Annotated in this window: 91 protein-coding genes (2 of these 91 only partly in view); 66 read left to right on the top strand and 25 right to left on the bottom strand. The window is 39.4% G+C overall.

What is annotated here, in order from left to right; all coding sequences use genetic code 11:
• Both hisD and hisG read right to left on the bottom strand, forming a co-directional pair.
• Positions 1-650, bottom strand: the 5' portion of a protein-coding gene (hisD, locus tag KK487_RS16280; protein ID WP_013463296.1) for a histidinol dehydrogenase. 652 nt of this gene lie to the left of the window's left edge; the window shows 650 of its 1302 coding nt (coding positions 1-650); it begins with the start codon at positions 648-650; its stop codon lies off the left edge, out of view.
• Between the two features lie 5 nt (positions 651-655).
• On the bottom strand, positions 656-1555 hold the full coding sequence (gene hisG / locus KK487_RS16285; protein ID WP_013463297.1) for an ATP phosphoribosyltransferase: 900 nt from the start codon (positions 1553-1555) through the stop codon (positions 656-658).
• Positions 1556-1951: 396 nt separating this feature from the next.
• On the opposite strand from hisG, the gene KK487_RS16290 reads away from it, so the two are divergent.
• The 6 genes from KK487_RS16290 (at position 1952) to KK487_RS16315 (ending at position 9922) form a co-directional block, all read left to right on the top strand.
• Positions 1952-2185: a hypothetical protein gene (locus KK487_RS16290; protein WP_016900160.1), complete on the top strand. Its 234-nt coding sequence runs from the start codon at positions 1952-1954 to the stop codon at positions 2183-2185.
• Positions 2186-2682: 497 nt separating this feature from the next.
• Positions 2683-4863 carry a M4 family metallopeptidase gene (locus tag KK487_RS16295; RefSeq protein WP_016900161.1) on the top strand — a complete coding sequence of 727 codons (2181 nt, stop codon included), beginning with the start codon at positions 2683-2685 and terminating at the stop codon, positions 4861-4863.
• A 71-nt stretch (positions 4864-4934) separates the two neighbouring features.
• Positions 4935-6791, top strand: a complete 1857-nt coding sequence (locus KK487_RS16300) for a M28 family metallopeptidase (protein WP_016900162.1) — start codon at positions 4935-4937, stop codon at positions 6789-6791.
• 100 nt (positions 6792-6891) lie between these two features.
• Positions 6892-8808: a DNA repair helicase YoaA gene (gene yoaA / locus KK487_RS16305; RefSeq protein ID WP_013463302.1), complete on the top strand. Its 1917-nt coding sequence runs from the start codon at positions 6892-6894 to the stop codon at positions 8806-8808.
• A gap of 8 nt (positions 8809-8816) precedes the next feature.
• Positions 8817-9518 carry a tRNA (adenosine(37)-N6)-threonylcarbamoyltransferase complex dimerization subunit type 1 TsaB gene (gene tsaB, locus KK487_RS16310; protein WP_016900163.1) on the top strand — a complete coding sequence of 234 codons (702 nt, stop codon included), beginning with the start codon at positions 8817-8819 and terminating at the stop codon, positions 9516-9518.
• A gap of 74 nt (positions 9519-9592) precedes the next feature.
• The gene (locus KK487_RS16315; RefSeq protein ID WP_016900164.1) at positions 9593-9922 is read left to right on the top strand and encodes a hypothetical protein; all 330 of its coding nucleotides are present in this window, start codon (positions 9593-9595) and stop codon (positions 9920-9922) included.
• A gap of 68 nt (positions 9923-9990) precedes the next feature.
• Here the strand turns inward: KK487_RS16315 and KK487_RS16320 are convergent, their stop codons facing one another.
• Positions 9991-11277 (bottom strand): alkaline phosphatase, encoded by a 1287-nt coding sequence (locus tag KK487_RS16320; protein WP_016900165.1) that lies wholly within the window; start codon positions 11275-11277, stop codon positions 9991-9993.
• Between the two features lie 187 nt (positions 11278-11464).
• Here KK487_RS16320 and KK487_RS16325 point away from each other — a divergent pair, with 187 nt between their 5' ends.
• From KK487_RS16325 to rnd, 3 genes are all read left to right on the top strand, one after another.
• On the top strand, positions 11465-12316 hold the full coding sequence (locus tag KK487_RS16325) for an alpha/beta fold hydrolase (RefSeq protein ID WP_016900166.1): 852 nt from the start codon (positions 11465-11467) through the stop codon (positions 12314-12316).
• 115 nt (positions 12317-12431) lie between these two features.
• Entirely contained in the window at positions 12432-14084 is a 1653-nt protein-coding gene (fadD, locus tag KK487_RS16330) for a long-chain-fatty-acid--CoA ligase FadD (protein ID WP_016900167.1), read from the top strand.
• 50 nt (positions 14085-14134) lie between these two features.
• Positions 14135-15265, top strand: a complete 1131-nt coding sequence (gene rnd, locus KK487_RS16335; RefSeq protein ID WP_013463308.1) for a ribonuclease D — start codon at positions 14135-14137, stop codon at positions 15263-15265.
• Between the two features lie 54 nt (positions 15266-15319).
• Here rnd and minE read toward each other — a convergent pair whose 3' ends face one another.
• From minE to minC, 3 genes are read right to left on the bottom strand one after another with little or no spacing between them, the layout of a single operon-like run.
• Positions 15320-15583: a cell division topological specificity factor MinE gene (gene minE / locus KK487_RS16340; protein WP_008111532.1), complete on the bottom strand. Its 264-nt coding sequence runs from the start codon at positions 15581-15583 to the stop codon at positions 15320-15322.
• 1 nt (position 15584) lies between these two features.
• Positions 15585-16394: a septum site-determining protein MinD gene (minD, locus tag KK487_RS16345; protein ID WP_013463309.1), complete on the bottom strand. Its 810-nt coding sequence runs from the start codon at positions 16392-16394 to the stop codon at positions 15585-15587.
• Positions 16395-16399: 5 nt separating this feature from the next.
• Complete coding sequence (gene minC / locus KK487_RS16350) at positions 16400-17104, bottom strand: septum site-determining protein MinC (protein ID WP_013463310.1); 705 nt, start codon at positions 17102-17104, stop codon at positions 16400-16402.
• Between the two features lie 155 nt (positions 17105-17259).
• Between minC and KK487_RS16355 the strand changes: the two genes are divergently transcribed.
• Entirely contained in the window at positions 17260-17541 is a 282-nt protein-coding gene (locus tag KK487_RS16355) for a YcgL domain-containing protein (protein WP_013463311.1), read from the top strand.
• The gene (locus KK487_RS16360; protein ID WP_016900168.1) at positions 17534-18550 is read left to right on the top strand and encodes a lytic murein transglycosylase; all 1017 of its coding nucleotides are present in this window, start codon (positions 17534-17536) and stop codon (positions 18548-18550) included. Before KK487_RS16355 ends, KK487_RS16360 begins: the two co-directional genes overlap by 8 nt.
• A 47-nt stretch (positions 18551-18597) precedes the next feature.
• Here KK487_RS16360 and KK487_RS16365 read toward each other — a convergent pair whose 3' ends face one another.
• A complete protein-coding gene (locus tag KK487_RS16365; RefSeq protein ID WP_013463314.1) occupies positions 18598-19146 on the bottom strand; it encodes a GbsR/MarR family transcriptional regulator in 549 nt (182 codons plus the stop codon).
• Between the two features lie 216 nt (positions 19147-19362).
• Here KK487_RS16365 and adhP point away from each other — a divergent pair, with 216 nt between their 5' ends.
• Positions 19363-20373: an alcohol dehydrogenase AdhP gene (gene adhP, locus KK487_RS16370; protein ID WP_016900169.1), complete on the top strand. Its 1011-nt coding sequence runs from the start codon at positions 19363-19365 to the stop codon at positions 20371-20373.
• Between the two features lie 52 nt (positions 20374-20425).
• Here the strand turns inward: adhP and KK487_RS16375 are convergent, their stop codons facing one another.
• Both KK487_RS16375 and KK487_RS16380 read right to left on the bottom strand, forming a co-directional pair.
• Positions 20426-22846, bottom strand: coding sequence for a TonB-dependent receptor (locus KK487_RS16375; RefSeq protein WP_016900170.1), 2421 nt, complete (start codon positions 22844-22846; stop codon positions 20426-20428).
• 294 nt (positions 22847-23140) lie between these two features.
• Complete coding sequence (locus tag KK487_RS16380; protein WP_024601324.1) at positions 23141-24412, bottom strand: Xaa-Pro dipeptidase; 1272 nt, start codon at positions 24410-24412, stop codon at positions 23141-23143.
• Between the two features lie 159 nt (positions 24413-24571).
• On the opposite strand from KK487_RS16380, the gene KK487_RS16385 reads away from it, so the two are divergent.
• The 19 genes from KK487_RS16385 (at position 24572) to KK487_RS16475 (ending at position 50287) form a co-directional block, all read left to right on the top strand.
• Complete coding sequence (locus KK487_RS16385; protein ID WP_024601323.1) at positions 24572-26389, top strand: DUF885 domain-containing protein; 1818 nt, start codon at positions 24572-24574, stop codon at positions 26387-26389.
• 96 nt (positions 26390-26485) lie between these two features.
• Positions 26486-26998 carry a YcgN family cysteine cluster protein gene (locus tag KK487_RS16390; RefSeq protein ID WP_016900173.1) on the top strand — a complete coding sequence of 171 codons (513 nt, stop codon included), beginning with the start codon at positions 26486-26488 and terminating at the stop codon, positions 26996-26998.
• On the top strand, positions 26998-27513 hold the full coding sequence (locus tag KK487_RS16395) for an RNA methyltransferase (protein ID WP_013463320.1): 516 nt from the start codon (positions 26998-27000) through the stop codon (positions 27511-27513). Before KK487_RS16390 ends, KK487_RS16395 begins: the two co-directional genes overlap by 1 nt.
• Positions 27514-27709: 196 nt before the next feature.
• Positions 27710-29353: a M1 family metallopeptidase gene (locus tag KK487_RS16400; protein ID WP_235190262.1), complete on the top strand. Its 1644-nt coding sequence runs from the start codon at positions 27710-27712 to the stop codon at positions 29351-29353.
• 237 nt (positions 29354-29590) lie between these two features.
• Entirely contained in the window at positions 29591-31480 is a 1890-nt protein-coding gene (locus KK487_RS16405) for a methyl-accepting chemotaxis protein (protein WP_016900175.1), read from the top strand.
• A complete protein-coding gene (locus KK487_RS16410) occupies positions 31477-32583 on the top strand; it encodes a GGDEF domain-containing protein (protein WP_016900176.1) in 1107 nt (368 codons plus the stop codon). Before KK487_RS16405 ends, KK487_RS16410 begins: the two co-directional genes overlap by 4 nt.
• Positions 32561-33181 carry a DsbA family protein gene (locus KK487_RS16415; protein WP_016900177.1) on the top strand — a complete coding sequence of 207 codons (621 nt, stop codon included), beginning with the start codon at positions 32561-32563 and terminating at the stop codon, positions 33179-33181. Before KK487_RS16410 ends, KK487_RS16415 begins: the two co-directional genes overlap by 23 nt.
• 224 nt (positions 33182-33405) lie before the next feature.
• Positions 33406-34158: a DUF3450 domain-containing protein gene (locus tag KK487_RS16420; protein ID WP_016900178.1), complete on the top strand. Its 753-nt coding sequence runs from the start codon at positions 33406-33408 to the stop codon at positions 34156-34158.
• 10 nt (positions 34159-34168) lie between these two features.
• Positions 34169-35536 (top strand): MotA/TolQ/ExbB proton channel family protein, encoded by a 1368-nt coding sequence (locus KK487_RS16425; protein ID WP_215522205.1) that lies wholly within the window; start codon positions 34169-34171, stop codon positions 35534-35536.
• Between the two features lie 3 nt (positions 35537-35539).
• The gene (locus tag KK487_RS16430; protein ID WP_008111501.1) at positions 35540-36067 is read left to right on the top strand and encodes a MotA/TolQ/ExbB proton channel family protein; all 528 of its coding nucleotides are present in this window, start codon (positions 35540-35542) and stop codon (positions 36065-36067) included.
• 53 nt (positions 36068-36120) lie between these two features.
• A complete protein-coding gene (locus KK487_RS16435; RefSeq protein WP_008111500.1) occupies positions 36121-36531 on the top strand; it encodes an ExbD/TolR family protein in 411 nt (136 codons plus the stop codon).
• 6 nt (positions 36532-36537) lie between these two features.
• Positions 36538-37143, top strand: a complete 606-nt coding sequence (locus tag KK487_RS16440; protein ID WP_008111498.1) for an energy transducer TonB — start codon at positions 36538-36540, stop codon at positions 37141-37143.
• A gap of 37 nt (positions 37144-37180) precedes the next feature.
• Positions 37181-38509 carry a tetratricopeptide repeat protein gene (locus KK487_RS16445; protein WP_215522206.1) on the top strand — a complete coding sequence of 443 codons (1329 nt, stop codon included), beginning with the start codon at positions 37181-37183 and terminating at the stop codon, positions 38507-38509.
• Positions 38510-38823: 314 nt separating this feature from the next.
• On the top strand, positions 38824-40425 hold the full coding sequence (locus KK487_RS16450; protein ID WP_215522207.1) for a beta-helix domain-containing protein: 1602 nt from the start codon (positions 38824-38826) through the stop codon (positions 40423-40425).
• Between the two features lie 93 nt (positions 40426-40518).
• Entirely contained in the window at positions 40519-43230 is a 2712-nt protein-coding gene (locus tag KK487_RS16455) for a TonB-dependent receptor domain-containing protein (RefSeq protein WP_215522208.1), read from the top strand.
• A 202-nt stretch (positions 43231-43432) separates the two neighbouring features.
• Complete coding sequence (asd, locus tag KK487_RS16460) at positions 43433-44572, top strand: aspartate-semialdehyde dehydrogenase (protein ID WP_028834592.1); 1140 nt, start codon at positions 43433-43435, stop codon at positions 44570-44572.
• 148 nt (positions 44573-44720) lie between these two features.
• Positions 44721-45590 (top strand): MBL fold metallo-hydrolase, encoded by an 870-nt coding sequence (locus tag KK487_RS16465; protein WP_215522209.1) that lies wholly within the window; start codon positions 44721-44723, stop codon positions 45588-45590.
• Between the two features lie 340 nt (positions 45591-45930).
• Positions 45931-48150, top strand: coding sequence for a bifunctional diguanylate cyclase/phosphodiesterase (locus tag KK487_RS16470; protein ID WP_215522210.1), 2220 nt, complete (start codon positions 45931-45933; stop codon positions 48148-48150).
• A 178-nt stretch (positions 48151-48328) separates the two neighbouring features.
• Positions 48329-50287, top strand: coding sequence for a methyl-accepting chemotaxis protein (locus KK487_RS16475; protein WP_215522211.1), 1959 nt, complete (start codon positions 48329-48331; stop codon positions 50285-50287).
• Between the two features lie 32 nt (positions 50288-50319).
• Here KK487_RS16475 and KK487_RS16480 read toward each other — a convergent pair whose 3' ends face one another.
• A complete protein-coding gene (locus KK487_RS16480; RefSeq protein WP_024601010.1) occupies positions 50320-51123 on the bottom strand; it encodes an ion transporter in 804 nt (267 codons plus the stop codon).
• Positions 51124-51223: 100 nt separating this feature from the next.
• On the opposite strand from KK487_RS16480, the gene KK487_RS16485 reads away from it, so the two are divergent.
• The 6 genes from KK487_RS16485 (at position 51224) to KK487_RS16510 (ending at position 59758) form a co-directional block, all read left to right on the top strand.
• Positions 51224-51433 carry a hypothetical protein gene (locus KK487_RS16485; protein ID WP_013463335.1) on the top strand — a complete coding sequence of 70 codons (210 nt, stop codon included), beginning with the start codon at positions 51224-51226 and terminating at the stop codon, positions 51431-51433.
• Between the two features lie 3 nt (positions 51434-51436).
• Positions 51437-51727, top strand: coding sequence for a hypothetical protein (locus KK487_RS16490; protein ID WP_024601009.1), 291 nt, complete (start codon positions 51437-51439; stop codon positions 51725-51727).
• A gap of 131 nt (positions 51728-51858) precedes the next feature.
• Positions 51859-52053, top strand: a complete 195-nt coding sequence (locus tag KK487_RS16495) for a YwbE family protein (RefSeq protein ID WP_008468098.1) — start codon at positions 51859-51861, stop codon at positions 52051-52053.
• Positions 52050-52568 carry a DUF4240 domain-containing protein gene (locus KK487_RS16500; protein ID WP_215522212.1) on the top strand — a complete coding sequence of 173 codons (519 nt, stop codon included), beginning with the start codon at positions 52050-52052 and terminating at the stop codon, positions 52566-52568. Before KK487_RS16495 ends, KK487_RS16500 begins: the two co-directional genes overlap by 4 nt.
• 281 nt (positions 52569-52849) lie before the next feature.
• Positions 52850-59161, top strand: coding sequence for a M4 family metallopeptidase (locus KK487_RS16505; RefSeq protein WP_215522213.1), 6312 nt, complete (start codon positions 52850-52852; stop codon positions 59159-59161).
• A 129-nt stretch (positions 59162-59290) separates the two neighbouring features.
• Positions 59291-59758, top strand: a complete 468-nt coding sequence (locus tag KK487_RS16510; protein WP_058156080.1) for a hypothetical protein — start codon at positions 59291-59293, stop codon at positions 59756-59758.
• On the opposite strand, the gene KK487_RS16515 is transcribed toward KK487_RS16510, so the two are convergent.
• From KK487_RS16515 to KK487_RS16525, 3 genes are all read right to left on the bottom strand, one after another.
• Positions 59753-61015, bottom strand: coding sequence for a Y-family DNA polymerase (locus KK487_RS16515; protein ID WP_215522214.1), 1263 nt, complete (start codon positions 61013-61015; stop codon positions 59753-59755). The genes KK487_RS16510 and KK487_RS16515 overlap by 6 nt on opposite strands.
• Positions 61003-61416 (bottom strand): LexA family protein, encoded by a 414-nt coding sequence (locus KK487_RS16520; RefSeq protein WP_013463339.1) that lies wholly within the window; start codon positions 61414-61416, stop codon positions 61003-61005. Before KK487_RS16520 ends, KK487_RS16515 begins: the two co-directional genes overlap by 13 nt.
• 81 nt (positions 61417-61497) lie before the next feature.
• Positions 61498-61917 carry a MarR family winged helix-turn-helix transcriptional regulator gene (locus KK487_RS16525; protein WP_028834599.1) on the bottom strand — a complete coding sequence of 140 codons (420 nt, stop codon included), beginning with the start codon at positions 61915-61917 and terminating at the stop codon, positions 61498-61500.
• A 102-nt stretch (positions 61918-62019) separates the two neighbouring features.
• Between KK487_RS16525 and KK487_RS16530 the strand changes: the two genes are divergently transcribed.
• The 6 genes from KK487_RS16530 to KK487_RS16555 all read left to right on the top strand — a co-directional run bounded on the left by KK487_RS16530 (position 62020) and on the right by KK487_RS16555 (position 69494).
• On the top strand, positions 62020-62766 hold the full coding sequence (locus KK487_RS16530; protein WP_090494958.1) for a siderophore-interacting protein: 747 nt from the start codon (positions 62020-62022) through the stop codon (positions 62764-62766).
• A 144-nt stretch (positions 62767-62910) separates the two neighbouring features.
• Positions 62911-63903 carry an LLM class flavin-dependent oxidoreductase gene (locus KK487_RS16535; protein WP_082918315.1) on the top strand — a complete coding sequence of 331 codons (993 nt, stop codon included), beginning with the start codon at positions 62911-62913 and terminating at the stop codon, positions 63901-63903.
• A 223-nt stretch (positions 63904-64126) separates the two neighbouring features.
• Complete coding sequence (locus KK487_RS16540) at positions 64127-65122, top strand: patatin-like phospholipase family protein (RefSeq protein WP_013463343.1); 996 nt, start codon at positions 64127-64129, stop codon at positions 65120-65122.
• 332 nt (positions 65123-65454) lie between these two features.
• Entirely contained in the window at positions 65455-66861 is a 1407-nt protein-coding gene (locus tag KK487_RS16545; RefSeq protein WP_215522215.1) for an alanine/glycine:cation symporter family protein, read from the top strand.
• Between the two features lie 93 nt (positions 66862-66954).
• The gene (locus tag KK487_RS16550) at positions 66955-67995 is read left to right on the top strand and encodes a patatin-like phospholipase family protein (protein ID WP_215522216.1); all 1041 of its coding nucleotides are present in this window, start codon (positions 66955-66957) and stop codon (positions 67993-67995) included.
• Between the two features lie 92 nt (positions 67996-68087).
• Positions 68088-69494 (top strand): GGDEF domain-containing protein, encoded by a 1407-nt coding sequence (locus KK487_RS16555; protein WP_215522217.1) that lies wholly within the window; start codon positions 68088-68090, stop codon positions 69492-69494.
• A gap of 173 nt (positions 69495-69667) precedes the next feature.
• On the opposite strand, the gene KK487_RS16560 is transcribed toward KK487_RS16555, so the two are convergent.
• Positions 69668-70231 carry a lipid-binding SYLF domain-containing protein gene (locus KK487_RS16560; RefSeq protein WP_024602477.1) on the bottom strand — a complete coding sequence of 188 codons (564 nt, stop codon included), beginning with the start codon at positions 70229-70231 and terminating at the stop codon, positions 69668-69670.
• A 140-nt stretch (positions 70232-70371) separates the two neighbouring features.
• Between KK487_RS16560 and KK487_RS16565 the strand changes: the two genes are divergently transcribed.
• A complete protein-coding gene (locus KK487_RS16565; RefSeq protein ID WP_024602476.1) occupies positions 70372-71583 on the top strand; it encodes a tyrosine-type recombinase/integrase in 1212 nt (403 codons plus the stop codon).
• Positions 71583-72782 carry a cation:proton antiporter gene (locus tag KK487_RS16570; RefSeq protein WP_024602475.1) on the top strand — a complete coding sequence of 400 codons (1200 nt, stop codon included), beginning with the start codon at positions 71583-71585 and terminating at the stop codon, positions 72780-72782. Before KK487_RS16565 ends, KK487_RS16570 begins: the two co-directional genes overlap by 1 nt.
• Positions 72783-72855: 73 nt before the next feature.
• Here KK487_RS16570 and ydiJ read toward each other — a convergent pair whose 3' ends face one another.
• Complete coding sequence (gene ydiJ, locus KK487_RS16575) at positions 72856-75903, bottom strand: D-2-hydroxyglutarate dehydrogenase YdiJ (RefSeq protein ID WP_128583463.1); 3048 nt, start codon at positions 75901-75903, stop codon at positions 72856-72858.
• Between the two features lie 144 nt (positions 75904-76047).
• On the opposite strand from ydiJ, the gene KK487_RS16580 reads away from it, so the two are divergent.
• Positions 76048-76266, top strand: a complete 219-nt coding sequence (locus KK487_RS16580; protein WP_024602473.1) for a PGPGW domain-containing protein — start codon at positions 76048-76050, stop codon at positions 76264-76266.
• Positions 76267-76313: 47 nt separating this feature from the next.
• Here the strand turns inward: KK487_RS16580 and ppsA are convergent, their stop codons facing one another.
• Positions 76314-78689: a phosphoenolpyruvate synthase gene (gene ppsA, locus KK487_RS16585; RefSeq protein ID WP_016898933.1), complete on the bottom strand. Its 2376-nt coding sequence runs from the start codon at positions 78687-78689 to the stop codon at positions 76314-76316.
• A 154-nt stretch (positions 78690-78843) separates the two neighbouring features.
• On the opposite strand from ppsA, the gene ppsR reads away from it, so the two are divergent.
• Positions 78844-79653, top strand: a complete 810-nt coding sequence (ppsR, locus tag KK487_RS16590) for a posphoenolpyruvate synthetase regulatory kinase/phosphorylase PpsR (RefSeq protein ID WP_008464475.1) — start codon at positions 78844-78846, stop codon at positions 79651-79653.
• A 90-nt stretch (positions 79654-79743) separates the two neighbouring features.
• Here ppsR and KK487_RS16595 read toward each other — a convergent pair whose 3' ends face one another.
• Positions 79744-81093, bottom strand: a complete 1350-nt coding sequence (locus tag KK487_RS16595; RefSeq protein ID WP_171046547.1) for a class II 3-deoxy-7-phosphoheptulonate synthase — start codon at positions 81091-81093, stop codon at positions 79744-79746.
• A gap of 595 nt (positions 81094-81688) precedes the next feature.
• On the opposite strand from KK487_RS16595, the gene KK487_RS16600 reads away from it, so the two are divergent.
• A complete protein-coding gene (locus tag KK487_RS16600) occupies positions 81689-82564 on the top strand; it encodes a DNA replication terminus site-binding protein (RefSeq protein WP_008464472.1) in 876 nt (291 codons plus the stop codon).
• Positions 82565-82626: 62 nt separating this feature from the next.
• On the opposite strand, the gene KK487_RS16605 is transcribed toward KK487_RS16600, so the two are convergent.
• On the bottom strand, positions 82627-83841 hold the full coding sequence (locus KK487_RS16605) for a hypothetical protein (protein WP_013463357.1): 1215 nt from the start codon (positions 83839-83841) through the stop codon (positions 82627-82629).
• A 773-nt stretch (positions 83842-84614) separates the two neighbouring features.
• On the opposite strand from KK487_RS16605, the gene KK487_RS16610 reads away from it, so the two are divergent.
• The 5 genes from KK487_RS16610 (at position 84615) to KK487_RS16630 (ending at position 93366) form a co-directional block, all read left to right on the top strand.
• Entirely contained in the window at positions 84615-85853 is a 1239-nt protein-coding gene (locus tag KK487_RS16610; protein WP_008464468.1) for an AAA family ATPase, read from the top strand.
• 15 nt (positions 85854-85868) lie between these two features.
• A complete protein-coding gene (locus tag KK487_RS16615; protein ID WP_013462769.1) occupies positions 85869-86831 on the top strand; it encodes a transcriptional regulator in 963 nt (320 codons plus the stop codon).
• A gap of 426 nt (positions 86832-87257) precedes the next feature.
• The gene (locus KK487_RS16620) at positions 87258-90404 is read left to right on the top strand and encodes a DEAD/DEAH box helicase (protein WP_036955573.1); all 3147 of its coding nucleotides are present in this window, start codon (positions 87258-87260) and stop codon (positions 90402-90404) included.
• Positions 90405-90994: 590 nt separating this feature from the next.
• Positions 90995-92464, top strand: coding sequence for a DNA recombination protein RmuC (locus KK487_RS16625; protein WP_036955571.1), 1470 nt, complete (start codon positions 90995-90997; stop codon positions 92462-92464).
• Between the two features lie 104 nt (positions 92465-92568).
• Positions 92569-93366: a DODA-type extradiol aromatic ring-opening family dioxygenase gene (locus tag KK487_RS16630; protein WP_024602469.1), complete on the top strand. Its 798-nt coding sequence runs from the start codon at positions 92569-92571 to the stop codon at positions 93364-93366.
• 75 nt (positions 93367-93441) lie between these two features.
• Here the strand turns inward: KK487_RS16630 and KK487_RS16635 are convergent, their stop codons facing one another.
• Positions 93442-94338, bottom strand: coding sequence for an MBL fold metallo-hydrolase (locus KK487_RS16635; protein ID WP_128860824.1), 897 nt, complete (start codon positions 94336-94338; stop codon positions 93442-93444).
• Between the two features lie 71 nt (positions 94339-94409).
• On the opposite strand from KK487_RS16635, the gene KK487_RS16640 reads away from it, so the two are divergent.
• Positions 94410-95297: a LysR family transcriptional regulator gene (locus tag KK487_RS16640; protein ID WP_024602467.1), complete on the top strand. Its 888-nt coding sequence runs from the start codon at positions 94410-94412 to the stop codon at positions 95295-95297.
• A 134-nt stretch (positions 95298-95431) separates the two neighbouring features.
• Complete coding sequence (locus KK487_RS16645) at positions 95432-97768, top strand: S9 family peptidase (protein ID WP_024602466.1); 2337 nt, start codon at positions 95432-95434, stop codon at positions 97766-97768.
• 268 nt (positions 97769-98036) lie between these two features.
• On the opposite strand, the gene KK487_RS16650 is transcribed toward KK487_RS16645, so the two are convergent.
• Positions 98037-98348 (bottom strand): hypothetical protein, encoded by a 312-nt coding sequence (locus KK487_RS16650; RefSeq protein WP_013462778.1) that lies wholly within the window; start codon positions 98346-98348, stop codon positions 98037-98039.
• Between the two features lie 109 nt (positions 98349-98457).
• Here KK487_RS16650 and nhaR point away from each other — a divergent pair, with 109 nt between their 5' ends.
• The gene (gene nhaR / locus KK487_RS16655) at positions 98458-99351 is read left to right on the top strand and encodes a transcriptional activator NhaR (protein WP_024602465.1); all 894 of its coding nucleotides are present in this window, start codon (positions 98458-98460) and stop codon (positions 99349-99351) included.
• Between the two features lie 69 nt (positions 99352-99420).
• Here nhaR and KK487_RS16660 read toward each other — a convergent pair whose 3' ends face one another.
• Together KK487_RS16660 and KK487_RS16665 are read right to left on the bottom strand one after the other, a co-directional pair.
• Positions 99421-99795 (bottom strand): hypothetical protein, encoded by a 375-nt coding sequence (locus KK487_RS16660; RefSeq protein ID WP_024602464.1) that lies wholly within the window; start codon positions 99793-99795, stop codon positions 99421-99423.
• 65 nt (positions 99796-99860) lie between these two features.
• Complete coding sequence (locus tag KK487_RS16665; protein ID WP_013462781.1) at positions 99861-100670, bottom strand: sulfite exporter TauE/SafE family protein; 810 nt, start codon at positions 100668-100670, stop codon at positions 99861-99863.
• A 463-nt stretch (positions 100671-101133) separates the two neighbouring features.
• Here KK487_RS16665 and KK487_RS16670 point away from each other — a divergent pair, with 463 nt between their 5' ends.
• On the top strand, positions 101134-102108 hold the full coding sequence (locus tag KK487_RS16670; protein WP_013462782.1) for a DUF1852 domain-containing protein: 975 nt from the start codon (positions 101134-101136) through the stop codon (positions 102106-102108).
• 31 nt (positions 102109-102139) lie between these two features.
• Entirely contained in the window at positions 102140-103177 is a 1038-nt protein-coding gene (locus tag KK487_RS16675; RefSeq protein WP_128583465.1) for a methionine synthase, read from the top strand.
• A gap of 317 nt (positions 103178-103494) precedes the next feature.
• Here the strand turns inward: KK487_RS16675 and KK487_RS16680 are convergent, their stop codons facing one another.
• Both KK487_RS16680 and KK487_RS16685 read right to left on the bottom strand, forming a co-directional pair.
• Entirely contained in the window at positions 103495-104109 is a 615-nt protein-coding gene (locus KK487_RS16680) for a DUF2441 domain-containing protein (protein WP_051894369.1), read from the bottom strand.
• A 300-nt stretch (positions 104110-104409) separates the two neighbouring features.
• On the bottom strand, positions 104410-105261 hold the full coding sequence (locus KK487_RS16685) for a LysR family transcriptional regulator (protein ID WP_036955561.1): 852 nt from the start codon (positions 105259-105261) through the stop codon (positions 104410-104412).
• Between the two features lie 131 nt (positions 105262-105392).
• On the opposite strand from KK487_RS16685, the gene KK487_RS16690 reads away from it, so the two are divergent.
• Entirely contained in the window at positions 105393-106058 is a 666-nt protein-coding gene (locus KK487_RS16690; RefSeq protein WP_036955558.1) for an FMN-dependent NADH-azoreductase, read from the top strand.
• 175 nt (positions 106059-106233) lie between these two features.
• Positions 106234-106914 (top strand): haloacid dehalogenase type II, encoded by a 681-nt coding sequence (locus KK487_RS16695; RefSeq protein ID WP_036955556.1) that lies wholly within the window; start codon positions 106234-106236, stop codon positions 106912-106914.
• 67 nt (positions 106915-106981) lie between these two features.
• Here KK487_RS16695 and KK487_RS16700 read toward each other — a convergent pair whose 3' ends face one another.
• Entirely contained in the window at positions 106982-107431 is a 450-nt protein-coding gene (locus tag KK487_RS16700; RefSeq protein ID WP_013462788.1) for a GyrI-like domain-containing protein, read from the bottom strand.
• A gap of 382 nt (positions 107432-107813) precedes the next feature.
• Here KK487_RS16700 and KK487_RS16705 point away from each other — a divergent pair, with 382 nt between their 5' ends.
• The 6 genes in view from KK487_RS16705 to KK487_RS16730 are tightly spaced (at most 24 nt apart) and all read left to right on the top strand, a layout consistent with a single transcriptional unit that may run on beyond the window.
• Complete coding sequence (locus KK487_RS16705) at positions 107814-109352, top strand: pyridoxal phosphate-dependent decarboxylase family protein (RefSeq protein WP_036955554.1); 1539 nt, start codon at positions 107814-107816, stop codon at positions 109350-109352.
• Positions 109352-110671, top strand: a complete 1320-nt coding sequence (locus tag KK487_RS16710; protein WP_036955552.1) for a lysine N(6)-hydroxylase/L-ornithine N(5)-oxygenase family protein — start codon at positions 109352-109354, stop codon at positions 110669-110671. Before KK487_RS16705 ends, KK487_RS16710 begins: the two co-directional genes overlap by 1 nt.
• Positions 110668-111846, top strand: coding sequence for an MFS transporter (locus KK487_RS16715; protein WP_036955551.1), 1179 nt, complete (start codon positions 110668-110670; stop codon positions 111844-111846). The genes KK487_RS16710 and KK487_RS16715 overlap by 4 nt, the downstream gene beginning before the upstream one ends.
• A gap of 24 nt (positions 111847-111870) precedes the next feature.
• Positions 111871-114219 (top strand): GNAT family N-acetyltransferase, encoded by a 2349-nt coding sequence (locus KK487_RS16720; RefSeq protein ID WP_036955550.1) that lies wholly within the window; start codon positions 111871-111873, stop codon positions 114217-114219.
• Complete coding sequence (locus tag KK487_RS16725; RefSeq protein ID WP_036955548.1) at positions 114212-114850, top strand: hypothetical protein; 639 nt, start codon at positions 114212-114214, stop codon at positions 114848-114850. Before KK487_RS16720 ends, KK487_RS16725 begins: the two co-directional genes overlap by 8 nt.
• A protein-coding gene (locus KK487_RS16730) for a heparan-alpha-glucosaminide N-acetyltransferase domain-containing protein (RefSeq protein WP_036955546.1) crosses the window boundary here: on the top strand, positions 114834-115343 show its 5' portion. It continues 570 nt past the right edge of the window; 510 of the gene's 1080 nt are visible here — the first part of the coding sequence; its start codon is at positions 114834-114836; its stop codon lies off the right edge, out of view. The genes KK487_RS16725 and KK487_RS16730 overlap by 17 nt, the downstream gene beginning before the upstream one ends.

Here is a 115343-nt window from a genome sequence, read left to right on the forward strand (position 1 = left end):
TTTGCCATAGTCACAAAGCTATTACCTGGGCCAAAAATTTTATTCACTTTAGGTACTGATTCAGTGCCGTAGGCCATTGCAGCAATCGCGCCTGCACCACCGCTTTCAATAATAGTGGTGATACCACATAATTTAGCAGCATATAAAATAGCAGGATTTATTGCTTTATCGCCTTGTACTGGGGTAGTGAGTACCACGGTTTTTGCACCGCTTAACTGCGCCAATACACCTTGCATTATAACTGACGATGGCAATGGGGCACTGCCCCCAGGGACATAAATACCGACCGCTTCGATGGCTTGATATTTCAGTTCACATTCAACGCCCGGTTGAGTCGATAACTTAATATCTTTAGGCAGTTGCGCTTGGTGAAAACATTTTACATTTGCATAAGCGGTATCAATTGCATACTTAAGCTCAGGGCTTAGCATTTTCTCAGCGGCATTAATTTCATCAAGTGGAACACGTAAACGCGGCTCAGCTCGGTTATCAAACTCTTTTGCTAACGCCAGTAATGCAGCATCGCCTTGCGCATTTACTTTTGCCAAAATAGTTTGGCAAATACTTTCTACTTTTTCACTCGCTGATACAGCAGGGCGCATCAGCGCCGCTGCTTGAACCTGTGATGATTCTTCATTCCAACGAAGCATGGCTGTTACTCCATCATTTTTTCAATTGGCATAACTAAAATAGAATTCGCGCCGAGTGCTTTAAGTTGCTCCATGGTTTCCCAAAATAACGTTTCGCTACTTACCATGTGCAATGCTACATATTCGTCAGATCCTGCTAGTGCAAGTAATGTAGGTTGACCAGAACCAGGCAGGATTTCACAAATTTCATCCAGCTTGTCTTTTGGTGCGTGTAGCATGATGTATTTGCTTTCTTTGGCTTGCTTAACACCACGCAAACGCGGCATCAATTTATTGATAAGCGCGAGTTTGTCAGCATCTTGCAGTTGGGTGTTTTGAATTAAACAAGCGTTTGACTCTAAAATTGTATCACCCTGCATTAAGCCATTAGCTTCAAGGGTTGCACCTGTTGAGACCAAATCACAAATGGCATCAGCAAGACCAGCACGCGGCGCCACTTCAACAGAGCCTGTGAGCATAACAGTGCTGGCGTTGATGCCTTCACGTTTTAAATATTGGCTTAAAATTTCAGGGTAGGTGGTTGCAATACGTTTGCCTTCAAACCAGCTTTTGTCTTGCTTACCTAGTTCTTGTGGCCATGCAAGTGCAAGACGACAGTAACCAAAATCTAATTTTGATAATTTAGTTACTTCGCTTGGAACGCCTTGGCGCTCTCTTTCTGCTTGTACTTCAACTAAAACGTTTTCGCCAACAATACCTAAGTCACATACACCGTCCATAACTAAACCTGGAATATCGTCATCGCGTACACGTAAAACGTCAATTGGCATGTTGGTTGAGTGTGCTATAAGGCGCTGCTCGCGAAGGTTGAGTTTTACACCCAGTTGCTTAAGCAGATCTTGACAATCTTTAGATAGGCGGCCGCCTTTTTGGATGGCGATACGAAGACGATTACTATTATTCATTACTCATTTTCCTTTAATTTTAAAACTAAAAACCCCGAGGGAAACCTCAGGGCGAAAATGAATCTTGGTATGTTGATTCGCCAGAGGTTTCCTTTTAGGAACAACCTCTCAGCGAAAGACCTGACAGGTTATTCCGATGAATGATGGTGGTGATGTACTGCTGTCAGAGTGTTGCGCATTTTTTATCCTGTTTAGCTATTCGTTATTATGTTAACGCTTAGCTGTTGCTTGTTTAATAAATTTCGCATTTATAAAAACACATAAACCAATAGCATGGCAAGAAAAATTTTCTTAAATTAAAGAATACCTTATAACTGTCGATAATAACTAAAGGTTTGCTTTATTTATCAACAGTTTTATAGTGATTAAATTACATTCAATTCAATGGAGGCACGCATGGATATAATGATCCCTTATTTAGGGCCTATTACGCGTTTAACGCTTGAATCTAAAGGAGCTTTTCATATTGCTGGGGTTCAACAAAGTGCCAGTGCCAAAAAAGTCGAGTTAGAAGAGCGTAAAAAAAGAGAAGTAGAAAAGCAACATAAGCTGACGTTTGACGAAAATAAATCGCGCAATAAAACCGCTGAAGAAGATGACGACAAACCCCATTTAGATACATGGGCTTAGTACAAGTGATTGGCGATACCGTTATTGCCTCAAGTTAAAATCGCCCTCAATAAAAGCAAATTTTTTTAAACATAGCAAATAGTGGTGCATGGCTATGAACTGCGTGTTTTTAAAACTACTCCCTACCCATTTAAAATAGATTACCCCTCTTTTAAAGCTCAACAGGTAAAGTATTTTCCTTTGCAACTACATGCTCATTGAGCAGTCGATTAGTGATTAACAATAAAGCGTGTGATTTTAAAATCTAATGCTTTTTGCCGGCTGTTTTATGTAAATATATGTATACGAAATGTTATTTCTGGCCTTCATTAGTTAAAACAGTAGTTTTTAAATCATTGTAAAATAATAGATTAATTTTCGAGCTAATACTTTAATTGTAAATTAAATGTTTAATTTTCGTTATTTAAGTTTGTGACCTACTCTGATCCTTAATCGGGTACAAGGTGTGCCGATTAATACAAATATATTAAAAACTTAAACTTTAACGGAGCGTAAACGTGAATTTATCTAAAATCACAATAGCAACTTTTGCTGCTTTAACTTTGGTTCAAGCAACAAATGCAGTAGCTGCGAATAAGAAATACCTAAATCAACAACCGACAATTAATAATATGGTGCAATCAAACTCTGCTTCCTTGTTATCAGTAAGTCCAAATCAGTTGATTGGGTTGAGTGTAGGGAACGAATTAGTTGTATTAAAAGAATTTACTAGCAATAACGGAGAAGTAACCCGCCGCTATCAACAAACGTATCAGGGCATTCCTGTCATTGGTGATACGGTCAGCTTAACATTTAATAATGGGATGCTTAAAAAAGCCCATGGTGCAGCTGTTTATAATATTGATGAAGATTTATCTGATGTATCGGCTAAATTGACAAAAAAAGATGCGATTTTAAAAGGGTCTAAAACGGGTATAGCTGCAAAATCAGTAGGCTTAAAAAAACATAATGAGCAATCCAGACTTGCTATCTGGGTTGACGATCAAAATAAGGCGCATTTAGTTTATGAAGTGTCTTATGTTACTTATGGCAAGTCACCATCAAGGCCATACCTGATCATTGATGCTAATACCGGTGAGGTCTTGCTTAGTTACGATAACCTGCAACATGCCAATGCAACAGGCCCTGGCGGTAATCTAAAAACAGGCAAGTATTTATATGGAACTGATTTTGACAGCCTAGATGTTAGTCAATCAGGTAATACTTGTAGCATGAATAACGCAAATGTTCGCACTATTAATTTAAATGGCGGAACAAGTGGCTCTTCTGCGTATTCATTTACATGTCCTGAAAATACATTCAAAGAAATAAACGGTGCTTATTCACCGCTAAACGATGCTCATTTTTTTGGTAACGTTATTTTTAATATGTATAACGATTGGTTAGGGACTGCGCCTTTGAGTTTTCAGTTACAAATGCGGGTTCATTACTCAAGTAACTATGAAAATGCGTTTTGGGATGGCAGCGCAATGACCTTTGGTGATGGGCAAAATACGTTTTATCCATTGGTGAGTTTAGATGTATCTGCACATGAAGTCAGCCATGGCTTTACTGAGCAAAATTCAGGCTTGATTTACAATGGTAAACCAGGCGGATTAAACGAAGCCTTTTCGGATATGGCTGGTGAAGCCGCTGAATTTTATATGAAAGGCAGCAACGATTGGCTAGTTGGAAAGGATATTTTTAAAGGTAATGGTGCACTGCGTTACATGAATAACCCTACCCAAGATGGCCGTTCCATAGATAACCAAAGTAACTATTATTCAGGTATGGACGTGCATTATAGTTCAGGTGTTTATAACAAGGCATTTTATAATTTAGCAACCACGCCGGGTTGGGATACGCAAAAAGCCTTTATCGTAATGGCACGTGCTAACCAACTATATTGGAGTGCGGGTGTAGGCTGGGATTTAGCCGGTAACGGTGTGATGGATGCTGCGTGTGATTTAAATTATGACCCTAATGATGTAAAAGCCGCTTTGGCTGCGGTAGGTGTTAATTCAAATCTTAGTTCAGGTAGTGATTGTGCTACACCACCACCGACTGACGATGAAGTGTTAACCAATGGGGTAACCCGTACGGGTATTAGCGGCGCAGAAAAAGAGCAACTATTCTTTACTTTGGAAGTCCCTGACGGTGCAACAAATCTTCAATTTAATACAATGGGTGGCTCAGGTGATGCAGACCTATATGTTAAATTTGCTAGTAGACCAAGCTTAAATAACTATGATTGCAATAGCACAACATCTACCAGTACAGAAAGCTGCAACATAAGTAATGCACAAGCAGGAACTTACTATGTAATGGTTGAAGCATGGAGTGCGATATCTGGTGTATCGCTAACGGGAAGCTACTCTGATGGGAATGGTGGTGTGACGCCAATTAATAGAACTGAGTCTAATATTAATGTGACTACTAATAACTGGAGCCGCTTTACTCAAGATTTATCAGCAGGGTATAGCACTTTAAATATTAGTATTGCCGGTGGTAATGGTGATGCTGATCTTTATGTAAACTTTGGCTCGCCTTCAAGTACGTCTTCATACTTATGTAGACCCTACAAAAATGGTAATAATGAAGAATGTACATTTGATAACCCACAAGCAGGTACTTGGTACATTGATTTAAGAGGTTACAGCTTAGCAAGTGGCGTAACACTCAACGTAACGGCTAATTAGGCATACATATAAAAAGGGGCTTTGCCCCTTTTTTAATGCTTAAAATAAAAGTAACAAGATAAGGAATATTTATGAACTACTTTAAACAGTTAGCAGTTATTACTACTTTAACCTTAAGTTTTAATTGCTTAGCAAATGAAAATCCAGACAATATTTGGGTCACCATTGACTCAACTTCAGCCCAGCATTATCAACATGAACAAGGTACATTTTTGCAAAAAATGCAATTTGCGCATAGAAAATCAAGTATTTTACCTGACGTTGATTTACTCAGTGTACCGCGTGACGCAGTGAACAATTTAAGTGAGTTTATGCACCAGAACTATAACCGTTGTGGTGGGTTTGTTGCGCATAGTTCGTTCGAAGAAGCGATTGATTACGCAAAAAAATTAGCTGTTGTTCAAAATAGCCAAGCTACATCAGCCTTTAATTATTCAATTGATAATGCGCAAACAGTACAAAGTTTAATTAGTGCACAAAGCCCAATTAATTTACAAAGCACTGTAAATTCACTCACTAGTTTTAATAATCGTTATTATACTTCGCAAACCGGCGTTGATGCCTCACAGTGGCTGCAAAGTTATTGGCAACAAATTGCCAGCGTTCGAAGTGATATAACCATTGAGAGTTATCAGCATAGCTGGGCGCAATCATCAGTGATTGTAACCATTGCAGGTGCTGAAAATGCAGATGAAATTGTTATTATTGGGGGGCATTTAGACTCGATTAATCAAGCAAATCCAGCACAAGGGCGCTCTCCTGGCGCGGATGATAATGCATCGGGTATTGCAGTGTTAACGGAAGCGTTAAGAGCAATTGTTGATACAAATTATAAACCGCAAAAAACTATTCAAATAATGGCGTTTGCAGCAGAGGAGGTGGGGTTAAAAGGGTCTAAAGCTATAGCCAGTAGCTATCGTTCGCAGGGTAAGAATGTAGTTGGCATGGTGCAATTTGACATGACTGGTAATAACGGCAGTATCGAAGATATTATTATGATGACGGATTACACCACCAATGCTCAAAACCAATTTTTAGCCCAGCTGATAGACACCTATTTACCACAAATTAGTTATGGCTTTGATCAATGTGGTTATGGTTGCTCCGATCATGCTTCGTGGTATCAACAAGGGTTTGCGGCCTCTATGCCATTCGAATCAAAAATGAATGACATTAACCCACTGATACATACACAAAACGACAGTAATTTTGACGCTGATCATGCAATTAAATTTGCTAACTTAGCCGTTAGCTTTGTTGCAGAATTGGCAAAAAATGCCGGTGATGTTACTCCGCCAAATAATAATGAGTTAGTCAATGGTGAACCAATTTCTGGTATCAATGCCACTGCTAAAGAGCAGCTTATCTATACATTGAATGTACCAAAAGGAGCGCAAAACTTAAGCTTTGAAACCTCAGGTGATAATGGCGATGCCGATTTATACGTTAAATATAATCAGGCGCCCACGTTAACTGATTACGACTGTAAAAGTACCTCTGCCACAAGTAATGAGCGTTGCGACATTCCAACCAGTAATGAAGGCACTTACTATGTCATGGTTGAGGCATACAGCGCAATTAATAATGTCTCTTTGACAGGCATTTTTGAGCCAGCAGGCGCTTTAGAGCCCATTAATCGCGTAGAAGATAACATTAGCGTAAATACAGGCGCTTGGCAGCGTTTTGAACAACGTTTAGCCGCGGGTTATGCCTCCCTGAACGTTGCTATTTCAGGCGGAAGCGGCGATGCTGATTTGTATTTAAATTTCGGTGCGCCATCTTCAAATACACAATTTGTGTGTAGGCCATATAAAAACGGCAACACAGAAAGTTGCACTATTTCTGCACCCCAGGCAGGCGTATGGCACATAGATGTTAAAGGCTATCGTAATGCAAGTGGCATTATGTTAACTATAATTGCACAGTAATTAACAGGGGCATAAGCCCCTTTAAAGGCCAAATTCTCACGCTATTTGGCTTGCCCTTCATCAATAGCTTACGTAGAATCCCGCTATTATTTTTTATAAAGTGATTGGTATTATCAAACAGCTGTTTAGTGCAACCGGGCCTTTGGCTTTATCAATAGATGGATACTCACCACGCCAACCTCAAATTGATATGGCCGTGGCTGTTGAGGATGCATTAAAAACAAGTTCCCAGCTTGTTGTTGAGGCCGGTACTGGCACAGGTAAAACCTTTGCTTATTTAGCGCCAGCCCTTAAATCTAAAGGCAAAACAATAATTTCAACCGGTTCTAAAGCACTGCAAGAACAGCTGTATCATCGTGATTTACCGGTGTTAGTAAAAGCCTTAGGCGCGGCTAAAAAAACGGCATTGTTAAAAGGGCGTGCCAATTATTTATGCACTTATCGGCTTACCCAACATGTTGCACACGTACCCACAGACGACCCTGATGTAATGCATCAGCTCGCTATGGTTGCTAAATTTGCCAGTGAAACGCATACGGGCGATTTAGCCGACTGTATTGGTATTGAAGAAGATGCCAAAGTGTTGCCGTATGTCAGCTCGACTGCAGATAACTGTTTAGGTAAAGAGTGCCCTGACTTTCAAGAGTGCTACATTCGTAAAGCGCGTTTAAAAGCAGGGGATGCCGACGTTGTCGTAATTAACCATCATCTATTTTTTGCCGATATGGCGGTTAAAGAGTCTGGCTTTGCAGAGCTAATGCCCAACGCAGATGCTTATATTTTTGATGAAGCCCACCAGTTAAGTGAAATTGCCAGCGACTATTTTGGCGAAACCATGAGTACTAAAAAGCTGGTGGATTTAATTAATGATTTACGCGCTATTTACCGCGCTGAAATTCCTGACATGCTGCAATTAGGAAAAAGTTTGAATAAATTGGAAACCAGTGTCGCCGATTTAAGATTGCAGTTTGGTGTGGACGGTAGCCGCGGGGATTGGCGTGAAAAGCTCAGTAATAAGCTTATTTGCTCTGCATTACATCGTGTTATTAGTGATTTAGAATTTGTGTATCAGGTTTTAAAACATTGCTTAGAACGAAGTGATAAAATTGAACACCCATTTGAGCGGGTGTTGGCATTTAAAGGCCAGTTAGAGCGCGTATTTGATACCGCCCAAACAGGCTTTAGTTATTGGTACGAAACCACGCGGCGCTATTTAACCATTAATATAACGCCACTGAATGTATCGGCTAAATTTGCTTTGATGATGAAAGAGTCTGGCGCAGGGTTTGTGTTTACCTCGGCCACGTTATCGGTCGACAACGAACTCACTCACTTTAATGCCAGCCTTGGGTTAAAACCAAAGCAAAGTATGATGGTAGATAGCCCGTTTGATTATGAAAATCAGGCGCTATTGTGCTTACCGCGCTATTTACCTGAAACCCACGCAGATAATATGCCGCATGCGATTGTAAAGTTAACTCTCGAACTCATAAAATCAGCAAAAGGGCGTTGTTTTGTGCTATTTACTAGTTACCGGATGATGCATTTGGTGGCTGAGGGCTTAACCACACAAATGGACTATCCGGTTTACATGCAAGGGCAAATGTCTAAACGCATTATATTAGAAAAATTTACCCGTCATGGTAATGCCGTGTTGCTCGGTACAGCGTCCTTTTGGGAAGGGGTTGATGTAAGAGGCAGTACTTTAAGCTGTGTTATTATCGACAAACTGCCGTTTGCAGCGCCCGATGATCCGCTTTTGCAGGCTAGAATGCAAGATTGCCAAATGCAAGGAAAAGATCCCTTTGCGCATATTCAGTTACCACAAGCGGTTATTGCCTTAAAGCAGGGGGTAGGTCGCTTAATTCGTGATAACAAAGATAAAGGTGTGTTAGTAATTTGCGATAATCGTTTAGTTACACGCCAATATGGACAAGTATTTTTAAAGAGTTTACCGCCAATGCGCCGTACACGTAGCTTAGAAGATGCAAATACATTTTTAAAACATATTAATTGAGTACAAAAATGATCAAAAGTAACATTCTCGCCCTAGACGCTTCTACTGAGGCTTTATCGCTTGTTTTGCATTATCAGGGTAAAACATTTCATCATTTTGAAGAGTGTCCGCAGCAGCATAGCCAAAAAATTCTGCCACTTATTGATGAGCTGCTTAATAAAGCCAATTGTAAATTAAAAGATTTAGATGTTATTGGCTTTGGCCAAGGTCCAGGCAGCTTTACGGGTGTGCGTATTAGTGTGGCCATTGCACAAGGGCTTGGGTATTCAACGAATTTACCGCTAGTGGGGGTTTCTACCTTAGCGGTTATGGCGCAACAAGCGTTTGAACAATTTGGCGATGAAGTGGTTTATTCAAGCATTGATGCGCGTATGGGGGAAATATACTTTGCTCAATACCAAGTTAATAATAATTTGATGACACTTCAAGGTGAAGAACGTGTTTTTAAGCCAGAACTGCTTGATGCTTCATTGATAGACACAAACAAAACAGCAACCGGCGTGGGGACTGGATTTAAAAGCTACCCCGATGCATTAACTACATTTACAAATGTGAGTGTACACCCTGAAATTACGCTACCCGATGCACAATACATGTTAGCGTTAGTGGATGCACAGTACCTTGCAGGTAATGGCGTAAAAGCAAGTGATGCTCAGCCTAAGTATGTGCGTGACACAGTGACATGGAAAAAATTACCAGGCCGCGAGTAACGCTAAGTTGTATTGTTTGCATATTGAGCTATTTTAAATCATAATTTAAGCATGTTGTTGGTTGGAGAAGCGTAATGTCGCTGCCTATAAGCTCTGGTTTTTTTACTGGTGATATCCCTGCTAAGGTGCGTTCTACTGCTGTTGTTACGGCAAAGCCTGAACGACTATCAGAGCAGCCAATATCACAGAAAACCAATACAGATTATGTTAAGAGCAGTCCTGAAGGGCTTGAACTCGCAAAAGAGTTTGTAAAAGCGAACACCAAAGAGGCCCAATATAGCCAAACTATTTACGATCAACCGAGTGCGCAAGTCAGTAAGGCAATTTCTACTTACACTGAGTTTGCTAATTTAGAGCGAAGAGCTGAAGTTCAAAGCTTAATTGGTGTTGATATATACGCTTAATTATAAAATTAATAGCCAAATAAAAAGCCCGAATAAATTATTCGGGCTTTTTATTTTCATAACAGCGATTACTGTTCTATGTAACTAATCAGTTTTTTAGCTATGTCAGTATTGTTTTGTGAACCAATAAAGTCATCGCTATTTTTACCATAGGCAAATACTTGCACATCAGAAGCGGTATGTCCGCCCGTTGTCCAACCAGTGAAACTTAAATCATTGATAATGCTTTTAACCGCTAAATTAAGGGTTTTTTCACCCATGGCTTTAGCTTGCTTAAGTTTAATTTCGTTTTCAGTTGTAAACTCAATACGGGTATTGGCCTGCCATACCGTTTTAAGGTTATCTGATCCCATTAATAATTTGGTTAATGTACCCGCAGTGGCTTTAACACCTTTGATGATGTCGGTTTCCCATTTATATTGGCCATGCGCGCCAATGGTTAAACCGCCTGTAGAGTGATCAGCCGTGATCACTAAAATAGTGTCTGGGTTGTTATCTACATACGCTTTTGCCGTTTCGATTGATTTTGCAAAGTCGTCCATTTCAGCCATTGCGCAAGCAATGTCATTTGCGTGACCACACCAGTCAATTTGGCTGCCTTCAATCATCACAAAAAAGCCTTTATCGTTTTGCCCATCAAGCAAATCAAACGCTTTAGAGGTTAACTGTTTTAATCTCGTTGGGTTTTCATCTAGCGCAAAAGGTAATCCCTTAGGTGCGTATAGACCAATGGCAGGGATTTGTGTGATTTGACCTAGGTTTTTAATATTGTCGCCGTATTGATAACCTGCTTTTTTAAATTCGTCGACTAAGTTTCTGTCATCACGAATAAAATATTGAGTACCACCGCCTAACATTAAATCAACCGGTAATTTACCAGCAATTTTATTGTCAATGTAGTCGTTTGCGATGTCATCATAATTTCTTCTTGATTCATTATGTGCGGCAAAGCTTGCAGGTGTTGCATGATTAATTTGTGAGGTAGCCACTAACGCTGTTGTCATTCCTTGCTCTTTTGCAATTTCTAGCATGGTTTTAACCGGTTTTTTGGCCGTATCGACAGCGATTGCGCCATTATAACTTTTATGGCCGCTGCTAAGTGCAGTTGCACCTGCGGCACTGTCTGTTACATAAGTATGGTCATCAGGATAAGTGTGCGCCATGCCTTTTAACATAGTGTCGAAAACGGTTGTTTCTATTTCTTTTGTTGTAGGGTCATCTTTGTAATATCGATAAGCGGTAGTGAAAGCGGGACCCATGCCATCACCAATCATATAAATAACATTTTTAGGCGCTGTTTGAGCGAATGCTCCTGTTGTACATAAAAGCGCTAATAAGCCGAACTGTTTTTTCATTGTGTGTACCCTTTAAGTGTACTTATTTTAATAGCGACTATTATTGTATACCGATAGCAAGATAAATAAATGAATATGTTATGAAATCTCGAAATTTAAGTGTGTGTTCTGTGAGTTCAGTTCTATTAATTGTGTATTAACTCTTGTATGTTATGGCCATAACCAAATAAAAAAGTTGAGGTTTGCGTTGCAACCATTTTCGGTAAAAGCTAATGACCTAGATATACGCGGTATTAAATTTGGAGACGGTGAAGACGTCGTTATCGCTCTGCATGGCTGGCTAGATAATAGTGCTAGCTTTGTGCCTATGCTGAGTCGAGCTGCACCTTCGCAAACATGGTATTGCATTGATTTTCCAGGGCATGGGCTGTCATCTTGGCGAAGCCCTCAGGCACATTACTACTTTATTGACTATGTGGATGATGTGTATGCATTAATCACAGCGCTTAAGTTAAAGAAGGTACACTTAGTTGGTCATTCTATGGGGGCTATGGTTGCAGGACTATTTGCTAGTTGTTTTAGTGAGTATGTAAAATCTGTTTCTTTTATTGAAGGTATAGGTTGTGTCACTACCGATAGCGATGAAGTGTGTTCTCAGCTAAGAAATGCCATACTAAACCGAGCAAGGCTTAGTACAAAAAAATCACGGGTATACACATCAAAACAACAAATTTATCAAGCACGTGCAAAAACAACTGATTTAAATAATGAACAAATTGCATTGCTGATGGACAGAAACATAAAACAAATGCACAGTGGTTTTGAGCTAACTTGCGATCCTAAGCTTAAAAATCACTCAGGTTTTCGATTTGATGAAGCGCAATGTATTGGTGCAATAAAAGAATTAATTGCACCATGCCAATTAATATTAGGTGATAAAGGTTATCCATTTGTAAAACAAAATCTAGACAAGTATAGTAAATATTACAATAACTTGAGTGTAATAGATGTGCCTGGTGGGCATCATTGCCATATGCAAAGTAGTGGACTATGTTTTGAACACATTCACGCATTTATGGTGCAAAGTAGTGCATGTTAATTGTATATTACCGATAAATGTGGGATTATCTCTAGATTAGAGTATTTGCTCAATTGTGAAAGTGCCTTACTTAGATTAAGGTTAATAAAAATATAATTATAAACAGGGGCTAAGAGTGGAAAAAATCTGGCTTAAGCGCTACCCAGAAGGTATGCCTGAAACAATCGATCCTGAGCACTACAACTCGTTACTCGAAGTGTTTGAAAAAAGTTTTAATGATTACAAAGATTTACCTGCATTTACTAATATGGGTAAAACATTGTCATATAACGAAATTGACGCGGCAACAAAACGTGTTGCGGCTTATATTCAAAACGATTTAGGATTAAAAAAGGGCGATAAAGTCGCTGTTATGATGCCTAACTTGTTGCAAACCCCAATTGCTATATTAGGTATTTTACGCGCAGGGTGTGTGGTGGTTAACGTTAATCCGCTATATACCGTTCGTGAGCTAGAGCACCAATTAAAAGATTCTGAAACATCAGCAATATTTATTCTTGCTAACTTCGCTGTCACGCTTGAAAAAGCACTGCCTAATACTGACGTTAAACACATTGTGGTTACGCAGGTTGGTGACATGATGGGTGGTCTTAAAAAGCATTTAGTCAATTTTGTTGTTAAGCATTTCAAAAAAATGGTACCAAGCTATACGTTGCCTAACACGATTAACTTTTGTGATTTATTAAAAGCTGATCTGAATGGCTATAAGCGCCCAGAGGTTAACTTAAGCGATTTAGCATTTTTACAATACACCGGTGGTACAACCGGTGTGTCTAAAGGGGCAATGTTGAGCCACGGTAATTTGGTGGGTAACCTTGAGCAAGTATCTGGTTGTTTAGATAACGTGCTTGAGCGTGGTAGAGAAGTGGTTATTACCGCGCTACCGCTCTATCATATATTTGCATTAACAGCGAACTGTTTAGCATTTATGAAATACGGCGGCTTAAACGTTTTAATTACAAATCCACGTGATATGCCTGGATTTGTAAAAGAGCTTAGTCAGCATAAATTTACTGCTATTACAGGGGTGAACACTTTATTTAATGGCTTATTAAATACCCCTGGTTTCTCTGAGCTTGATTTTAGTCACCTTAAAATGTCATTAGGCGGCGGCATGGCAGTACAACGCCCTGTTGCAGAAAAATGGCAAAAGGTCACTAACAGCAAACTAATGGAAGGCTATGGCCTGACAGAATGTTCTCCTTTAGTCACAATTAGCCCGTATGATTTAGAAGCTTATAATGGTTCTATCGGTCTACCTGCGCCAAGTACTGACATTAAATTAATGCTCGATAACGGTGAAGAAGCTGCTAAAGGTGAGCCGGGTGAACTGTGGGTAAAAGGTCCGCAAGTAATGCTTGGTTACTATAATCGCCCTGATGCAACGGCTGAATGTTTAAAAGATGGCTGGTTTGCAACTGGTGATATTGCCACTTACGATGACGAAGGTTTTTTCTACATTGTTGATCGTAAAAAAGACATGATTATTGTTTCAGGCTTTAATGTTTTCCCAAATGAAATAGAAGAAGTGGTTGCCATGCATGAAGGCGTGCTAGAAGTGGCCGCGGTTGGTATCCCTCATGACATTAGTGGTGAACAAGTTAAAGTTTTTGTTGTGAAAAAAGACCCTTCTTTAACTGAAAAAGATATAATAAAACATTGTCGTGATAATTTAACTAATTACAAGGTTCCTAAACTCGTTGAGTTTAAGGATGAGTTACCCAAAACTAACGTGGGTAAAATTCTCAGAAGAGCCTTAAAAGATTAGCAACTATAAAAAAGCCGACATCAGTCGGCTTTTTTATTGTAGGAGACTCAGTGCACTACCAATTGATCCAAACCCAAAATGAGCTTAATACGTTTGTAGAACAAATTAAAAACAAACCCATTCTTGCTATTGATACCGAGTTTATGCGCCGCCGTACTTTGTATCCAGAAGTTGCACTTATTCAAGTTTATGATGGCGAACATTTAGCGCTTATTGACCCGCTTGCCGAGCTTTCCTTGTTTGATTTTTGGCAAATACTTAAAGATCCTAAAGTGCTAAAAGTACTCCATTCACCCTCAGAAGATATTGAAGTTTTTCAAAAGTACGCAGGATTTGTTCCTTATCCTTTATTCGATACCCAGTTTGCACTTCAGCTATTAGGTGAGGGAAACTGTATGGGCTTTGCCTTAATGGTGAAAACATTATTGAATATTGAGATTGATAAAAGCGAATCGCGCACTAATTGGTTACAACGCCCCCTTACCCAAAAGCAACTTGAATACGCTGCTGCTGATACGTATCACCTGCTGCCTTGTTTTGAGTTAATTATAGATAGCATTAAAGCCGCTGATTTATTTGATATTGTGATCAATGAAAGTGAATTAGTTGCCAATAAACGTGCTTTTCAAATCCCGGATGAGCTACTTTACAAAGAAATTAAAAATGCATGGCAACTTAAGCCGCATGAACTAGCGGTACTTAAAGAGTTAGCAGTATGGCGTCGAAATAAAGCTATTCGTAAAAATCTAGCGCTTAATTTTGTGCTTAAAGAGCACAATATGACCGAAATTGCCAAACGAGGCCCTTCAAGTTTAAATGCTCTGAGACAAATTCCTGGGGTAGAACCCATTGAAGTGAATCGTTCTGGGGTTGAAATTTTAAAGTGTATTGAGCAGGCCAAAGCCATTCCAGCTGAGCAACACCCACAAGTATTAAAGCGGTTAATTGATTTTCCTACCTATAAAAAAGTAGCGAAGGAGATCAAACAAAAAATTACTAAAGTTGCTAAAGAGCATAACATTCCAGAAGACGTTATGGCCTCTAAAAAGCAAATAAATCAGCTAATTAGTTGGAACTGGAAGTTAACTGCTCAGCAAAAAGAAAAACACATAAAACCAGATTTACTCAGCTCATGGCGATATGATTTTGTTAAAGATGCGCTAAAAGAGTGGGATAATTAGAGTATTAAATAGCTTGATGTAAAAAATAAAAAGGGCGCTTAGCGCCCTTTTTTATTATTTCTTTTCTTCGTCAGGTAATGTGACATTGAGCTCGAGTACCGCTAAATCGTCTTCATTTTGATCAAACTGAACTTGAACCGCATCGGCGCCTACATTAACGTACTTACGAATGACATCAAGAATATCTTGCTTTAATTGTGGCAAGTAATCTGGTGTTCCACGCTGAGAACGCTCGTGCGCGACAATGATCTGCAATCGCTCTTTTGCTAATGACGCACTGTTTTTCTTTTCTGAGCGGAAGTAGTCAAGTAAAGACACATTAACCTCCAAATATCCGTTTGAATAAACCCTTTTTCTCTACATCTAAAAATCTAAATTCAACCGTTTCGCCTAATAAACGACTGATCGCATCAGCATAAGCTTGACCTGCGTCTGATTCGCTATCAAGAATTACCGGTTGTCCAGAGTTTGATGCACTAAGCACTGCTTGAGATTCAGGAATGACACCTAGTAAGTCTATGGCTAGGATGTCCTGGATATCTTCAACAGATAGCATTTCACCTTTTGATACACGATCTGGATTATAGCGTGTTATTAGCAAATGCTCTTTAATGTTTTCTAATCCTTCTTCGGCACGTTTCGATTTACTGTGTAAAATGCCTAGAATACGATCCGAATCTCGTACTGACGAGACTTCAGGGTTGGTTGTAACTATTGCTTCATCAGCGAAGTACATCGCCATCATAGCTCCGGCTTCAATACCTGCAGGAGAATCACAAACAATATAGTCAAAGTCTTCTTTTAACTCGTTCAATACGCGTTCAACACCATCACGGGTGAGTGCGTCTTTATCGCGAGTTTGTGAAGCAGGAAGTAAAAATAACTTTTCTACACGTTTGTCTTTTATGAGTGCTTGATTAAGGTTAGCTTCGCCATTGATCACATTAACAAAGTCATACACTACGCGACGTTCACAACCCATGATGAGGTCTAAATTACGTAAACCGATATCAAAATCGATGATAACAGTTTTGTAGCCTTTTAATGCTAAGCCTGTACCAATTGCTGCGCTTGATGTTGTTTTACCAACACCCCCTTTACCCGAGGTAACGACAATTATTTTTGCCATGAGATTTATCCTTTAACCAAAGCTGAAATTTCTAAAGATTCATTTTTTTGTTGTATTTGAACTGCGTTACCCCAGTGTTCACCTTGCAGTGAGTCACTGATCCAGTAATTACCATTGATTGAAACGAGTTCTGCTTCTAATTTATTACAAAATATGTATGCGTTTTCGAGCCCTTTTGCGCCGGCAATTGCACGCCCTCGTAGGGTTCCGTAAATATGTACATTGCCATCGGCAATTACTTCTGCACCATGGCTTACCGCGCCTAACACCACCAAGTCGCGGTCTTTGGCGTAAACTTGTTGGCCTGAGCGCACCGCACCATTAATAATTTGCGCTGGTAAATACACGGTTTTTTCTACAACCGAAGTATTTGACTCTACTCTTGCGGGTTCACTCTTAACGTCTTGTGAATAGTTTAAAACAGATAACCCTGCGGCTTTTGCCTGTTTATGCTGTTCATCCGAACCATTACATACACCTACAGCATTAAAGCTCATGCGTTCAATAAGCGATTTTAAGTGAACAAAGTCGATTGCGCTGTTTTTTACTTCAATTAAATTGACGACAATGGGGGCACCCTCAAAGAACTTTGGGGCTTGGGCAATTTTTACATACAGTTGTTCTGCTAAAAGGTTAATATCAGTACTATAAAGATGTAAAACTGATAACGTAAAAAGGTTGCCTTTTAGCTCAAAAATTTGGTCCGACATAGATGCTCAACTGGATTGTCTAGTTAGCATGTAACTTTATATAAACCTAGGCTGAACAAGGCTTTTATTACAGTTTCCACACTAATTTTTATAACTTATTATTATTGCCATGTTATAGTGTGTAGCACTGTTAAGCAAGATTTTATAGGGCCATAATGCTAACTGCGGTATATAAAAGTAAGAAAAAAGCAGATACTTTCTTATTTATTGAAAAAAGAGACGATTTTAGTAAAGTTCCGGAACCTTTAATGGCCATGTTTGGTCAACCTCAGTACGTGATGATCATTAACTTAGCGAAGCGGACTCAATTAGGCGTAGCGGATTTAGACACTTTAAAACAGTCGCTTAGCGACCAAGGCTATTATTTACAAATTCCGCCACCAGAGGAAAACTTGCTAAGTCAATTAAGAAAACAAAATGGAGCAGATAGTGATTAAAAAATTAGCGGTTGTATTGTGTGGTGTGTGTTTAAGCTCATCGGTGATGGCAAAAACACAAGCTGAGTTTCAACAATATCTTACTAATTTAAAGCAAGAGGCAATAGCAAAAGGCTACGATACTCAGTTAATTGAGCAAGCATTTGCCACTGCATCTTATAAAGAAAAAGTCATTTCAGCAGACAAAAACCAGCCAGAAGTAAAAGAAACGCTGGAAACGTATTTACCAAAACGAGTACCGCAATGGAAAATAGATCGTGCGCGTAAATTGTATAAAGAAAACCAAGAAGTCTTAGAAAAAGTAGCAAAAGACTTTGGTGTTCAAGCGCGTTTTATTGTGGCTATTTGGGGTTTAGAAAGTAATTTTGGCGCTATTCAAGGCGGCCACAATGTTATTTCATCCTTAGTAACTTTAGCATTTGATGGACGTCGTGAAGCGTTATACAAACGCCAATTGTGGGCAGCACTGGATATATTAAAGTCGGGACATATCACGCTTGATAAATTTAAAGGCTCGTGGGCGGGTGCAATGGGGCAAACCCAGTTTATGCCAACCTCATTTAATGCTTACGCCGTTGATTACAATAACGATGGCCGCAAAGATATTTGGACAACCAAAGAAGACGCGTTTGCTTCAATTGCAAATTACTTAAAGCAAGAGGGTTGGAATGATAATTTAACCTGGGGTCGCCAGGTACAATTGCCCGCTGATTTTGATAAGCAGTATATATTAAAGCGCGGTACTAAAACCCGAAAGCAATGGCTAGAGTACTGGGATAAATCAGAGCGCTCTTTAGCAGATTGGCAAGCATTAGGTGTTCGTCGTGTTGATGGCAGTGATTTACCTACGGTTGCTGTAGATGCAGCACTGGTGATGCCGGATGATATAAATGGACGCATGTATTTAGCATACGATAACTACAAAGTATTTATGCACTGGAATCGATCATATTACTTTGCAACCAGCGTAGGTTATTTGTCAGATAGAATTGCTTACCCAAAAATTTAAGCTTAAGCGAATAACTAAAAAGCCGCTCATTGCGGCTTTTTAATGGTTTACTGCTCTTTTTTGAATATTTTATCTTTAAGGTCAATGACTTTGCCAATGCCTGAACCTAGCTTCATTAGTTTGTTTAGCTGCTCAGGGGTTAAGCGTTGTAACTCTGACGACCATTTAGTCACTGTTTCAAGTAAGTTATGAATTTCGCCCATTTGTTTTTGTGCATAAATTTCATCGTCGTTACTTGCTTCATCTAATAAGTTATCTCTGAGTAAGCTAAGTGTAGGTTCTACTTCACGCTTTTTACGTTCTTCAAACACGCGATTAGCCATATCCCAAATGTCACCCGCAGGTGCATAGTATTCTTTTCTATCTCCTGGGATATGCATTACCTTGATCAGCTGCCAAGATTGTAATTCTTTAATTCCCATACTCACGTTACCGCGTGAAATACTCAGCGCATCTGCGATTTGGTTTGCCGTCATTGGATCTTTGGTAATAATAAGTAACCCGCACATTTGGCCGATTGTACGATTAAATCCCCAGCGGCTGCCCATCTCGCCACAATGCATTACAAAGGCAAAGTTTTTTTCTGATAATGTCATTGTTACAAGTTTCAAAAATAAATGAAATCTATGCTAGCACGCTGGTTAAGTATGGCAAGCGTTTAGCTTGGATAAAAAACCACGTTTTACGACTAATGATTGATATAGATTAATATTTAAGCATTTATAGTGGGTTATGTTGCGGGTATGCAACATAACATTGTTGTTTAACGCCTTTGTTAAATAGCATAATTTTTTATAAACGATGGAATGACTATGAAAGCAGCAATAAATACAGAATATAAAGGCAAGTTAGAAATCACCGATTTACCAATCCCAGAGGTAGGTCCTAACGATGTGCTGGTAAAAATAGCCGCTTGTGGTGTATGTCACACCGATTTACATGCGTGTCATGGTGATTGGCCGGTAAAACCAAAAATGCCATTGGTACCAGGTCACGAAGGCGTGGGTGTAATAGAAAAACTAGGCAGTAATATTAAACATTTAGAAGTGGGCGACCGAGTGGGTGTACCTTGGTTGTATAGCGCCTGTGGCCATTGTGAATTTTGTTTAGATGGACGTGAAACCCTGTGTTTATCGCAACATAATACCGGTTACTCAATTGACGGTGGTTATGCAGAATATTGTTTAGCACATGGTGATTACATCATCAAAATACCGGAAGGATTAGGCTTTGCTGAAGCTGCCCCGTTATTCTGTGCCGGCGTAACAACGTATAAAGCATTAAAAGTATCAGATGCAAAGCCGGGTCAATGGGTTGCTATTGTTGGTGTGGGCGGTTTAGGTCACTTAGCGGTGCAATATGCAAAAGCAATGGGCTTTAATGTTATTGCTGTAGATACAGGCAAAGAAAAAATGGCCCTAGCTAAAGAGTTAGGCGCTGATATTACGCTTGATTTTAAAGACGTGGTGCCAAGTGAGGCTATTTTTGAGCAAGTAGGTGGGGCGCACGCTGTTGTTTGTACCGCAGTATCAAAACCTGGGTTTGAACAAGCGTATAAAAGTGTTCGCCGTGGGGGCAAATGCGTATTAGTTGGCTTACCACCAGAAGATATGCCATTGCCAATTTTTGATACTGTGCTAAATGGTGTTTCAGTAGTAGGTTCTATTGTAGGTACACGTAAAGACCTTCAAGAATGCCTTGAATTTGCCGCACAAGGTAAAGTAAAAGCTATCATTGAAGAGAAAAAACTCGAAGATATTAATGAAATTTTCGATGACATGCTCAAAGGTGAAATTAACGGCCGTATAGTTGTTACAATCTAACTATACCAAAATATAGTGCGCACAAACCAACCTGGCTTGTGCGCATTGTATGCTATAGCGTATAACTAAAGCTTAACTTTGCATTTCTTTCCTCACCTGGCATACCGCCTAAAAACATGGCTTTAGAATAGTATTTTTTATTAAACAGGTTATTAATGTTTAATTGCATTTGCCAGTTGTCTGCTTTATAGCTAACTGCAGCATCATACACGGTATAAGCAGGGACGTAGCCGTTATCAATACCGAACGAGCTTGAGTTAGTACTGCGCTTATCAACAAACGTTAAGCCTGCGCTTAAATCTACTGCGTGAGGTAATTCAAATAACGCAGCAGAGTAAGTTACCCATGAGCTAGCAGTTACATAAGGCACGCCTTTTTGGCGAGTATCAAAGCTTGTGCTGTTTGGGTTAGTTTTATCTCTAGCATCTTGATAAACACCGTTGATGTTAACTTTCCATTGATCGTTCAAATACGCATTTAAGTCAATTTCTACACCTTTGGTTTGTTCTTCACCATCAAAGAAGCTCTCCACTACGTTTGGTGCAGACACGCCTGCTTCATAAAGTGGGTTGGCGTACTCTAGGTTTGTACGTGCACTTTCAAATACTACAATTGAAGCCAGTAATTGGTCATCAAACGCTTTAAAACGAAATCCTAAATCGTTACTAACAGATTCTGAGTCTTCTCTATCGGCTTCATTACCAGCAACAGAGCCAAGTACACTGTAGGCAGTACGACCTTTTGAGTGATTTAAAAATAAAGCCATGTCAGCGCTTAATTGATAAGTAGCCCCTAAATTGTACGTTAAACCGCTATCTGAGGTGTTTGCCTCTGGCGTTGGATTTGCGCGGCTTTGACTATAACGTGGGTCAACACCAAAATGCTCGTAACTTTGTTTTATACGATTATGAGCAATCCCAATACGGGTGGTGATTTTATCGTTAATGTAGGCAACATGCTGAAGGCCTAAACCCCATGCCTGTACTTTTTTATTATAATCGCTGGTTTTAAGCGGATCGTAATCATTAAATTCACCCGTAGGCCAATTTGGCTGACGCATATCAAAAATATACGGTAGTGCGCCTTGGTAAATAACTTCACCGGCTTTGTTTTTAATGACCTTATCGGCATCGTAAATAGAATATTGTTTAAAACGAATATCACGATCTTCATAGTTGGCGTTAACCAGTAATTCGTTTTCTATGTTACCGAGCATAAAGTCATAACGTAAATCTAAAAAGTATTGCCATGATTTTTCATCCGCTTCTACTTGGCGGTACTCTTGGCGTCTGGCTGCAAAAGGGTATAACACGTCATCAACAACTAGCGGTGCGCGTGGGTCTTGATTGATCACGCCGTTACGTTTCCAGTAAACGTAGTTGTAAGCACCTGTTTGGCGGGCAAAACTTGAGGTGTAATTACGGTACTGTAGTTGTTGATTAACAAATAAATCATCACTAATGTAATAATTATGGGCTAATTTAAAACGCAGCTCTTCACCTTCGTTATCCTTTGCCATCGGTGATATTATGCCATTGGTGCCAAAGTTAAAGGGTGTTAAACCATCATTGCTTGCCAAAGAGTTAGCTAGTTCATTTCGTTGTGCTTCACTCAATTGTAAGCCACTTGCTGTAGGGTCATTCACTAAATCGGCGCCTGATACTTCACCTGCAGTTAAACCGTTGACCGATTCACTGTTAAAAATACGAATAGGATGGCCGATAGAATCCACAGCAATGGCGTCCTTGATATAGGCTCCCGATAACACAAACGCATGTTGATCATTTAGTACATATTTTAAAGACGAATAAATTTCATCACGTTGTTCTTTTAAATCACGAAAGCCATCGCTAGAGGCGGTTTTTGCCATGACTCGATAAGCTAAGTCGTCTGTTATTGCATTGGTGCTATCGAGTGCCAGAGAATAACTATCCCACTGACCAATATCCATTTCTAAGGTATGTTGTTCGTTAAACTGTGGCTTTTTTTCAATCAGGTTAATCACACCACCAGCACTGCCCATGCCGTATAAACCAGTTGCTGGGCCTTTTAATACTTCAATTGATTCAACATTGGTTAAAGAACGCGTTGGATTAAAGGTATTGCCTAATCCTGCACCACCGTACATGCCATCATAGGTATAATTAGCACCTAAACCACGAATTACTAAATTATCACCAATGCCATAGTTGTTACCGGCTTGCGTTAAACCACTTACATTTCGGATCACATCTTGTAAACTATCAATACCTTGCGATGCAATTAGCGCTTTATCAACAATGACCACGGGTGCAGGGGTTTCCATTAGTGACATATCAGATTTAGTGGCCAAACCTGAGCTCATTACCACTCGGTTTTGTTGCTCGTAAACACTAATACGTTCAATATCGGAATTAACTTGTGACTCGTTTGCCAATGCCAAGTGCGCGTTTAAGCACGCGAGTGTGAGTAGTGAGTATTGAAACCTTTTCATAGAGTGATAACCATTCGCATTTGTTAATTTTCGTGAATGATAATGGTTATCATTTTAAAATAAAATAAAAAGTTCAAACTTTTTTACTTTAATGGGTGTGTTTGCTTGATAGTTATACAATGTGATTTAAAAACAATCACATTTAAAAATATTAACGGGGTATTGCAGTCGCTAGTTGGCTTTACCAAGAGAGAATTTAAATAAAGTATTGATGATTAAATGGGCAGTTTAGCTACATTAGCTAAAAAATTGTTAAGGTTGAGCTAAGCTCAACCTTATAAAGATGTATTGGGTTTACTGCTTGTAAACGACACCGGCTTTCATTACAAAAGGAATACGCTCTAGTGTAGAAATATTTTTAAGTGGGTTAGCACTCACCGCTATAATATCAGCAGCAAAACCAGTTTTAATTTGCCCCAGTTGTGAATCTGCCTTTAGTAATTTAGCACTATTAATGGTCGCGGCTTGAATAGCTTGTAATTCACTCATACCAAATTCAACCATTCGCGAGAACTGTTTCGCATTATCACCATGTGGATAAATAGCCGCATCTGTACCAAATACCATGTTAACCCCAGCTTCAACGGCGCGTTTAAAGCTGTCTCTTTGCTTTTTAGAAACAAGGCGTTCTTTATTTAGGTTCTCTTCATCTACCCCATTTTGCTCACCAAAGCTCAGTGTATATTCAGTATTGTAAATATCCATAGAGAGCCAAGTACCGTGCTTTATAGCAAGCTCAATCGCTTCATCGTCTAAAAAGCTAGCATGCTCTACGCTGTCTACACCGGCTTTAATGGCTGTTTTAATGCCGTTAGTGCCGTGTGCGTGAGCCGCAACAGGTAATTCTCGCATGTGCGCTTCATCCACAATGGCTTTCATTTCTTCAAATGCGTATTGTTGTATGCCCACCTTTGTGCCTTTAGAAAATACCCCACCAGTTGCACATAATTTAATTGCATTAGCGCCATATTTAATATTTTCACGTACTTTAATGCGAACAGCCCATGGGCCATCAGCAACCCCCGAGGCGGTATATTTCATTTCTGGAGGCAAACGATTATTGTCACAGTGTCCGCCAGTAATCCCCAAAGAAGGGCCTGCAGCCCAGATGCGAGGGCCAATAATATCACCTGCATTAATGCCGTCGCGAACCGCAATAACACTAAAGCCTTCTGCACCTAGGTTACGCACTGTGGTAAAGCCGGCTTCTAATGTTTTTTTAGCAAAGTAACTGGCTTTAATAGCCATACGCGGTACTGATTGGCCTATACGTTCACTGCGCGAAACGGTTGGATCGCTGGTTAAATGCACATGCATATCCATCAACCCCGGCATTACGGTGAGTTCAGGTAGGTTAATCAGTTCATCATTACTGGTAAGCGTTGGCTGTTTATTAAATTGGATTTGGCTTATTACACCCTCGTCAATCGCGATTAACGGATTAGCTTTTAGATCTCCAGTTTTTACATCAAGCAAAGCTTTGGCCGATATATAGGTGGTTGCCAGTGTACTTGCGCTGGTTAAGCTCAGTAATGCGATTGATGTAGTTAGTAAATGTTTTTTTATTTTGATCATTTTTATTATTTAATTATTTAAATTTACCTGAATGTAGCAATCATTAGGTATTGAGTAAATTATTTAGCGACGAATCCCACTCACCGTAATTGCTTTATTTAAGGCATTTAAAACCGCATAATTGGCGGGTAAAAACTAACAAGGATCTTTATGAAAGTTATTAAAATAGCACTGGTTGCCAGTAGCGTTATGTTTGCCTTAAGTGGTTGTATGAGTACCAGCTCACAATTAAACACAAATCAGCCAGTCGCGCCTGTAATAAGCGAATTATCAGCACAGCAGCAATTAGATGTGCTCGTTGCCCAGTACTACGATGAGTCATTAACCTTTAATCCCTTAAGCGCCACTTATAACGGTCGCCATGAATTCGATGATCAATTCTTGCCGGTGATATCGCAGGCTAATCGTGATAAAAAAACTGCTTTTTATAAAAAATATCAACAACGTTTAACGCTAATCGATGAATCACAATTAACAGGGCAGGCGCTACTTAACTTTGAAGTGTTATCGCGAGATTTAGCCCTGAAGCTTGAGGGCATGCAATATAAAGATTATTTGTTACCGATTAACCAAATGTCGGGAGCACATAATACCTTTGCTGGATTTGGTTCAGGGCAAAGTGCACAGCCCTTTAATACTGTTGCCGACTATGAGCAATTTATTAAACGTGCTGATGGTTTTGTGAAATGGTTAGCCAGTGTTGAACAATCAATGGCGCAAGGTGTTAAACAAGGCGTGGTATTGCCTATGCCATTGGCTAAAAAATTATTGCCTCAGTTTAAAGTGCACGTAGTAACTAACGCAGAAGATTCATTATTTTATTCACCAATAAAGGCCATGCCCGACTCATTTTCTAATGCACAAAAACAGCAACTCACTGAGCAGTATAAAACGCTTATTTTAGATAAATTAGTGCCCGCTTATCAGCGTATGAGTGAGTTTTTACTCAACGACTATATTCCTCATGCTCGTGATTCTGTTGGTTATGCTGATTTACCTAATGGTAAAGCGTGGTACGAATATCAAATCAAGAAAAACACCACGTTGAGTTTATCAGCAGATGAAATTCATGACATTGGCTTAAGTGAAGTGGCTCGAATTTTAAGTGAAATGAAAACGGTTAAAAATACCGTGGGATTTAAAGGTGATTTAGCATCGTTTTTTGATCATTTACGTGACTCAGATGAGTTTTATTATAAAACAGCTGATGAGTTAATTGCCGCCTATGAAGATATTAAACTAAAAATAGATGCGCGCTTACCGCGATTATTTAATATTGAGCCTAAAGCCCCTTACATTGTTAAAGCAGTAGAAGCGTATCGTGCGCAATCGGCAGCGGGGGCATCTTATGCAGGGCCTGCACCAGATGGTTCTCGTCCGGGTATCTTTTACATTAATGCTTACAACTTAAAAGCGCAGCCTAAATTTTTACTTGAAACGCTATCTATTCATGAAGCAGCACCTGGTCATCACTTTCAAATTGCACTGCAACAAGAAGTAGAAAGCCTGCCCGATTTTCGTAAATTTGGCGGCTACACGGTGTTTGCTGAGGGCTGGGCATTATACGCGGAGAGTCTTGGCAAAGAGCTTGGCTTATTTACCGACCCGTATATGTGGTATGGGCGTCTTAACGATGAGCAGCTAAGAGCTATGCGTTTAGTGCTTGATACAGGCTTTCATGCCAAAGGGTGGACACGTCAACAAGGCATTGACTACATGTTAGCTAACTCTTCAATGGCAAAAAGCGATGTAATTGCTGAAGTGGAACGTTATATTGCATGGCCTGGGCAAGCATTATCGTACAAATTGGGTGAGTTTAAAATTAAAGAGCTTAGAGATTACGCCCACCAGCAGTTAGGCGAGCAATTTGATATTAAAGCCTTTCATACGCAAATATTAATAGATGGCGCATTGCCTATGCCTATCTTAGAGCAAAAAATTAAACGTTGGGTTAAATCTCAGCAGTAACATAATCGCGCAAAGTCATTATTTGAACAGGGATTGGCTTTGCGCGCTTTGCTGCAATACGTTAGAATGCGCGCTCTTAAAAGGCGCGAGAACACCATGTTTGATCAACAATTAGCAAAAACCCAATTTTGGCTTAGCAAAAGTCTCAATGAAATGAACCAGCAAGAATGGGAAGCCATTTGTGACGGATGCGGAAAGTGTTGTTTAAACACCTTTATTGACAGCGAAGACGAAGATGACTTTACCGCCACTGATCAGCTAAGAGAAGGTGAGCAACTTATATTTACCAATATTGTTTGCCAATACCTTGATAACGCAACCTGTGGCTGTAGTGAATACGAAAACCGCCAAACCTTAGTGCCTTCTTGCGTTAAGCTTACCAAAGAAAACCTCAAAGACATTTTCTTTATGCCGCAAAGCTGCAGTTATCGCCGACTTCACGAAGGACGTGGATTAGCAACGTGGCATCCGTTACTTAATAACGGCGATAAAACTAAAATGCACGAGCTAAACATTTCTGTTAAAGATAAAACCGTAAAAGACTGTGACGTAAAGCTAGAAGATTTTGATTTGTATATAGCCGAGTGGCCAACCAAGGATTGCAATTAATGAGTAAATTACAAGCAAGTATTGGCTTAATTAATCCTAAAAGCCCGACCAACGTGGGGGGCGTATTACGCGCCGCAGGTTGTTATGACGCACAGCAGGTTTTTTTTACTGGCAACCGTTATTTAAACGCACAGAAATTTCATACCGATACTAAAAATGTAGTGCAACGTATTCCATTAACCGCTACCGATAATTTAGCATCAAGTAAACCACAAGGCGCTAAAGTGGTGGTGATAGAGCTAATAGAAGGGGCCACTCCCTTGCCTGAGTTTACCCACCCTGAGAACGCATTTTATGTGTTCGGCCCAGAGGATGGTTCAGTGCCAAAAGACGTTTTAAAATGGTGCGATGAAGTTGTTTATATTCCAACCATAGGGTGTATGAATTTAGCAGCAACCTGTAATGTTGTTCTTTATGACCGGCTCGCCAAGCTTGGCGGTATTCAAAGTAGTGATGAAACCATTATCACTTCACGCGATACCAATAATAAAATGAAATGGCAAAAACAACCTTAAATATATTAGCTGTTTAAGGTTTATCCCTTGCTAAATGTAAAATAAAGTAACTAGTTAACTTAAAAAATAAGCAATTCGTCTTTTTTAAACACTATAAATGTAAAACTATGTAATTATATTAAAAAATTATAATTATAAGAGCTTATTATTTATGTTGTTCTTGCACCATGTGATTAGGTGTTACTTGGTTGTTACATTGATATATATACTCAGTGCCTGCACCAGCAAACCTGCAAAATTAGATCCCCTCGTTGCTAATACTGGTCAACCATTATCTAGCGTGGCTCAATCAACCGATGTTATTTTCTATGATCTTAAGTTAGCCGTTTTTCCAGAAGAAAAGCAGATAGCCGGCACAGGGAAAACAGTATTTCGGGTCGTTAAAGAAACTCAGCAAATTGAACTAAAACTCGATAGTCGCTTTAGTATAAACACAGTAACAGTGGCTGATAAGAAAGCCGAATTTCTCCATTCTCATGGTGTGATCACGATTAACTTATATGAAAAAAAGTACCCTGGAGAAGTGGTTGAAGTTGCCATTAACTATTCAGGCAAGCCACATATTGCGCTTAACCCTCCATGGAGTGGTGGTTTTGTATTTAGTGAAACAAACGATGGTAAACCTTGGATAGCAACAGCGGTGCAAGGTGAGGGCTGTGATTTATTTTGGCCTTGTAAAGATCACTTTAGTGACAAAGCCGATAGTATGCGTATACGTGTAACGGTACCCACTGGATTGTATGTTGCCAGTAACGGGGTACTAAAAAATATAACTGTATTACAAAACAAGACTACCGAGTTTGATTGGTTTTTATCTGAGCCTGCGAGTGATTACAACATTGCGCTGAATATTGGCCCATTTGAGCGTGTTCAACAGCAATATACCAGTATAAATGGTACTGACATTCCTGTGGAATTTTGGGTGTTACCTGAAAATAGGCAAAAAGCCAGTAATTTGCTCACCAACGATGTTTATCAACAAATGGCATTTTTTGAATCTGTGTTAGGTCCATATCCATGGGGGCAACAAAAACTTGGCTTTGTAGAAACGCCTCATTTAGGCATGGAACATCAAACGATAAATGCTTATGGCAAAGGGTACACTCGCGACCCTAGTGGTTATGATTGGCTTATTCAGCATGAATTAGCGCATGAGTGGTTTGGTAATTTAATGACACACGAGCAATTGAATGATGCGTGGTTACATGAAGGTTTTGGCTTTTACATGCAACCGTCTTACAGTTTATATACCTTTGGTGAGGCCGCTTATAACCATGCAATGTATAAAGCCTATTTAGGGATAAAAAACTGCCAACCTATTGTTAAAGAGGGTGAGTTAAGCTCAAAAGAAGCTTTTAACTCAGATATTTATGGTAAAGGAGGCTGGACATTACACACTTTGCGTTGGTTAATTGGTGATGAGTTATTTTGGCAAGCAACACGCGAGTTAATCTACGGGAGTAGCGACACGCAAAGTCTCAGTTACCCAATTCAATCGCGATATCGCAACACGCAACAGTTTATTGATATTGTTAATCGCATTACAAAAAAAGACTATAACTGGCTATTTGATGTGTATTTAAAACAAGCTGCATTGCCAACACTAACCATGAAACGTCAAAATAACGTGGCCAATTTATATTGGAGCAAAAGTGAAAAAGATGCGACGCCTTTTAAAATGCCAGTACCCATTTCAATCAATGGCCAGCTTCAAGTCTATACACCAATTGAAGGAGTCATTACCATCAAAGCTAAACCTGTTGATCATATTATTGTTGATCCACAGATGAAGGTACTTCGGCAATTACCGATCACAAGCCAGTGCCAACAAGAAGAATAATTTAGATAAAGCGTTACTATGGGGATAAAATTTATCCCCATAGTGCTTTTAAACACTTATTTATCTAGCTCTGCTAGTCTAAAAATTAAACGCACTGTGGCAAAGTCATCCTTGAAAGAACTAGTTATTTATTATTATTTTTGTTCTTTAATTTCATTGAAATCATATTTGCTAAGACATTCAGTTAAAAATTTGTTAAAAAGACACTGATAATAATGATTAATACTTAAGGTACTTATGTTTAGCTCGCTTAAATTCACCTCCAAAATCACCATTGCTGCATCATTAGTGTTGGTTTTAGTGTTAGGTGTTTTCACCATAAATAATTATTTTTCAATGCGGCATCAAACTCAAGAGCAGTTATCGCTGGTACTAGAGCAAAACTCTGAGTCTGTCTCTAAAAATATTGCAAGCTGGCTAAATAATAAATTAGCGATTGTGATCTCTATCGCAAAAACATACCAAGATGACGATGCCAAGTCTTTAACGCTTTCGCAATTAAATACCGCTGAGCTTGCGGGGGATTTTAAAAATACCTACATAGGTAAATCATCGGGTACATTTATTTTAAATGATCAAAGTGTTGTACTCCCCAGCGATTTTGATGCGACAAGTCGCCCTTGGTATAAATTAGTAGAAAATAAAACAACAACGGCTTTTACAACGCCTTATATCGATGTAACGACCAACGAACTGACAATTTCAGCCGTTGCCCCTATTAATAGTAATGGTCAATTTAAAGGGGTAGCGGGGGCAGATATTGATATGCAAACCATCGCTGAAATTATTGGAGATATTGATTTTTTAGGACTCGGTTATGGTTTTTTGCTTGATAATAAAGGGCAAATATTGAGTCACCCTGATAGCAAATTAAATTCAAAAACAGTCGCTGACTTAATTGGTAAAAATGCACCGTTAGCAAGAGAATTCACCGAGTATCAAGTAGCAGGTGAAACCTCGCTGGTATCCTTTACTAAAATTCGTGGTATTGAAAACGTTGATTGGTATTTAGGTGTAGTAGTTAATAAAGATAAAGCGTATTCAAGTGTTTCTTCGTTTGGGCAAAAGGCAATTGTATTTTTAATTATTGGTATTTTAGTGATTGTTGCGTCACTGGAATTTTTACTGCGTTATTTGATGCGCCCTATGTATCGTCTCAATGATGCCATTAGAGATATAGCGCAGGGTGAGGGCGATTTAACCTGTCGGTTAAGCGTAGAAAACGATGACGAATTTGGTCAATTGAGCAATTCGTTTAATATTTTTATAGAAAAAATCCAAAATTCAATAATTCAGGTTAAATCTTCAACGCAGTTACTGGAAACGGCAGTTGCTAAATTGGTTACGCAGACAGACTCAACATTAACTATGTATGATGACCAAAGTGAGCGCACCAACAGTGTGGCGTCGGCAATTAATCAGTTTTCGGCTACCTCAACAGAAATTTCAACCAGCGCCAGTAATGCCTCGACGCTTGCCAAAGATGCAGATCAATACTGTGCTAAAAATCAACAGACCCTCACAAACAACGTTTCAAGTATTCATCAACTGTCACAAAATATAGAGCAAGCGCAAGAAACCATAAATAGTTTAGACTCGCATACCGCTAATATAGGAAATGTATTGGCAGTAATAAAAGGGGTGAGTGAGCAAACCAATTTGCTGGCTTTAAATGCGGCGATAGAAGCGGCTCGTGCTGGCGAAGCAGGAAGAGGATTTGCGGTTGTTGCCGATGAAGTAAGGCAACTAGCACAGCGTACTCAGCAATCAACCCAAGAAATAGAAAACACCGTCATTGAATTACAAAAAGGTTCAAGCTCTGCCGTTGAACTTATGAAAACCAGTTTAGAAGAAAGTGAAAAAAGTGTTCAGCAAGCGGATGCGGTTGGCGATGTAATGAAACAAATAATTAGTGCGATTAAGCAAATAACCGACGCCAATCATAGTGTCGCTAATGCTACGGATGAGCAAAACCAAGTGGTTAAGTCATTACATAGCGATATTCACGTTATCAGCGACTTATCGATTCAAGGCCAATCAAACCTGAATCTTACTTTGGAAGAGTGTACCAAACTTAAGCATCAATTTAGTGACTTAGAGCGCATGGTTAAAAAATTCAAAGTATGATCAGTAAAACAAAAATAAATAAGCCAAGCTGGCTCAATTTAATCAATATTGACAGCGTTTATAGCTTTGATAAACAACGCCAAGTATTTTCGTTATTTACCATGATAGCGATTGCCTTGGTGTTAATTACCTATTTAGTAATTGCCAATCATCACGTGTATGCACCAATCCTTACTATTGCGTTAATTGTGGTTAACGTAACGATTGTTGGGTGTATTATTTATTTTATGAAAACAAAGCAGATTGATGCAATCGCCCTCATCACATTAGTGATTGTATTTGTGATGTGCTTAGCTTTGGTATACACCGGTGGTAAAGAAAACACTGCTTTATATTGGCTAATGTTTTATCCCGTTGCTGTATTTGCCATACTGGGTGTGAAGTTTGGCGCCTGGTTGAGCAGTGCCATGTTATTGAGCTGTATTGTTATGTTGTATGGCCCTGATATGGGGCAAGTTATTTATGGCGCGGTAGAAAAGACCCGTTTTGTTGCTGCATTTTCGCTGGTGTTAGTGTTTTCGTTTATAGGTGAATACTTTCGTCACCGCAGTCATTTAGCAATTGCTGATATCACCTTAGAGCAAAAACAGCATGCTCATACCGATCAGCTTACCGGGGCGCCTAATCGTCGCTTTATTACCTCACATTTTTTAAAGCTCGCTGCTTCAAGGCCAGAACATTATTTGCCGCTGTCTATTTTACTCATTGATTTAGATAAGTTTAAACAATTAAACGACACCTACGGACATGATTTTGGTGATACGGTTTTAATTGAATTTACTAAGTTATTAGAGTCTCAGTTTCCTGCAACAGCGCTTAAAGCACGTTATGGCGGCGAAGAGTTTGTGGTTATTTTACCGCAACAAACAACCCTTGAGGCCAGCATTTTGGCCAACCGTTTTAGAGAATGTGTGCAAAACCATGTGATGCTAACCGACAAACATCAGCGAGTATCATTAACGTGTAGTATGGGTATTGCTCAGGCTAACAGTGTAGATGATTATAATAATGCGTTAAAGCAAGCGGATCAGTATTTATACAGCGCTAAGGCGCAAGGTAGAAATAAGGTGGTATCTGTACATGATCAGCACGCCTCAGAGTAAATTAATATATGTACACGACCCTATGTGTAGCTGGTGCTGGGGTTATAAACCTACATGGCATGCGCTTGAGGCTGCCTTGGTAAACAAACTTCCCATTGAATACAGAGTGGGTGGCTTAGCTGTAGATACTGACTTGCCAATGAGTCAGGATATGCAGTTGCAACTACAAGCCATATGGCAAAAAATTAGTAGCCAGTTAGGCACAGAGTTTAACTTTGATTTTTGGCGAGACTGCCAACCTCGCCGTTCTACCTATCCCTCTTGCAGGGCCGCTTTAATTGCCCGCAGCTTCAACAAAGAACCACAGATGATAGCGGCAATACAGCAGGCATATTATTTACAGGCACAAAACCCATCGGATGAAGCGGTTTTAATTAAACTGAGCGAAAAAATTGGTTTAGATCCCCGTTTATTTGCTCAACAGTTACACTCTAATGAGCTTAAGCGTCGCTTTGATGATGAGCTTAACTATGTTCGCAGTTTACCTATTCAAGGTTTTCCGTCGTTAGTATTAATACATAACAATCGCGCTTACCCTATAGCTATTAACTACACAGATTGGCGACAAACCCTGATTGAAATACAATCTTACTTGTAAACTTAATCCCACTATTTTCATCCCTGAATTGTAAAATAGGCCAATAAGGCTAATTTATTACCATTGTCATAAAAGCGACTTTTTTACGCAACACGCTTGTCATTTTTAATCTATACACTTTCGCTCATTGAAACTATCTCGCTTTAAATTGTTTTTTTATAAACGAGCTAAAGCGATTAATAAACACTAGCAAATCCGCTAATTAACGAGCAAAGGTGTATACGATGAAAGGCGTTAAACCATTAATTTTAGCTGGTATTGTAGCCGCAAGTGCAGCAGTCCACGCCAATGATTTAAACACGGTAATTGATAAAAGCAGCGAAATTAATAATTTAGCTGCGCAATCACAAACAAAAATAGACAAGATTGCAGATTCAATGCAAGGGCGTTTACAGCAATTTAAAACCCTAAATAAAGAAATAGATGGCCTAGCCGTTTATAACGCACAGCTTACCAAACAGTTAAATAATCAAATAGAAGAGATGGAGTCGATTAATTTATCGATGGATCAAGTATCGATAATTGAACGCCAAATAACCCCTTTAATGCTTCGTATGATCACCGGGCTTGAACAGTTTGTTGCCTTAGATGTGCCGTTTTTAAAGCAAGAGCGTAAGCAGCGCCTTGAATCATTAAATGCAATGATGGCGCGTGCTGATATTTCATCAAGTGAAAAATTTCGTCGTGTTTTAGAAGCTTACCAAGTTGAGGTTGACTACGGACGCACTATTGAGGCGTATACCGCATTACTTGATGTGGATAATAAAGAACGCGAAGTCGACTTTCTACGCATTGGTCGTTTAGAGCTAATTTACCTCACCCGCGATGGTAAACAAGCAGGTAGTTGGGATCAGCAGTCACAGTCGTTTGTTGCGCTACCAGATTCAACCATAAGCCAAATTAATAAAGGGCTTCGCATTGCTCGCAAACAACTTGCCCCCGATATGTTAACACTGCCAATTCACGCTGCAGAATAAGAGGTTTACCATGAAATTATTAACGAAAATGACAAAAATGGCCGTGTTTGCAGCCAGCTTAAGCTTTGTGGGCACCAGTATTGCCGCTGAGCCGATGAATTTAGATGTCTTATTAAAAACCTTAGAGCAGGGTAAATCAGCGCAATCAGAGCAAAATAAACAACGTGAACAAGAATTTGCAGCACGCCAAAATGAACAAGTGCAAATGCTTAAAAACACCCAAGCTAAACGTAACCAAATGCTTAGCGAGTCAGAGCGTTTAGAGACGCAATTTGAAGAAAACGAAATTAAATTGGCTAATCTAACTGATACCTTATCAAAGCGTATGGGTTCATTAAAAGAGCTATTTGGTGTACTACAACAAGTTGCTGGCGATTCAAGTAACAAGTTTGCTACCTCTGTGGTATCGGCACAGTTACCTGGGCGTAGTACTTTTATGGACGAATTGGCGCAAAAAATGGGTTCAACTTCAAAGCTTGCGTCTATTGAAGATATAGAAAAGGTTTGGTTTGAGCTACAACGCGAAATGACCGAACAAGGAAAAGTAAGCCGCTTCAATACTGATGTAATTGTTGACGGTGGCAATAAAGTACAAAAAGAAGTGGTACGTGTGGGTGCATTTAACCTTATTAGTGACGGTCAGTACCTAGAGTATACACCGGCCACCAATACCATTAGCCAACTTACTCGCCAACCAAGCAGCCGCTTTACTGCGACCGCGGCTGATTTGCAGCAAGCAAACACGGGTGTTGTACCGTTTGCGCTTGACCCAACAGGCGGCTCAATTTTAGGTTTGTTAGTACAAGCCCCTGATACCAGCGAGCAAGTTCATCAAGGTGGTGCGGTCGGTTACGTTATTTTAGGCGTTGGTTTATTAGCGTTATTAATTGCGCTAGAGCGTTTTGTATCGCTCATGCTGATGGGTGGAAAAATCCGTCGTCAATTAAAAGACGATACAGCCCGTGATGACAACCCGTTAGGGCGCGTCATGAAAGTGAAAGATCAATACCCAAATGTGGCCTACGACACACTTGAACTTAAGTTAAGCGAAGCCATTTTACGCGAAATGCCAAAAATCACCCGTAATTTAACGCTTATTAAAATTATCTCTGTGGTAGCGCCATTACTTGGCTTGCTCGGTACGGTAACCGGGATGATTAATACCTTCCAAGCAATTACTTTATTTGGTACTGGCGACCCTAAACTAATGGCGGGCGGTATTTCGCAAGCCCTGGTTACTACGGTATTAGGCCTTGTGGTTGCCATTCCAACGGTGTTTTTATACACCTTATTGAATACTCGCTCAAAAGGTTTACTGCTTATTTTGCAAGAACAAAGTGCAGGTATTATTGCCGAGCGAAGCGAGAAAGGAGCCTAAACCATGGTGCTATTGATTGATTCAATCAATGCTATCCGTGATTTTCTCGACACGGGTGGCCAAGTGCTCTTGGTCATTGCCGTGTTAATTTTCGCGATGTGGTTATTGATACTCGAGCGATTTATGTACTTTTTTAATGGCTATCGGCACTACAAAAAAGACGTTAAAAACACCTGGAAAACGCGCAGTGAACGCAACAGCTGGAACGCAGAGCAAATACGTCAAGCCATGGTGTCACGCGCTAGTATGCGATTAAACGCAAACTTACCGCTGATTAATGTGATGGTAGCGCTGTGTCCACTATTAGGGTTGCTTGGCACAGTTACAGGGATGATAGAAGTCTTTGATGTAATGGCCATTACAGGTACAGGCAGTGCACGCTCTATGGCATCAGGTGTGTCAAAAGCAACCATACCGACAATGGCAGGAATGGTCGGTGCGTTATCTGGGGTGTTTGCCTCAACCTATTTACAACGAAAAGCAAAGCGTGAAGTTGAATTGTTGCAAGACACTATGGTGTTAGACCACTAAATAATTATTGAAAAGCGGTGAACATAATCACCGCTTATTCTAGGAGAAATAACATGAGAGCCCCATTAGGTAATTTATTCCAAGAAGACGAAGCAGAAGAAATAAACATGACCCCTATGCTGGATGTTGTATTTATTATGCTTATTTTCTTTATCGTGACAGCCTCGTTTGTTAAAGAAGCGGGTATTGATGTAAACCGTCCAGAAGCGGCAACCGCAGTAAAAAAAGAGCGGGCTAACATATTAGTGGCCATTTCAGATCAAGGCGAAATTTGGATCAATAAACGTCAAATTGATGTACGCGCTGTACAAGCCAACATTGAGCGCTTAAAAGCTGAAAATCCACAAGGCAGTGTAGTTATTCAAGCCGATAAAAAAGCCACCACAGAAACCTTGATAAAAGTCATGGATGCCTCGCGTGCAGCGGGTGTATTTGATGTTTCAATAGCGGCTCAAGAAGGGTAACGAGTGATGCGTTATGTACTTGCGTTAATTATAGCGGGTGTGGTGACCTTTATGCTGTTTTTAGGTATGCAGGCATTGATCACCGGTGGTGAAGGCGCCATGACGGAGCCTGCCAAAGGGAATGTGTTAGATTTTGTCCGTTTGAAAAAAGAAGAAACGGTACAAAAAAAGGAGCGAAAACCACAAAAGCCACCAACACCTAAAGAGCCACCACCGCCAATGGAATCGCCACAAATGCAAAGTAGCGATAACAACGCAGCCAGCAACAACTTTGATTTTGCTGCCAATGTCGATGCGGATGTAAATCTAGCGGGTGGATTAGCGTTAGAAACCAGTGATGGTGAGTATTTACCCATAGTAAAAGTGGCACCAGTATACCCAAGGCGTGCGTTATCGCGTGGCATTGAAGGCTATGTCATTGTTGAATTTACAGTGACAAAGCAAGGCACGGTTAAAGAGCCGCAAGTTATTAAAGCCGAGCCAGAGTCATTGTTTGACAGAGCAGCGATGGATGCGGCCCTTAAATTTAAATATAAACCGCGCGTGGTTAATGGTGAAGCCGTTGAAGTAGCCGGTGTGCAAAATAAAATTTCTTTTCAAATTAATGGTTAATTCTGTTAAGTAAGCAAAGAGTGAACGTGAGGCAATTATGAAATTAAAACTAACAACCAAGCTATTAAAGCTGAGTATGTTGTGCACTGTTGCAATCAGTGCCAGCGTTGTTACACCAAGTGCATTAAGTGTACTTCCGGGTGTAAATTTGGCGACAGTACAGGCCGCTGAACAGCAAAAAACAACACGAGTGCCCGCACTGCGTGAAAAAGTATACAGCCAATTAGCTCGCGCCCAAAAACTTGCGGATGATGGCGACAGTAAAGCGGGCTTGGCTGCGCTTGACAGCATACAAGCGCGCTCATCAAGTATGAACTCTTATGAAATTGCGATGATGCATAACTTTTATGGGTTTATTTATTACAATGAAAACGACCTTGTAAAAGCGATTGCCTCATTTGAAAAAGTGATTGCAGAAGATGGCATTCCAGAAACATTGCGTTTGAGCACGACATTCAGTTTAGCTCAGCTTGCAATGGCTAACAGTGACTATAAAAAGGTGATTGCATTTTTAGACAAATGGGATGCCATTAATACAAAGCCTAAAACTGATGCGTATTATTTATTAAGAGCGCAAACCTACTATCAATTAAAAGACTATGAGCAAGGCCTGAGTTACATTACGCAAGCCATTAACTTAAGTGATAGCGAAGGCAAAGTACCCAAAGAAAACTGGCTGGTACTGCAACGCGCTATGTATTACTCACTTAACCAAACCGATAAAGTAGTGAGCGTACTTGAGCGTATGGTAAAGCTTTACAATAAACCTGAGTATTGGGTCCAATTAGCCGGTATGTATGGTGAAACTGGGCAAGAAAAAAAGCAGCTCAGTGTTTTAGAGGCTGCTTACCAGCAAGGCTTTTTAACCTCTAAATCTGACCTCAGGCAGCTTGCGCAGGTGTATTTATACAATCAACTTGCTTATAAAGCGGCCAGTGTAATGAGTAAAGCAATAGAGCAGGGGATTGCTGAACCAACAGCTAAAAATTATGCGTTTGTAGCCGAGGCCATGGTACAAGCCAAAGAAGATACTAAGTCGATAAGTTACTTTACCAAAGCCGCAGAGCGTTCAGAGCATGGTAAATACGATCAGCGCTTGGCTGAAGTGTATGTAAACACAGAGCAGTATGACGAAGCTGCCGATGCAGCGCGAATGGCACTGGATAAAGGCGGCCTTGATTTTGAATCAAATGCGTTTGTTGCTTTAGGGATGGCGCAATACAATTTACAAAATTTTGATGCGTCTATCCTTGCGTTTGAACAAGCCGAAAAGCACAAAAAGTCGCAACGTTTAGCCCAGCAATGGATCAAATATGTAAAACGAGAAAAAGTGCATGCGCAAACATTAAAAACAGCACTGCTTTAATTTTTATAGTGCGATTATTAGTTCTTAATTGACGCACTAAAAACCATTTCATAATTGCACTACTCAAACCACACTAACATTCGGTTAGTGTGGTTTTTTTGCTTGCATTTTTAAAATAACTAATTGATTTTTAATTAATTAACATTGTCATTTTATGTTTATTAAAGTGTAACTTCATTGTCATATCACTCCCGTATTGTACTTCGTATTCGATAACTCAAGTGACCTTAATGCATGAGTATCGTGCCTTAAAGTGACTTAAGTTATTACTTAATGCGCTAACACAATAATTAAATACTTTTACGGAGTGAACAATGAAATTATCTGGCTTATTCAAAATCAGCTTAGTGGCTACAGCAATGACACTTGCTGGTTGTGGTGGTGATATAGAAATTACACCAACCGTTAATGATAACAGCACCAGTACAGACAACAGTGTTAATAATTCTAATAACAACACCGGTTCAACAACTGATGATGAGGCTGTATGTGCAAGCTATGAATCAGATGCAGGCACTGTAACAGGTGTGGTCAGTGGTATAGATTGCTTATACAACGATTCATTTTCAAGTAAAACTATTTCAATTACTAACAACATTACATTTAAAGAGTTACCTGGCGGTGGTGTACATGTATTTGCTGATGCCCTGCAAATTGGTGAAGATGGCAACACAGTTGATGGCTTTTCTATTCCAACTAATGGCCCAACTATGACTGTAGAGCCTGGCGCAACGCTTGCGTTTCAATCAGGTGAAGCGATTTTACGTATTGCACGTGGTGCAAAAATTCAAGCCGTGGGTACAGCAGAAAAGCCAGTAGTATTTACCTCAGCTAATGCCTTTGACCGTTTTGATACAGCTGGTGAAGGTGCACGTTATGCCGACTGGGGTGGCATTATCATTAATGGTCAAGGTATTACTGACCAATGTACAGATGCAGAGCGTGATGGCGGTACATGTAACGTAGCCTCTGAAGGTATAACAAGCTACTTTGGTGGTAACGATAATAGCGATTCAAGCGGTAATATTAAATGGGCTAAAGTATGGTATGCAGGCTCTGGTCCTCGCGTAGGTGGTGAAGGCGATGATTTAAATTCATTAACACTTAATGCTGTTGGTTCAGGCTCTGAGTTTGATTACATTCATATTCACCAAGGCTTTGATGACGGTATTGAAATCTTTGGTGGTGCAACCACGCTTAAGCATATTGCAGTAACAGATACTCAAGATGATTCGTTTGACTTTGATGCCGGTTGGCAAGGTAAGGCGCAGTACTTATTTGTTCAACACGGTACGGTAACGCTTAACGATGGTTCTGTGGTTAATATGGGTAATAATGGTTTTGAGTCTGACGGCGTTAAAGGTTCATCTTCTTCTCAAGTGTCACCTTCAAACCCGATGGTTGCTAATGTGACTGTGATTACTACTGATGGCAATTCAGTTCGTGATGATGACCCTTCACAAGCCTACAAGTTTGATGATCAATTTAATTCAAGCATTTATAACGCGTTAATTGTTAAGAAAAACGCAGTTAATACACAATGTATCGAATTCTCGGGTGATGGTGAAAAGCAAGCCGATAACATTTCTTTTACTAGCTCAGTAATGGCATGTTCAAATAATTTCGCTAATACCGATACCTTTGCTGGTGGTCCGCTTGCAGGACAAACTAAAACAGCATGGTTTGAAAATGGCGGTGCGAGTGAAATTTTAACAGATGATGTCTCTGTACTTGCTGCTAATGGTTTTGCTACTAATACGGCTTCTACAGATGTGAGCGTTACAGCCACTGATTTAAGTACAACAGATTCGTTCTTTGAATCGGTAAATTACATCGGTGCCGTATCGGACCAGGATACAACGTCAAATTGGTATAAATGGGTTGAAGCAGCAGTAGCCGCGGCTAACGCAGACTAATTTAGCACTATTTATAAACTTCTGAAGGCGCCTTGGAGCTTGCATAATAAGCGTTTGGCGCCTCTTTTGTATAATCTGATCAGGATGTATCTTATGTCTAAAAAGCATAGACTTAATCAAATTACATGGGCGATTGGTTTAGGGCTGTGTGCCCAATCTGTAAGCCTATTTGCTGCGCAAAATGATGTTGATGTAGCCCAAGAAATAGAAGAAGTAGTGGCAGTAGGTACGCGCTTACAAGGCAGTGCTGCTGCTGTGGTTGAAGAGCGAAAAAATCAAGCCTTTGTAGCCGATATTTTAGGCTCAGAGCAATTAGCACGTACTGGCGATAGCGATGCCGCTTCTGCCCTTAGGCGTGTAACCGGTTTGACCCTCGTTGATGGCAAGTTCATTTATGTGCGTGGTTTAGGTGAACGTTATTCGAGCGCACGTTTAAATGGCGCGTACATACCCAGCCCCGATCTAACTCGCAATGTGATCCCGCTTGATATTTTTCCCGCTAGTATAATTTCAAGCATGGCAGTACAAAAAGCTTACTCACCAAATATGCCCGCCGCGTTTGGTGGCGGTAATATTGACATTAGAACCAAAACTGCACCGAACGAGTTTACAGCGGGAGTAGAGGCGGGTGTTGGTTATAACACTGCTGCAAGTGACGGCTTTACTTACAACCGTAAAGAAAGCGGACTACCTGATGCGTTATCATCTGCAATAACACAATACCGAGGTGATTTTGGTATTGGCAACATAGTAGAACGCGATGGCTTAGTCGATGGTGACACAACGCGTGCAGAGCAAGCGACTGCGATTAATAACGAATTGCTTAAGTCGTTACCGCGTGGTTATGAGTTAAAAGAAGACTCTCTCGATCCACAATACAATATTAAAGCCCATTACGGTGATAGCTTTAGCGAATCTTACTTTGGCGGCAAGTTAGGCTTTATGCTTTCTGGCGCTTATAAAAATGAGTGGGATTTTGAAGACCGATTTAGCTCAGTGATAAGCCAAGATTTAAAAAATGAAGACGGTAAAATTGACTGTACGACAGCGCTAAATACTGCAGATGATGTCGCAAATTCATGTTTTAATACTGTAAAAAATTCCCAAGTGACCACAGAAAACGAGCGTTATAATGCGTCATTTAGTTTAGGCTATACCTTAGGTACTCACAGTATATCAGCGCAGCAGCTATACATTATTGATAATGAAGATGAGTCTGAAATTGCTATTTCGCAAAGTCCAGCGGGTAGTTCAACATTTAGTATTGCAGGGGATGGCGTTGCTAATCGTAACCATACTTTTAACTACGAAGAGCGACAACTCAATATTACCCAGTTTATTGGTCAGCACACCTTTTTAGATTACATGGGGATTGGCGCTGATTGGCAGTATACCGAAGCGAAGGCAACAACGGATATTCCGACGAATGCTGATTTTGAATTTCGCGATGAGTACAACACCGACGGGTCGTATGTAGGTTCTCAAATCACGGGTGATGATAATCGTGTGATTATGTCATACACCAACATGGAAGAACGAGTTAAGTCTTACAGTGGTAATTTAAACTTACCGCTTAGCTTTGACAGCATGGATGTTGAATTTAAAGTAGGGTATGACTTTTCAGACAGAGCGCGTATTTTTAATACCTCAAGTTTTGCTATTAATAACAGTGGTGGTGCTGGTATCACTATAAATGATGGCAGTGATAATGCGCTAAATAATAGCGGGTATCTAAGCGATGAATTTATTAATAATAACGCGATACTGGTTGATTTTAACGAACCAACAGCTCCTGATGCGGATGATTACCTAGCAGGACAAAAAGTAGATGCGGGTTATGCCTCGTTTGATGTGTTTTATGATCAATGGCTACGCATTAGCGGTGGTGTACGCTATGAACAATTTAAACAAACGTCTATTGGTACATCTAGCCTAATATTTGATCAAGATGACTTAAATATTTTCTACGACCCTGAAAAAATTCAAGCAGGCTCTATTGTTTCCGACGATTGGTACCCTGCGCTTTCTGTCACCTATGTAGGCGCTGATAACTACCAAATACGTGCAGGCTATGGTGAAACGGTAGTTCGTCCGGATTTTCGTGAAGTGGTACCGGTTACTTACTTTGACCCACTTACCGATATTAGAACATTTGGCCGTACAGGGCTTAAAAGTAGCCCAATTAAAAACTATGACCTACGTTATGAATATTACGGTGAAGCCGGTAATTCGTTTAGTGTGGCTGCCTTTTACAAAGATATTACTTCACCCATTGAAACGGTTCTAAATATTGGCGATGAAGACTATTCAGCCTCATTTATCAATGGTGAAACCGCTGAGGTCTACGGTATAGAAGCTGAATGGTTGCAAGATCTTACGTTTTTATCTGAAGGGTTATTTACCAGTGGTAATATAACTTTGAGTGATTCAGAAGCGTCTATCGATCCTGCGCTTGCGGGCACCTTAACTAACCCTAAAAAACGTATGACGGGTCACTCAGAGTACGTAGTTAATTTACAACTTAACTACGATTCACTCGACGGAATGCACAGTAGTTCTTTGGTTTATAACGTATTTGGTGAACGTATTTTAGCAGCAGGTGTTGCGAGTCGAGATGATGCTTATGAGCAGCCATTCCATTCACTTGATTTAGTTTATACCTTTTACCCTGACTTTAACTCTAAGGTGAAGTTTAAAGTTAAAAACCTACTTAATGAAGATCAGGAAGTATCGCAATCAGATATTATTGTTCGCTCTAAAGAAGTCGGTATGAACTTTGATATTAGTTATAGTTACGAGTTTTAAGTAAAAGCCCAAGGATAGGATTTATAACAACGCCTAACTACTCATTAGCCCTGTATTTTATACAGGGCTTTTTTATGTGTATGAAAAATATTTAAGTTACAGTTTATTGACTAGTTTTAGCGTGCTGGTGGTGTTAGCTTAGGGCTGTAAAAATTAAATCTCACGCAATGAATTTTTAATTTTTAATGTATAGGCTCCTTTTATGAATCAAACAGTGGAACAAACAATGAAAAAAGTAGGATTAGTCGGATGGCGCGGCATGGTAGGCTCAGTGTTACTAGAGCGAATGGAACAACAACATGATTTTGCACATATCGACACCACCTTTTTCACCACCTCACAAGCAGGTCAGCTTGGCCCTGAGTTAGCGGGTGCAGCTAAACCGCTTTTAGATGCCAGCGATATTTCTGAGCTTGCAAAAATGGACATTATTGTTACCTGTCAGGGTGGCGATTATACCAATGCGGTGTATCCAAAATTACGTGAATCAGGTTGGGATGGCTATTGGATAGATGCAGCCTCTGCACTGCGTATGAGTGACGACAGTATTATCGTACTTGACCCAGTTAACAAAGATGTCATTGAACAAGGGCTAGAGCAAGGCGTTAAAACCTTTGTAGGTGGTAACTGCACGGTTTCACTTATGCTACTAGCGCTGGGTGGTTTATTTGAGCAAGACCTAATTGAATGGGTAAGCCCAATGACTTACCAAGCAGCATCGGGCGCCGGTGCGCGAAATATGAAAGAACTCATAGCTCAAATGGGGGCTATTCATGCAAGTGTTGCACAGCAACTAGATAACCCAAGTTCAGCTATTTTAGAAATTGATAAAATAGTCAGCGAAAAAATGGCATCAAGCGATTTGCCACAAGACCAGTTTGGTGTGCCACTGGCGGGTAGCTTAATCCCATGGATTGATGTGCCTATGCCAAGCGGTCAATCAAAAGAAGAGTGGAAAGCGCAAGTTGAAGCCAACAAAATCTTAGGCTCATCTAAACAACCTGTGCCTATTGATGGTTTATGTGTACGCATTGGTGCAATGCGTTGTCATAGCCAAGCGATGACCATTAAATTACGTGAAGACATTAGCGTAGAAAAAATAGAAGAAATTTTAGCCTCGCACAATGAGTGGGTTAAAGTAATTCCTAATGAGCGTGACATTACCAGTACCGACTTAACCCCAGTTAAAGTAACCGGTACGTTAAGTATACCTGTTGGCCGTATTCGCAAACTCGCCATGGGGCCAAAATATATCAGTGCCTTTACCGTAGGCGATCAGCTTTTATGGGGCGCAGCAGAGCCACTGCGCCGTATGTTACGTATTATTGTTGATAATAAATAATATTTACTTTGAGGGTTAGCATTGGCTAGCCCTTTTTATTTAATAATTAAATCGCTAATATCTCCATAGCCTTTACCAACGTTTATATTACTGCTTCCGGTCATTTTTATTAATTCAAGTGATGAGTTCAGACTTATTGGAGAATATTATGCACAGTAAATTTCATGTTCACGCATTTCTTGATGACGATAGCGAAACCTTTAGTTATGTTGTTTCTGATAGTAACTCTCAGCAAGCAATCTTGATTGATCCCGTTTTAAATTTTGATTATAAATCAGGTCGCAGCTGTGAATCAGGCGCCAAAAAAATCGGCGAGTACCTCCAAAGCCATTCTCTTTCATTAGAGTGGGTTCTCGAAACACATGCTCATGCCGATCATATCTCTGCAGCTCCTTATTTTAAAAAACACTTTGGTGCTAAAATCGCCATAGGTGAACATATCAAAACGGTACAACAAAGCTTTAAGGCGCTATTTAATCTTGAAAAAGAATTTTTACCCAATGGGGCTGATTTTGACCGACTATTAAAAGATGGAGATAGTTTTAATGTTGGCCAGTTATCGATACGAGTGATGCACACACCGGGGCATACACCCGCCGACTTAGTTTACATTATAAATGAAGAGGCCATTTTTGTTGGTGATACGATTTTTATGCCTGACGTAGGCACTGCAAGGTGCGACTTTCCTGGTGGTAGCTCTGAAACATTATACGATTCAATCCAAAAACTACTCTCGATGCCCGATGAGGCAACAATTTATGTATGCCATGATTACCCGACTGAAAAGCGAAATCACCGTTTTGCGGTCACAGTAAAAGAACAAAAAGAAACAAATATTCATGTAAAGACTAAAATAAGCAAAGAGCAGTTTGTTGAAATGCGTGATAGCCGTGACGAAGAATTACCTATGCCTCGCTTAATTTTACCTGCTATTCAAATGAATATTAGAGCTGGCAACCCACCTCCCGCTGAAGATAACGGCATAAGCTACCTTAAAATTCCCTTAAACCAATTATAGTTCAATATCATAATGATTATTCTGATAGAGTAATAAGCACAAGTAAATTTATTGTAGCTAGATGATCGCTTAACCATCTCTCATACCTGAATATAGCAAGGTTTTTTTGTAAAATAGGCGTGATAATTTTACGTTGCAACATCGTATAACTACCTAATAATTATGATAAGTTGCTTAAATCTGTTTTAATGCCTACTATCAATGCTCAACTAAACACTCGTTTGACTCTGTATAATAATTTCATCGCAAAATGCTATTTAAATGTTGCATTTATTCGCCAGTTTTACGCATAAACCTGACTACAGGTTTTTTATGATATTTATATTCTTGGGAAGCATAAATGAATAGCATTGAGCAACTTCAGTCTGAATTAGCTATCGCACATTCTCGAATATCTGAGCTAGAAACAAGCTCAGCCCAAAGCCATATCTTTTTAAATATTTTTAATTCCTCGCCTTTGCCTTTTGCATTAAATGACGTATATGGAAATATTATTAATGTAAACCCCATGTTTACAAGGCTTTATGGTTATAAACTTAGCGATATTCCCACACTAAATGATTGGTGGCCCAAAGCCTACCCAAACCCTAAATACCGTGAATGGGTGATTAGTTCATGGGAAAAAAACACTGAGCGAGCAAAAAAAACAAATACCGACTTTGAACCTATAAAGTTAGATGTACATTGCAAAAATGGTGCACAACGAACCGTGCTTGCCAGCTGTGCGCCCTTAACCGATTTTGAGCAAATGTATTTGGTGATTTTTTACGATATTACTGATTTAACGCAGGCAAATAGTAAAATAAATATATTATCTGACTCATTGACGCAAATGACTCTTTCATTAGAGCAGCAACATAAAGAACTTATTCTCGAAAAAGAAAAAGCGCTAGCCAATGAAGAGCGTTTGAGTTTAGCTATGCAAGGCGCAAATGATGGCTTATGGGATTGGGATATAGCCAACGATAAAATGTATTACTCACCCCGCTGGAAATCAATGTTAGGTTATGCAGAGGACGAGCTGGTTGATCATTTCTCAACCTGGGAAGGCTTATTACACCCTGACGACCTAGAACAAACGCTTGCGCAGATCCAATCTTTTATAGATGCGAAAATAAAAAAATATGAAGTCGAATTTAGAATGCGCCATAAAGACGGCCATTATATCAATATTTTATCTCGTTCTTTCATGGTTGAAAGTGAAGAAGGGGAGATCACCCGTTTAGTCGGTACTCATATTGATATTACAGCACGAAAAAAATCAGAGGAAAAACTCAGTTATCAGTCTACTCATGACTCACTAACGGGGTTGTTAAACCGCAGAGAGTTTAAACGTCGAACAGAGCTACTACTTGCTGTTCCTGCTCATAACCGGCCTGTTCATGCTTTATGTTATATGGATCTCGATCAATTTAAAGTTGTAAACGATACTTGCGGTCACTCAGCGGGTGATGAATTACTTCGCCAACTTAGTTTTATTCTGGAAAAAGCTGTTCGGCAATCAGACATAGTGGCGCGCCTTGGCGGAGATGAATTTGCTATTTTAATGGAGGATTGCTCGTTTAGTGATGCGCACCGCATAACACTCTCTATTCAAAGCGCTATTGAGGACTTTCAATTTATATGGGAAGGGCGAAGTTTTCGTATTGGTGCCAGTATAGGGCTAATGCAAATTACAGAAAAAGCACTCGACTTTATCGAAGTGTTAAAAGTAGCCGATGTTGCCTGCTACATTGCAAAGGATAAAGGGCGAAATCGTATTCACGTACATTATGAAAACGACAAAGAATTGGTACAAAGGCAAAGTGAAATGCTGTGGGTAAACCGCATTCAATACGCGATTGATGAAGACAGCTTTCGCCTGTATGCGCAAGCAATTGAGCCACTGACCAGTGATTCAAATAAACATTACGAACTGTTACTAAGAATGATTGATGAGCATGATAATGTTATATCGCCTGGTGCATTTTTACCCGCAGCCGAGCGTTATCATTTAATTGTAAAAGTGGACAGATGGGTTGTTAAAAACGCCTTTAGTTTAATTGTTCGTAACGCTGCTTTTCTTAAAAATATTAATTTTGTTTCTATTAATCTTTCAGGGCAATCGCTGACTGATGAGAGTTTTCTTGATTTTATTATTGAGCAACTACAAACGCTAGGGGTAAACAGTCATAAAATTTGTTTTGAAATTACAGAGACGGCAGCTATTTCAAATTTAGAGCTTGCAGGAAAGTTTATTAATAAGCTGAAAAAGTTTGGATGTCGTTTCGCACTTGATGATTTTGGTAGTGGGTTATCATCGTTTGGGTACCTTAAAAATCTTAAAGTTGATTACCTAAAAATTGATGGCATTTTCGTTAAAGATATCGCAAGTGACCCAATAGATCATGCTATGGTTAAAGCTATTAATGAAATAGGTCAAATTATGGGGATGAAGACAATTGCTGAATTTGTTGAAACCGAGCAAATTAAGTCTATTTTAAAACAAATGGGAGTCGATTACGTTCAAGGTTATGCTATCCATAAACCACAGTCCTTGAGTGAACTATTTGAAAAGTAACCTCCCATCTTTATTAATTAAATGATATTCATGATTTATGAAGACCGTACAAACAGTAAACAGGCGCTTAGCTGACATTGGTTGAAGACTAAATGAGTGATGTTTAAATAATTGCTAATTTCTTGCTCAATACATATTCCAAGACTATATTTTATCTAGCTTCTTGGGATGTAACTACATGAATATATCAAAAAAATTAAAGCTGTCTTTTGCATCAGCTATCGCACTGCCTTTGTTTGTAATTGCTGCTATTGTTATATCGCAAACGAGGGAGCAAGCACTCGATAATTTTTCTCAATTGAGTGAGCGAGAAGCGCGCCAAGTAGACAACGCTATTACGATGTTTTTTGCCGAAATTGCCAAAAATGTTGATTATTTAGCATCCCACACCACCATTAAAAACGCACGCACCAATGTTAAAACCCATATGGATGCTTCCAACTCAGTGATGCTTAACCATCCTAATCAAAGCCCAACAGAGCAAGCTGCATATAGCTTGTTTGACCATTTTGGCCAAACACACCCAGGACTTGCTTATATCTACATGGGGAACGAACAAGGGGGGTATATTCAATGGCCCATGGGAAAAGTAAACGCCAATTATGATCCGCGCGAGCGCCCTTGGTATATGGCAGCAAAAGCGGCTAATGGTAAAACAACGCGAATTAATGCCTATTATTGGGCCGCTGATGATTTAGTTATTGTATCTACGGTTAAAGCGATTATTGATAACGGGCAATTAATTGGCGCCCAAGGAATGGATGTATCATTAGGCGGGCTTACCGATATTATTGCCGATATTAAATTAGGCGAAACCGGTTATTTAATGTTGATTGAAGATAGTGGCAGTGTGCTGGTGGATGTTAAACACCCAGATTACCGATTTAAAAACTTAGCAGATCTTGAGGGGGGAAAATACGCCGACTTAGCTAAAAATACCCAAGGGCTGTTTGATGTAGAGATAGATGGTAAACAATATATGGCTAATATTCATACCTCTGCTACCTTAGGCTGGAAGTTTATTGGGGTAGTAGAGAAAGCCGAAGTGATGAGCACGGCGAATACCATGGCTTATACCATATTGGTTATTAGTGCGATATTAATTGCCGTATTTGTTGCTATAGCGAGTTATATTTCTAAATTAATATCAGCCCCTATTGTTGAAGTGAGTGATGGCTTAACTGAAATATCGCAAGGTGGCGGTGATTTAACCCAACGCTTAACAATAAAAACCAAAGATGAAACCGCTAAACTGGCTAATAGCTTTAATTTATTTTTAAACTTGATCAGCGAGCTGGTAACTCAAATTAATGAGTGCGCGCAAAATGTAAGTAAAACCTCATCACAAACCTCATCGCAAGCGGCACAATTAACAAGCTCCACCAGCCAACAGCAACAAGCTTTAGAGATGGCAGCTACGGCTATTAATGAAATGGCTGCCACCGCAAACGAAGTGTCTAGCAGTTGTGCAAATGCAGCGGATTTGGCTGTTCAAACACAGCAAGCATCAGACTTGGGGCAATCGGTTATTACACAAACTGTGGAAAGTGTGGTTCAGCTATGTGAGGTAATAAACAATGCCTCAGCAGATATTACTCAGCTAGATACTGAAAGCGAAAACATTATGTCGATACTCAGTGTTATTCGCGGTATTTCAGAACAAACTAACTTATTGGCCTTAAATGCTGCAATAGAAGCTGCACGTGCCGGTGAGCACGGACGCGGCTTTGCTGTGGTAGCCGACGAAGTGCGCGCGTTATCGCAACGAACCGCTGAGTCAACCGAAGAAGTGGCTTCACAGCTTGATAAACTACGCACTATGTCATCTAAAGTTTCTAAAGATATGCAACGCAGTATAGAAACCACTAATAAAACTGTCGAGCTTGCGCATTCGGCGCAGCAACAATTTAGTGAGATCACGGCATCTATCGTTCATATTAGCGATTTAAATACCCAAATAGCCACCGCTGCTGAAGAGCAACAACATGTAGCTGAAGATATAAACCGCAATGTTACTGAAATTAAAAATGCGGCTGATGAGGTGAGTGATATTGCCGTGACCACCAGTGAAAACGGCAACGAAATGAATCGTCTTTCGTCAATTTTAACGGGGTTGGTGGGTAAATTTAAAGTGTAAGGGCAAGCAAATGCATGCCCTTTTTATCCCTGCTACTTATTTTTAAGTAGTTCTTTTAATTCTGCTAGTTGTGCTTTTAATTCGTTTACTTGGCCTTGGGTGGCAGGGAGTGAGTCTATATCGGCTTGCTCTTCTCGTGCATTGCGATGCTCTTCACTCATCACTTCTAAAATAGCGCCAACCATCATATTTAAAAACACAAATGCAGTTAAAAAGATAAAGGTTAGGTAAAAAATCCAACTTAATTTGTACACGGCCATGGTTTCGTACATGACGTCAGTCCAATCTTCAAAGGTGGCTATTCTAAACAGGGTGAGCATAGAAATAGACACATCGCCCCAAAGTACCGGATTTATATCAGCAAACAACATACTGCCAGTGGCGGCATAAATATAAAATATAACGAACATGAGTAGCGCAATGTAGCCCATTTGCGGTATTGCTTTAATTAGCGAATTTACTAATAAGCGCAGTTCTGGGATCATTGAGACTAATCGTAACACGCGGAAAATACGCAGCAGTCGAGCAATAAAAATAGTAGAGCCTGCCGCGGGGTATAAACTTCCGATCACGATAATGAAGTCAAAAATGTTCCAACCTTTGGAGAAAAAGTCCTTGATACCTTTGCTGGCAATATAGCGAATAATCAGTTCAATTAAGAAAAATACCGTTATGCCTATATCCATCCAATGTAGAACGAGTTCGGCGGTTGGGTGCAATGAATAAGTATGTGCGCCCACGGTCAATGCAGAAACAACAATAACTGCAATAACAAATGATTGAAATAGTTTACTTTTATCGATACGCTGGAACAGCTCTTGTAACTGCGACAACATCATAACGTGCCCTTAACGGTTATAAATACAAAACCAGTGCAATATACAGCATAAATAACGAAGATCAGTAGTTTTCCCGTTAAAATAGTAGGAATTTTGAATGTTAAATAATAAGTTAAAATATCTATTTTCGTTATCCGCATTATTGGTGTTAGCGGGATGTAGCAGCGATAGCCGCTACCATGAAATTCAATCAGCGCGGTTGGGTGAATGCAGCTACATGGCAGATAAGGAATACCATGAGTGTGTTAAGCAACAGCAAGACAGTTACAAAGAATTTAAAGAACAACAAGCTCGCGAGCAGCAATAAACGATGACCAAAACCCAAAAGCAGCTAGATAAGCGTATTCGTCAGCAGTTAACGCTCGCTTGTGAGCAAATAAAAGATACTGTGGAGGACTTTAGCTTTCTTACCCATTCAGCAGACTTAAACAATTTACCTTCTAAGTTTAAAGTAAGTTGTTATTTTATTGATGATATTGCACTAGAGCAGGCTAAACAAAAAAATCAGTTTGATTACATTGAGCAGCTTATTTGTAATGCGTTAGCCAGCTTGAACATACATATTAAAGCCAATGCCATTTCATTTTCTAAGCAGCCATAATGTGTACGATGGGTTTTATTTATTCTTCACATTAGCTTGAATTAGGCATTTATAGGGCCTTTAAAAGCTTTAATATGGAGTGATTTTATTAAGCAGGCTATAATCCCCAAAAATAGCAAAAGAGATTATATATGGCTGTTCCAACACGTTCACAAATAACACCCGGCACTGAGGTTAATATTGTGCTTAAACAAGATCAACGCAGTGGTACTTTAACCAATGGTATTGTGTCGCGTTTATTAACCAAGTCACCTAATCATCCGCACGGTATTAAAGTACAGTTAGAAGATGGTCAAGTAGGTCGGGTAAAAGAGATCATTGCATGAGCGATTTAACCTTAACTGATTTTTGGCGATTGGTAACTGTAAACGACAGAACCGCAGAGCCTGAGTCTGTATGCCAATCCCTTAAGGCTGCATTGAGTGATTTATCCGACGAGCAGCTTATTGAATTTGATAAACAGTTTAGTATTTGTATGCGCCAAAGTTATACTTGGGATTTATTTGGTGCGGCGTTTGTAATGGCTGGTTGTAATGATGAATATGGTTTTTCTGAATTTCGTTGTTGGCTAATTTCTCGGGGTGAAGCGGTATTTAAAGCAGCGTTAGAAAACCCCGATAGCCTTGCACAGTGCACACCACTTTATTTTTTAAACGAGCAACCTTACCCGTATTTAGATGAGTATGACCTAATTGCAGGTTTGTTATATGAAGAACGTAATGACGATGAGTTACCCTTTATACCCTCAGGGCTTGAACAACCTAAAGGTAAGCGCTTTAAAGACAAATCTAAGTTTTTAAAACAAAATTACCCGCAATTATTTGCAAAATATTGGCAGTAAGACGTTAATATTGCATAATTCTTAACAACTTTTTGAAACATAAAACTGCGTGGATATTTAATTTTTCTATGCAGTTTCTTTGTTCTTTTATCATTTATTTTTTGCATCCTTAAAATTCAAATCACGGTTTCAATTAATTATTTAGTTACCTCTTACATTAGTTAACAATTGTACCTGTTTATTTAGTTTTTTGAATGACTCTCCATTATCAAATATGTTACATTTAAACGTTTTTAAATGAATAAACACTGAATAATTATAATATACGACATAGGAATGTTATGTATAAAACACTTTCATCAGGATTGATAGCATTTTGCTTTTTGAACACGCTAAGTTCCCAAGCTGCTGTTTCACAGCGAATAAACAAATCATCCACCCAAGAAGTTAAGCAACTTTTAAATCAAAACCCTTCTATTGCTAATACATCTTCTGCAAGTTCTTATTTTGTAGAATTAAAGCAACCTCAATTGAGCCTTTCACAACAAGTTAATGCATCTTCTAAAAAGATGCAGCAATACTTTTCTGGGGTTCCAGTGTGGGGTCAGCAAATTAGAGTTCAGTCTAACTCTGAACATATTAGTGGTTTTTTTGCTAAAAACATTAACTTCGCATCTTTGAATAAAACAGCGACCGCTACTTTTGATGAGTTAAAAGCGGTTAAATCGTTGCTGACTAAGTCTAAATTAGATGATTCACTAGAGAGTGAAATAATAAATAATAAGCGCTACATTTATATTCATGATGGAAAAGCGTACTATGTTCGCTTAATTGAACTCAAAGTAACTGAGAATGGCATTGAAAAAATGCCAATAGGTTTAATAAGTGAATCGACTTATCAGATTTTTGAACTGTGGGATAATATTCAAAGTGTTGACGGTAAAGGACCTGGTGGTAATCAAAAGATTGGCCAATATGAATACGGTACAGATAAAGACGCATTTAATGTTACCCAAGTTGGCGATACTTGTTTTTTAGAAAATGACAAAGTAAAAACAGTCACTATGGAATCGGGCTCTGAGCCAAGTGAAGCCTTTTCATTCACATGTAATCGTAATACGCATAAGGAAATAAATGGTGCTTTTTCCCCATTAAATGACGCTCATGCATTTGGAACTGCAGTTTTTGATATGTATCAACAATGGTACAACACTGCACCGCTTACATTTCAATTGTTAATGCGAGTTCACAGTGGTGATAACTGGGAAAATGCCACTTGGAATGGCCAAGCAATGACCTTTGGTGATGGCGCTGATAGGTTTTATCCGCTGGTTTCTCTTGATATTGTATCTCATGAGGTTAGCCATGGCTTTACTAGTCAAAACTCCAATCTTATTTACTCTAATCAATCAGGCGGAATTAACGAGTCTTTCTCTGATATGGCAGGTGAAACTGCAGAGTATTTTTTACGTGGTGAAACCGACTGGTTATCAGGGGCGGATATTTCAAAAGTAGAGCCAGCTCTTCGTTACTTTGAAACGCCTTCATTAGATGGTGTTTCTATTGATAAAGCCAGCGATTTTTATCCGGGCATGGATGTTCACTTTAGTAGTGGTGTTTTTAACCGTGCTTTTTTCCTGCTTTCAAATACTGATGGTTGGGATCCTCAAAAAGCGTTTGAAATAATGCTAAAAGCAAATCAAAACTACTGGGTTAGCTCGAGTGGTTTTATCGATGGTGCATGTGGTGCAATCAACTCTGCAATTGACCTACGTTATAATGCATCTGATGTAATTTCAGCATTTAATGAAGTAGAAGTTATTTGCGATAATATTAAGTTTGTCGATACTGATTCAGATTTAATGGATGATAACTGGGAACTGTTATACGGACTAGACCCTTCAGATTCCGATGATGCCAACTTAGATTTGGACCAAGATGGTCTTTCTAACTTGGAAGAATACTTAGCAAATACTCTTCCAAACTCAGTTGATACTGATGCTGATAGTTTATCTGATTACGATGAATTAAACGTCTACATGACGTTGCCTAACAACGTGGATTCAGATTCCGATCGTATGCCAGATGGCTGGGAAGTCACTTTTTCATTTAATCCACTCGATGCAGCTGATGCAGAACTTGATTTTGATTCCGATAGCTGGGCTAACTTAATTGAGTACTATGGCAACAGCGACCCAACTGATCCAAACTCTGAACCTTCTGTTTTTCCTGAAACTACTTATAATTTTGATGACGCAGTTGTCCCTGAATTTTTAGTTTCTTCAACCCCTCAAACGCCTTGGTTTATTACTGATTATGACGGCCACGATGGCTTAGTGTTAACTAACAGTGATATTACTGATTCGCAACAAACGAGTGTTGAATTTCAATTTATAAGTGACGAACAACGTTTTGTTAACTTTAACTACTTATTGGAAACTGAAGCAAATTATGACTTCTTTAAAGTTTATATTAACGACACACTAGTTCTTGATGAGTCAGGCCTAACTGATTGGAAGGTGGCTTCTTTTCCATTACCTACTGGGTTTAATACAGTTAAGTTTGTATACACTAAAGACGTTATAGTGTCTGAAGGTTTAGATGCTGTATTTATCGATAATTTATACATTGGGCCTAGTTTCCCTGACTCTGATGGTGATGGTATGTCAGATATGTGGGAATTATCGTATGGTTTGGATATAAATACTGACGACTCAGCGCTTGATTTAGATAACGATGGTTTATCTAACCTTCTTGAGTTTTTAAATAACGGTTTACCTAACAACTCAGATACTGATGGCGATTTAATGCCTGATGGGTGGGAGTATAACAACAGTCTAAATCTTACAGATGCCGCTGATGCGTCACAAGATGCTGACAATGATGGATTTACTAACTTCACAGAGTATCAAGCAAATACAGATCCTCAGTCAGATACTTCTTACCCTGTTGTTTTAAATATCACAACGTCATTCGAAGGCGATACACTTCCAACATGGATGACTGAGTCAGTAGACTCAAGTGCGCCGTTTTTTATCACAAACGACTTTGCCACACAGGGCTCACAAAGTATTCGCTCGGGAGACATCACTGATTCTCAGTTTAGCGGGTTTACCGTCACGGGTTTATTTGAAGAAGGGGTTTTAGCGTTCGATTATAAGATTGATTCTGAAGCGTGTTGTGACTTTTTTATCGTGACTATAGATGGTCAAGAAGTTATTGGTAATGCTGAACGTGGAAATTTGGACGCACCTGAACCAACTTCATTTTTAGTTAATATTAGTGAAGGGGTGCATAAGATTGAGTTCAAATATACCAAAGACGGATCAGTATCAACTGATGCTGATGCAGTATGGCTTGATAATTTTGCTATGCTTCCAGTCGGTGATCAAACCGATACTGATAACGATCAAATGCCAGACTATTGGGAACTACTAAATGGTTTAAATCGTTTTGATGCAAGTGATGCACTATCTGACAAAGACGCTGACAGCCTTTCAGCCCTTGATGAGTATAACCTAGGAACAAATCCAAATTCATCTGACACAGATTCTGATGAGTTAAGTGATGGCTATGAAGTTATTAATGGCTTGCTACCACTTGACCCTTCAGATGCGAGTTTAGATTCTGATGCTGATGGTTATACTAATATCCAAGAGTTCTATGGGCAAAGCCTTGCTAATGACGCAACATCAACTGTGCAGTCTTTTTCTCAGCTAAATGAAAGCTTTGAAGAAGGGCTTTTGCCAGCTATGTTTACTGAGCTTGCAGAGCACTCTACTCAATGGCAGCTTAATACCAACTGGTCTACGGATGGTACATCAAGCTTAAGCCTAAATGCTTCTCCAGCAGGTAGTATAAGCGGCTTTGCAATTGCAGGGTTATTTGAGGCGGGATTCATTAATTTAGATTACTTTTCAAACAGTAACTCGTCATTTCAAATTAGTGTTAACGGTACTCAGTACAATATTAAGCATTATCGCTCTCGTTTGTTAATTCCGGTAAATGATGGTTTTAATATTGTGAAGGTAAAATACGAAAGCCCTTACTTAGCAGATATGCCTTTTTCAGTTGATAATATCTCATGGACTGCTGAGCTGGATGTAGTTAGTGACTTTGATGGCGACGGTATTCCAGACTATTGGGAAGCACAGAATGGACTAAATGCACTTGACTCTTATGATGCATCAAATGATCCAGACTACGACGGTTTATCTAACTTAAACGAGTATCAGATGTCGAGTAATCCGCTTTCTACAGATACAGATGGCGACGGTGTGCAAGATAGTGAAGATAGCCACCCAACTGATTCTAGTTTGGGTGAAAATATAGCCCCTGTTTTTGTATCAAGTTTAGAGCCTATTACTCTTGAAGCAACTTCTCAAAATACTAACCTTACAAATATTTTTGTTCCTGAGGCAACTGATAACGGACATTTAGAACCTTATGTTTATGCTGCTTCTGGGTCTTACTTGCCCCTTGGTGAACATCAAATTACATGGGTTGCTCGTGATTATGTTGGTAACGAAACTACGGCTATTCAAACGGTAACCTTGGTTGACACAACGCCACCTGTTATACAAAACTATTACTCAGTTAATGTTTATGGCAGCTCAATTGATGACATAAAAGCGGCATTATTTAACTCTAATGCTATCTACGATAGTGTATCGGATGTGGCCACTATCGATATTGATAGTAACTTTGTGTTCAGAACGGGGGATACTTTAATTCCTGTTTCTGCCGCTGATGGAGCGGGTAATACTTCTACAGGTGAAATAAATGCTCGTGTTTTTCCTAAGGTTAGTATCCAGCCTACTACCTATGTTTACCAAGATGGTAATGCGGTTATTGATGTATTCATAAGTGGTAAAAGCCCTTACGGTTCAGTAAGCTTTGATCTGATTGGAAATAATACTAGTAAATATATATCTACAAATCAGCATGGTCTTGTCAAGGTAGTGCTAGAACGTGAGTTCTTTGAAAATGCGTCGAATATTCGCATTAATACGAGAAGCAGTTCATTTACTGATAGAAATGATACTAGCCAGTTAGTATTTCTAAATGAAACTGCAAAACCTGAATTCATTACTAATTTATATCAGAATGGAAAAGTAATAAGCAAGATAGTTCAACGCGATTCGTCAGACTTTATTGTTGATGTTCATGCAGTTAATTTACCTAGTGCAGCAAGTGATAACTCAATAGAGCTCCAGCTATCTTCACAAGGTGATTACTTTGTAAATAAAATTGGTCCCTCAAAGTGGAATATTACATTTACGCCTCAATTACTTACAGATTCTGACAATCTAGACATTGCATTCACTATAAAACAAAATAGCGAAGCTGTTGCAACGGATCAAATTAGTTTACGTGTGATTGACGCAGTTACTTTCAATGATCCTGAGTTAGATACTGATGGTGATGGTATTTCTGATGCTGAAGAAGGTGTGAGTGATGGCGATAAAGACGGCATTGTTGATTACTTAGATAGCTCTTCTATTACGCACTCAGCTGTTTTAGATTCAGGCGATATGGTTCGTAGCATCGATGAGTTTAATCATTTGTCAGTAGGTGATATTAAACAGGCTACTGTAACGCAAATGATTGCTGATATGTCTATTTCAGAGCAAGACTTAAGTACTTACTTTGATAGCTTAGACATTGCAGAACCTCACTTTCAAGCTAAAAGTGATATTGTAAATATTCACATTACTCTTTCAAACTCATCGGGTACGTCTGAAATTGCGATACCAGAGTACGTTAACTCTATTTTAAGTTCAGAAATGCAAATTCGTTTGTTATCTAATACAGGCTGGCAGTCGGTTTCAATGCTAACTGGTAACGTCTACGAGCAAATTTGTTCAGGTTGCTTTACTTTTGCAGTAACAGACGGCAGTGAATTTGACTTAGACGGTCAAGTTAATGGTGAGATTGAATTAGTTGCTAAGTTAGCTGAAGAAAGCTTAAACCAAGCGCCAGTTTTAGATGTAACAATTCCAGCAACAATTGAAGAGCTTACAACTATTGAGCTTGATGCGTCAGGAACAACAGACCCTGATGGTGACCTACTAAGTTTTGAGTGGAGTATTGATCATCCTCAATTATCACTGACGCCTTCAGAGACAGACAGTAAAGCGACACTGACTGTAGGTGAAATAGAGCAAACGTTCACTACAGATATCACTTTATTAATCTCAGATGGTTACGAGCAATTTACAGAGATATATACAGTGACCTTTATGCACGTTAATCAATTACCAGCAGTTGAGTTGAGCTTATCTTCTTTATCGGTTGATGAGGGTAAAGAAGTTAGCGTTACAGCAACTGCGACAGACAAAGAGTCATCTGAACTTACTTACAGATGGGTTCAAACACAAGGTATAGAAGTCGCAATTGAAAATGTTAATTCAAGTACATTGTCGTTTATGGCGCCAAATGTATCTGTAACAAGTGAACTTGGCTTTAAACTTAGTGTTTCTGATGGTGAAGGGGAGACAGAGCAAAGTGTTATCGTTACTGTTAATAATGTACCTGAAGCACTTGCAACACCTAAAGAAGGTGATAAAAGTGGAGGAGGTTCTTTCAGTTTCTTCTTATTACTTTTAGCCGCTTTGTTTGTTTATAGAAGAGTACAGTTGTTACACAAATAACAACAGTCTGCTTTATAACTATTAAATCCCTTGATTGTTATCAAGGGATTTTTTTTGCATAAATTTTAAAATAAGTAAGTAGGCTTAATGTGTTAAGCTAATTATATTGTGACTCGTTAGGTTTTTTTAATGAAGAATTATAAAGTTCTATTGTGTATTGGTTGTTTGTTTTTTGCTAATCAGTCTTTTGCTAAAACGATTTTACCTAGTAACAAAACTAAGTTTGTTAGCTTGTTTAATAGTAAAGTTGGCGATTATGAATTAATTTCAGGCGATGCTCGCTATTGTGATTCAGGTTCATTAATGTGGCTCGATAGAAATAATACCGATTTGGGTTTTAGACTTGGTAGTTTAATTTCTTTTATTGATTTACATAATGGAACACAAACTAATAAAGTCCCTGATTTTTGCCTAGTGACTACTAAGTTTAAATATACGAATATTGGTTTAACAATGGATTTGCGCCAAGACAGGTGTGACAATAATAGCGATACATTAGATGTTAGCCGCACGCTAAATTTTGTTTCTGACACACAGTTAGAATATTCGATTAAAAATGCTAATGTTCAATGTAAGTTTGAATTAAAGCGTCTATAAATCGCATTTTATTTTTGGAATATCACGCCAACGAGTCGTGTATTGCGGCGATAAAAAAGCTCTATTCATATGCCAGCGTTCATTTAGTTGGCTGCTTGCTACGCTAAGCATTCCTTTCCCAAAGCGATGATTTATCGCATCTAAACAGCTCATTAACTGCGGGTTATCGGTTTGCTTATCAAATAAATGATGTTGTTGAAACTGCTGCGGGCTGAGCTCTAATGCGCCCACACCACATTTATAAAATCGAATTCCCGGTTGATATATTTGCTCAAAACTCTTTGATACCGCATTGGCCATAACGCGAGTATCGTTAGTAGGCGGATCAAATTGATGCATAACTGACTTTTTATAAAAGGCGTGTTCATGTGATGAGCTGGCAGCAAAAATATAAATACGATGAGTTAGCGACTGTTGCGCTCTTAATTTTTGTGCAACTACACTAGCATGATTTATTAGGGCGGTTTTAACTGCATCGGGGTCGCAAAGTCGCTTACCAAAACTACGTGTTGAAAAAATAGCTTGTTTATCTTGGCGTACATCATCCCAGTTTAAACAGGTAATGCCGTTGAGCTCGTTAATTGTGCGCTCAAGCACCACACTAAATTGGCGACGAATAGTTTTTGGGCTTTGCTCAGCCAGTTGCCACGCGGTATGAATGTCCATGAGAGCCAGCTTTTTAGCTAAACGTTTGCCTACCCCCCAAACATCTTGGCAGTGCATTCGTTGTAAAATAGTGCGGCGACTTACTTCATCGTCAATCACTGCAACACCATTAAAGCCAGTTAGTTTTTTAGCTGCATGGTTAGCGGCTTTGGCTAAGGTCGGTGTTGGCCCAAAGCCAACCCCAACAGGGAGTTTGGTTTCGCGCCATACAGTACGCCTAATTAGTTGCCCATATGCTTGCCAATCGTTAATTAAAGGTTGATAACCATTAAAGTGTAAAAACGATTCATCGATACTGTAAACATGCTGGATGTCACAAAAGCGGCCAATTACACTCATCATCCGGTCGCTTAAATTAGCGTATAGTTCATAGTTACTAGAGCGTACAACCACATTGTTTTGTTCTAGTAACTGCTTAACTTTAAAGTAAGGGCCAAATTTAGGAATATTAAGCTTACGCGCAATTGGGCAGACCGCACACACACAACCGTCGTTATTGGTAAGCACCACCACAGGTTTTGAGCGAATAGCCGGATCAAATACTTTTTCTGCACTGGCATAAAAAGCAACGGCATCAACTAAGGCATACATGAAAGTAACTCAGGGCTTTGGCGATGCAGCCTAATAGAGCGAGTTACCACACCTTCAAGCTGAAACTCATCTGACTCAGTCAATTGCACCGGCTTATAAGCAGAAGAGGCTGATAGCAAGCGTGCATTGGTCTTATCAAGCAGCTTACATACAAATAAACCATTTAAGTTAGCCACAATAACATCGCCATCTTTTGGTATTTCAGCGCGGTCAACCAACAGTAAGTCGCCCTCAAAAATACCAATTTCTTGCATAGAGCACCCAGACGCTATCCCAATAAACGTGGCATCAGGATGCTTTATTAATAACTCATCAAGTGAAACGCCAAGCTCTGTATATTGTGCTGCAGGTGACTCAAATCCGCATACACCGGCCTCTATATAAATGGGAATAACAAACATAACACAACCTAAAACGCATATACTGTATAAGTGTACAGTATATGCGTTTTATATAAGTTATGCCAAGTAATGGATCTGCGATCAATCCATATTTTTGATCATTTGCTGAGCTGTATCTAAGAAGTCATTGATTTGCTGTGGGTTTAAGTTTTTACACATTTGCGCATTTACATGCTGCTCAGCGTTTAATAATTTGTCGTAAAGCGTGCACCCTTGTGCGGTAAACGACAGAATAAAACAACGCTTGTCATGCTCACTGGCATTTTTATGAATTAAGTTTAGCGCGAGCAGTTCTTTCACTAACCGTGCTATTTGGGCTTTGTCGCGTTGGGTTTGATTCACAATATCGTTAGCAGTGCACTGAGGTGTCGCTGCAATAATATGCAGACAACGCACATGCATCGCGTTTAATCCAAGCTCACCTGCATTAATGGCTTCGCGTATGGTAACGCGATAATTTTGCATTAAAGCAAATAATGTATTGGCCAATGAAGAGTTCATAATAAATCCATAATGGTTGACAAAGTCAATTAAATTGCTATAGTTGATTTTATCAACCAATGGGGCGTTGTGCAATTCATCATTTTAGTGAGGTAAATTTATATGGGTAAAAAAGTACGCAAAGCAACCGTATTAAGCACAAAGCAAATAACCCCACATTTACAACGCATTATTGTCGGCTCAGATGAGTTTAACGACCTGAGTGCCCAATACATTGGTAACTACGTTAAGGTGCTTATTCCACAAAATGGCCGCGTTGACTTTAATATTAAAACTACGTGTATGCGTTCATACACTATAAGACATGTTGATGAGCACACTGGAGCACTTACCCTCGACTTTGTGATAAATATGCACCAAGGCCCAGCCACTAATTGGGCTAAAGAAGCAAAAGTAGGCGAGGAAGTGGGTATAGCAGGGCCAGGCCCTAAAAAGTTGGATAACTATGATCATTCATATTATCTATTACTTGGCGATTTAACTTCGGTTAATGCAATTAAAGGCTACGTGCAACAATTGCCTATAAACGCAAAAATTGACGCGATTATTCATGCACCAACAAAAGATGATGTGATTAGCTTAGACTCCTCGCGTGATGTAACTTGGTTAATAACAAATAACCCCGATACAGATATGATAAACGCATTAAAATCGCTACCACTTAGTGAGCAACAACCTATTGTATTTATGGCACTTGAGGCTGGCTTAGTCCGTAAAGCAAAAACTATATTAACTGATGAATTAGCTATACCGCGCAGTCAAATTGTTGCATCGGGCTATTGGAAAAAAGGGCTTGATTCAGAAGCTTATAAACTAAAGCGTCAACACGCTGCGGCTAAAAATAGTTAACTTAATTGTTGTTCAATCACATCGCTATTTAGCTTTTAAAAGGCAAGGCGCCTTGAATTGACTGTCATACACACCCATCTCTTAGCGTAGACTCATTATTTATGGCTAGCGCTATAAATCGCTATTTAATTTGGAGGTGCTACTTTGTTATCAACCATTCCTTTTTCGTTATTAGAACTGGCGCCTATGCCTAAAGGTGCCACTGTGAGTGACACCTTAAATAAAAGTACAGCCTACGCACAAAAAGCCGAGGAACTCGGTTTTAACCGTTTTTGGTTAGCCGAGCATCATAATATGCCTGGGATTGTTTGTGCGGCTACTTCAATTTTGGTGGGGCATATAGCCGGAAACACTAAAAAAATACGCGTAGGGTCGGGTGGAATTATGTTGCCTAATCATGCTCCTTTAGTTGTTGCGGAGCAATTTGGCACCTTAGAAAGTTTATACCCAGGTCGAATTGATTTAGGGTTAGGGCGCGCTCCAGGTAGCGATCCTGTGACAAGTCGTGCATTAAATAACGATATCAGTCGTGCTGAAAACTTTCCTAATGAAGTGAGCGAGTTACAAACATTATTAGGCCCTTATGAGGGAACTAAGCGCGTGCGAGCAATACCTGGTGAAAACACCAATGTTCCCATTTGGCTTTTAGGTTCAAGTTTATTTAGTGCGCAGTTAGCTGCACAAAAAGGATTACCCTATGTATTTGCGGGGCACTTTGCACCGCGTTTTGTGCATGATGCAATAGCCTTGTATAAACGAGAATTTAAACCATCAAATGTATTAGCTAAGCCTTATGTCATGTTGGCATTACCTTTAGTGGCTGCAGATACAGATGAAGAAGCACAGTACTTATCAACTACATCCAAACAGCGAGTGTTATCGTTAATTAGAGGCGATGAGCTGTGGTTAAAACCCCCAGTAGAAACAATGGAAGGTTTGTGGAGCGAACAAGAGCGCGCTCATGTTGAGAGCTTTTTAGGGTTAAGTGTTACCGGTGGGCCAGCCAGTATTAAACACAAGCTAGAAATGATTGTAAATCAATTAGGGGTTGATGAGCTTATATTCACCAACGACTTATTTGATAATGAAAAACGCCATAAAGCGCTTGAAATTTTAATGCAAATAAAGCATGGATAAGCAATTGGTTAAGCAAGCGTACACTCAACGCTTGTTATGCTATTAAACAGATTAAAGTTGATTACGTCGGGGCCATTTTACATTATTTAAAAAGTGGCAATGAAAAGGTTTGTTCTGTTTTTTCAATAGAACTGATTTAAACAATCAATTTTAATTATGAATATTGAACGATTATTATAAGGGTATGCAACACAATTCAGCTAAATAAATAGGAAGGTAAAGCGTGAAATCTCAAAATAGTACGACACCCCATTCAGGCAACAACTCAGTGCAGCCAAAAGTAGCGCTGATAGCAGAAGGTGGCGGACAACGAGGGATATTTACCGCGGGTGTACTCGATGCCTGGTTAGAGCAAGAGTATGATCCATTTGACTTATTTATTGGCACATCTGCAGGCTCTCAAAACTTAACAAGCTATTTGGCGCGTCAAAAAGGCTATGCTAAACGCCTGATCAGAGGCCTTTCGCGTCATAAACGTTTTTTTCAATTAGGTCGCGGCCTAATGGGTAAACATATTGTTGACCTAGATTGGTACTTTGATAAAACTACCGAAGTGAACAGAGCGCTTGATTTTAAAACCGCAAAAGCCAGTTTAGGTGACCGTGAGCTATTAATTACTGCAACTAATGCCCGTGATCGCAAACCTTATTTTTTATCCCCAACAGGGGAAGGCCAGCAATGGCGAGAGCTATTAAAAGCGTCAAGTGCACTGCCATTTTTATATAAGCAAGGTGTAAAATTGACGCCGTGGTTAAATGCATTAGCCGCAAATGAATTAGGTAAGACCGAGATACAGTCAGAGTCTGATTTTTACTTAGACGGTGGCCTTGCCGCACCGCTTCCTGTACGCGAAGCATATAATCGTGGCGCACGCAAAATTGTGGTTATACGCACCGTTGATGAAGCCTTTCAGGCTCAATCAGCATGGGTAAGTAAATTAAAATCATTTGTTGAAGTATCTGGCTATTGCCCAAAAACAATAGACTACTTATTACAACATGAGCAAGCTTACGAAGATGAGTTAGCATTTATTGCTAACCCACCAAAAGATGTAGAAATAATCCAAATTTTTGCAAATCAAAAGTTGTATAGTAAGTTATTAGGCAGCTCAAATGATGACTTACGATTTGACTATAAACTTGGTTTAGCAGCAGGCCATAACTACTTAAAAAACCATCACCCAGATCAGGATGATTATAAACACAGCTACATAGCGTAGCTGTGTGTTTATTATCAGCAAGATAATAAATCAGCATTTACTGTGTTCTCATGGCAGTCATTTAGCCGTGAGAAATATTCGGTTTTTTACCTCGAAAATAATGCGCTAACGGTTATTAAAGCACGCGACTAATTCCTTTCTAAAACATTCCTTTTACATCAGCAATTACACTGCAATATAAATTAGTTTGTTTGGTGAATTTATATTCATTAATAAAGAGAAATAATTCACATCTAATTAGCTTTATTATAAAGTGGCTAAGTCTCTACTAAACTTAAACACTCACGTCGCTAAATTAATAACGTGGCAAATAATAATAAAAAGGAAGCCTGATGTTCGACACGCTGATCAAAAGTGTAAATAGCCTTTTATGGGGCGAAGGCCAAGTACTCATTTACATTTTACTTTTTGCTGGCATATGGTTTTCTGTGCGTTTAAAAGCTATTCAACTCGTTAAATTTACACATATATTTAGCTTGCTAAAAGGCAGTAGCAAGTGTGATAAAAATAACATTAGCTCCTTTCAGGCTCTATGTACGGGGCTTTGTGCGCGTGTTGGTACTGGTAATTTAGCCGGTGTGGCTGTTGCTATATCACTTGGTGGAAGTGGCGCCATATTTTGGATGTGGGTGATTGCCATACTGGGTATGGCGACCGGTTTTGCAGAAAGTATTCTTGGGCAAATTTATAAAATTCGTGATAGTTATGGCGATTTTAGAGGTGGCCCTGCGTATTATATTCAACAAGGCTTAGGCAGCCGTGCGTTTGCTATTGTGTTTGCCGCCTGTTTATTTTTAGGTTACGGCTTTACCTTTAGCGCCATGCAAACCAACACCATTACCGATGCGCTTAATTATGCCTTTGAAATTCCCACACACTATTCCGGCATCGTGATCACTTTGTTAGCCGGTTCAATTATTTTAGGTGGATTTAAAGCTATTGCCCGTTTTGCTGAGCGAGTAGTCCCTGTTATGGGCATCGTGTTTGTGCTTGTTGCTGTGGTAATTACACTGATTAACTTTACCCAAGTACCCAGTATGCTAAAAGATATATTTTTATCCGCGTTTGGCTTACAAGAAGCGGGAGCAGGCGCAATGGGGGCGGCGATTAAAAATGGTATTCAACGGGGCTTATATTCAAACGAAGCAGGCGCAGGTAGTGTGCCGCATGCATCGGCAAGTGCCAGCCCCATACCTAATCACCCAGTTACCCAAGGTTACATACAAATGCTAGGCGTGTTTTTCGACACTATTGTACTTTGTAGCTGTACCGCGGTTATTATTTTATTGGCCGATGTGAACATAAGCGGCGAAATGGAAGGCATTCGTTTAACCCAAACCGCTATGACCTCACACTTAGCACAAGGTGGCGTGTATTTTGTAGCCGCTGCCATTACTTTATTTGCTTTTACCTCGGTGGTTGCTAACTACGCCTACGCTGAAAGTAACCTGCACCTATTTAAGCTTGATAACAAAGTAGGGCGCGGTATTTACACTTTGCTTTATTTATCAATGATGTTGTGGGGTGCATCTGCCACATTAAAAGAAGTATGGGATTTAGCCGATATTGCCCTAGGGTTAATGACAGTGGTGAACGTAATCGCTATTATACTGTTAACGCCAACTATTTTGTCTGTTACTAACGACTACCACGCACAAAGAGACAAAGGCATAGAGCCTGAATTTAAGGTAAAAAACGTAAAAGTGCAGGGCAAATGTGAAGACGGAATTTGGGATTAAGATTAAAGTTTAAAAGTTTTATATTGCATAAGTATTCATTTTAAGTTTGGCTTTAACAACATTAAACTGCGACTCTACAGGTAGTATTTTTAGATGATCGACATTTTTGCAGGTAAAACTGCAGCAAAAATAATAAACGAACAAGGGTTTAAACCCGAGCTTTTTACCTCGTTTTTAGGGGCAAGTGGTGGCCCTAAATGGTTTACCTTATTTGGCTTAGACAAATATATATTTGGCGAATTTTTTAAACATCGCACCCAACCGCTTAATTTAATTGGCTCATCGGCAGGGGCTTTTCGTTCTGCGTGTTTTGCACAAAACGATCCAGTTAAAGCCATTGAACGTTTAGCAAAATCGTATTCGCAAACCCGATATTCTAGTAATAAACCCACCCCAACTGAAATTACCACTAAAGCCCGCGCATTACTTGAAGATGTGTTTGGTGATAACGGTGTCACTGAAATTATAAATAATCCCGTTTTTAAAGCGCATTTTATAGTGGCAAAATCTAACGGGTTTATTGCCAGCGAACATAAATTAATACAGCTTTTGGGTTTATCAAAAAGTTATATGCTTAACCGTGTTAATCGAAAATTATTAAGCGGGCAATATGAGCGTTTTATTTTTGGCGCGCCCAATAGTGATTTAAGTATTACCGACAGCTACAATTTTAAAACCAAAAATATCGCACTCACACAAACAAATTTAAAAGATGCCTTATTGGCATCGGGCTCTATACCACTAGTAATGCAAGGCATAAAAAATATTGCCGGTTCCCCACCAGGAATTTACCGCGATGGCGGCATTATTGATTACCACTTTGATTTAAAAATTAATAACCCAGGCTTAATTTTGTATCCGCATTTTAATTCAGTTCCAAAAGCAGGGTGGTTTGATAAAAATTTAAAACGTAAAGTGTCACCACAAAATTACGACAACGTTGTGATGATCACCCCATCAAAAGAATTTGTCGCGGGTTTACCTTACGGGAAAATCCCAGATAGAAACGACTTCACCGATCTTGATGCAGACACGCGTATTAAATATTGGAACACCGTGTTTAGTGAAACAGAAAAACTGGCAGATGCCTTAGATACTCAGTTAACTAATACACTTAAAATCACTGCATATTAGTAGATATTTCTAAGTGGGTAATTAAAATTGCTTATTTTTATGATTCTACTATCATTGAAATAATTGATTTTGAATGAAGAAAATACCGTGTTATGGCTTTAAGCAGCTTAGATTTAATTGAGAACGAAAAACAAAGAGTAGCTTATGAAAATCGCACTCGCTATGTTGAAATTATCGCTAAAGCATTAGCGCTAGGCTGTATTTTACTCTCTTTGTTATCTGCTTCGGGTTACTTTTTTTCTGTACAACAATTATATAGGCCGATAGCCGGAGGGGCTGCAACAAATCCGCTTACCGCTATTACTATAATACTAATTGGTTTTAGTGTTTTTTTAGAGTATAAAAAACATTTTACAATCCTCAACCCATTACTTTCTATAACTGCGCTTATAACATCCCTTATAGTTATAAGTGATAATTTATTATCCAGCAAAATGGCCGTACATATTACCCCATTCATAAATACTGTGAACGCAGAGTTACAAGCTGGGTATTCAAATTCGATGGGGATTAATACTGCGATTATGATGGCATTTTTATCTTCTGCGTTACTATTGGGTCAGTTTGGTAAGGTAATGACTGCACAAGTAGTTGCTTTTGTTGGACTTGCAGTGCCGATGCTGTCGATAATTGGTTATGCTTATGGTATTACATCATTTTTTGGTCATATGTCTATTTTAACTACAACTTATGGTATATTTCTTGGGATTAGTGTTTTGTTTATCCATGCCAAGCAAGGTGCAGTTCATGCTTTATTATCGCCACATATAGGTGGACGAATTGCTCGTTTTCAAGTTTGTATCGGTTGTTTTGTCCCTATATTTATAGGTTATTTGTTTATTAAGACTTTAATTTCTGTGAAACTAGAAGATTTATTTGGTTTATATGTTGTTGTTATTTCATGGTTTATCATAGTTTTAATTATTTTTAGTGCCATCATTCAAGAAAAAATAGATAAACAAAGGCGTGATGCTGAACTAGCTTTAATTAAAGCGGCAACATACGATAGTTTAACTGGCTTAGCAAATCGGCGGCATTTTATGGAGTTAGCAAAAAGTGCGCTTGAACAAAGTACCTTAGTCACAGCTGAAACTTATATTTTGATGCTTGATGTTGATCACTTCAAATCTGTAAATGACAGAGCTGGCCATGCAATTGGCGATAAAGTACTGATTGCTATAGCTTCAACATTGAATAAAAGTGTACGTAGAACAGACTCAGTTTGTAGATTAGGCGGAGAAGAGTTTGCCATAATTCTACCAAATACATCTGAGGAAGATGCATTATTCGTAGCCGAAAAGATTAGAACCGAAGTTGAACAAACAGAAATTTTAGGTTACACCGATATTTATGGCCAAGTTACAATATCTATCGGTTTAGCAAAAGCACAAGATCAGCAAACTATCGATGTTGTATTAACCCATGCCGATAAAGCACTTTACTTAGCTAAAGAATCTGGTCGAAATCAGTCTATACTGTATAAGCCTCAAGAGTCGTAATACTAAAACTGCACGACATAATAGTAGTCGTGCAGTTTATAAGTTCTAGATAGTAAGGGGTAAGCTAATTCATTATAAGTAACCCATAAATTACGTTATGTTAAATTGCGTAATTTAAATTAAAGTGGGCGTAATCATACAAACTAGCCCACTTATGAGAGGGTTTTGAGGTCTTAATTTAGCTCAGAATCGACCCAAAATTTAGTACCTTTTAAAACAGCTTGCAGTGCAAGGCCACTTTCGGTTAAAGAGTAAACAGTAACTTGGTCAGCAATAGCTTCGGCAACTAAAGCACCACCTTTATCTTGGTATTTTGCAGCAGCATCGGCATTACCACCGAACGCCCAACCATGTTTAATAAATCTATTTAACGCTGCTTGATCGTGAAAAACCATCACAATATTGAAATCTTTAACACCTAAACCTAAGCCTAAACCAGCTTCACCCATATTCATATAGGTAGATTTTCCGGTTAGGTTATTTTTTACTACACCGTACCCACCACCAAAACTGGCTAAAATAACGTTTACATTTGCATTATCAAATACAGCATAACCGGCAGAGTTTGCAATTTGAGTTTTAACATCTGGTTTTTTTTCGTATAGAGCAGTTAATGTATTCGATTTCATACTTTGTACTAAAGCACGTTTTTCTCCAGGGGAAGCACTGCCTGTAGTAGCGCAACCTGTTAATAAAACGCTAATAACGAACATGCTCAACAGAAGTAATTTTTTCATGATTTTTCCTTTAATAAGGTATATGGTTAATAAATCTGCGTTTAGCATAAATATCAAAAATTCATTATGTCCAATACTAGACAGTATCGGACTTTAAGGTTAACCTATAAGTCTATTATTTTCTTATATATTTTACTATTATGCTTGTTGCTCTGGTCGATACATTAAAACAATTACGTTATCAAATAGCTCATCTTGAAGATAATACACTCTCATCAGAATATCCAGAACTAGCCTCTTTTATACAGCAAGTCAGCTTGACTGTAACTGAATCAAAGGCTGATCTTAATTTTTTATACCAGTTTTTATATGTTTATGGCCGAAAATCTGAGGCAACCTATAGTCGTTTTCGTAATGAGTTGGAACGTTTTTATTTATGGTCATGGCTTATAGCTGAAAAATCTGTATTTGAACTTAAGCGTGAAGATATTGAAGCCTATGTTGATTTTATGGTTGAACCGGATAAAAAATGGGCATCTACATCTGTTCAATGGCGTTATAAAGATGAGCAAGGAATTCGTCGGTTAAATCAAAATTGGCGCCCTTTCATGTTAAAAGAATCTATTGCGAGTCAGCAAACATTATCGGCCATGTTTACTGCCCTCAATGTATTTTATAAATTCGCTATTTTAGAAGAAAAAACCTTTGCTAACTTTGTACCTGTTGTTAAAAAAAATAGTCCCTACTTGGTTGTGCAATCGCAAATACAAATCCCCGATACATTAAGTGATATTCAATGGGAATATGTATTTGGCGTTACCCGAGATATATGCGAAAAAAAACCAGAGTATGAAAGAAACTTATTTACCCTCGCCTGTTTAAAAGGACTCTACCTTCGTATTTCAGAATTATCAGAGCGACCACAATGGTCACCTGTTATGTCTCATTTTTGGCAAGATAATGATGGTTTTTGGTTTTTACGAATAATGGGCAAAGGAAATAAATTACGCGATGTAACATTAAGTGATGATTTTCTTGAGTATTTAAAACGTTATCGCTTGTATCGAGGCTTGCCTGCTCTGCCCCGCGTTGATGAGTCAGACCCGCTAGTTCATAAAATTCGTGGTCAGGGTGGAATGACCGTAAGACAAATTCGCAGATTGGTACAACAAAGTTTCGATATTGCGCAACAATCTTTACTTGATGATGGATTTAAAGATGACGCGGAACAATTAGAAGCGGCCACTGCGCATTGGTTACGCCATACGGGGGCAACGCATGACGCACAAACTCGCCCTTTAAAACATTTATCTGAAGACTTAGGCCATGCAAAAATTGCTACAACCGATCAAATTTATATTCAAACAAATATAAAAGAGCGGGCTAAATCTGGAATTAAAAGGAAAATTTAATGGAATACTTAGTGATCTCATTTATTGGCGTTTTATTTTTAGTTTATTCCTTAACATTTCGCCAACTAGAAAAAACCGAAGTAACGGGGCCAATGTTTTTTGTAATTGGTGGGATATTGCTTGCCACACTTTTACCTAACGAAAGTAGCAGAATAAAAACCGGCATAGATTTTTTACTGCCCTTTATAGAATTGACACTCAGTATATTTTTATTTTCTGATGCGGCTAAGTCAAAATTAAGTGTTTTAAGACATAGCTTTCAGTATCCGAGTTTACTGTTATTTATCGCCCTCCCCTTAACGTTATTACTTGGGATTGCCGTTGGGTTATTTTTGTTTGCCGATTTATCTGTTATTCAAGCGGCGTTACTTGCAATAATATTAACGCCTACCGATGCGGCGTTGAGTAAAGGGTTATTGGCAAGTGCGCAGGTACCTGAAAAAATTCGTGAAGGAATAAATACCGAAAGTGGTTTGAATGATGGTTTATGTGTTCCTATTTTTTTAATATTTATATTACTGGCAAAAAATCCTGAATCTGCAATTACAGCAACGCAAACGTTAAGTGTGTTTGGCAGAGAACTTGGTTTAGCCTTATTAATAGCCTTTACAAGTACCGCTATTTTTATTCCGTGTTTAAATTTTGCAATGAAGCGCCATTACTTTGCCCAAAACACGAGTCCTTTTTTACTATTGGGTTTTGCTATGACTGTATTTTCACTTACACAATATTTTCATGGCAGTGGATTTATTGCCGTATTTGTAGCGGGGCTTTTATTTGATAAATACGCGAGTACTAAAATAAACAAAGAGCTGATTGAAGACTCAGAGCATATAGCTGACTTTTCCTCTTTAATGATTTGGTGTTTATTCGGTTTTGTTTGTGCTTATTTAGTGATCCCGAAATTAAATACTGAAATAGTAATTTACGCTTTACTCAGTACAACACTGATCAGAATAATACCGGTTATGCTGTCATTGCAATTTACAGCACTAACAATTAAAGAGCGTTTTACATTTGCTTGGTTTGGGCCAAGAGGATTGGCCTCAATTGTTTTTACCTTAATGGTAATAGACACACAAATAGAAAACAAATTTCAAATTGCGACCATTGCCATGACAACAATTTTATTTAGTGTGTTTATTCACGGTATTAGTACAAAACCTATAGCAGATAGTTTTGCTAAAAAAACTAAATAAATATAAGCAAAATAAAAAGGCGTACTTAATAATAAGTTACGCCTTTTTATTTTCAGCTTAATTAATTAAATTATTAACTAAGTACATTTGCCAGTAACTCTATCGGATGCTTGGGTTTAAACTTTTCATAACGTTTAACTTGGCTGCGACATGAGAATCCCGTTGATAAAAGTTGCTCAGGTTTATTTTTATCAACAATAGGTTTCCAACTCATTTCGTAAAGCGATCGAGAGTTATCTTGGTTTTGTGCTTCGTGGCCATACGTACCTGCCATTCCACAACAACCCGTATTTGTAGTATTTAATGTCAAACCAAGTTCATCAAAAATAGTTTTCCAAACACTTGCCGCTTTTGGTAAAGCGGTTGTTTCAGTGCAGTGGCTCAATAACGTAAATTCAGTATTTAAATTTTGTTTAGCCGTTAACTGTTTAAACGATTGTGTTTCTAGCCATTCATGGGCAAGTAGCACATGAAAATCACCACGGTTATTTTCTAAAATTGTATTATATTCATCGCGATAACACATCACTAAAGACGCATCTAAACCTACTAATGGCGCATTGATCTCGTTAAGTTGATTTAGAAATTCTGCAGCATTTTTAGCTGTCACTTTAAACTCATGTAAAAAACCTTTCACATGTTGAGGCTTACCATTGGGTTTAAATGGTAACAACATGGGTTTTTTTCCAAGCTGTGTGATCAGTGTAATAAAGCTCTCAACCAATTCGGCTTCGTAAAAGCTGGTAAATGGGTCTTGAACAATAAGTACATACTCATTTTGCTCATCGGCGCTTAATTTTTTAAGTAAATTTAAATCAAATTTTTGCGCTTTGTTTATACGTTTACCGAGTGCTGGAATACTTAGCTGCGGGGTATCAACATAACCGACCGTTTTTTTAATGATGCTACTAACCAATGATGTTTTTACAATTGGGTTAATAATCCGAGCAAATTTTGACATTAACGGTGCGCTATTTTCGATATTACCCACTAAATAATCTTTAAGTGGGCGCGCATAATAACTATGGTAATAATTTAAAAAACGAGCTCGAAAAGTTGGTACATCTACCTTTATTGGGCAAGCGGTAGTACACGCTTTACATGCTAAACACTCGTCCATTGATGCTTTTACTTCGTGAGAAAAATCGTAAACGCCTTTATTTTTTTCACGGCTATGAACAAAACGCTCCCACCAAGTGATCACTTCACCTTTGTTTAGCTCTTTCTCTACTTCAAGCAAATTAACATCTTTTGACTCTTGAAGTCGTAACCATTCACGCATTAAACCCGCGCGACCTTTAGGTGAATTACGGCGATCGCCGGTCACTTTATAAGATGGGCACATTGGCGAGTTTTCATCATAATTAAAACACAAGCCGTTACCATTACAGGTCATTGCATTGTTAAAACTGGTTTTAACATCAATAGAAATTTGCTTATCGAAGTAAGAACGTTTCTGCCCATCAACACTAACTAGTGAGTCTTTACTTTCAATTGGCGTACATATTTTACCGGGGTTTATTTTATTATTAGGATCAAAAGCTGACTTTATTTTTCGTAATTGAGTAAATAAATGCTCACCAAAAAATTCAGGGCCGTATTCACTTCGGTATCCTTTGCCATGCTCGCCCCACATTAATCCACCGTATTTAGCGGTGAGTTTTACTACCTCATCTGAAATTGTACGGAGTAATTTTTCTTGTTCTGGGTCGCACATATCCAGTGCAGGTCTAACATGTAATACACCGGCATCAACATGGCCAAACATACCATATTGTAAATTATGACTATCAAGTAGCGCTCTAAATTCGACAATGTAATCGGCTAAATTTTCAGGCGGTACGGCAGTATCCTCTGCAAACGCGAGGGGCTTTTGGCTTCCTTTTACATTACCTAATAAACCCACTGATTTTTTACGCATTGCATAAATTTTTAGTATATCGCTTTTATCGCTTGTTAACTGATAGCCAATAACCCCATTAGTTTGGTTTTCAACACACTCATCTAATAATTTACATAAAGTGTCTACTTTGTCTTTTATATCTTGTGGTGATACAGCATTAAACTCAACCATGTTGAGTCCTTGCATATCTTTATTTGGTACATCGGTTATTAAGTCCGATACTGAATGCCAAATAATGTCTTCGCGCGCGAGATTTAATACTTTGCTGTCAACGGTTTCAACCGAGGTAGCACGGGCATCAACCAAAAATGGTGAATGGCGAAGTGCAGAATCAAAACTGTCATATTTTATATTTATGAGTGTTTTAAATTCAGCAATGGGTGTTAGATTTAATTTCGCCTCAGTAACTATACCTAATGAGCCTTCAGAGCCTGTAATTAGTCGACTCATATCAAAAGTTTGTAAGTCTTCACTTAGTACATGCTCTAGGTCATACCCAGTTAAGAAGCGATTTAATCGTGGGAATTTGGCTAATATAGCGTCGCGTTCACTAATTGAAATATCTAAAACTGTTTTGTATATTTGCCCAATTAATGTGTCTTGATCGGCAATTATTTTTGCTTTTTCTATGTCTATTGGGCTGGTAGACATTGCTGTGCCGTCGACTAAATACGTGGTTAGCCCTAAAACATGGTCGCTGGTTTTGCCATAAACTAATGAACCTTGGCCAGATGCATCTGTACTGATCATGCCGCCAATGGTGGCGCGGTTACTGGTAGATAAATCGGGTGAAAAGAAAAATCCATACGGTTTTAAAAAGTCGTTAAGTTGATCTTTTATCACGCCCGTTTGAACTCGTACCCAACCTTCTTCTACATTTATTTCGAGGATTTCACGCATGTAACGTGATAAATCAACCACAATACCTGGGGTTAAAGACTGTCCGTTAGTGCCTGTGCCGCCACCGCGAGGACCAAAAGTTAACGACAAAAACGGGTCATGAGATGCAGTTTGTAAGGCAATTTGAATGTCTTTTTCGTTTTTTGGAAAAATAACACCTTGTGGAAGCTGCTGGTAAATACTGTTATCGGTTGATGCAGTCAGCCTCGTTGCATAACTGGCGTCTGTATCTCCAGTAAATCCTTGATTTTGTATGGTATTTAAGTAATTTGCAACCAATTCGGTCGCGGCATCTTGTTGTGTAATCGTTGCTATCATGGCGGCGCTTTTTAATGCATTTGTGTAATTATATCATGGTGATGGCTAATAGAAATTGAAGATTTTACAGTTTGTAACACTCTTTTAATCGTAATATGAGCAGCTCTAATTATAATCAAATTAAACGCCTACTATGAGGTTTATATGAAAAAACTACTTATACAGATCAGCGGGACACTGTTTATTTTATTAGGACTACTATTTGCCGTAGTACCTGGGCCTTCGTTAATATTTTTTATTGCAGGTTTACTGTGCTTTTCTATGTATTACCCAAAAGCGAGAGGTTATTTAGCTTGGTGTCAAAAAGCGCTTACTCGTTTATGTGCCTATTTAGATAAAAAATTAGCAAAACACACATTTTAAGCCATAAAAAATGCCAGCAGATGCTGGCATTTTTTTAACAAGGTAATTTATTTAGCGAGTTTATCAGCTAAATATAACCATGTTTCTAGTACTGTATCTGGGTTAAGCGAGACAGAATCAATGCCTTGCTCTACTAACCATGCAGCAAAATCTTCATGATCTGAAGGACCTTGACCACAAATACCTACGTACTTACCTTTTTCTTTTGCTGTTTTAATAGCCATAGAAAGAAGCTTTTTGATTGCAGGGTCGCGCTCATCAAATAAGTGCGCAATTAAACCTGAATCACGGTCAAGACCAAGCGTTAACTGAGTTAAATCGTTAGAGCCGATAGAGAAACCATCGAAGTATTCTAAAAATTCTTCAGCCATTAATGCATTTGACGGAAGTTCACACATCATAATTACTTTAAGACCATTTTCGCCACGTTTAAGGCCATGCTCTTCAAGTAATTCAATAACGCGTTTACCTTCTTCAAGGGTACGTACGAATGGGATCATGATTTCAATGTTAGTCATATCCATAGTATTTCTAACGCGTTTTATTGCTTCACACTCAAGGGCAAAACAATCACGGAAATCTTCAGAAATATAACGCGCAGCACCACGGAAACCAATCATTGGGTTTTCTTCTTCTGGCTCGTATTGCTGGCCGCCCACTAAGTTTGCGTATTCGTTTGATTTAAAATCAGACATACGCACAATTACACGCTCTGGAGCAAACGCACAACCTAGGGTAGAAATACCTTCAACAAGTTTGCCAATATAGAATTCAACAGGTGATTCGTAACCGGCAATCATGTCAGTAATTTCTGCTTTTAATGCATCAGTTTGTGCATCAAAATTTAATAACGCTTTAGGATGAACACCAATCATACGGTTGATGATAAATTCAACGCGCGCAAGGCCAACACCTGAATGTGGTAAACGAGCAAAATCGAATGCGCGATCTGGGTTACCTACGTTCATCATTACTTTCATTGGCAGTTCAGGCATTTCGTCTACGCGTGAAGTTAACACTTCAAAGTCTAAAATACCTTCGTAGATGAAACCTGTATCGCCTTCGGCACATGATACAGTAACTTCTTGACCTGCTTTAATTAAGTCTGTTGCATTACCACAACCAACAACGGCTGGAATACCTAACTCACGTGCAATAATCGCAGCATGACAAGTACGGCCACCACGATTTGTAACAATCGCAGCCGCACGCTTCATGATAGGTTCCCAATCTGGGTCGGTCATATCGGTAACTAAAATGTCACCTACTTGTACTTGGTCCATCTCTTTGATTGAATCAAGTACACGCACAACACCACTACCAATTTTATGACCAATTGCACGGCCTTCAACAACAACATTGCTGCTGCCATTCAGTTGGAAGCGTTCCATTACGTTAGTGTCTTCGTTTGAACGAACTGTTTCTGGACGCGCCTGAACTATATATAGTTTGCCATCGTTACCATCTTTTGCCCATTCGATGTCCATTGGACGACCGTAATGTTTTTCAATGATTACAGCTTGTTTGGCAAGGTTTTGCACTTCTTCATCTGTAATCGAGAATTTGTTTGAAAGCGCTGGATCTACGTCAACAATTTCTACTTGTTTGCCGTGAGCTTTGTCTTGTGAGTAAATCATTTGAATGGCTTTAGAGCCAATATTACGACGAACTACTGATGGCTTGTTTTTAAGCAGCGTTGGTTTATGAACATAAAATTCATCAGGGTTTACAGCACCCTGTACAACCATTTCACCCAAACCATAGCTTGATGTAATAAATACAACATCTTCAAAACCAGATTCAGTATCAATACTAAACATAACGCCTGATGCTGATTTATCTGAGCGAACCATGCGTTGAATACCTGCTGATAAGGCAACACCACGGTGATCGTAGCCTTGGTGAACACGATAAGAAATTGCACGGTCGTTAAATAACGAAGCGAAAACGTGTTTGATGGCTGTCATTACAGAATCAATACCAACAACGTTTAAAAACGTTTCTTGTTGGCCTGCAAAAGAGGCATCTGGCATATCTTCAGCGGTTGCTGATGAACGAACAGCGAATGAAACATCTGCAGTTGTGTCGCCATGTAGCTGGCTGTATGCGTCGCGGATTGCTTTGTCTAGACTAGGTTGGAATGGGGTATCGATAATCCACTGGCGGATATCGGCGCCGACTTTGGCGAGTGTGTTTACATCATCAACATCGAGTGTATCTAAAATGTCATGAATTTTTGCGTTGAGTCCTGATTGTTCTAGAAACTCGTTAAAAGCGTCTGAGGTAGTAGCAAAACCACCTGGGACTTGCACACCTGCGTTAGCTAAGTTTGAAATCATTTCACCAAGTGAGGCATTTTTACCGCCAACTCGAGGAACATCTTGCATACCAAGCTCTTGATACCAGAGAACGTATTCTTGCACGGATCTTTCTCCAAAAAACAAATTGTAGTAGTAACTGTGAGAGTTAAGAAAGAAAACCTTTTATAAAGGTCGCCACCATTCTACACTGGCAAACGTCCCCACGTAAACCGTGATACACTGATTTTAAAATTAAATGTAATAAAAAAGAGGCTTTATGAGAACTGCGTTTTATATTTCAGATGGCACAGCAATCACATCTGAAGTGTTTGGTCATGCGACTTTATCTTTATTCCCTGTCGAATTTAATCATAAAACAATCCCTTTTGTAGAAACTGAAGAAAAAGCACATGAAATAAAAGCGCTTATTAACGCCACGTCATCTAAGCAAGGTGAAAAGCCTTTGGTGTTTTTTACTTTTGTGAATCATAAGCTGTCTGAGATTATTCGCTCAGCGGATGCAGTTTCATACGATTTTTTAAGTACCTATAGTGAAAAAATTGAAAAAGAATTAAATGTAGCGCCAGTACCAAAAGTACACAGAACACACTCTATTCATGAAAAAAGTTATGATTTTAGAATTGATGCCGTTAATTACGCGTTGATGAATGATGATGGTGGCAACATTAAAAACTTTGCGGAGGCTGATATTATTTTAGTTGGCGTTAGTCGAAGTGGTAAAACACCCACCAGTCTTTATTTAGCTTTGCAGTATGGCATTAAAGCAGCCAATTACCCGATCACCGAAGACGACTTAGAAAGCGAAGGTTTACCAAAATGCTTAGTGCCTTATAAGCATAAACTGTTTGGCTTAACTATTGATCCAGAGCGTTTGGCTGCAATAAGAGACAGGCGCATGGCAAATTCAAAATACGCATCAATCAGGCAGTGTCGTATTGAAGTGCGCGAAGTTGAAATGCTGTATAAAAAACATAAAATTGCACATTTAAATTCAACTCACCATTCAGTTGAAGAAATTTCAGCAAAAATCATTTCTGATACAGGCCTTGAGCGTCGTAAGTATTAACAAACTAATGTGTGATTTAAGCGCGTAATCACAGTTAATACACAAAAAAGCCGCTAAATAAAAGCGGCTTTTGGTATTTATGAGCGGGTATTATTTACGCGCATCTTTTAGTAAATCAGCTACTAAAAATCCAAGCTCTAATACTTGATCAGCATTTAAGCGTGGGTCACATTGTGTTTTGTAGCGCTGAGCAAGGTCATCGTCAGATAAACCGTATGCACCGCCAGTACACTCTGTTACATGTTGGCCGGTCATTTCTAAATGAACACCGCCTGCGTAAGAACCCTCTGCTTTATGAACAGCAAAGAATTGGCTAATTTCGCGCATGATATTATCAAAGCTACGCGTTTTGTAACCTGAGCTGGCTTTTTCAGTATTGCCATGCATTGGATCTGAGCTCCAAATTACTTTGCGACCTTCTTGCTGTACTTTACGCACCAGCGCAGGTAACTTCTCTGGTAATACATCCGCACCCATGCGCGTGATAAGTGTTAATCGGCCTGGGATATTATCCGGGTTAAGCGCATCGATTAAACGGATAAGCTCGTCTGGATCCATACCTGGTCCAATTTTAACGCCAATTGGGTTTTTAATACCTTTAAAAAATTCAATATGGGCATGGTCTAGCTGGCGAGTACGTTCACCAATCCAAACAAAGTGTGCTGAACAATCGTACCAGTCACCTGATAAATGGTCTCTACGTGTTAATGCTTCTTCGTAGCCTAGTAATAACGCTTCGTGTGACGTGTATAAATCAGTTTCTTTTAAGCTTGGCGCTATAGTTGAATTAATACCACACACTTCCATAAATTCTAACGCGTCTTGAATTTTGTCTGCAAGTTGTTGGTATTTTGCTTTTTGTGGATTAGCAGCAACAAAGCCCATGTTCCAACGGTTAACTTGATGTAAGTCGGCAAGTCCACCTTGTGCAAAAGCGCGTAGCAAATTTAGCGTTGCCGCACTGTGATGATATGCAGTCATTAAACGTTGAGGGTCTGGAATACGTGCTTCTTCAGTAAACTCAAAGTTATTTACTATATCACCACGGTAAGATGGCAACGAAACGCCGTCTATTGTTTCTAAGTCGGCTGAACGTGGCTTAGCGTATTGACCTGCCATACGTGCAATTTTAACAACCGGGCACTTTCCACCATAGGTTAATACTACAGCCATTTGTAAGATGGTTTTAAATGTATCGCGAATATTAGCGGCATTAAAGTCGCTAAACGATTCTGCACAATCTCCACCTTGAAGTAAAAAGGCACGGCCTTCGCATACGTCTTCAAGTTGTTTAAATAAACTTCTTGTTTCTTCGGCAAATACTAAAGGCGGTGCACTTTTCAACTGGCTTTCTACCGACTTTAATACGTCTTGATCTGGGTACTGTGGTTGCTGCAGTATTGGCAGTTCTCTCCAGCTATTTGGGTTCCACGATTGCATGTTCATTCCTCATTCCTATTACCTGATGTAATGAAATTAACGTATGCAGTGTGCTTTGTTCAAGGACTAAATACACTATTTACCAATTATTTAGTTATTAGTTAAATTTTAATAAGATTTAAGAGCCTATTTTGAGTTACTTTCGATGAGCAAGTTTATAAAGCAAAAATAAATAAACATTTAAAAACAATAATCTAAGTAGGTAGAGTGTGCATTATAATAGCTTGAGTAGAAGCTTAATAGCTAAGCGATGGTGATACAGATAGCAATAGGAACACATCATACTTAATTTGCACTTATGTAATCTTAACTTTACGGGTGATTTTAAAAAAGAATGCTACTCAATTATGCGCTTTTAAATATTTATGCTAGCGCTTCATACAAAGCTCAGTGCCTAAACTCACCCCTTCTATTATTTCTTTTAAAATATGTGAAGCAAAAGTACTTAAAAAAACCATGAAGAACACATCATACCTAGTTTAAATTATTGTAAATCTTGGCAATAGAATTTTATTTAAGAAATATCTATCAAAAGAAAAGGTTGTTTGCGAAAATAGTGACCCAGTAAGATGGGTTCTAGGTAGGTAGGTAGCTAATGGTTACAAAGGTACAAATAAGAAGTCAGTTTGATTTACTCAATGAATTAACACTTAGCTTAATTGATGAGCTTAAAGAGGTTGGCTTTGCTAAAGCAGAGTATTTTCAATTACCTGAGATTAGTAGTACTGAAGAAAATATAATCCCTGAGTCTATAAGCGTTTCAAAAATAACAGGGGAATTGGCACATAAGGCAATTTTAAATGCTTTCTCAGATATGTATAAAAAGCCAGGGCTAAGCAGCCGAGTATTAAAGCGACACCCTGGTTTGCTAGTAATAAAAGAGGCGAATAAACAAGCCATTATTGATCGCATAGCACAGGTAAATAGTGCAAAAGCAGCTTTTAAAAATTGTATTCTAGCAATAGATAATAACGACGCGCGATTTGAAGCGGTGCATAATGCAATGCCAAATTTAATAACGCTTGCGGCGTATCGTAAAATTCATAGTGAAATTGAATCCCCTTTTTCTGTTCGCTTTACTTGGATGCATAAACACGCAACCAAAACACTTACAAAAAAAATGGCGCTTGAAATGTTAGAAAAATCGGCAGGCTATAAAAACCCGCGAATGATTGATCAGCAAAAATGGCAGTCACTGGTTGCACAAGAACAGGTTCGAGTAGCCAGTTTGGGTGAAAAAGAAAAATTGCGAATTAGGCGCCCTACTCGAGTTAGTCCTCAAGTTAATGTGAGGTACACTGCACAAAATCGCTATCATGTTAGTGCTGCTTTACCTTTTATACTAATTAACCCACAGCCCGACGTAAAATTTGGCGAACTACCGAGTTACCAAAAACCCTTATCGCATCCCCGAAAACGCGAATATGATTTTCTAGTAGACCGATTATATTTAGAACAAGTAACTAAATAAATTATGTTAAAAAGGCCACATTATGTGGCCTTTAATATATTTGTTGGTAAAAATAAATAGAATTACTTTTCTACAATTTCTTCCAGCTTATCTTCATCAATCAATACCGCATTTTCAACAATGCGTTTGCCGCCTTGTATTTCAATACGCTTATTGTGTTTATTTAATGCCAATATCTCATCACAAAATTGATCAGACGGATGCATTTCATAAGTGTAATCGACTATGTTGCCGGTTTTATCATCTTTAACATTGGTAATGCTGTATTCAGATATTGCTCCTTTTTCAATTAAATCTTTCATCGTGGTTGTCATATCACGACGCAGTGCTTTTAATTTATTTTCGGTAATATCATCCGTTGAGTAAATAGAGCCATATTTTTCCATAATAGAAAGTAATCTAAAATGGTAGGTTTTTCCTGGTGCTGCATAACGCCATAAATGATATAAACGCAGCATCATCCAACGCGATAATCCGCGTTTTAATTCTTGTGCACTGTTAAAGTAATAACCTTTGTATTCAAGGTTATCAATCATGTTGTGTACAAATGCATTTAAACACGCAACACATTTTACGTTTCCGCCTTGGCCTTTCTTACCACTAAAGTGCAAAGACGATAAAAAGTTCATATTCGACTCGTAAAACGAATCATCAATATCCGAATTTTTAGTATCCGTTGCAGAATATTTAAAAGAAAGTTTAGAACCTTGCAATGCTTCAAGCGACTCTTTAATTTGCGGATATGGCATAGATTGGCCAACCGCTTTAAGCTCTTGTGCTAATTCGTTCATAGAAAACACAACGGCATATTGAATACCGGACTTAAAATTAATTTTTACAATTTTACCTTTTGAAGCTAGGCGAATTAATGCGCGCTCTACTTTTTCTTCTCTATCTGATGGCCACACTAAATATTCTACATCTTCGCCATCTTTACGAGTACTGACCACAGCCGGTGTTATTTTTATTTCGCCATCATATAAAATACCATCTACTTTTTCAGATATCTTACGCGTAATGATGGTTTTTTTAGGGGCTTCTTCAAGTGGCAGTTTTTTGTGGCCTGAGCGAACAAAACGTCCCCACAGATCATAATGGTTAAATGTGTTAGAGTAAGCGCGTAACCCATGGGCTGCATTTTCTATCGAAATTCGCACATCTTTATTATCTGTAAATAGTGCTAGGCTTTCGTTATCGATCGCACTTTCCACCCCGTGAATTTGGCCCCTAAGTGTATCGGGCAAGTTATCTACCGAGATGTTGACCTTTCGGCTCATGGTTTTTATTTCCGTTTTTATTGTGACAGCTAATAACAACACATAAAGCCACAAAAGTTAAATGTTTAAGTTAGTATAAAAGTGATCTGACTTCAAATAAAATGCTCAGATCAGTATTTTACTAAGGAAAACTTAAGACAAGCGTTTTCAGATCACATTTTTACTAACTGAGTGTTGATAAGCCAAATTTTTACTAACTAAATAATAATTTTGTCCATTACAAAGTGTTTTTTTTTATATTTTACACGACAAATTATATAAAAATCTTAACCCCCTGTGGATAAGCTTAGTTCGAGTTAGCATAGATCTGATCTGTACTTACTACAGATCAGATCTATACTAATTAAACCATGCATTATCACTATTGCTTAGTGCATAACTTTATAATTTACTTAGTAAAAATATGATCTACAGGTAGGTATTTGTGAGTAACTCAGTGCTTAACCTGTGCGTAACTTAGATTGTAAATATTCGCTTAGTAAAAAGCTGATCTGCAAGTAGATAAGGATCTGATCTTAACCACGTACAATGCTGATCCACTATTTTTAATATTATTTATATAAATCATTACGTTATATATGTATTTTACACCCTTAGCCTTTAATACCTTATATATTTAACCATACTTAAACTTCTTTATTTATACTAAGCAATCTTAAAAGGGTAAAAATTATTTTATATGTCATGTATTTAAAACACATGTCGCCTTAAATAGTTGTTTACAGCTAATTGAATGGACATTATACTAAACACCTAACTTTGAGGAATAAAGTATGTCTATCAATAAAAACGCGCTAGATACTTATCGACTTTTGAAAGCAACCGCAGAAGTTGCTGAAAAATCACTAGAAGGACGTATCCAACATTATCGCGCCCATCTTAAATCTGAAGAAAAAGAATTAAGAACTTACACCCAAAAAGCAGCAGCTGATTTACTTGGCTGTAATAATCGTACCTTAAAAAGACGCCATGACAATGGTGACTTTGACGATTTAAATATAAAACGCGGTGCAAACGGCCACTATGCCTACACCTTAGTTAATATTTTTGCTATGGCTGATATTATGGACATACAGCCTGATCACCGCGCATCAACAGACAAACTCCAAGTTATTGTTATTAATTCATTAAAAGGTGGTTGTGGTAAAACAACAAGCATGGTTAACATTGCTGCTGCACTCGCTACCACTAACATTAAACGTTACCGTATCGGTATAATTGATTTAGATCCTCAAGGGTCATCATCAAGCTTTTTCCCATCTTCAGAGCCCGATCCAATTACCGTTGGTGATTTGATGCGTGATTGCATTGACCTTGATGAAGGTGAAACATGGCCTGAATTTGTGTCTAACTCTTTTTTACCAACACATATTCCTAATATTCGTGTTTTACCATCAGGTATGGATGACTTTTATTTTGAGCACGAAACAGCAACATTACTCAAAGACACCTCCAATTATGAGCAAACACGTCATTATCACAAACTACTAGAACGAGTAATAAATCCGGTAAAAGATGAGTTTGACATTCTTTTAATTGATACAGCGCCAACGCTTAACTTTATGTTTTACAATGCATTAATGGCTTCAACGGCGATGCTAATTCCGGTTCACCCTGAAGCGGTAGACTTTGATGCAAATAATAAATATTTAAAACGTTTAGGTGAGATTTATCATACCGTTGCCGCTCTTGGCCATGATGGCTGGGATTTCATGCAATTTTTAGTTACCAATTACGTGAAAGGCAATCACTCACAGCGTGACATAGTTAAAGATGTGCGTAGTGCTTTTGGCCGCCAAGTAATGAGCTATCCTATTAATCATAGTTCAGCAATTACCGCCAGTTCATCGTCGTTTAATACTATTTTTGACCAAAAAGCATCTGACAGCTTAGCAAGTAGAGAGTCATTAATGCGCGCACAAGAAAATATCAAAGATGTAGTTGATGAACTCGAAATGCTAATTCGTTCTAATTGGCAATCCACTCAATCTAAATTAAATACGCCTAAGTAAGGATGTTGACTAAAAATGGCTAAAAAACGTAAAAATGACACCCGCTTAGATCCCTTTGCAACCGCTGTTGGCAGTAGCAGCTTAGATGCCCTTTTAGAGCAAGCCAATGCAGGCGATGTTATTCGTATGCCTGCTCCTAGTGATCCTAATCGGGAAATTACGCTTGTTTGTAAAGTGATAGCACATAACGAGATTGAAAACTCAACTCAGGTTTATGGTAAAAATCGTCGCGTACAAGCGCTTTTAAACGAAAAGTCAGTCGCAGATATTCTTCCTGCTATTAAAGAAGATGGCCGTAATCAGCACCCTGCTCTATTGTGGGAGCAAGGTGATATGAGCCTTGTATTAGCTGGCTCTAGACGTCGTAAAGCCTGTATTTTAGGTGGCGCAGACTACCTCGTATTGAGTTCTAGTGACTTTAGCGAGCAAGATGCCAAAGTACTTGCGGTTTCATCAGATCAATACATTGCCCCTAGTCTTTGGGAGTTGGGTCAAGCGTATCAGCAAACTAGAAACGATCTTATTCAACAAGGCAAAAAAGGCTCGTACCGTGAAATTGCTGTTATTGAAGGGGTATCGCATACAGCGATTGCTGATGCGATAAAAGCGTATGAGCAAATATCTGCAGATGTTATAGCCCTTTACCCAACAGCTAATCATGTTGGTAGAGAAGTTGCTAAAAAGCTGATTAACGCAAAGGAGCGCGATGAGGAAGCATTTAACGAGTTAGTTGTTGCACTTGCCAGCAATGATGAAATTAACGCCTTAGAAGCCGACGACAAGCGCGCTATGCTAATTACTAAATACCTAACTGCAGAGCCTAAAACAGCATCAAAACGTGAAGCGGTTTTAGAAAATGACTTTATTAGTGTGCAACGCAACCTTAAAAGTGGTGACGTTTCAATTAAAATAAATAATAAAGTGATGACAGACAAGCGCTTAGAGCAACTTACTAAGTTATTAAGTGCCTTTAATTAGTTAGTAATATCGTGATCTGTAAAAGGGGTTGGGTTAGTTAAAACATGATCTAAACCTCTTTTTTAGTTGGTAAAAATCTGATCTTTAGTGGCATAAAAAGGCTAAAAACATGGCTTAAACCATCAAGGATCATATTTTTACTAACTAAACACCTCCTTTTAATGCCATTTTTCACCTTGTTAGTAAAAACCTGATCTGAGCCTAACTAAATCTCCTTTTAAAGTTAATTAATTGTTTTTATTTTGTAATTTAAACGTGCTTTTTTAGTGAGCAAAATTAAACAATGATCGCCAATTCGCTATAAACCAATTTTTTACTAACCAATCAGATCCAACCAGTTTATTTTAAAAATAATATTGCTTTAGCTCAGCGCTGATAAGGCATATACTGGAAAAATTGTTTTTAAATTTTAATACTTTGAGTGACATGTCTGCTAACTTATCAAAAAATGATTTAATGGCTATTTTTGAAGAAATTAAAAATGAGCAGGCTACCCAGTTTCCTCTTTCTGAGCGATTCATAAAAAAATTATTTAAACCCGCGGTGTTGGCCAAAGGAAAATCGTACTATAAAAACGGCCAAATCAGTTGGTTAGAACATAATGCAGATTTTTCTGTGGTTGACTCTACGGTGCAAGGTGATAAAGGAATCGCGTTCAACCAACGTATTGAGATCAGTAAATTACCAACTGGTTATTCGGTCGATACCCACTGTACCTGTAATGTTAAAACTAAATGCCGCCATTTGGCCGCTATTTTGTTAAAGCTTAAAATTGAGCATTCTGGTGAGTACGGTGAAGATTATTTTATTAATGATTGGTTTAGTGAACTAAGCGCACTTAAAAACACCGACCAAGCTCAACCCTCGCAAGTATTACTGTTTGTATTAGACATAGAAAACAACAAAGTATTTTTAACCCCTAAAATTGCCAACTACGATAAAAATAATAATTATGCACTTGGGCGAAATTTAACTGAGCAACAGCTTAATAGTTTTGTAACCCCTAGCGATTTGCTCGAAAGTGATTTTAGATTATATAGCTGGATCCGCTCGCAAAATGCGGTCGGTAATATTGAGCTTAAAGGGCAATGGGGATTTAATGCCCTGCAGCAATTACTTGCCACAGACCGATTATTTTTACAACGCTCTCGAGTACCTATTAAAGCGCAACCTGGTTTACCTCTTAACTTTGTTTGGGAAAAACAAAAAGAGGTAACCCAGTTAAAAATTCACTTGGATCAAATTCCTAATTGGGCGTTAATTAAAACAACGCCGCCTATCTACTTAGATTTAGATAAATATAAATTAGGCCGTATTCGTACGCCCCTCAGTGCTGATGAAATTGCGCACTTACAAACTATACCGGCGCTGCACGATACAAACTTTGACCGAATTTATAAGCAGCTTGCTGATAACTTTGGTGTAGGTGTTATTCCCCACCCTACTAATACACCAAGCACGCCTGTTAAGTCGTTGAGTAATGCCATACTTAAAGTCAGCATGTCGGGCTCAGTAATGGCTATTTCGTTATCGTTTAAGTATAAAAATAAAAACTATTTAGCGGGCACCGCGCCTGCAAAGTTAATTAATAGCGCCTTCGAAAACACCGTTACCAATGAGTTAGTCAACTTAGGCTTCGATTTTTGTAAAGGGGGTTTACACAGCGAGTTTATTTTTAGTCAGGAATCGGCTATTCACTTACATTGGCTAGTTCACGAGGTACTGCCCAGCTTTAAACAACGCGGTTGGCAAGTATCAATGAGCAAAGTTAATGTTGCTGATACTAAAAGCCAAATCTCATTGCATGTAAACAGAGCTGCAGGTCATCAAATGCATAGTAAAGTAATGCTAAACGATACCAAAGTAGCCACCCTATTAAATGTAAATAATAAACTGTATGAATCGTTAAACCGTCAAAGTGAATTATTTTATTACTACCCTGTTGGCCGTCAATTTGGGGTTATTGATAAAGCAGCGTTTAATTTATTAATTGAGTTTAAACTGCGATTTGAATTTATTAAAACCCGTGACGAATTTAACATTCCGCTTTCATACTTACCTGAATTAGTTCAGCACACAGCTATTAATGTAGAGCTACATGACCCGTCACTAGAGCGTTACCTTGATGAACTAAATAACGATGCACTGCTATCACCTAACACTGCCATTCATGGCTTACACGATTCTGTAGTATTAAGAGAGTATCAGCAAGAAGGCGTGGCTTGGCTTAACTTTTTAAAGCGTAATCAGTTAGGTGGGATTTTAGCGGATGATATGGGCTTGGGTAAAACGTTACAAGTGATTGCCTACTTAGCAAGCTCATACAATACACCGCAAGCAGGGCCTACGCTTATTGTGTGCCCTACAAGTTTAGTGAGTAATTGGCAAAACGAAATTACCAAGTTCGCAAAAAGCTTAAAAGTGACCACTATTTTTGGTGCACACCGAAATGATTCGTTGCAGCATTTGGCACAAGCTCAGTGTATTTTAACCACGTATCCGCTATTAAAACGTGACATTGCTTATTACTCACCGCTGTATTTTGAAAACATTATTCTTGATGAAGCCCAGTATATTAAAAACGATACCGCACAAGTTTCGCGGTTGGTAAAACGTTTAAATGCCGACTTTAAGCTTTGTTTAAGTGGCACCCCAATTGAAAACAATTTATTTGAATTAAAGTCATTGCTCGACTTTGCTATGCCTTCGCTATTAGGTTCACAGGCGCACTTTAAGCAGCATTTTCAAGGCCCTATTGAACGCGAAAGCAATATTGAACGTGCAGAGCAACTAAAAGCGTTAATTATGCCGTTTATTTTGCGCCGTACTAAAGCCCAAGTGGCTCAAGAGCTGCCGCAAAAAACCGAACTTATAAAAGAGTTTGAGTTTGAACCTAAACAAAAAGATATGTACCAAGGTATAACCCGTGCGCTTGAAGAGAAACTCATTGATTTATTTGCCGAGCAAGGCGTACAAAAAAGTAAACTCGCTTTTTTAGAAGCTTTATTAAAGTTACGCCAAATTTGTTGTCATCCTAAACTCATTGAACCTGAAACTGAGGCAGCCAGTGCTAAATTAGAATGGTTATCGAGTCACTTACCTTTAATGCTTAGCCTTGGCCGTAAAGTGATTATATTTAGCCAGTTTACCTCTGCCCTTGATTTAATTGCCGAGCGTTTAAATGAGCTAAATATTAATTTTAGTATGCTAACTGGGCAAACGCGTCATCGCGATAAAGTAATAGACGAATTCACCAGTGGTAACACTTCCGTGTTTTTAATTAGCTTAAAAGCCGGTGGTACAGGGCTTAATTTAACCCAAGCCGACACCGTTATTCATTTTGATCCATGGTGGAACCCAGCCGTTGAAAAACAAGCCACCGATCGTGCTTATCGAATTGGGCAAACAAACCCAGTGTTTGTTTATAAACTAATTATGGCTAACTCTATTGAACAAAAAGTATTTCAAATGCAGCAAGATAAGCAAGCGCTTGTAGATGCATTATTTACCGAAAAATCAATGAGTTTTACCCAGTTTGACGAACAACAAATGCTGTCTTTAATTAAAAGCTAAAATAATTTTAAAAAATCATGACGAGTTTTTGAACTTATTTAAATTGTAGGCGTCTATTAATATGCTTGGTTAAATTGCAGTTTCTCCAAGCTTTCATGTTGATATCCCATATAGTAGTTACTAGACATAGTAATGATTAAGCCAGCCAGTAATGCGCTGGCTTTTTTTTTGCTTTTAAAAATATTTATTTTTTTATTTAATTTATTTTGAACTAATCACAAATGGCTGGGTCTATTATTATGCTTGTAGTTGATGTGTTGTTATACAAGTTTCATGTTGATTTCCCTGTTTGATTACTAATTTAGTAATATTGAGCCAGCTTTATTAGCTGGCTTTTTTTATGCCTCAAATTCAACTTTTTTAAAATTATTTTGAACTAATTTAATCAGAGCGCGTCTACAATTATGCTTGTAGTTGATATGTTGTTTTACAAGTTTCATGTTGATTTCCCTGTTTGATTACTAATTTAGTAATATTGAGCCAGCTTTACTAGCTGGCTTTTTTTATGCGCTTAATTTAGTGTTTTACCCTACTGCTAAAGAGCGTAATTCGTTATGATGGCATGTCACTAAATTTTAAAAGTTTATTCTATGTTTACTTCGTTTTTATCCCATTTAGATTGGTTAAGTGTTGGTACTGGCGCTATAGCCGGTATGGCTATTTTCAGCGTTGTATCAGTCCAGTTAAGCAAAAAAATAAAGCGCCAAGTGAGTGAGCAGCAACAACAGTTATTGTTATTACAAAGCCAGTATGAGCATACGCAAAATCAATATGCCTCTTTAGTGGAAGAGCACGACTTGTTAGGACTTACACATCAAGAGCAGCGGGATCAGTCTCAGCATTTTAAAACCCGTTTAACTGAGCAAGAAAAGCAAAGCCAACTTTATAATCAATATTGGCGTAAAGCCGAAGCCGAGCTAACCGCCCTGCGCGAGCAATACAATCTTCGCGATGTAGAGCTTAATAATATACGCACTACCCTTGAGCAAAAGCAGCAGCATTTTAGTGAACAACTCGCCCATATAGAGCAAAGTAAAGAAACGCTTAAAAAAGAATTTGAAAATTTAGCTAACCAAATATTAGAAGAAAAGTCGCAAAAATTTAAAACCCTCAATCAAGAAAGCATAGAGCAGTTACTTAAGCCGGTTCAAGGTGAGCTAAAAGGCTTTAGAGATAAAATGGAGTCTATTCACGTTGAAGACTTACAGCAACGTGCAGCACTTAAAACCGAGCTGCTTCATTTACAAGCCAAAAGCCAAGCAATTACCGAGCAGGCCGATAAGCTAAGCAATGCTTTACAAGGGCAAAAGAAAACCCAAGGTAATTGGGGCGAACTCATGCTCGAAAACGTGCTTGATAGCGCAGGCCTGCGCGCTGGCACCGATTACAAGCGAGAAGTGTCGTTTAATACCGAAGACGGCCGTTTGCGCCCTGATGTTGTGGTGTATTTACCTCAAGGTCGCCACTTAGTGATTGATGCAAAAACATCGTTAAATGCCTATACCCGTTATGTAAATGCCGAAACAGAGCTTGAGTCTCAACAAGCGATTAAAGAGCATGTAAATGCCGTAACTGCCCGTATAAATGAGCTGGCCAGTAAATCGTATGACCGCCTACCAGGAATAAACTCGCCTGAGGTTGTTATTATGTTTGTACCCATAGAATCCGCCTTTGTAGAAGCACTTAAATACCAAAGCGACATTTACCAGCAAGCAATAGAAAAAAACATTTTGGTTGCTACCCCTACTACCCTGCTAACCAGTTTAAATATTGTTAAACAGTTATGGCGCTTTGAAGAGCAAACTAAATATTCAAAAGAGCTGGCTAATCGTGCTGAGCGTTTTTACAGTAAACTCAACGGCTTTTTAACCAGTATGGAAGGCGTGGGTAAACAGCTCGATAAAGCCAAAGAAACCTACGATAAAGCATTTTCTCAGTTATACCGTGGTAAAGGTAACTTAATTAAACAAGCCTCAGAATTTAAAGAGCTGGGTGTATCGGTGCAAAAAGAGTTACCTCAAGAAAGCGTTGAACGCGCTCACTTAGAGCTTGATGAATAAACACCACACATAATTTTTGCGCACTGAGGTTGTGCGTTTATGTGGCTAGTTATTTACTAACTGCGCAGGCACTATAATTATATCTGTCCTTTAGGATTAACCACATGCAACGCCCAACCGTTTTTTTCATTTCACATGGTGGCGGCCCAATGCCATTACTAGGTGATGCCAACCATGCAGAAATGCGAGCTTGCTTAGAACAGGTTGCCGCTACAATCCCAAAGCCCTCTGCTATCTTAATGGTCAGCGCGCATTGGGAAGCTCAACCAATTAGTATAACCGCGCACTCTTCACCGCCACTTATTTACGATTACTACGGTTTTCCTGAGCAGGCGTATCAATTAACTTACCCTTGTGTTGGCGAGCCGCAACTTGCTAATTTAGTACAGCAAGCGCTCGCAACACATAATATTGACTCAAAACTCGATCCACAGCGTGGCTACGATCACGGTATGTTTGTACCGTTAAAAATTATGTATCCAGAGGCCGATATTCCCTGTGTGCAAATATCCTTGCACCCAAGCCTTGATCCGCTGTTGCATGTTGAAATTGGTAAAGCGTTGCAAAGTATTGATTACGATAACTTATTAATTATAGGCTCAGGCTTTACCTTCCATAATATGCGCGCTTTTGGTGTTACTCAGTCAAACGATGTTAACCAGCAAAATCAGGCATTTGAAAATTGGCTGGTAAGCACAATCGCAGATCAAACATTAACCGAGCAACAGCGTGAACAGCAATTATTAGCATGGCAGCAAGCTCCAGCTGCACGCTTTAATCACCCCAGAGAAGAGCACTTGTTACCGCTACATGTATGCTATGGCGCTGCTATGTGTGCAAGCACTGAGGTATTTGAATTAAATATTGCCAATAAGCGAGCCAGTATGTATTTGTGGCAATAATAAAAAACACGCCAGACTTTGCTAGGCGTGTTTTTTGGTTCTACTGTATTTATTACAGTGGTTAAGCGTAAGCAATTACCATTTCATTTCGCCTTTATGAACTTTAGCGCCAATGCTAAGAGCCATAGGTAATACAGCCTCTGGGTATGAGTTGGTCATTTTATCTATCAGCAGCTTACTGCTATCACTACTTTGCTTAGCGTGTGCAAAATCCTTTAAATACTGGATTGAAAAATCAATATTTGCAGCATCTAATTGAGTGCCTGCTTTCATATGCCCAGGGATCACCACGTCAGGGTTGAGTGCTTTCATTTCATTAAGTTGCTTTGCCCATGCATTTTGCTCTGCCTGAGTTTGTGCATCGGCCATCCATAAATGAACATTAGCGTATACAGCCACATTCCCTAAAATAGCTTTATTATCAGGTATCCATAAATATGGGCGATGATTATGCTCACCCTCTGTGCCACGAATTTCAATGGTATGGCCTTCTATTTTTAAGCTATTACCATTAAATACCTTAGGTACGACGGGGTTTTTTGGTGCGTTTTCACCCATTTTTGGGGTCCAGAAAGCAAGTTTACCTTTAAGCTTTGCTGCTATTTTTTGGTGCACTGCGGGCGTAGTAATAACCTCTGCCTCAGGATAAAACTGTTGTAACACTTCAGCGCCAAAGTAGTAATCAGGATCGGCCTGGCTAATAAAAATAGTTTTTAGTTGTTTACCAGAGTCAATTACTTTGGCGGCAATGCGCAGTGCATCGGCTTTGGTAAATCCGGTATCAATCAAAATTGCATCGGTACGGCCATAAACCAGCGTGGCATTAACATGAAAGCTATTGCTGTCAGCGTTATACACATCAAGGGTTAATGGGGTTTCGTCTGCAATAGCGATATTGCTGGTTAATAGTGTGCTTAATAAAAGCGTGCGTAGGTTCATGGTATTCTCATCATTGGTTGCTAATGCGAGCATAATAAAGGTTTGATATGTTCAGAAAAACAACCAATAATTAGCATCATTGTTTCATAAATCGTGCAAATACTATGGATAAACTCACCGCAGCGCAGGTTTTTGTTGATGTTGCCTACTCAGGCAGTTTTACTGCCACTGCCGATCGGCTTGAAATGTCACGCCCTATGGTTACTCGTCATATTGAGTCGGCAGAAGCATGGCTCAATACTCGTTTGCTACACCGAACTACCCGCAAAGTTACACTTACCACCGCTGGCGAGGCCTGTTTACCCGAAATAGAGCAATGGTTAGCACAGGCTAACCGTTTAGTTGAACAAACTAAAAGCCAGCAACAGTTGTCAGGTAAAATTCGAGTAGCGACCAGTATGTCGTTAGGCTTTGCACAATTAGCCCCTATATTTACACGCTTTATGAAACGTCACCCTAACGTGCAAATAGACATAGATCTTGAAGACTCAACCACAGATCTAATAGAGCAGCGTGTTGATTTGGCAATACGTATTGCAGCCAATCCTGATCCTTCGTTAATAGGTAAACCTATTGCCGAGTGTGAATCTATATTAGTGGCCTCAGCCAGCTACCTTGCTGATTATCCGGCAATAACGACACCACAACAGTTAAGCACTCATCAATGTTTAGGCTATAAAAACTTCGACCGATATATTTGGCATTTACACAACGGGGATGAATTTCAATCGGTTGATGTTAAATGTAATTTAAGTGCAAACGAGGCCACCACATTACTTCATGCAGCCATAGCCGGTGGTGGTATTTCAGTGCAGCCTACGTATTTGGCAAATCAATATATACTGGATGGTCGCTTGCAGCGTGTATTAGCGCCATGGACATTAAACCCAATGAAAATATATGTGCTTTACCCTTCTCGTCAGCATTTATCAGCAACAGTAAGAGCACTAATCGACACGCTCAGTGAAGAATTTAAAAATCCAGCATGGTAATTAATTATAAAAGTTTGGGTTTAAACCATAGCTTTGTGCGTTAAGCATACTGATATTCTGTAGGTTATTTTGTTACAGTAAATGTAATAAGCGCCTTAATCCATAAAGGGCAACAGACCCAAGGAACAATAACAATGAATCTGATCAAAACATCGGGCTTGGCACTGGCCATTGTTGCGGGCTTAGGCTTGCAAGCATGTTCAAGTACCAACATAACAACCAACAACAATGCAGCGATGAGTACCGTGAATAATCCATTAAGCCTAGCGCAAATTTATAAAGATAAAGAATTTAAAACCCAGCGTAGCACTTACTTTAAGTGGCTAGACGATGGCACCGGCTACACTGTGCTTGAAGAGCGCGAAAGTGAAAAAGAAAAAGCAGACGATAACAACGTCGATGATGAAAAAGAGCACGGCGTAAAAGGCAACGACATTGTATTTTACAATGCTGACGGTACAGGCCGTAAAGTACTGGTTGAGTTTGAAAAGCTGTTGCCAGAGGGCGCAGACGAGCCATTTGCAATCGAAAGCTATCAGTGGTCAAAAGACGGTAAATGGCTGATGGTATTTACCAACAGTGAGCAAGTTTGGCGCTCACGCAGCCGAGGCGACTTTTGGTTACTTAACCTTGAGACTAACCAATTACAGCAACTTGGTGGCTTGGATGTTGAGCCTACTAAGTTAATGTTTGCTAAGTTCTCGCCAGATAGCTCAAAAGTGGCTTACGTACGCGATAACAACATTTACATGCAATCGGTTGGCAGTAACGATGTAACCGCGCTTACAACCGATGGCAGCGCCACCATAGTTAACGGTAATTTTGATTGGGTATACGAAGAAGAATTCACCATTGCCGATGGTTTTCGTTGGAGCCCCGACAACAAATCAATCGCCTATTGGCAGCTTGATACCAGTGACGTTAAATTTTTCACTATGATCAATAACACCGACGAACTGTACCCTACCCTTAAAGAATTCCCTTATCCTAAGGCCGGTGAAACCAACTCTGCCGTGCGTGTTGGTGTGGTAAGCCTTGCTGATAAACAAACCCGTTGGGCTGAGCTTGAAGGCGATAACCGCGACCGTTATATTCCGCGTATTAGCTGGGCTGGCACCGGTAATGAATTAATGATTCAAGACTTAAACCGCCCGCAAAGCCATAACAAAGTGTGGTTGTTTGATTGGCAAAAGCAGCAACTGACCAAGATTTTAGAAGACAAAGACGATGCGTTTATCGAATGGTTTTATAAAGCAAACTGGTCAAAAGACGGCGAGTTTTTTATTTGGCATAGCGAACGCGACGGTTGGCGTCATCTTTATCGTGTATCGCGCGATGGCAAGACTATTATCGACCTAACCCCTGGCGATTACGACATTATTGATATGCTTACCATCAATGAAGATAAAAACGTGATGTATTTTATTGCCTCGCCAAACGATCCTGGTCAGCGTTATTTATACAGCACACCGCTTGATGGCAGCAGCAAACCGGTACGGGTAACACCTGCTGAGTTTGAGGGATCAAACAGCTACTACATGTCAAAAGATGCCTCGTGGGCAATGCATACTTACTCTAAATTTGGTACGCCACCGACTAAAGAGATCATTAAAGTGAGCGATCACAGTAATGTAAAAACCTTAGTTGAAAATACAAAGCTCAAACAAAAGCTGGCTGAACAAAGCTTACCCAAGCATGAGTTTTTTAAAGTAAACGCGCAAGATGGTACCGAGCTTGACGGCTACATTATGTTCCCAGAGAACATGGATAAAAGTAAAAAATACCCAATTGTATTTTACGTATACGGCGAACCATGGGGCTCTACCGTGCAAGACCGCTGGGAAGGCAACAGTTACCTGTATAAAGCACTGTTAACGCAAAAAGGCTTTATTGTGGCATCGGTTGATAACCGCGGTACACGTGCACCAAAAGGCCGCGATTGGCGTAAATCGATTTATAAAAAAATTGGTTCTATCACAGTGCAAGACCAAGTAGACGCCCTAGATGCTATGGCTAAACGTTGGGATGTAATAGACACCGATCGCGTTGGCGTATGGGGACACTCAGGCGGCGGTAGCTCAACCCTTAATTTACTGTTCCGCCATGGCGATAAATTTAAAGTAGGCATTGCCTCAGCACCCGTGCCAGATATACGTTTATACGACACCATTTACCAAGAGCGTTATGCGGGTAACCCAAACACCGATCCTGAGAGTTACGATAACACCTCGCCGATTACCTTTGCTAAAAACCTAACCGGTAAGCTATTGCTTATTCACGGCACAGGCGATGATAACGTGCATTACCAAGGCTCAGAGCGTTTAATTGACGAGCTTGTAAAGCATAACAAGCAGTTTGAGTTTTTCTCATACCCTAACCGCTCACATAGCCTACGTGAAGGTAAAGGCACGACCTTGCATTACCATACTATGATGGCCGATTTTTTTGAAAAGCACTTACTAAACAAGTAATCGTTTTAAAAAAATAAAATACTAAAGCCGCACACTAACAATTAGTGTGCGGCTTTTTTAATCAAAATGGTGCGGGGGTTTACAGCTGAGGTCAAAGGTTAAAGGAAAAAGGGCAAAGGTTTTTAGTTATTGTGAGTTGGGTAGAGTCGAACAAAGCCCAACAAGGAAATACTGCTCAATGGCAATAATTGAATCATTTATTGCTAAACATAACTTGGAATTAGAGAGGTATTAAAAAAGTAGCATCCTTGCTACTACAAGTGCGATATTAAGAGCTTGGTTGCGAAGGTTGATACTTATTAACGAGAATGTGCTGCAAACTTTTAAGTGCTCGCTTTATCGCTTGCAGCATACTTCTTCCCTTTGTATTTACATTAATACTGGGTAGCCCAGGCAAAAGAATATTAATTTTGCATTGCTGCAAAGTGCCGTGGCGATCACTCGAAAGATCATTTATTTGAATCTCAACTTTACGAATATTCAAAGCATGTTTTGCCAATTGGCTTTTTATCAACTTTAAAAGCGACATCTTTTCACTTGCGTTAATTATCTTGTTTTTAACTGTAAGTTTTAGCTTCATGCAATTACACCTTTTAATAGTAACTATGTTGCAGGCATGACTGTAATCTACTAACTTAGTGGCAAAGGAAAAAGCTGATTATTTCTTACTTTAAAACAGGTATTTTCGAATGATTACCAACATTAACTACAATCACTTATATTATTTTTGGCAAGTAAGTAAGCACGGCAGTATTGCAGCGGCGAGTAAAATACTTAATTTAACGCCGCAAACGGTGAGCTCGCAAATTACTAACTTAGAGCAACGACTAGGAAAACCGCTATTTATTCGTCAAGGGCGAGGCCTACAGTTAACGGAATTTGGCCATGTAACCCAGCAATACACCAATGATATGTTTGCTATTGCCCATGAATGGCTAGAAACCACGCAAGGTGATACCACGCACTATTCACGAACGTTAAAGGTGGGTATTTCAGACGTGTTGCCTAAATCACTGGTGTCGAAGTGGCTAGCGCCTTTAATTAATAACGACCGTATTACAAACTTACACTGTATTGACGGCCAACAAGATGAGCTGCTTGCACAAATGGCGATTCATAAGCTCGACTTAGTGTTAGCCGATAAACCACTCGATACCACCTTGCCATTTAAGGCGTTTTGCCATGAAATAGGTAAAAGCCAAATTGCTCTTTTTGGTAACGAAACATGGCATTCGCAGTTACATAAGCAGTTTCCGCAGTCTTTAAATAACAAGCCTCTAGTGCTCCCCGCAAAAGAAAGCCCCGTCGCGCGTGCTATTTATTATTGGCTGCAAGAGCAAGACATTGAAATGACAATAGCAGGCCATGTTGACGACAGCGCATTAATGAAGTCACTCGGTGAGCAAGGGTTTGGGATATTCCCTGCGCCTATTTTGGTAAGAGCCGAAGTAGAACGCCATTACGACGTTAATTACATTGGTAGAATTGATAATGTTTATCAGCATTATTATGCCTTTACGCCTGACAGGCTCATTAAAGACAGTATTTATGACGAGTTTATAAAGCACGCGCAAATGACGTAGATTTTAGTTAACCGTCTTAAGATTAACGGGCGTCGGGGTGCGGGTTACGGATCTAAAACCTTACACTTCTCATACTTCAAATAAATATATTAAAAATATCAACAAAGCGATAAAGAATATCGGAGTGAGCAAATAAAATATGATATTGGCTACTATTTTATTGTTATCTCTAAACTTTAATATTTTTTGGCGTGCGGCAATTAAGGCTGGAAATGTAATAAACCCTTGGATACCGATAGCTAAAGTAATAGTAAGTTGCATGATAATAATTTGCCAGTATTGCTCTGGGTCATCAATTAACGATGCTTGTTGATAGTCGCTGCCCGTCGTTCCAAGCTGATGAGCAGTTCCTGTAATTAACCCTATAGTAGGTGATATCAAAAAGAACAAAGCAACACTTAAGATTGTTTTATCAACTTTATCCCTTAATTTAACTATTTTCATAGCATCCTTGCCTTAAAGTTTATTATTTCAAAATATATTCGCAAGCAAGCCTGCGAACTTTAACTTTATCGAGTAAACATATTGATTGCCATTACAATTAATAAGCCGGCAAATATTTTCTTTATGGTTGAAACTGGCAAATAATGGGTGGCTTTAGCACCGAGTGGCGCGGTAAACCATGAGGTGCATACAATACCCAATAAAGCGGGCAAATACACAAAGCCTGCAAATCCTTGTTTTAGGCTAAATAACTGGCTGCCTGAGCTGATATAACCCAGTGAACCAAACAGCGCTATCACAATGCCTGAGGCCGAGGCGCAGCCTATGGCTTTTTTCATATCAACAGAAAAAAACGTCAGTAACGGCACCAATACTGCCCCGCCGCCAATACCAATCATGGCAGACAAGCCACCGGTTATGGTCGTATAAACACTGAGTAACCCTTTGTTTGGTAACGGGCGCGCTATTGCTGAATCATTCTTACCAGAAAAAATCATTTTAAGTGCAATTAGCACCACACTTACAGCAAATACCAAACGCACTACATGCTCAGGTAACAGCGCAGCCATAAAGCCACTAATAAGCGCGCCAAAGGCAACGCCTACCATAACCCAAGGTGCAATATTCCAGGGTACATTGCCATTTTTATGATGCGCAATAGCCGACGAGGTCGAGGTAAATAAAATAGAGGCCAGCGAGGTCGCAATGGCAACCACCACTACTTGCTCAGGTGGCAAAGCATTAAAGTGCAGTAATATCATGCTGAGTATGGGTACAATAACCAGCCCGCCCCCTATTCCTAATAAGCCTGCTAAAAAACCAACACCGCTACCTAATATGGCGCAGTATATAATTAACACTATTAAATCACTCATTCCTTTTGTCTCTTCTTATGTTAAGGGTTGTTATGCTCTGTGGCGGTGAGTTGCGTGTAAAAAACGTTTAATAAAACATCTAAGCTCACCAAGGTTTATTCGAGTATATCAACAACCGTTTATGCAAATGGCACTTTAAGTACTTATAAGTATTGAATAATACTCACGTTTTGTATGAATAAATCACAACACCCGTAAAAACATCTAGAAATCTAGACTTCTAAAGCGGTTTTTGTGAGAGGGTCATAGGTAATTAGCTGAATTTACCCATTTAACTTTGCTACAGAATGAATCTGGCTCATGTTTTACCTGAAATAATACCGTTTTTCTTCATGCTACATAGCGCGTATAAATTTATTAACTCTGCAGAGCACCATTACAGCTAACCCGTTATGTCGGTTTTAACAGCGAGTAATGCGCCATCAATAAAAGCAGCAACAACTCAAATTGAAAGGATACGGCTATGAGCACTGATCTTACATTTACTATTAAAAGCACTAACTTGGATGAAAACTATCATCCATCAAATAACACACGTATCACGACCAACTTCGCTAATTTAGCAAGGGGTGAAAGCCGCCAACAAAACCTGCGTAATACCCTAAAAATGATCAACAATCGTTTTAATGCTCTGGCTAGTTGGGATAACCCACAAGGGGATCGTTACGAGGTTGAGCTCGAGATCATTTCGGTTGATTTAGACATTGCAGGCAGTGGCCAAGCATTTCCGTCAATTGAGGTATTAAAAACCAATATTATTGACCGTCAAACCAACGAGCGAATTGAAGGCATGGTGGGTAATAACTTTTCATCCTATGTGCGCGACTACGACTTTAGCGTGTTATTGCTTGAGCATAACAAAAGCAAACCGCAATTTAGTATCCCCGATAATTTTGGTGACTTACACGGTAAGTTGTTTAAATGCTTTGTAAACTCAGATACCTATAAACAGCATTTTAAAAAGCCACCGGTTATTTGTTTAAGCGTGTCTGATAACAAAACCTATCAGCAAACCGAAAATCTACACCCTATCTTAGGCGTAGAGTATCAGCCTAATGAATCGTCGTTAACTGAGCAATATTTTAAAAAAATGGGCTTACAAGTGCGCTACTTTATGCCACCAAACAGCGTTGCACCGTTAGCGTTTTACTTTTTTGGTGACCTACTTAACGACTACAGCAATCTTGAACTAATTAGCACCATTAGCACCATGGAAACGTTTCAAAAAATTTATCGTCCAGAAATTTATAACGCTAATGCCGCCGCAGGTAGTCGTTATAAACCAAATTTAAAAAATGATGATCATTCATTAACGCAAATTGTGTATGACCGCGCAGAGCGAGGTCAATTAGCGGTTGAGCAAGGCAAATTTACCGAGCAGCACTTTATTAAGCCTTATCAATCAGTGCTGCAGCAGTTCTCGGCAAGTATCGCTTAATCACACAACAAAATTAAAGGCAGCATTTATTATGAAAAAACTATTACCTACTTCATCAGCAGGCAGCTTGCCAAAACCGTCATGGCTTGCCGAACCCGAAACCTTATGGTCACCATGGAAATTACAAGGTAGCGAACTGGTTGATGGCAAACACGACGCCCTGCGTATTTCTCTGCACGAGCAACAAACCGCAGGTGTAGATATAGTCAGCGACGGCGAACAAACCCGTCAACACTTTGTAACCACCTTTATTGAGCACTTAAATGGCGTTGATTTTGAAAACCGCAGAACAGTTAAAATTCGCGACCGTTACGACGCCAGCGTACCCACAGTGGTTGGCCCTGTGTCTCGCACTAAATCGGTATTTGTTGAAGACGCAAAGTTTTTACGCCAGCAAACCAGCCAACCAATTAAATGGGCACTGCCTGGGCCCATGACTATGATCGACACCCTGTATGACGATCATTATAAAAGCCGTGAAAAACTAGCATGGGAATTTGCTAAAATACTTAACCAAGAAGCCAAAGAGCTAGAAGCCGCAGGGGTTGATATAATTCAATTTGATGAACCTGCTTTTAACGTGTTTTTTGACGAGGTAAACGACTGGGGCATAGCCTGTCTAGAGCGAGCCATAGAAGGGTTAAAATGCGAAACCGCCGTGCATATTTGCTACGGCTACGGCATTAAAGCCAACACCGATTGGAAGAAAACCCTCGGCACCGAGTGGCGACAATACGAAGAAGTATTCCCTAAGCTGCAAAAATCGAATATTGATATTATTTCGCTCGAATGCCAAAATTCACATGTACCCATAGAGCTACTCGAACTCGTACGCGGTAAAAAAATAATGGTGGGCGCAATCGATGTAGCCACCAATACCATAGAAACCCCTGAAGAGGTGGCAAAAACCCTACGCGAAGCGCTTAAATATGTAGATGCCGACAAACTATACCCCTGCACCAACTGCGGCATGGCCCCCCTGCCGCGCGACATCGCAAACGGCAAACTCAACGCTCTTAGCAAAGGCGCAGAGCTAGTTCGTAACGAACTGTTAGCAGCCAGTTATTAGCAGTGATTGTTGCTTAATTTTAGCTACAGCTGCTGTAAAAAAGCCACATCTTAACACGTGTTGAAGTGTGTCTTTTTTAATCAAAATGTAACGGGGGTTTACAGTTAAAATGCAAGGTTAAAGGCAAAAGGTGTTAGGTGAAAGGTTTAAAGTTCGTTGAATATTGGTTGAGTGCAACAAATTAGCTTAAGTAATCAAACCTAACTGACTGCTAGGTATTATTGATTGACAAGTACCCCATTTGCAGAGAATGGCAACGCCAGCATTTGCGGCTGGTTTGGAGCGCAGCGGAAAACCAGTCCGACAACATGCGCTTGTTAAATGGCATTGCCGATGACTACCGGCAAGGGGATAACTGCCTCTAATTTACAATTATTCCCTCTTTCACCGGCCCAGTACTTACGAGCCAATTCGTATGCCCCAATTATAGAACCACCCAGATATAACAAGTTTTGATCTGCTATAAATGCCTGTTCGCTTTCCACTTCATATATAGAGCAAGCCCCTCCCGAACTTACGTTAAATTTTTTGGCATCATCCAATTCACACCATGCGAACATAGATTGCATTCGTGATGGTAATTGAGGGAATTCACTTTTCCTGACAAGCTCAAATATCGCTTCTACCATTGGAGTTGTGTGAGTTATTTGTAGCGGATTTCTTGTGCCATTTTCAAAGATAACAAGACCATGTTTAATCAAATATTGGAATCCATGTTCAGACAAACCCTCAGGGTACATTTGATTTATTCTAGAAATTACATCGTCCTCATCGTATACATTCTGAACTGTCCAAATTTGATAATCAGAGTAATTACTCTTTAAACCAAATGTAATATTTTTAGCTACGTTACCTGAACGGTCAACAGTATAAAACTTCGGCACAATTTCTCCTTCGCCATTTAACAATTTAATAGTGCGCCCATCGCGCATATTTCTGCCGACGTCACGCTCATTTTTCTACTTTATATAGTTTTAGCAAATAACCTAAGGTATTACTATCATTAAGTTTTCTAAAATTTAAAGTAAAGTTAAATAAAACAATATGCGCTATTTGCTAATTTTTATAAATATGTAAGCAAAGAGCTGTTTGATGAATTGATTAGCTATTATATTTATTTAATCTCAATGTTCAGTTTTTGCTCAGATTTGACTGCTCACAAGCCTACCCCGAAAAGATAGGCTAATAAACACTACTTTTAGCTATTACGTACTTTGATTGCTGCTCAGAACTTATAAACTTAACAACTCTTCTACCCATTCTAAAACGAGGCGAGTATTTCGGGTTTGAAAGCGCTGCTTATTAGGTATGTAGTAGCAAAAGTCAGATTCAACTACGTGGGTATTAAAGTTTTTAAGTAACTCGGTGTCTAATAATCGTTGTACTAGCGTGGTTGAGCAAAAAACCAGTCCTGAGCCTGCCATAGCTTCTTGAATACCAAATAGCTCTTGGTCAAATGTTTTAATACTAAATAAAGCAGGAGCTAAGTTGTTTTGAGTAAGCCATTGTTTAATTGGTGGCTCACTCAGCGCGTTGTTTTTCCATTTAGTGGTATAGAGCGTAACTGGGCCATTTTGCCATGGGATATCCGCGGCTTTGTATGATCCAAACAGGTTAAATTGCTCGGTTTTAATAATATCATATGCGTTTATATTCTGCTGTTGACCAAAGCGAATCGGTAAGGTGTGTAATTGCTTATCAACGGCTTCACTGGTTGATATATCCACTTCAAGATTGGGCTGACTTTTTGATAGCTCCTGTAATGCGGGTATTAAACGCAGTGCGGCCAGTGATGACGTAGTGGTTATTTTAACGGCGGTGCCTTTAGCTTGTACGGTAGTTAGCGCTTGGTTAATAAGGTTAAAGCCATTGCATGTTGCTTCACTTAAATATTCACCGGTGGGTGTAAGAGTGATTTTTCTAACTTGGCGGTAAAATAAATCCACATTTAAACGGTTCTCAAGGTTATTTATATGATGCGAAATCGCGGTTGGGGTGAGCGATAGTTCATCCGCGGCGGCTTTAAAACTGCCTAAACGCGCCGCAGCTTCAAAGGCTTTGAGTGCTTGTAGTGATACTTGCATGGGGGATTATTCACACCAAATAGAATTAACTTATAGATGAGTATAACTTATTTATAGTTAAGATTTACTCGTTTGTGAAATATGCCTGTTAGTAAGATGATTAACCTACATTTACTAACAGGATAAACAGTATGACTACCCTACTTCACGTTGATGCAAGCGTAAGAGCTATTAAAAACGACAACCCAGATCACGATTCAATTTCTAAAAATATTGCTAAGCAATTTATTGATAGCTTTGCAAAGCGCCAAGCTATAGATGAGTATTTTTACCGTGATGTTGGTGTGAATCCTCCGCCTTTTATTACTCAAGACTGGATAGGTGCGGTATTTACCCCTGATGATAAAAAAACCGCAGAGCAACAGCAGTTACTGGCCTTGTCAGACACATTAATCGCTGAAATTGCCGCTGCCGATATTATTGTGATTTCCTCGCCTATGTATAACTACGGTATGCCCGCACAGTTAAAGGCATGGTTTGATCAAGTAATACGTATTAACCAAACTTTTGATTTTGATCTTTCCCGTGGTGACTTTCCGCTACAACCTCTACTTGGAGGTAAAACATTAGTTGTGATCACCTCAACCGGTGAGTTTGGTTTTGAGCAAGGTGGTATACGTGAGCATATGAGCCATTTAGTGCCGCACTTACGTACATTGAGTAAATATTTAGGCGTGAGCACCATTCATGAAATTGCCTCAGAATATCAAGAGTTTGCCGATGTACGCCATCAACTATCGCTCGATAATGCTTATAGCCAAGCAGCAGCGCTAGGGCTACAGTTAAGTAATAAATAATATTTAAATATAAAAATACCGCATTTACCTTGCGGTATTTTTACCCAAACCGTAACGGGGGTTTACAGCAACTGCTTAAAACGCGGGTGCTGTTACTGCACTTTATTAACTGATAAGGTAATTAATACTTAGCAATAAAATTGCGTTTTAGTAACGATTTAAACAGGAGTCATTAATGGCAACTACACTGGCGTTTGATGTATACGGTACGCTTATAAACACCCATGGCGTTGTGTCGTTACTTGAAAATATGGTTGGTGATAACGCGCACGCATTTTCGACCACTTGGCGTGAAAAACAACTCGAATATTCGTTTAGACGTGGCTTAATGCAAAACTACGTGCCGTTTTCGGTGTGTACTGAGCAGGCACTTAATTATGCGTGTTTACTGCACAAGGTAACTTTAAGCGATGAGCAAAAAGCACAGTTATTAGCACGCTATAAAACCCTACCCGCATTTGATGATGTAAAAGCAGGGCTTGAGAGCTTAAAAGCACAAAACTATCGGTTATTTGCGTTTTCTAATGGTGCGGCCAGTGCGGTAAATACCTTGCTCGAAGCCGCAGGCATAAGTGAGCTTTTTGAAGGCGTAGTGAGCGCCGATGACATTAAAACCTTTAAACCCAACCCCGGTGTTTATAGTCATTTTTTACGCGAGGCAAATTCAACCGGCGCTAATACCTGGCTTATATCGAGTAACCCGTTTGATGTTATTGGGGCGTTATCGCACGGTATGCGTGCTGCGTGGATACAGCGCTCAAGTGAGGCTATTTTTGACCCCTGGGAACTTGAGCCTACAATAACGGCGTGCGATATACATGATTTAAAAACCAAGCTAGCCAGTAATAACCAATGATTTAGTGGGCAGGGGTTAAATTACACCAATGAAAGGCTAGGTTTGCGCTTACAAACCTAGCCGTTTTTTAGTCTTCAATTGCAATGGCAATTTCTATCTCGTTACTGCTTTTATAGTACTCAAAGTCGCTAGTGTAGGTGCGGGCATAACGGCAATCGTCTGAGCTGAAGTATTGCCAAATTTCGCCCCATAAATCGATTACTGCATCGGGCATTTCACCTTCACCTTTAAATACCAAATAACGCCCCGCTTGGGTGGTTACTTTTTTAGCTTCAGGGAGTTTAATTGATAAATTATCGCAGCAGGCAATTACGTCAAAGTCCCCAGTGAGATCGCTTTCGTAATTAGTATACACACCATACACTTTGGTGTTTTCTGTAAGGCTGTTGGCAAACTTTTCACCAAATTTTTGCCAAAGTTCAGCTATATTTGCAGTGCCAGCATTCATTTCATTGGCGTTGCAGGTTCTTACTTTTAAGCCGATTAAGGTCTGACTTGCTAATTGTTTTACTTCCATCATGACGTCCTTTAGCGTTAATACAAACACCAACGTAACAGAAAAACCGCCAATACTTTAAATTTTGTATTAAATATTTCATAAACAGTGATTATTAACCTCAATTGCGTGTTTATTGCTCATGTTTAAATAGGTGCCAATCGCTAAACGTAGCTTTGCTACCGCTAAAATAATTGCTCAACTTCCCTCTTTTTTAACTTTATTTTTGCATGTAATGCTTGTCGTTTAATAATATGGCTTATCGATTTTGTTAAAAATATACGACAAGCTTATTAGCTCTAATTAAAAAAAAGTTGCTATCTAATCTTTTTTCATTATTGTAAATAGAAATCATTATCATTAAGATCCTTGCACCTAAAAAGTGTACTCAAGGAATGTTGATGTGTCTCAATCTCACGTGTTAAATATTAATACCATTGAAAAACAGGCTGTATTTGAACAAAGCGGCCTGCCCCCACAATTCAATTTAGAGCAGTTCATTAATTATCAAATAGCGTCATTGCAAGGGCTGTCGGCAGTACAGCAAGCGATGGCTAAAGCCCAAAAGCCATTTTCAGGTGTGTCGGTAAATACGTTAGCAAAAGTAGTAAACGATGTTGATTTATCAAAGCCTTTGGCTGACTTTCCAGCGGTGCTTGAAGAGCTAAAAGGCGTGTATTTAGATCATGCCGTGTATTTTCATCATCCTCGCTACATGGCTCATTTAAACTGCCCTGTAACCTACCCTGCTGTGGTGGCCGAACACATTATTGCTGCTATTAATACCTCAGTAGATACGTGGGATCAAAGTGCAGGTGCGACCTTAATTGAGCAAAAGCTGATTGATTGGACATGCCAAAAAGCAGCATTGCCAAGCACTGCCGATGGGGTATTTACTAGTGGCGGCACGCAATCAAACTTAATGGCTATGTTGGTTGCTCGTGAAGTGGCTGTTAGCCGCTATGCGCCAGAACATCAGGTAAAACTTCAGGGCTTACCAGCTGTTGCCTCGCGCTTTAAAATTTACTGCTCTGAGGTGGCGCACTTTAGTATTCAAAAAGCAGCGGCGTTATTGGGCTTAGGTTACGACGCCGTGGTGCCAGTGGCTACAAACAGCGAAATGCAAATGGATATGGAGGCACTTAAAACCGCCATAGCAACAAGCAAAGCGCAAGGTGATTTACCCATTGCAGTGGTTATTACCGCAGGCACAACCGATTTTGGCTCAATCGATCCAATCCATAATATTGCCATGCTAGCTAAAGAAGAGCAGCTATGGTGCCACGTAGATGGCGCTTATGGTGGCGGTTTGTTGGTGAGCGAGCACCACCGCAATACGCTTAATGGCATTGAGTTGGTTGATTCAATAACGATTGATTATCACAAATCATTTATGCAACCGGTTAGTTGTAGTGCCTTTTTATTAAGCGATAAACGCCATTTTAGCCACATTACTTTATATGCTGATTATTTAAACCCATTAGCAGAGGCCGGTAATGGCACGCCTAATTTGGTAGATAAAAGCCTACAAACCACTCGCCGTTTTGATGCCTTAAAGTTATGGCTAACACTGCGCACCACTGGAGAAGCACCGCTTGGTCGCGCGTTCGATAAAGTTATTGGCCTTGCGCGCCAAACGCATATTGTACTTAACGATCACCCCGACTTTGAAGTAGTTAACTACCCTGAGCTTAGTGCCTTGGTATTTAGATTTGCCCCTGATGATTTAAAACATGACCTTGATTTACTCGACTCTTTAAACTTGCATGTACGACAAACGTTTTTACAAACCGGTGAAGCCATGGTTGCCCGTACAAAAATAAGTGGCCGCCATTACCTTAAATTTACATTGCTTAATGCGCAGTGCCAATTAACAGATGTACGCGCTGTTATTGAGAAAATTAGCCACATTGCATGGCAAACTTATAGGGAAATTGCATAATGGATAATCAACCTTACGATTTTATAGCTATTGGCCTTGGCCCATTTAACTTATCTTTAGCGTGTTTAAGTGAACCGCTCGAAGATGTAAAAAGCTTATTTTTAGAACAACGCAGTGAATTTGATTGGCACCCAGGAATGATGCTTGAGGGCGTTACATTACAAACTCCGTTTATGTCGGATTTAGTAACCATGGCAGATCCAACCAGCCAGTATAGCTTTTTAAATTATGCCAAATTAAATAATCGTTTATACCCGTTTTATATTCGCGAAAGCTTTTTTTTATTGCGCCGTGAATACAACTTATATTGCCAATGGGTTTGCTCGCAGCTTTCAAATGTTAACTTTGAACAAACAGTCACTCAAGTTGAGTTTTGCCCGCAAAGTGAGTGTTATACCGTTAGCTGTAACACCCCTAATGGCATACAACATTATGTGACTCGCCATATTGTTTTGGGCACAGGGCCTGCACCGTATATTCCTGATTGCGCTGTGCAAAGTAACTCAAATAACGTAATGCACAGTAGCGATTTTTGTCATCGGCTTGATGAATTAAAAGCGGCTAAACGGGTTACCGTGGTAGGGGCTGGACAAAGTGCAGCAGAAATTTACCACACCTTATTGCAGCAAGCAGTACCGCAAGGCTTGCAGTTAGATTGGATAGCACGCTCACCGCGCTATTTTCCGCTTGAGTATACTAAACTCACCCTTGAAATGACCTCTCCTGAGTATGTAGATTACTTTTATAATTTAAAAACTGAGCAGCGAGATTGGCTCAATCAAAACCAAAAAAATCTATTTAAGGGCATTAACGGCGATTTAATTAACGACATTTTCGACACCCTCTACGCACAAAGCCTTGATGGGCCAATTTCCACTACATTTAAAACTAACAGCAAGCTAACAAGCACTCAAAAAGTAGGTAAGCGTTTACTGACTGAGTTTTATCATCAGGAGCTTGAGCAGCCCTTTTCAATAGAAACCGACTTTTTAATTTGTGCTACAGGCTTTAAATATCAGCGCCCTGCTTTTTTAAATAATATTGCCCATCAACTACCCCAAGATGAGCAAGGTCGTTATTTAGTGAGTCGTGAATATGCGGTAGATAGCGAACAAAAACGTATTTTTGTACAAAATGCCGAGCAGCATACTCATGGTTTTGTAACTCCAGATTTAGGTATGGCTTGCTACCGTAATAGTATTATTTTACGTGAAATTTTAGGTTATTCGCCTTATCAGGTTGAGCAAAAAATTGCTTTTCAAAACTTTGATTTAAGCGATGTCACCCTATCAACACAACAGCAGAGTAGCGCCGCATGAGTCTTCGTTTAGCGCTAATTTTGCTGACGGTTATTTCGGTGGTATGCGATACCTTGTTGCTACCGTTTTATCCGCAATTTTTTGCTAGTGAATTTGCTATTAGTAACGCCACTCTAATCGGCCTCTTTGTGGCTAACTGTTGTATTACTGTAATGCTGGCTTTACCGCTATGGGCTAAGGTCGCTAAAAAATACAATGAGTTGGCTTTGTGGTTAGTAACCCAAGTGGTAGCCGCTGGTTTTGGCCTGCTTTGCTACTTTGCTACCAATGTGTGGGAATTTTGGATTTACTACCAACTAATGTTGGTGCTAAAGGCAAGCTACCTACTTATATACCCATTTGCACTGCGATTAGAGCAACAAACTAAGCATTTATCTATTATTGGTTTGTTTTCTGTATTGATGCATTTTGGTGCGATTGGTGGTGCTTTAATTGGTGGTTATTTCTTTAGTTTAGCTGAGCCACGCTATGCGTTATTACTCAGTAGTGCCGGTGATATGGTGCAGGTTTTATTGTGTGCCTACTTAATGTATTCATTAAAAACCGGTATTTATCAACAAGCAATAGCGACTGAAAAACCGCGAGAACGTATTCCCTATTTTATTTGGCAATTTTGCTTTTTAAGTGTGGTGGTTTATTTTAGCGCGTTTTTAATTCGCCCTTTCTTTACTACTCATTGGCAAGCATTAAACGCACAAAGCAGCACCTTGCAAAGCGCTGTTGTATACGCCATTCCTGCTTTTGCAGCGCTTGTTATGCTGGTTTTTAACCATTTCAGGCAGCATCTACCACTGCCAACATTAAGCCGCACTAGCACTTTGTTATGTGCACTTATTTTAGGGGCGCTTGGGCTTTATTTACAAGCGCAGGCGTCGGTGGGGTTAGTGATTTTATCACGTGTTTTATATGGCTTTGCGCTATTTCAAGTGATGGTACTACTAGAGGTAATGCTATTTGCTAAAAGTGAGCCTGCACATTACGGCAGCGACTTTGCCAAAGTGCACATTGCTCAAAATGTCGGGGTTATTTTAGCGTCGTTACTAGTGGGTATGAGCGTAGAGCATCTTTCAACTACGGTTGTGTTTTACTTTGCTGCCATTGGCTTTGCAAGCCTTGCCTTTATTTTGCTTTGGCGGGTTAAGGCTGTTGCTCGAGCTGCGCGTTCAGCGTCTTAGTTTTTAAGATTTATTGGAGTTTTTATGTATTTTTCATCTTTTGTAACCACCCTACAGCATACCGGCAAAGTGACGATGCGGTTATTACAACAAACAGATATGCCAACAATATGCGATTGGCTTAAGCAACCGTATGCGCACTTTTGGGGGATGCAGCAGCAAACCGAGCAACAAATAACTAAAGTGTATCAAGCTATTATTGATACGCCTCATCATCAGGCATACGTGATCGAGCAAAATAATAACCTATTGGCTTTAGTTGAGCTTTATAGCCCTGAGCACGAAAGCTTAATGAAAGCGGCGTACGAGGTGGAACCGAATGATGTGGGTATGCATATTTTATTAGCGCCTAACACGGCACCTAAGCGCCATTTTAGTTTTGAAATGATGCAGTGCGTGCTGCAAAGTATTTTTGCTCAAAACAGTGCCGCCCGTGTTGTGGTTGAGCCCGACATTGCTAATAGTAAAATTCATACGTTAAATAAACGTTTGGGGTTTGTGCATACCCAGCAAATTCAACTGGGCGAAAAAGCCGCTTATTTAGGCTTTTGTAATAAAGCAGCCTTTGATAGGCACAGCCAACTATTTACTGATTCGTTAGCGCCTTTGCAAACTGATTACGTGATACAGCCACATTGGCAATGGGCAAATCGGCATTTACAAGCTAAAGCACTCACCGAGCTAGTGCACGAGCGTTTATTGGCCGCAGAGACAACAAAGCGAGGCTTTAAAGTGAATGTTGAAGGCGGTTACTTTATTTTTAATGGCCGTGCTATGGCACTAAACCACATTGATATAGACGAGCCAAGCTTATGCTTTTACAATCTTAACGAAGAGCTGCAACCACTAGATGTGTTGCACTTTTTTAGTATGCAAGGGCCTGCGCTAGGTTTAACGGGTAAGCGCCTTGCCACCTACCTTGAAGAGCTAAATGCTACTTTAGCCAGTGCGTGCTTTAAACGTGAAAATAACACGTTAACAGCGGCGCAGTTAGCTAATTTAGGGCTGCAAAAAATAGAAGCCGCAATGAGTGAAGGGCATCCTGCCTTTGTTGCTAATAATGGCCGCATTGGTTTTAGTAAAGCTGACTTTTTACGTTATGCGCCAGAAGTAGGCAAACCGTTTAAAGTACTGTGGTTAGCAGCGCATAAAGCGGTATGCGACTTTGCCCATAGTGAATACTTTGCCGATTACCCAAGCCATATAAGTGATGAGCTAGATTTAACCACCCGAGATGCGTTTAACAAAGCGCTAAAAGCTCAAAACCTAAACCCCGGTGATTACTTACTCATTCCTGCTCACCCTTGGCAGTACCAACATAAATTGAGTGTGGTATTTGCAAATGAGTTGGCAAATCAGCGATTAGTGTATTTAGGTGAAGGTGACGATTTATATCAAGCGCAACAATCAATTCGGACCTTATATAATTGCTCGCACCCGCATAAGCCGTATTTAAAAGTGGCGTTGTCGATTTTAAATATGGGATTTATGCGTGGCCTATCGCGTGCTTACATGGCGGTGACTCCTGCCATTAACGATTGGGTATTTGAAAAGGTTAGCCAAGATCAACAACTCGCAGGCGCTAATTTTACAGCGCTTAGAGAATACGCCACCTTAGGTTATGCCCATCATACGTTTGAGCAACACGCCCTTGGGGATACACCCTATCGTAAAATGTTTGCCTGCTTATGGCGAGAAAACCCAAACCATAATTTAAATAGTGATGAACAACTGACCACCATGGCAGCGTTATTACACTTAGATAATAATGGCCAAAGTTTAGTGGGCGAATGGATAGCGCAAAGTGGTTTGAGCACGCAGCAGTGGTTACATGAGTACTTTAATGCCTATTTAATTCCGCTAGTACATTGCTTTTACGCGCATAAATTAGTGTTTATGCCCCACGGTGAAAACCTCATTTTAAAGCTTAAAAATTCGGTGCCAGTGGGCGCATATATGAAAGACATAGGTGAAGAGGTTGCCTTACTTAATAGCACTGAAGTATTGCCTGCAGGGGTTGAACGTATTCATGTTTCTATGCCTAAAGAGCTTGAGCTGTTAAGTATATTTACCGATGTATTTGACTGCTTCTTTAGATACTTAGTGGCAATTTTAGTGCGAGAAGAGCGTATTACAGAGCATGACTTTTGGCAGTGTGTTACGCAAAGTGTTAAAGCATATCAACATGCTAACCCTGCTTTAAATGAGCGATTTAAAGAGTATGACTTTTTTAGTGATGAGTTTGCTCACTCTTGTTTAAACCGCTTACAGCTGGGTAATAATGAGCAAATGGTTGATTTAACGGATCCGGCAGGTAGTTTGCAGTTTGCTGGTAACTTAAACAACCCCGTATCGGCAAAGCTGTATGGCTAAACCGATTACCCTTGCGCAGTTTTTATATTGCCATCAACCCGTACAACGAACTTTTAAACCGAGCTTATTATTAGTGCGCGCTTTAACAGTTCGTTGTAAGGCGCAGTACCCGACTGCGCCTAAGCAATTTATTAGTCGGCATTTGTATTTGCAGCTTTGTTGGCAAGCTATTTACGCTTATTGCTATTGGTTTGCTTGCAAGCAAAGTACGGCTGACCCCATTAACATGCCGTTAGCGGTAAATGGCGCTTATTGTCGTGGGTTTAACCTGAATAATGACGTGTTAGTAAGTAAAGCTGAGCAAACCAAAGCGTTTACTCATTTTATAAGCCAAGTTGGTGAATGGGTAAATACCGACTACGCGCTGGGTAAAAAAGAACAAGCACGGTTATTACTCGATTCGTTAAGTAGTGCTATTGAGCGAGCTCATAGCTTAGCCCTTGCAACCACTTTACATATCAATAATTGCCATCGTCAGCTGCATACCCTTATTTGTGAGCACTTTAGCCTTGATGCGCCATTTACTGAAAACCCCCAGCGTTTAACCTGTTGCCGCTATTATTTAGCCGGTTATAGCAAATGCCAAACCTGCCCTAAAAAGGATATTAAAACCAATGAACCAACGTCTTAAAACGATTGATCTTGCGCGTGGTGCGAGCGTTTTCATTATGATTATTGTGCATACCTTATGGATGTATGCCACCACAGCGCTTCAAAGTGAAAGCGCATTTGGTACGGTTGTACATATACTTGGCAAAGGCACCGCCTCGTTTTTGGTGGCAATGGGGCTATCTATGGCGCTTTCGCGCAGGCAAACACCCTTGCTATTAATTAAGCGTGGTTTACAGCTTTTACTGCTTGCCTATTTAATGAATGCGGCCAAGTTTTGGCTACCTATTGAAGTATTTAATACCATGCCCGAGGCGTTTATAAATGCTTATGGCTGGCAAAGTCCGCTCAGTGCTGGGCAGTTACAATTTATGGTGTTAACAGGTGATATTTTACAACTGGCTGGAGTTAGCTTATTGCTGTTTGGTGTGCTTAATATTGCCCGTTGGAAAACAATATGGATTGCGGTTTTAGCCATTGCAATTGCAGTTATGAGCCAGTTTGTGAGGGGGCAA

The organism is Pseudoalteromonas sp. SiA1 (assembly GCF_018732205.1).
Taxonomy (GTDB): Bacteria; Pseudomonadota; Gammaproteobacteria; order Enterobacterales; family Alteromonadaceae; genus Pseudoalteromonas; species Pseudoalteromonas tetraodonis.

Bases quoted from the DNA above. Each gene is read 5' to 3' on its own strand.
- KK487_RS16490 (WP_024601009.1), top strand. From the start codon at position 51,437: ATGACCAAAACCCAAAAGCAGCTAGATAAGCGTATTCGTCAGCAGTTA.
- adhP (WP_016900169.1), top strand. From the start codon at position 19,363: ATGAAAGCAGCAATAAATACAGAATATAAAGGCAAGTTAGAAATCACC.
- KK487_RS16610 (WP_008464468.1), top strand. From the start codon at position 84,615: ATGTCTATCAATAAAAACGCGCTAGATACTTATCGACTTTTGAAAGCA.
- KK487_RS16640 (WP_024602467.1), top strand. From the start codon at position 94,410: ATGGATAAACTCACCGCAGCGCAGGTTTTTGTTGATGTTGCCTACTCA.
- KK487_RS16450 (WP_215522207.1), top strand. From the start codon at position 38,824: ATGAAATTATCTGGCTTATTCAAAATCAGCTTAGTGGCTACAGCAATG.
- KK487_RS16505 (WP_215522213.1), top strand. From the start codon at position 52,850: ATGTATAAAACACTTTCATCAGGATTGATAGCATTTTGCTTTTTGAAC.
- KK487_RS16430 (WP_008111501.1), top strand. From the start codon at position 35,540: ATGGTGCTATTGATTGATTCAATCAATGCTATCCGTGATTTTCTCGAC.
- KK487_RS16475 (WP_215522211.1), top strand. From the start codon at position 48,329: ATGAATATATCAAAAAAATTAAAGCTGTCTTTTGCATCAGCTATCGCA.
- KK487_RS16320 (WP_016900165.1), bottom strand. From the start codon at position 11,277: ATGAAAAAACAGTTCGGCTTATTAGCGCTTTTATGTACAACAGGAGCA.
- KK487_RS16555 (WP_215522217.1), top strand. From the start codon at position 68,088: ATGGCTTTAAGCAGCTTAGATTTAATTGAGAACGAAAAACAAAGAGTA.
- KK487_RS16510 (WP_058156080.1), top strand. From the start codon at position 59,291: ATGAAGAATTATAAAGTTCTATTGTGTATTGGTTGTTTGTTTTTTGCT.
- KK487_RS16520 (WP_013463339.1), bottom strand. From the start codon at position 61,416: ATGTTTGTTATTCCCATTTATATAGAGGCCGGTGTATGCGGATTTGAG.
- KK487_RS16700 (WP_013462788.1), bottom strand. From the start codon at position 107,431: ATGGAAGTAAAACAATTAGCAAGTCAGACCTTAATCGGCTTAAAAGTA.
- KK487_RS16680 (WP_051894369.1), bottom strand. From the start codon at position 104,109: ATGCGCGATGGGCGCACTATTAAATTGTTAAATGGCGAAGGAGAAATT.
- KK487_RS16365 (WP_013463314.1), bottom strand. From the start codon at position 19,146: ATGACATTATCAGAAAAAAACTTTGCCTTTGTAATGCATTGTGGCGAG.
- KK487_RS16385 (WP_024601323.1), top strand. From the start codon at position 24,572: ATGAAAGTTATTAAAATAGCACTGGTTGCCAGTAGCGTTATGTTTGCC.
- KK487_RS16390 (WP_016900173.1), top strand. From the start codon at position 26,486: ATGTTTGATCAACAATTAGCAAAAACCCAATTTTGGCTTAGCAAAAGT.
- KK487_RS16495 (WP_008468098.1), top strand. From the start codon at position 51,859: ATGGCTGTTCCAACACGTTCACAAATAACACCCGGCACTGAGGTTAAT.
- KK487_RS16530 (WP_090494958.1), top strand. From the start codon at position 62,020: ATGGGTAAAAAAGTACGCAAAGCAACCGTATTAAGCACAAAGCAAATA.
- KK487_RS16660 (WP_024602464.1), bottom strand. From the start codon at position 99,795: ATGAAAATAGTTAAATTAAGGGATAAAGTTGATAAAACAATCTTAAGT.
- KK487_RS16565 (WP_024602476.1), top strand. From the start codon at position 70,372: ATGCTTGTTGCTCTGGTCGATACATTAAAACAATTACGTTATCAAATA.
- KK487_RS16550 (WP_215522216.1), top strand. From the start codon at position 66,955: ATGATCGACATTTTTGCAGGTAAAACTGCAGCAAAAATAATAAACGAA.
- KK487_RS16315 (WP_016900164.1), top strand. From the start codon at position 9,593: ATGTCGCTGCCTATAAGCTCTGGTTTTTTTACTGGTGATATCCCTGCT.
- KK487_RS16710 (WP_036955552.1), top strand. From the start codon at position 109,352: ATGGATAATCAACCTTACGATTTTATAGCTATTGGCCTTGGCCCATTT.
- KK487_RS16725 (WP_036955548.1), top strand. From the start codon at position 114,212: ATGGCTAAACCGATTACCCTTGCGCAGTTTTTATATTGCCATCAACCC.
- KK487_RS16395 (WP_013463320.1), top strand. From the start codon at position 26,998: ATGAGTAAATTACAAGCAAGTATTGGCTTAATTAATCCTAAAAGCCCG.
- ydiJ (WP_128583463.1), bottom strand. From the start codon at position 75,903: ATGATAGCAACGATTACACAACAAGATGCCGCGACCGAATTGGTTGCA.
- KK487_RS16665 (WP_013462781.1), bottom strand. From the start codon at position 100,670: ATGAGTGATTTAATAGTGTTAATTATATACTGCGCCATATTAGGTAGC.
- KK487_RS16670 (WP_013462782.1), top strand. From the start codon at position 101,134: ATGAGCACTGATCTTACATTTACTATTAAAAGCACTAACTTGGATGAA.
- KK487_RS16690 (WP_036955558.1), top strand. From the start codon at position 105,393: ATGACTACCCTACTTCACGTTGATGCAAGCGTAAGAGCTATTAAAAAC.
- KK487_RS16445 (WP_215522206.1), top strand. From the start codon at position 37,181: ATGAAATTAAAACTAACAACCAAGCTATTAAAGCTGAGTATGTTGTGC.
- KK487_RS16420 (WP_016900178.1), top strand. From the start codon at position 33,406: ATGAAAGGCGTTAAACCATTAATTTTAGCTGGTATTGTAGCCGCAAGT.
- KK487_RS16415 (WP_016900177.1), top strand. From the start codon at position 32,561: ATGATCAGCACGCCTCAGAGTAAATTAATATATGTACACGACCCTATG.
- KK487_RS16715 (WP_036955551.1), top strand. From the start codon at position 110,668: ATGAGTCTTCGTTTAGCGCTAATTTTGCTGACGGTTATTTCGGTGGTA.
- ppsR (WP_008464475.1), top strand. From the start codon at position 78,844: ATGAGAACTGCGTTTTATATTTCAGATGGCACAGCAATCACATCTGAA.
- hisG (WP_013463297.1), bottom strand. From the start codon at position 1,555: ATGAATAATAGTAATCGTCTTCGTATCGCCATCCAAAAAGGCGGCCGC.
- KK487_RS16435 (WP_008111500.1), top strand. From the start codon at position 36,121: ATGAGAGCCCCATTAGGTAATTTATTCCAAGAAGACGAAGCAGAAGAA.
- minC (WP_013463310.1), bottom strand. From the start codon at position 17,104: ATGTCGGACCAAATTTTTGAGCTAAAAGGCAACCTTTTTACGTTATCA.
- KK487_RS16595 (WP_171046547.1), bottom strand. From the start codon at position 81,093: ATGCAATCGTGGAACCCAAATAGCTGGAGAGAACTGCCAATACTGCAG.
- KK487_RS16525 (WP_028834599.1), bottom strand. From the start codon at position 61,917: ATGAACTCTTCATTGGCCAATACATTATTTGCTTTAATGCAAAATTAT.
- tsaB (WP_016900163.1), top strand. From the start codon at position 8,817: ATGATCAAAAGTAACATTCTCGCCCTAGACGCTTCTACTGAGGCTTTA.
- KK487_RS16375 (WP_016900170.1), bottom strand. From the start codon at position 22,846: ATGAAAAGGTTTCAATACTCACTACTCACACTCGCGTGCTTAAACGCG.
- KK487_RS16625 (WP_036955571.1), top strand. From the start codon at position 90,995: ATGTTTACTTCGTTTTTATCCCATTTAGATTGGTTAAGTGTTGGTACT.
- KK487_RS16720 (WP_036955550.1), top strand. From the start codon at position 111,871: ATGTATTTTTCATCTTTTGTAACCACCCTACAGCATACCGGCAAAGTG.
- KK487_RS16650 (WP_013462778.1), bottom strand. From the start codon at position 98,348: ATGAAGCTAAAACTTACAGTTAAAAACAAGATAATTAACGCAAGTGAA.
- KK487_RS16465 (WP_215522209.1), top strand. From the start codon at position 44,721: ATGCACAGTAAATTTCATGTTCACGCATTTCTTGATGACGATAGCGAA.
- minD (WP_013463309.1), bottom strand. From the start codon at position 16,394: ATGGCAAAAATAATTGTCGTTACCTCGGGTAAAGGGGGTGTTGGTAAA.
- KK487_RS16410 (WP_016900176.1), top strand. From the start codon at position 31,477: ATGATCAGTAAAACAAAAATAAATAAGCCAAGCTGGCTCAATTTAATC.
- KK487_RS16645 (WP_024602466.1), top strand. From the start codon at position 95,432: ATGAATCTGATCAAAACATCGGGCTTGGCACTGGCCATTGTTGCGGGC.
- KK487_RS16635 (WP_128860824.1), bottom strand. From the start codon at position 94,338: ATGCTCGCATTAGCAACCAATGATGAGAATACCATGAACCTACGCACG.
- KK487_RS16290 (WP_016900160.1), top strand. From the start codon at position 1,952: ATGGATATAATGATCCCTTATTTAGGGCCTATTACGCGTTTAACGCTT.
- asd (WP_028834592.1), top strand. From the start codon at position 43,433: ATGAATCAAACAGTGGAACAAACAATGAAAAAAGTAGGATTAGTCGGA.
- KK487_RS16515 (WP_215522214.1), bottom strand. From the start codon at position 61,015: ATGTATGCCTTAGTTGATGCCGTTGCTTTTTATGCCAGTGCAGAAAAA.
- KK487_RS16695 (WP_036955556.1), top strand. From the start codon at position 106,234: ATGGCAACTACACTGGCGTTTGATGTATACGGTACGCTTATAAACACC.
- KK487_RS16620 (WP_036955573.1), top strand. From the start codon at position 87,258: ATGTCTGCTAACTTATCAAAAAATGATTTAATGGCTATTTTTGAAGAA.
- KK487_RS16455 (WP_215522208.1), top strand. From the start codon at position 40,519: ATGTCTAAAAAGCATAGACTTAATCAAATTACATGGGCGATTGGTTTA.
- KK487_RS16425 (WP_215522205.1), top strand. From the start codon at position 34,169: ATGAAATTATTAACGAAAATGACAAAAATGGCCGTGTTTGCAGCCAGC.
- KK487_RS16685 (WP_036955561.1), bottom strand. From the start codon at position 105,261: ATGCAAGTATCACTACAAGCACTCAAAGCCTTTGAAGCTGCGGCGCGT.
- KK487_RS16630 (WP_024602469.1), top strand. From the start codon at position 92,569: ATGCAACGCCCAACCGTTTTTTTCATTTCACATGGTGGCGGCCCAATG.
- KK487_RS16605 (WP_013463357.1), bottom strand. From the start codon at position 83,841: ATGAGCCGAAAGGTCAACATCTCGGTAGATAACTTGCCCGATACACTT.
- KK487_RS16405 (WP_016900175.1), top strand. From the start codon at position 29,591: ATGTTTAGCTCGCTTAAATTCACCTCCAAAATCACCATTGCTGCATCA.
- nhaR (WP_024602465.1), top strand. From the start codon at position 98,458: ATGATTACCAACATTAACTACAATCACTTATATTATTTTTGGCAAGTA.
- KK487_RS16440 (WP_008111498.1), top strand. From the start codon at position 36,538: ATGCGTTATGTACTTGCGTTAATTATAGCGGGTGTGGTGACCTTTATG.
- KK487_RS16470 (WP_215522210.1), top strand. From the start codon at position 45,931: ATGAATAGCATTGAGCAACTTCAGTCTGAATTAGCTATCGCACATTCT.
- KK487_RS16300 (WP_016900162.1), top strand. From the start codon at position 4,935: ATGAACTACTTTAAACAGTTAGCAGTTATTACTACTTTAACCTTAAGT.
- KK487_RS16600 (WP_008464472.1), top strand. From the start codon at position 81,689: ATGGTTACAAAGGTACAAATAAGAAGTCAGTTTGATTTACTCAATGAA.
- KK487_RS16545 (WP_215522215.1), top strand. From the start codon at position 65,455: ATGTTCGACACGCTGATCAAAAGTGTAAATAGCCTTTTATGGGGCGAA.
- KK487_RS16355 (WP_013463311.1), top strand. From the start codon at position 17,260: ATGCTAACTGCGGTATATAAAAGTAAGAAAAAAGCAGATACTTTCTTA.
- KK487_RS16615 (WP_013462769.1), top strand. From the start codon at position 85,869: ATGGCTAAAAAACGTAAAAATGACACCCGCTTAGATCCCTTTGCAACC.
- KK487_RS16570 (WP_024602475.1), top strand. From the start codon at position 71,583: ATGGAATACTTAGTGATCTCATTTATTGGCGTTTTATTTTTAGTTTAT.
- KK487_RS16485 (WP_013463335.1), top strand. From the start codon at position 51,224: ATGTTAAATAATAAGTTAAAATATCTATTTTCGTTATCCGCATTATTG.
- KK487_RS16675 (WP_128583465.1), top strand. From the start codon at position 102,140: ATGAAAAAACTATTACCTACTTCATCAGCAGGCAGCTTGCCAAAACCG.
- KK487_RS16560 (WP_024602477.1), bottom strand. From the start codon at position 70,231: ATGAAAAAATTACTTCTGTTGAGCATGTTCGTTATTAGCGTTTTATTA.
- KK487_RS16580 (WP_024602473.1), top strand. From the start codon at position 76,048: ATGAAAAAACTACTTATACAGATCAGCGGGACACTGTTTATTTTATTA.
- KK487_RS16480 (WP_024601010.1), bottom strand. From the start codon at position 51,123: ATGTTGTCGCAGTTACAAGAGCTGTTCCAGCGTATCGATAAAAGTAAA.
- KK487_RS16500 (WP_215522212.1), top strand. From the start codon at position 52,050: ATGAGCGATTTAACCTTAACTGATTTTTGGCGATTGGTAACTGTAAAC.